At 37.2% G+C, this 115343-nt stretch carries 102 protein-coding genes, 2 pseudogenes and 1 riboswitch (2 of these 105 running past the window's edge); of the genes and pseudogenes, 15 read left to right on the forward strand and 89 right to left on the reverse strand.

Going from position 1 to position 115343, the window contains the following annotated elements:
- From galU (NW240_RS02710) to atpC, 10 genes are all read left to right on the forward strand, one after another.
- A protein-coding gene (galU, locus tag NW240_RS02710) for a UTP--glucose-1-phosphate uridylyltransferase GalU (RefSeq protein ID WP_258435915.1) crosses the window boundary here: on the forward strand, positions 1 to 388 show its 3' end. Its footprint begins 485 nt before the window's first position; 388 of the gene's 873 nt are visible here — the last part of the coding sequence; its start codon lies beyond the left edge, outside the window; it ends in the stop codon at positions 386 to 388.
- Positions 389 to 397: 9 nt separating this feature from the next.
- Positions 398 to 1279, forward strand: a complete 882-nt coding sequence (locus NW240_RS02715; protein WP_258435916.1) for a UTP--glucose-1-phosphate uridylyltransferase — start codon at positions 398 to 400, stop codon at positions 1277 to 1279.
- Positions 1280 to 1713: 434 nt separating this feature from the next.
- Positions 1714 to 2421 (forward strand): F0F1 ATP synthase subunit A, encoded by a 708-nt coding sequence (gene atpB, locus NW240_RS02720; RefSeq protein ID WP_258435917.1) that lies wholly within the window; start codon positions 1714 to 1716, stop codon positions 2419 to 2421.
- A 25-nt stretch (positions 2422 to 2446) separates the two neighbouring features.
- Complete coding sequence (gene atpE, locus NW240_RS02725) at positions 2447 to 2659, forward strand: F0F1 ATP synthase subunit C (protein ID WP_258435918.1); 213 nt, start codon at positions 2447 to 2449, stop codon at positions 2657 to 2659.
- Between the two features lie 27 nt (positions 2660 to 2686).
- A complete protein-coding gene (gene atpF, locus NW240_RS02730) occupies positions 2687 to 3187 on the forward strand; it encodes a F0F1 ATP synthase subunit B (RefSeq protein ID WP_258435919.1) in 501 nt (166 codons plus the stop codon).
- Entirely contained in the window at positions 3174 to 3578 is a 405-nt protein-coding gene (locus tag NW240_RS02735) for a hypothetical protein (RefSeq protein WP_258435920.1), read from the forward strand. Before atpF ends, NW240_RS02735 begins: the two co-directional genes overlap by 14 nt.
- The gene (atpA, locus tag NW240_RS02740; RefSeq protein ID WP_258435921.1) at positions 3575 to 5110 is read left to right on the forward strand and encodes a F0F1 ATP synthase subunit alpha; all 1536 of its coding nucleotides are present in this window, start codon (positions 3575 to 3577) and stop codon (positions 5108 to 5110) included. The genes NW240_RS02735 and atpA overlap by 4 nt, the downstream gene beginning before the upstream one ends.
- Positions 5110 to 6048, forward strand: coding sequence for an ATP synthase F1 subunit gamma (gene atpG, locus NW240_RS02745; RefSeq protein WP_258435922.1), 939 nt, complete (start codon positions 5110 to 5112; stop codon positions 6046 to 6048). Before atpA ends, atpG begins: the two co-directional genes overlap by 1 nt.
- Positions 6049 to 6050: 2 nt before the next feature.
- Positions 6051 to 7511: a F0F1 ATP synthase subunit beta gene (gene atpD, locus NW240_RS02750; protein WP_258435923.1), complete on the forward strand. Its 1461-nt coding sequence runs from the start codon at positions 6051 to 6053 to the stop codon at positions 7509 to 7511.
- The gene (gene atpC, locus NW240_RS02755) at positions 7495 to 7935 is read left to right on the forward strand and encodes an ATP synthase F1 subunit epsilon (protein WP_258435924.1); all 441 of its coding nucleotides are present in this window, start codon (positions 7495 to 7497) and stop codon (positions 7933 to 7935) included. The genes atpD and atpC overlap by 17 nt, the downstream gene beginning before the upstream one ends.
- 44 nt (positions 7936 to 7979) lie before the next feature.
- Here the strand turns inward: atpC and NW240_RS02760 are convergent, their stop codons facing one another.
- The 15 genes and pseudogenes from NW240_RS02760 to NW240_RS02830 all read right to left on the reverse strand — a co-directional run.
- Positions 7980 to 9143 carry a nucleotide sugar dehydrogenase gene (locus NW240_RS02760; protein WP_258435925.1) on the reverse strand — a complete coding sequence of 388 codons (1164 nt, stop codon included), beginning with the start codon at positions 9141 to 9143 and terminating at the stop codon, positions 7980 to 7982.
- Between the two features lie 61 nt (positions 9144 to 9204).
- Entirely contained in the window at positions 9205 to 10677 is a 1473-nt protein-coding gene (locus NW240_RS02765) for an FAD/NAD(P)-binding protein (RefSeq protein WP_258435926.1), read from the reverse strand.
- Between the two features lie 108 nt (positions 10678 to 10785).
- A complete protein-coding gene (locus tag NW240_RS02770) occupies positions 10786 to 11412 on the reverse strand; it encodes a DUF4230 domain-containing protein (RefSeq protein WP_258435927.1) in 627 nt (208 codons plus the stop codon).
- 104 nt (positions 11413 to 11516) lie between these two features.
- Positions 11517 to 12572: a glucosaminidase domain-containing protein gene (locus NW240_RS02775; RefSeq protein WP_258435928.1), complete on the reverse strand. Its 1056-nt coding sequence runs from the start codon at positions 12570 to 12572 to the stop codon at positions 11517 to 11519.
- The gene (locus tag NW240_RS02780) at positions 12569 to 12802 is read right to left on the reverse strand and encodes a phage holin (protein WP_258435929.1); all 234 of its coding nucleotides are present in this window, start codon (positions 12800 to 12802) and stop codon (positions 12569 to 12571) included. The genes NW240_RS02775 and NW240_RS02780 overlap by 4 nt, the downstream gene beginning before the upstream one ends.
- A gap of 23 nt (positions 12803 to 12825) precedes the next feature.
- On the reverse strand, positions 12826 to 13050 hold the full coding sequence (locus NW240_RS02785) for a hypothetical protein (RefSeq protein WP_258435930.1): 225 nt from the start codon (positions 13048 to 13050) through the stop codon (positions 12826 to 12828).
- Between the two features lie 61 nt (positions 13051 to 13111).
- A complete protein-coding gene (locus NW240_RS02790; RefSeq protein WP_258435931.1) occupies positions 13112 to 13351 on the reverse strand; it encodes a DUF2922 domain-containing protein in 240 nt (79 codons plus the stop codon).
- A gap of 21 nt (positions 13352 to 13372) precedes the next feature.
- A complete protein-coding gene (locus tag NW240_RS02795; RefSeq protein ID WP_258435932.1) occupies positions 13373 to 13576 on the reverse strand; it encodes a hypothetical protein in 204 nt (67 codons plus the stop codon).
- 45 nt (positions 13577 to 13621) lie between these two features.
- Positions 13622 to 14200 carry a LuxR C-terminal-related transcriptional regulator gene (locus NW240_RS02800; RefSeq protein WP_258435933.1) on the reverse strand — a complete coding sequence of 193 codons (579 nt, stop codon included), beginning with the start codon at positions 14198 to 14200 and terminating at the stop codon, positions 13622 to 13624.
- Between the two features lie 712 nt (positions 14201 to 14912).
- Entirely contained in the window at positions 14913 to 16355 is a 1443-nt protein-coding gene (locus NW240_RS02805) for a sodium:alanine symporter family protein (RefSeq protein WP_258435934.1), read from the reverse strand.
- A gap of 179 nt (positions 16356 to 16534) precedes the next feature.
- A complete protein-coding gene (locus NW240_RS02810) occupies positions 16535 to 17734 on the reverse strand; it encodes a M20 family metallopeptidase (RefSeq protein WP_258435935.1) in 1200 nt (399 codons plus the stop codon).
- Positions 17735 to 17745: 11 nt separating this feature from the next.
- Entirely contained in the window at positions 17746 to 18855 is a 1110-nt protein-coding gene (locus NW240_RS02815; protein WP_258435936.1) for a M20/M25/M40 family metallo-hydrolase, read from the reverse strand.
- A gap of 19 nt (positions 18856 to 18874) precedes the next feature.
- Complete coding sequence (locus tag NW240_RS02820; protein WP_258435937.1) at positions 18875 to 19204, reverse strand: hypothetical protein; 330 nt, start codon at positions 19202 to 19204, stop codon at positions 18875 to 18877.
- Positions 19205 to 19225: 21 nt separating this feature from the next.
- Positions 19226 to 19444 (reverse strand): hypothetical protein, encoded by a 219-nt coding sequence (locus NW240_RS02825; protein WP_258435938.1) that lies wholly within the window; start codon positions 19442 to 19444, stop codon positions 19226 to 19228.
- Positions 19445 to 19559: 115 nt separating this feature from the next.
- Positions 19560 to 19787, reverse strand: a pseudogene (locus NW240_RS02830) (DUF5058 family protein); the annotation flags it as partial.
- A gap of 387 nt (positions 19788 to 20174) precedes the next feature.
- Between NW240_RS02830 and NW240_RS02835 the strand changes: the two are divergent.
- The gene (locus NW240_RS02835) at positions 20175 to 20708 is read left to right on the forward strand and encodes a hypothetical protein (RefSeq protein ID WP_258435939.1); all 534 of its coding nucleotides are present in this window, start codon (positions 20175 to 20177) and stop codon (positions 20706 to 20708) included.
- A gap of 54 nt (positions 20709 to 20762) precedes the next feature.
- Here the strand turns inward: NW240_RS02835 and galU (NW240_RS02840) are convergent, their stop codons facing one another.
- The 25 genes from galU (NW240_RS02840) to tig all read right to left on the reverse strand — a co-directional run bounded on the left by galU (NW240_RS02840) (position 20763) and on the right by tig (position 53059).
- A complete protein-coding gene (gene galU, locus NW240_RS02840) occupies positions 20763 to 21644 on the reverse strand; it encodes a UTP--glucose-1-phosphate uridylyltransferase GalU (RefSeq protein ID WP_258435940.1) in 882 nt (293 codons plus the stop codon).
- Positions 21645 to 21712: 68 nt separating this feature from the next.
- Positions 21713 to 22879 carry a nucleotide sugar dehydrogenase gene (locus NW240_RS02845; protein ID WP_258435941.1) on the reverse strand — a complete coding sequence of 389 codons (1167 nt, stop codon included), beginning with the start codon at positions 22877 to 22879 and terminating at the stop codon, positions 21713 to 21715.
- Between the two features lie 33 nt (positions 22880 to 22912).
- Positions 22913 to 24415 (reverse strand): hypothetical protein, encoded by a 1503-nt coding sequence (locus NW240_RS02850; RefSeq protein WP_258435942.1) that lies wholly within the window; start codon positions 24413 to 24415, stop codon positions 22913 to 22915.
- Positions 24416 to 24428: 13 nt separating this feature from the next.
- Positions 24429 to 25442: a glycosyltransferase family 2 protein gene (locus NW240_RS02855; RefSeq protein ID WP_258435943.1), complete on the reverse strand. Its 1014-nt coding sequence runs from the start codon at positions 25440 to 25442 to the stop codon at positions 24429 to 24431.
- Positions 25442 to 26662 carry a hypothetical protein gene (locus NW240_RS02860; protein WP_258435944.1) on the reverse strand — a complete coding sequence of 407 codons (1221 nt, stop codon included), beginning with the start codon at positions 26660 to 26662 and terminating at the stop codon, positions 25442 to 25444. The genes NW240_RS02855 and NW240_RS02860 overlap by 1 nt, the downstream gene beginning before the upstream one ends.
- Positions 26663 to 26673: 11 nt before the next feature.
- Complete coding sequence (locus NW240_RS02865; RefSeq protein WP_258435945.1) at positions 26674 to 27771, reverse strand: glycosyltransferase; 1098 nt, start codon at positions 27769 to 27771, stop codon at positions 26674 to 26676.
- Entirely contained in the window at positions 27768 to 28697 is a 930-nt protein-coding gene (locus NW240_RS02870; RefSeq protein ID WP_258435946.1) for a glycosyltransferase family 2 protein, read from the reverse strand. The genes NW240_RS02865 and NW240_RS02870 overlap by 4 nt, the downstream gene beginning before the upstream one ends.
- A gap of 32 nt (positions 28698 to 28729) precedes the next feature.
- On the reverse strand, positions 28730 to 29887 hold the full coding sequence (locus tag NW240_RS02875) for a glycosyltransferase family 4 protein (RefSeq protein WP_258435947.1): 1158 nt from the start codon (positions 29885 to 29887) through the stop codon (positions 28730 to 28732).
- Positions 29884 to 30738: an NAD-dependent epimerase/dehydratase family protein gene (locus NW240_RS02880; protein ID WP_258435949.1), complete on the reverse strand. Its 855-nt coding sequence runs from the start codon at positions 30736 to 30738 to the stop codon at positions 29884 to 29886. Before NW240_RS02880 ends, NW240_RS02875 begins: the two co-directional genes overlap by 4 nt.
- Complete coding sequence (locus NW240_RS02885; protein WP_258435950.1) at positions 30731 to 31351, reverse strand: sugar transferase; 621 nt, start codon at positions 31349 to 31351, stop codon at positions 30731 to 30733. Before NW240_RS02885 ends, NW240_RS02880 begins: the two co-directional genes overlap by 8 nt.
- 99 nt (positions 31352 to 31450) lie before the next feature.
- On the reverse strand, positions 31451 to 32428 hold the full coding sequence (locus NW240_RS02890) for an acyltransferase (RefSeq protein ID WP_258435951.1): 978 nt from the start codon (positions 32426 to 32428) through the stop codon (positions 31451 to 31453).
- A 25-nt stretch (positions 32429 to 32453) separates the two neighbouring features.
- Complete coding sequence (locus NW240_RS02895) at positions 32454 to 33035, reverse strand: YdcF family protein (protein WP_258435952.1); 582 nt, start codon at positions 33033 to 33035, stop codon at positions 32454 to 32456.
- Between the two features lie 229 nt (positions 33036 to 33264).
- A complete protein-coding gene (gene addA / locus NW240_RS02900; RefSeq protein WP_258435953.1) occupies positions 33265 to 37206 on the reverse strand; it encodes a helicase-exonuclease AddAB subunit AddA in 3942 nt (1313 codons plus the stop codon).
- Entirely contained in the window at positions 37157 to 40756 is a 3600-nt protein-coding gene (locus NW240_RS02905; protein ID WP_258435954.1) for a PD-(D/E)XK nuclease family protein, read from the reverse strand. The genes addA and NW240_RS02905 overlap by 50 nt, the downstream gene beginning before the upstream one ends.
- A gap of 73 nt (positions 40757 to 40829) precedes the next feature.
- Complete coding sequence (gene pepT, locus NW240_RS02910; protein ID WP_258435955.1) at positions 40830 to 42056, reverse strand: peptidase T; 1227 nt, start codon at positions 42054 to 42056, stop codon at positions 40830 to 40832.
- Positions 42057 to 42070: 14 nt separating this feature from the next.
- A complete protein-coding gene (locus tag NW240_RS02915; protein WP_258435956.1) occupies positions 42071 to 42874 on the reverse strand; it encodes a Nif3-like dinuclear metal center hexameric protein in 804 nt (267 codons plus the stop codon).
- Positions 42855 to 43598 carry a tRNA (adenine(22)-N(1))-methyltransferase TrmK gene (locus tag NW240_RS02920; RefSeq protein ID WP_258435957.1) on the reverse strand — a complete coding sequence of 248 codons (744 nt, stop codon included), beginning with the start codon at positions 43596 to 43598 and terminating at the stop codon, positions 42855 to 42857. Before NW240_RS02920 ends, NW240_RS02915 begins: the two co-directional genes overlap by 20 nt.
- A 63-nt stretch (positions 43599 to 43661) precedes the next feature.
- The gene (locus NW240_RS02925; protein WP_258435958.1) at positions 43662 to 44357 is read right to left on the reverse strand and encodes a YjjG family noncanonical pyrimidine nucleotidase; all 696 of its coding nucleotides are present in this window, start codon (positions 44355 to 44357) and stop codon (positions 43662 to 43664) included.
- Between the two features lie 186 nt (positions 44358 to 44543).
- A complete protein-coding gene (locus tag NW240_RS02930) occupies positions 44544 to 45386 on the reverse strand; it encodes an aldo/keto reductase (RefSeq protein ID WP_258435959.1) in 843 nt (280 codons plus the stop codon).
- Positions 45387 to 45511: 125 nt separating this feature from the next.
- Entirely contained in the window at positions 45512 to 46654 is a 1143-nt protein-coding gene (gene rpoD, locus NW240_RS02935; protein WP_258435960.1) for an RNA polymerase sigma factor RpoD, read from the reverse strand.
- A 12-nt stretch (positions 46655 to 46666) separates the two neighbouring features.
- Positions 46667 to 48505 (reverse strand): DNA primase, encoded by a 1839-nt coding sequence (dnaG, locus tag NW240_RS02940; RefSeq protein WP_258435961.1) that lies wholly within the window; start codon positions 48503 to 48505, stop codon positions 46667 to 46669.
- Positions 48506 to 48542: 37 nt separating this feature from the next.
- Entirely contained in the window at positions 48543 to 49799 is a 1257-nt protein-coding gene (locus tag NW240_RS02945; protein WP_258435962.1) for an MFS transporter, read from the reverse strand.
- A gap of 11 nt (positions 49800 to 49810) precedes the next feature.
- Positions 49811 to 50404 (reverse strand): ribosome biogenesis GTP-binding protein YihA/YsxC, encoded by a 594-nt coding sequence (gene yihA, locus NW240_RS02950; RefSeq protein ID WP_258435963.1) that lies wholly within the window; start codon positions 50402 to 50404, stop codon positions 49811 to 49813.
- Positions 50405 to 50419: 15 nt separating this feature from the next.
- On the reverse strand, positions 50420 to 51664 hold the full coding sequence (gene clpX / locus NW240_RS02955; protein ID WP_258435964.1) for an ATP-dependent Clp protease ATP-binding subunit ClpX: 1245 nt from the start codon (positions 51662 to 51664) through the stop codon (positions 50420 to 50422).
- Positions 51665 to 51778: 114 nt separating this feature from the next.
- Positions 51779 to 53059, reverse strand: a complete 1281-nt coding sequence (tig, locus tag NW240_RS02960; protein ID WP_258435965.1) for a trigger factor — start codon at positions 53057 to 53059, stop codon at positions 51779 to 51781.
- A 211-nt stretch (positions 53060 to 53270) separates the two neighbouring features.
- Here tig and recU point away from each other — a divergent pair, with 211 nt between their 5' ends.
- Both recU and NW240_RS02970 read left to right on the forward strand, forming a co-directional pair.
- Positions 53271 to 53876 (forward strand): Holliday junction resolvase RecU, encoded by a 606-nt coding sequence (gene recU / locus NW240_RS02965; RefSeq protein ID WP_258435967.1) that lies wholly within the window; start codon positions 53271 to 53273, stop codon positions 53874 to 53876.
- 27 nt (positions 53877 to 53903) lie between these two features.
- Entirely contained in the window at positions 53904 to 56378 is a 2475-nt protein-coding gene (locus NW240_RS02970; protein ID WP_258435968.1) for a transglycosylase domain-containing protein, read from the forward strand.
- A 104-nt stretch (positions 56379 to 56482) separates the two neighbouring features.
- On the opposite strand, the gene NW240_RS02975 is transcribed toward NW240_RS02970, so the two are convergent.
- The 21 genes from NW240_RS02975 to NW240_RS03075 all read right to left on the reverse strand — a co-directional run bounded on the left by NW240_RS02975 (position 56483) and on the right by NW240_RS03075 (position 76972).
- Positions 56483 to 57211 (reverse strand): DnaD domain-containing protein, encoded by a 729-nt coding sequence (locus NW240_RS02975; RefSeq protein ID WP_258435969.1) that lies wholly within the window; start codon positions 57209 to 57211, stop codon positions 56483 to 56485.
- A gap of 19 nt (positions 57212 to 57230) precedes the next feature.
- Complete coding sequence (gene asnS / locus NW240_RS02980) at positions 57231 to 58529, reverse strand: asparagine--tRNA ligase (protein ID WP_258435970.1); 1299 nt, start codon at positions 58527 to 58529, stop codon at positions 57231 to 57233.
- 15 nt (positions 58530 to 58544) lie between these two features.
- The gene (locus tag NW240_RS02985; RefSeq protein WP_258435971.1) at positions 58545 to 59021 is read right to left on the reverse strand and encodes a hypothetical protein; all 477 of its coding nucleotides are present in this window, start codon (positions 59019 to 59021) and stop codon (positions 58545 to 58547) included.
- A gap of 36 nt (positions 59022 to 59057) precedes the next feature.
- Complete coding sequence (locus tag NW240_RS02990) at positions 59058 to 61592, reverse strand: exonuclease domain-containing protein (RefSeq protein ID WP_258435972.1); 2535 nt, start codon at positions 61590 to 61592, stop codon at positions 59058 to 59060.
- Between the two features lie 17 nt (positions 61593 to 61609).
- Positions 61610 to 62833 (reverse strand): CCA tRNA nucleotidyltransferase, encoded by a 1224-nt coding sequence (locus NW240_RS02995; protein WP_258435973.1) that lies wholly within the window; start codon positions 62831 to 62833, stop codon positions 61610 to 61612.
- Between the two features lie 4 nt (positions 62834 to 62837).
- Positions 62838 to 63368, reverse strand: coding sequence for a YpiB family protein (locus NW240_RS03000; protein WP_258435974.1), 531 nt, complete (start codon positions 63366 to 63368; stop codon positions 62838 to 62840).
- Between the two features lie 35 nt (positions 63369 to 63403).
- Positions 63404 to 64600, reverse strand: coding sequence for a lipopolysaccharide assembly protein LapB (locus NW240_RS03005; RefSeq protein WP_258435975.1), 1197 nt, complete (start codon positions 64598 to 64600; stop codon positions 63404 to 63406).
- 151 nt (positions 64601 to 64751) lie between these two features.
- Positions 64752 to 65027: an HU family DNA-binding protein gene (locus tag NW240_RS03010; RefSeq protein WP_090288994.1), complete on the reverse strand. Its 276-nt coding sequence runs from the start codon at positions 65025 to 65027 to the stop codon at positions 64752 to 64754.
- A gap of 132 nt (positions 65028 to 65159) precedes the next feature.
- Complete coding sequence (gene der / locus NW240_RS03015) at positions 65160 to 66473, reverse strand: ribosome biogenesis GTPase Der (RefSeq protein ID WP_258435976.1); 1314 nt, start codon at positions 66471 to 66473, stop codon at positions 65160 to 65162.
- A 98-nt stretch (positions 66474 to 66571) separates the two neighbouring features.
- A complete protein-coding gene (gene rpsA, locus NW240_RS03020) occupies positions 66572 to 67852 on the reverse strand; it encodes a 30S ribosomal protein S1 (RefSeq protein WP_258436265.1) in 1281 nt (426 codons plus the stop codon).
- Positions 67853 to 68209: 357 nt separating this feature from the next.
- Entirely contained in the window at positions 68210 to 68875 is a 666-nt protein-coding gene (gene cmk, locus NW240_RS03025; RefSeq protein ID WP_258435977.1) for a (d)CMP kinase, read from the reverse strand.
- A 68-nt stretch (positions 68876 to 68943) separates the two neighbouring features.
- Positions 68944 to 69549 (reverse strand): LysM domain-containing protein, encoded by a 606-nt coding sequence (locus tag NW240_RS03030; protein WP_258435978.1) that lies wholly within the window; start codon positions 69547 to 69549, stop codon positions 68944 to 68946.
- A 148-nt stretch (positions 69550 to 69697) separates the two neighbouring features.
- Positions 69698 to 70327, reverse strand: a complete 630-nt coding sequence (locus NW240_RS03035) for an ECF transporter S component (RefSeq protein WP_258435979.1) — start codon at positions 70325 to 70327, stop codon at positions 69698 to 69700.
- Between the two features lie 103 nt (positions 70328 to 70430).
- A riboswitch (FMN riboswitch) is annotated at positions 70431 to 70552 on the reverse strand.
- 47 nt (positions 70553 to 70599) lie between these two features.
- Positions 70600 to 71325 (reverse strand): pseudouridine synthase, encoded by a 726-nt coding sequence (locus NW240_RS03040; RefSeq protein ID WP_258435980.1) that lies wholly within the window; start codon positions 71323 to 71325, stop codon positions 70600 to 70602.
- Positions 71326 to 71334: 9 nt separating this feature from the next.
- Complete coding sequence (scpB, locus tag NW240_RS03045) at positions 71335 to 71916, reverse strand: SMC-Scp complex subunit ScpB (protein ID WP_258435981.1); 582 nt, start codon at positions 71914 to 71916, stop codon at positions 71335 to 71337.
- Positions 71909 to 72673, reverse strand: coding sequence for a ScpA family protein (locus tag NW240_RS03050; protein ID WP_258435982.1), 765 nt, complete (start codon positions 72671 to 72673; stop codon positions 71909 to 71911). The genes scpB and NW240_RS03050 overlap by 8 nt, the downstream gene beginning before the upstream one ends.
- Positions 72673 to 73104, reverse strand: a complete 432-nt coding sequence (locus NW240_RS03055) for a hypothetical protein (protein ID WP_258435983.1) — start codon at positions 73102 to 73104, stop codon at positions 72673 to 72675. The genes NW240_RS03050 and NW240_RS03055 overlap by 1 nt, the downstream gene beginning before the upstream one ends.
- A gap of 86 nt (positions 73105 to 73190) precedes the next feature.
- On the reverse strand, positions 73191 to 73988 hold the full coding sequence (locus tag NW240_RS03060) for a purine-nucleoside phosphorylase (protein WP_258435985.1): 798 nt from the start codon (positions 73986 to 73988) through the stop codon (positions 73191 to 73193).
- A gap of 9 nt (positions 73989 to 73997) precedes the next feature.
- A complete protein-coding gene (gene deoB / locus NW240_RS03065; RefSeq protein ID WP_258435986.1) occupies positions 73998 to 75164 on the reverse strand; it encodes a phosphopentomutase in 1167 nt (388 codons plus the stop codon).
- Positions 75165 to 75186: 22 nt separating this feature from the next.
- Complete coding sequence (gene xerD, locus NW240_RS03070; protein ID WP_258435987.1) at positions 75187 to 76107, reverse strand: site-specific tyrosine recombinase XerD; 921 nt, start codon at positions 76105 to 76107, stop codon at positions 75187 to 75189.
- Positions 76100 to 76972, reverse strand: coding sequence for a S1 RNA-binding domain-containing protein (locus NW240_RS03075; protein WP_258435988.1), 873 nt, complete (start codon positions 76970 to 76972; stop codon positions 76100 to 76102). Before NW240_RS03075 ends, xerD begins: the two co-directional genes overlap by 8 nt.
- A 58-nt stretch (positions 76973 to 77030) precedes the next feature.
- Here NW240_RS03075 and NW240_RS03080 point away from each other — a divergent pair, with 58 nt between their 5' ends.
- On the forward strand, positions 77031 to 77183 hold the full coding sequence (locus NW240_RS03080; protein WP_258435989.1) for a hypothetical protein: 153 nt from the start codon (positions 77031 to 77033) through the stop codon (positions 77181 to 77183).
- Between the two features lie 20 nt (positions 77184 to 77203).
- Here NW240_RS03080 and pyk read toward each other — a convergent pair whose 3' ends face one another.
- The 28 genes and pseudogenes from pyk to NW240_RS03220 form a co-directional block, all read right to left on the reverse strand.
- Positions 77204 to 78961 carry a pyruvate kinase gene (pyk, locus tag NW240_RS03085; RefSeq protein ID WP_258435990.1) on the reverse strand — a complete coding sequence of 586 codons (1758 nt, stop codon included), beginning with the start codon at positions 78959 to 78961 and terminating at the stop codon, positions 77204 to 77206.
- Positions 78962 to 78979: 18 nt separating this feature from the next.
- Positions 78980 to 79951 carry an ATP-dependent 6-phosphofructokinase gene (locus tag NW240_RS03090; protein WP_258435991.1) on the reverse strand — a complete coding sequence of 324 codons (972 nt, stop codon included), beginning with the start codon at positions 79949 to 79951 and terminating at the stop codon, positions 78980 to 78982.
- An 87-nt stretch (positions 79952 to 80038) separates the two neighbouring features.
- Complete coding sequence (gene dnaE, locus NW240_RS03095; RefSeq protein ID WP_258435992.1) at positions 80039 to 83386, reverse strand: DNA polymerase III subunit alpha; 3348 nt, start codon at positions 83384 to 83386, stop codon at positions 80039 to 80041.
- Between the two features lie 29 nt (positions 83387 to 83415).
- Entirely contained in the window at positions 83416 to 84453 is a 1038-nt protein-coding gene (gene queA / locus NW240_RS03100) for a tRNA preQ1(34) S-adenosylmethionine ribosyltransferase-isomerase QueA (protein WP_258435993.1), read from the reverse strand.
- A gap of 13 nt (positions 84454 to 84466) precedes the next feature.
- Positions 84467 to 85471, reverse strand: a complete 1005-nt coding sequence (gene ruvB, locus NW240_RS03105; protein WP_258435994.1) for a Holliday junction branch migration DNA helicase RuvB — start codon at positions 85469 to 85471, stop codon at positions 84467 to 84469.
- 19 nt (positions 85472 to 85490) lie between these two features.
- On the reverse strand, positions 85491 to 86078 hold the full coding sequence (ruvA, locus tag NW240_RS03110; protein WP_258435995.1) for a Holliday junction branch migration protein RuvA: 588 nt from the start codon (positions 86076 to 86078) through the stop codon (positions 85491 to 85493).
- A 3-nt stretch (positions 86079 to 86081) separates the two neighbouring features.
- Positions 86082 to 86519: a peptide-methionine (R)-S-oxide reductase MsrB gene (gene msrB / locus NW240_RS03115; RefSeq protein ID WP_258435996.1), complete on the reverse strand. Its 438-nt coding sequence runs from the start codon at positions 86517 to 86519 to the stop codon at positions 86082 to 86084.
- Positions 86512 to 88395 (reverse strand): DNA mismatch repair endonuclease MutL, encoded by a 1884-nt coding sequence (gene mutL, locus NW240_RS03120; RefSeq protein WP_258435997.1) that lies wholly within the window; start codon positions 88393 to 88395, stop codon positions 86512 to 86514. The genes msrB and mutL overlap by 8 nt, the downstream gene beginning before the upstream one ends.
- 15 nt (positions 88396 to 88410) lie before the next feature.
- Positions 88411 to 90975: a DNA mismatch repair protein MutS gene (mutS, locus tag NW240_RS03125; RefSeq protein ID WP_258435998.1), complete on the reverse strand. Its 2565-nt coding sequence runs from the start codon at positions 90973 to 90975 to the stop codon at positions 88411 to 88413.
- Between the two features lie 236 nt (positions 90976 to 91211).
- Positions 91212 to 92774 carry a ribonuclease Y gene (gene rny / locus NW240_RS03130; RefSeq protein WP_258435999.1) on the reverse strand — a complete coding sequence of 521 codons (1563 nt, stop codon included), beginning with the start codon at positions 92772 to 92774 and terminating at the stop codon, positions 91212 to 91214.
- Between the two features lie 254 nt (positions 92775 to 93028).
- A complete protein-coding gene (gene recA, locus NW240_RS03135) occupies positions 93029 to 94090 on the reverse strand; it encodes a recombinase RecA (protein ID WP_258436000.1) in 1062 nt (353 codons plus the stop codon).
- A gap of 44 nt (positions 94091 to 94134) precedes the next feature.
- Positions 94135 to 95412: pseudogene (locus NW240_RS03140) on the reverse strand (competence/damage-inducible protein A).
- A 95-nt stretch (positions 95413 to 95507) separates the two neighbouring features.
- Positions 95508 to 96089 carry a CDP-diacylglycerol--glycerol-3-phosphate 3-phosphatidyltransferase gene (gene pgsA / locus NW240_RS03145; RefSeq protein ID WP_258436001.1) on the reverse strand — a complete coding sequence of 194 codons (582 nt, stop codon included), beginning with the start codon at positions 96087 to 96089 and terminating at the stop codon, positions 95508 to 95510.
- An 18-nt stretch (positions 96090 to 96107) separates the two neighbouring features.
- Positions 96108 to 97091, reverse strand: a complete 984-nt coding sequence (locus NW240_RS03150) for a RodZ family helix-turn-helix domain-containing protein (RefSeq protein WP_258436002.1) — start codon at positions 97089 to 97091, stop codon at positions 96108 to 96110.
- Between the two features lie 81 nt (positions 97092 to 97172).
- Entirely contained in the window at positions 97173 to 98198 is a 1026-nt protein-coding gene (ftsY, locus tag NW240_RS03155; RefSeq protein ID WP_258436003.1) for a signal recognition particle-docking protein FtsY, read from the reverse strand.
- A 15-nt stretch (positions 98199 to 98213) separates the two neighbouring features.
- Entirely contained in the window at positions 98214 to 99023 is an 810-nt protein-coding gene (locus NW240_RS03160; RefSeq protein ID WP_258436004.1) for a Cof-type HAD-IIB family hydrolase, read from the reverse strand.
- Positions 99024 to 99028: 5 nt separating this feature from the next.
- Complete coding sequence (gene smc / locus NW240_RS03165; protein ID WP_258436005.1) at positions 99029 to 102595, reverse strand: chromosome segregation protein SMC; 3567 nt, start codon at positions 102593 to 102595, stop codon at positions 99029 to 99031.
- 4 nt (positions 102596 to 102599) lie between these two features.
- Entirely contained in the window at positions 102600 to 103295 is a 696-nt protein-coding gene (gene rnc, locus NW240_RS03170; RefSeq protein ID WP_258436006.1) for a ribonuclease III, read from the reverse strand.
- Between the two features lie 153 nt (positions 103296 to 103448).
- Complete coding sequence (locus tag NW240_RS03175) at positions 103449 to 105233, reverse strand: oligopeptide ABC transporter substrate-binding protein (RefSeq protein ID WP_258436007.1); 1785 nt, start codon at positions 105231 to 105233, stop codon at positions 103449 to 103451.
- A 385-nt stretch (positions 105234 to 105618) separates the two neighbouring features.
- Complete coding sequence (locus NW240_RS03180; RefSeq protein WP_309302392.1) at positions 105619 to 106542, reverse strand: ABC transporter permease; 924 nt, start codon at positions 106540 to 106542, stop codon at positions 105619 to 105621.
- Positions 106543 to 106553: 11 nt separating this feature from the next.
- Entirely contained in the window at positions 106554 to 107516 is a 963-nt protein-coding gene (opp4B, locus tag NW240_RS03185; RefSeq protein ID WP_258436008.1) for an oligopeptide ABC transporter permease, read from the reverse strand.
- The gene (locus NW240_RS03190; RefSeq protein ID WP_258436009.1) at positions 107517 to 108479 is read right to left on the reverse strand and encodes an ATP-binding cassette domain-containing protein; all 963 of its coding nucleotides are present in this window, start codon (positions 108477 to 108479) and stop codon (positions 107517 to 107519) included. It abuts the gene before it with no gap.
- Positions 108479 to 109489, reverse strand: a complete 1011-nt coding sequence (locus tag NW240_RS03195; protein WP_258436010.1) for an ABC transporter ATP-binding protein — start codon at positions 109487 to 109489, stop codon at positions 108479 to 108481. Before NW240_RS03195 ends, NW240_RS03190 begins: the two co-directional genes overlap by 1 nt.
- A gap of 35 nt (positions 109490 to 109524) precedes the next feature.
- Complete coding sequence (acpP, locus tag NW240_RS03200; protein ID WP_258436011.1) at positions 109525 to 109767, reverse strand: acyl carrier protein; 243 nt, start codon at positions 109765 to 109767, stop codon at positions 109525 to 109527.
- A gap of 58 nt (positions 109768 to 109825) precedes the next feature.
- Complete coding sequence (gene plsX / locus NW240_RS03205) at positions 109826 to 110854, reverse strand: phosphate acyltransferase PlsX (RefSeq protein WP_258436012.1); 1029 nt, start codon at positions 110852 to 110854, stop codon at positions 109826 to 109828.
- 11 nt (positions 110855 to 110865) lie between these two features.
- A complete protein-coding gene (gene recG / locus NW240_RS03210; RefSeq protein WP_258436013.1) occupies positions 110866 to 112902 on the reverse strand; it encodes an ATP-dependent DNA helicase RecG in 2037 nt (678 codons plus the stop codon).
- A gap of 76 nt (positions 112903 to 112978) precedes the next feature.
- Positions 112979 to 114646 carry a DAK2 domain-containing protein gene (locus tag NW240_RS03215; RefSeq protein WP_258436014.1) on the reverse strand — a complete coding sequence of 556 codons (1668 nt, stop codon included), beginning with the start codon at positions 114644 to 114646 and terminating at the stop codon, positions 112979 to 112981.
- A 20-nt stretch (positions 114647 to 114666) separates the two neighbouring features.
- The gene (locus NW240_RS03220; protein WP_258436015.1) at positions 114667 to 115023 is read right to left on the reverse strand and encodes an Asp23/Gls24 family envelope stress response protein; all 357 of its coding nucleotides are present in this window, start codon (positions 115021 to 115023) and stop codon (positions 114667 to 114669) included.
- A gap of 202 nt (positions 115024 to 115225) precedes the next feature.
- On the opposite strand from NW240_RS03220, the gene rpmB reads away from it, so the two are divergent.
- Positions 115226 to 115343: the 5' portion of a 50S ribosomal protein L28 gene (gene rpmB, locus NW240_RS03225; protein WP_258436016.1), read on the forward strand. The gene runs 71 nt beyond the window's last position; only the first 118 of its 189 coding nucleotides appear in the window; the start codon lies at positions 115226 to 115228; its stop codon lies beyond the right edge, outside the window.

Genomic DNA, 115343 nt, shown 5'->3' on the forward strand with positions numbered 1-115343 from the left:
ACAAGACACCTCAAAATATGGTGTCATCGACCCGGAACGCCAATACGAAAAAGGTATCTATAATGTAAGACGTTTTGTCGAAAAGCCATCTCCTGAAGTAGCTCCGTCCAACCTAGCTATTATTGGACGCTACCTCTTAACACCAGAAATATTTTCTCTTTTAGAAACACAACCGGCTGGTGCGGGCAATGAGATTCAGTTAACCGATGCGATTGACCGATTAAATAAAATCCAACGCGTCTTTGCCTTAGAGTTTAATGGTCGTCGTTATGATGTGGGGAATAAATTCGGATACATGGAAACGGTCATTGAATATGGTCTCACTCTTCCGGAATTACGAGACGATTTAATCGAATTTATCAAATCCACTGTCAAGGAGCGCTTATAGGAGGTTATTATGTCTAAAATTCAAGTTAAAAAAGCTGTTATTCCAGCTGCCGGTTTAGGCACGCGCTTTTTACCCGCAACTAAGGCCATTGCTAAAGAAATATTACCTATTATTGATAAGCCAGCCATCCAATTCATTGTCGAAGAAGCCTTAGATGCTGGCATTGAAGATATTTTAATTATTACAGGTAAAGGAAAGCAAGAAATTGAAGACCATTTTGATGCCAACTTTACCCTCGAACAAAATTTAAAAGCCAAAGGTAAGGATAAGCTACTGAGACTAGCTACTGAAACATCCAACTTAAATATTCATTACACCAGACAAGACCATCCTAGAGGTCTAGGAGATGCAGTTCGTCACGCCAAAGCCTTTAACGGAAATGATCCTTTCCTCCTTCTTTTAGGAGATGATATCATTCGGGGAGAAAACCTTTCTAAACAAATTATTGATCTCTATGCAGAAAAAGAACAAACGGTGATTGCTGGCGTTCGGGTTGATCCGAACAAGACCAAGAATTATGGTATTTTAGATATTCAAGAAACAGCAAACCCTCATGTCTTCCAAGTAGTCGATATGATTGAAAAACCGCAAAATCATGCACCTTCTAACATGGCTGCGGCGGGTCGCTATATTCTAGAACCAGCCATATTTAAAATCTTAGATGAGCTTGAAGCCGGTCCAACGGGTGAAGTTGAATTAACTGATGCCTTAATTCAATTACAAAAAACTCAACCACTACTAGCCTTTGAATATCAAGGCGAATGGTTTGAAGTGGGAGACGCCAAAGGGATGCTCCAAGCTTCTATTATATTTGCGCTCGACCATCCAGAAGTTAAAGATGAATTTGTTCCTTATCTTAAAAAATTAGCTGAAAAGTTTGCGGACGTATAGTAATTAAAGCAGAGTCAATTTATGACCCTGCTTTTTATTCTTAAAATGATAAAGGCTTTATAAGTCTAAAACGAATCGCTTAATTTGTATTTGAACAATAAATTAAAAAAAAATTCAACAATATTCGTCCCTATAAATTGTAATATATTGCAACACTTAAATAATAATTTATGTCATTTTATGTAAGCGAATAAAAAACGATTGTATCCCCTATTCTATTGCTAATAAACTCAGTAATTATTTGAAAACTTTAGTAAGACGGTCTTATGATTAAAGTGCTATAAAAGCTAAAGCACTACGATTTCTTTTGAAAGTCTAAGAAATTGTGCTATAGTGGATATAAGTGCTAAAATTTTACTTTTTTCTCAGGAAAATAGTTTAACTGTTTAATAAGTTTAAAATAAGCATTAAAACTTATGAAAGAAGGAATCTGAATGGAAGATACACCGATTGTTCATTTTCTCGGCCTTTCTTTTAACTTCAACACATTAATTGCTACAATTGTGGTGGTGGCGATTATTTCCGTGTTGTGTTTTTTAGTTAGCCGAAGATTATCCGCCAATCATCCTTCCAAATTCCAAGTCTTGATGGAAATCATCATCGAATTTGTTGAAGGCATCTGTGACTCAACCCTCGGTCAACACCAAAATGTTTATGTCAATTTAGGGTTGACCTTTTTCTTGTTCATTTTTGTTTCAAACTTAATTGGACTACCCTTTTTAATTGTGTCAGAGCATGAATCATTTTGGCGTAGCCCGACGGCTGATCCCATTGTAACCATTTCTTTAGCAATCATTGCTATATTATCGGGGCACATTCTAGGAATTAAGAAGAATGGTTTAGGCGGTCACCTTAAGAGCTTCTACGCTAGCCCTAACATTTTAAAATTACCACTACAGCTCGTTGAAGAAACTATTAATACAACTACTTTAGCCTTACGTTTGTTCGGTAATATTTTCGCAGGAGAAGTTTTAGTTGGACTGATTGCTAAGTTCGCTATGATCTTAATTCCATTTACTTGGGCATTGGCAGTCCCCTTACAATTCGTATGGCAAGGCTTCTCTGTCTTTATTGGTGCCATCCAGGCCTATATTTTTACCACACTAACCATGGTTTACTTATCACATAAAATTAATCATTAATCCAAATACAAAGGAGATTTAAAATATGACTGAATTAGCTGCTGCACTCGCTGTCGGAATCGCTGCCTTAGGTGCTTCTATTGGTAATGGTATGGTTATCTCTAAAACCATCGAATCCATTTCACGTCAACCTGAATTAGATTCTCAATTAAGAGCTTTAATGTTCCTTGGAGTTGGTTTGATCGAAGCTGTGCCAATTATCGCCGTTGTTATTTCCTTTATCTTAATCTTTAGCTAACCATAAACTACTTAAGGAGTGTCAATATTGGACTTTAATATTATTCTGGGCGAAGCCATCTTAACAATTGCATCCTTTTTGATCTTACTCTTTGTCATCCATAAATTTGCGTGGAAACCCTTCAATCAAATGCTAGAAACCCGTCAGAAAAAAATTGCTGATGATTGGCAAGCGGCTGAAGAAGCTAAGAATAAGAATAAGGAAGCTTTATCACAAATCGATTCTCAACTAAAATCAGCTCACTTAGAAGCTGAGAAAATCATTCGTCAAGCTCAAATTGATGCCAGTCATTTGCGCGACAAGATGATTGAAGAAACCCGTCAAGAACAGAGCAAAATGCTTCAAATGACGCAAGAAGACTTAAAAGTACAAAGACAAAACTTTGCCGAAAATATGCAAGAATCATTAGTTCATATGGCTGTTGCCATGGCGGGAAAGGTAGTTCGTCGTGAAATTTCAGAAGATGACCATCGTCAAATGATTCAAGAATTTATCAATCGATTGGAGGAGCTCGATGAACAACGGTAGACTTCACAAACAAGAAGATTTAGCTGAGCTCGCCCTAAAATCAGGACGACAAGTTACCTATGAAGATGACCTCCTCTTCGAACTTCTAGATATAGAAATTAATGATGAAGAAGAAGGTCAAGAAATCTTAAAAGAATTAACTGGGGAACGCCTCTTTTTATCTTCGGCTATCCCTTTAACCAAAGCAGAAAAGCTTAAAATTGCCCGTGAATTCATGCGCATTACTGGCTTTTCGATTCGTTCTTTTACGACTATTATTAACCCAGATTTAATTATTGGTGTTCGCTTGCAAAGTGAACGCTTCTACTATGAATTATCTGGCGGACAGATCTTGCAAACGATGCAAAATGAAATTAATATTCCGGAAAGTGAAGAGGTGATTTCTTCATGAGCAAAAACGAAAAGTTTACAAAAGATGTCTTAAAACAAATCCGAGACTTCGAAATTGATAAGAAGTTAGAAGAAATCGGAACGGTTTCCTATGTCGGAGACGGTATTGCCTTTTCAGAAGGATTGGACAACGCCATGTATGGTGAGATGGTTGAATTTAATGATGGAACGATCGGCATGGTGCAAAACCTTGAAAATGATCAAGTCGGAGTTATCATCTTTGGTTCCTATCATCAAATCCATGAAGGTGATATTATTCGTCGAATGAATCATACCATGGAGGTTCCAGTTGGTAAGGCCCTACTTGGACGAGTAGTGGATGCCTTAGGACGTCCAATTGATGAAAAAGGTCCTATCTTAACTAATAAAACACGGCCAGTAGAACATGAAGCACCCAGTATTATGGAAAGACAATCAGTTAAAAAACCTTTAGAAACAGGAATAAAAGCCATTGACTCCTTAGTGCCAATCGGAAGAGGACAAAGGGAATTAATTATCGGTGACCGTAAGACTGGTAAAACTTCGCTAGCAGTTGATGCTATCTTAAACCAAAAAGATAAAGATGTTATTTGTATCTATGTAGCTATCGGTCAAAAAGAATCAACGGTTAAAAACATTGTTCATACCTTGACCAACCGTGGCGCAATGGATTACTCCATTGTAATGACTGCTTCTGCTTCTAAGCCTGCTCCCCTACTTTACTTAGCTCCATATGCTGCAACGGCTATGGCTGAGGAATTTATGTATGAAGGAAAGCATGTCTTAATTATTTATGATGATTTATCCAAACAAGCAGCGGCTTATCGTGAAATGTCCCTCTTGCTCAAACGACCACCTGGACGTGAAGCTTATCCTGGGGATATTTTTTATCTTCACTCTCGTCTTTTGGAACGGTCAGCTAAATTATCGGATGAATTAGGCGGCGGTTCAATTACCTCCTTACCAATTGTTGAAACACAAGCGGGAGATATTTCAGCCTATATTCCAACCAACGTCATTTCAATTACGGACGGTCAGATTTTCTTACAAAGCGATCTTTTCTTCTCTGGTGTCCGTCCAGCCATTAACGCGGGACTATCTGTTTCTAGGGTTGGGGGCTCTGCACAATTGAAGGCCATGAAACAAGTTTCAGGAACATTGCGTTTAGACTTAGCTTCATATCGTGAATTAGAAGCCTTTACATCCTTTGGATCAGATATTGATGAAATGACTGCGCGTCAATTAAGACGTGGCGAGCGCATCGTTGAAGTGTTAAAACAAGGCCTTCACAAACCAATGCGTTCAGGTGTTCAAATCATAGTCTTCTACGCTTTAGGTAATGGATACTTTGACAAGGTACCTGTTAACTTAATTCATCAGTTAGAAGATGTTATTGCTGATGAATTCATTACCTACCATGCCGGTCTTTTGCAACAATTAGAAGATAATCAACCTCTACCAACTGAAATCGAATTAAATGGTATTTTAGATAAAGTTGTTGATAATTTTATCCTTGTTCATTCTGAAGGATCCCAAACAGGAAGTGATAAGTAATGCCGTCATTAAACGAAATCAAACGACACATTGCTTCCACTGAAAAAACACAAAAGATTACCAACGCTATGCAGATGGTTTCAAGAAATAAGGTCAACCATTTACTGGATATGACGCAATCTTATCAAGTCTATATCGATCACTTAAAAGAAACTATTCTGCAATTGCACTACACTTTAAAGGTCTCCCCTCCTAACTTTTCCAAACCGGAAATTCGGTCTTTAATCACTCCACGAAAAGTGAACAAAATTGGTATCTTTCTTATCTCAACTGATAAAGGTTTGGCAGGTTCTTATAATGTGAACTTAATCAAGGGATTGGATGAGTGGATAGAAGAACAAAATTTTGATGAAGATCAAGAATTGGTTTTTTATACCTTAGGTCGAACAGGAGAAAGATATTGCCGAGAACGTGGCTACAAGATTGCACGCTCTTATTATCCTTTGTCTGACCAACCTGGCTTCCAAGAAGCCCACTACTTTATCAGACAATTGCGTTCAGCCTATGTTGAAAAAGAATGTGATGAGCTATACTTGGCCTATAACCACTATGGTGTCGGTTCAGGTGCTAATTCACATTTCGGAGTCGATAAATTATTACCAGTAGTTTCCTTAAACCGTCGGACGGAACTTGATCCGTCTTTTGATAAAAAAGAATTGATTTCCGAGGTCTTTTTAATTGAACCATCAATGGAAGCTGTATTGGAGGGGTTAGTTCCTCAATATATCGAATCCTTAGTCTATGGGGCTCTCTTACAGGCTAAGACGGCTGAGCATTTCTCCCGTATGATTGCTATGCAATCAGCGACTGAAAATGCTAAAGAAATCATCGCAGACTTGCAGTTGCGTTATAATCACGCACGACAAGTTAAAGTAACCAATGAAATTATAGAAATTGTTGCAGGTGCTCAAGCCCAACATAAAGAAAGAAGGAAATAAGTATGCGAATCGGACATATTAAACAAGTAATCGGACCGGTCGTGGATGTTTCCTTTCCTTTAGAATACGGAACACCAGAAATTCATCATGCCCTGGTTGTAACCGACCTTGAGGAAGTGAATGAAACTACCGACTTAAAAACGATTCTCGAACACCGAAAAGTGGTACTCGAAGTCGCTATCGATATTGGGCATGACACAGTGCGTACGATTGCTATGGAAGCAACCGAAGGCTTATCTCGTGGTATGGCAGTGGTCGATTTAGGTGAGCCAATTAAAGTTCCAGTTGGTGAAGCTACTTTGGGTCGCGTATTTAATGTTCTTGGAGATACGGTCGATAATGGTCCAGAACTCTTCCCTGACGTAGTGAAACATTCTATTCACGCGGATGCCCCAGAATATAGCGATCTAGCTTCAAACTTTGAAATCTTAGAAACAGGAATCAAGGTTATTGACTTATTAGCACCCTACCTCAAGGGGGGGAAAATTGGTCTCTTTGGAGGCGCCGGTGTGGGTAAAACCGTTTTAATTCAAGAACTAATTCACAATATTACCCAAGAACATGGTGGCCTTTCTGTTTTCACTGGTGTTGGAGAAAGAACACGTGAAGGAAATGACTTAGTCCATGAAATGCGCGACTCTGGCGTTTCTAAAAATACGGCCATGGTCTTCGGTCAAATGAATGAACCACCTGGAGCCAGAATGCGAGTAGCCTTATCTGGTCTAACCATGGCTGAGTATTTCCGCGATGTGAAACATCAAGATGTATTACTCTTTATTGATAATATTTACCGCTTTACTCAAGCGGGTTCAGAAGTATCTGCCTTGCTAGGAAGAATGCCTTCCGCCGTAGGTTATCAGCCTACCCTAGCTTCTGAAATGGGAGCCATGCAAGAACGGATTACTTCCACCAAAGCAGGATCTATTACTTCCATTCAAGCGGTCTATGTACCGGCCGATGACTACACTGACCCGGCCCCAGCGACCACCTTCTCTCACTTAGATGCGACTACTAACTTGGAGCGTAAGTTAACTGAGCAAGGTATTTACCCAGCAGTCGATCCATTAGCTTCTTCTTCTTCAGCCCTATCTGAAGAAATAGTGGGCGAAAGACACTACCGGGTAGCACGTAGTGTTCAACAAACTTTACAAGGCTATCAAGATCTTAAAGATATCATTGCCATCTTAGGTGTGGATGAATTAAGTGAAGATGAAAAACTAACAGTTAAAAGAGCAAGACGCATTCAGCTCTTCTTATCGCAAAACTTCCACGTAGCTGAAGCCTTTACAGGAATACCAGGTTCATATGTAACCGTTCAAGAAACGATTGACGGTTTTGAGGGTATTTTAAATGGCGATTATGATAATCTGCCTGAAGAGGCCTTCCGTAACGTAGGAAATATCGATCAAGCCATTGAGAAGGCTAAAAAAATGGGAGTGGATTTGGATGACTCAAACGCTTAAGAATCTACAAGTTCAAATTATCTCTCCCAATGGTGTGGTTTATACCAAGCGGGCCCGTAAATGTCATGTGCAGACGATTGACGGTGGAATGACTATTTTACCTAATCATATCGCTATGATGACGGTCTTAGATATCTCGACTGTAGTCGTTGCCCCACTGGTAGAAGGCAAACCCGATGACTATATTGCCATTAACGGTGGCTTATTAGAGATTCGTGACAATGAGCTCAATATTATTGCCAATATGGCGGTTCGAGCCTTAGACATTGATGACGCTAAGACTAAAATGGAATTATCTTTAGCTGAAGATAAGTTGAAACAAGCAGAAATCAATCAAGATATTCGCGCCTATCATTCAGCTGAGATTGAATTAAGAAAAGCGCTCAATCAATTAGATGCTTTCAAACATCAACATAACCAATAAAAAAAACTTCCGTTTATCTTAAACGGAAGTTTTTTTATTTGGTCTTAATTATTATTGAAGACATCTCTACTATAGACCTTTTCTTTAACAGCTTCTAATTCTTCAGCATAACGATTGGCTAAAATAATATCAGCTTTTTGAGAAAATGTTTCAAAGTCGTCTAGGACTTCTTCGCCATCAAACTGCTTTTCGTTGAGAGTCGGTTCAAAAATAATAATGTCTTTCCTCTCTGCTCGAAGATGTTTAATAATATCCAGAATGGCAGATTGACGGAAATTATCGGAATTGGACTTCATGGTCAAGCGGTAAATACCGACTACTTGCACATCTTGTTTTAAAACTTGTGAAGAAATGTGTTCTTTACGAGTTGCATTGGAATCCACTATCGCTTGGATTAAGTTATTTGGAACGTCTTGGTAATTAGCCAGTAATTGCTTGGTATCCTTAGGTAGACAGTAGCCACCATAACCAAATGACGGATTGTTGTAGTGGTCGCCAATTCTTGGGTCAAGTCCCACACCTTCAATAATATGTTGACTGTTTAAACCACGTACTTCAGCATAGGTATCCAGCTCATTAAAATAAGAAATTCTTAAAGCTAAATAAGTATTGGAAAAAAGTTTAACCGCTTCTGCTTCTGTAGAAGGCATGGTTAAGATAGGAACTTCTTTATCCAGGCTAGACTCGGCAAACAATTCAGCCACTTTCTCACTTTGAGCGGATTCATTGCCGACAATAATGCGTGATGGATGTAAGTTATCGAAAAGTGCCTTACCTTCTCTTAAAAACTCTGGTGAAAAGACAATATCCATACCATATTTTTGACGCATTTCCTCGGTATAACCTACAGGAATGGTTGATTTGATGACTACCACAGCTTGAGGAGCATATTCCTTCACCTTGTCGAGTGCTTCTTCTACAGCTGAAGTATCAAAGTGATTGTTAGCGTCATCGTAATTAGTTGGAGTTGCAATAATCACTAATTCTGCTCCACTATATGCATAGTTAGGATCATCGGTAGCTTCCAAATTTAAGGAATGATTGGCTAAATAGTCTTCAATTTCAGCATCCACAATCGGTGCGATTCTTTGATTAATTAAATCGACCCTTGCTTTAACGATTTCCATAGCTTTAACTTCGTTTTCTTGAGCTAAAAGTATGGCATTGGAAAGTCCAACATAACCCATTCCTGCAACTGTTATTTTCATGACGCCACCCTATCTTTCATTATTTTAATTCTATTATACAAAAGTTCTCTTTAACTTAAAACTAAACTTGCTTAGCAGAATCTAGTAGGTGTTTGACACAAGCTTCTGCTTGCTTGTAAGTAAGCTTGGTATTATTATTACCAAATTGAGTAGAAAAGATCCAATGTCCTGTGAGATATAGATGGTCTAGTAAGCCGTATTTTTGACTAAGAACTTGTGTATGTGGCCAATCCACTAAAATCCCACCTAATGGATTAGCTTGAATCACTCCTTCTTGATACATTTGATTAATTAAAGGATCATGCGGAGCCGCTCTATCTAAATTTTGGTCAAAGCCAGTGGCATTAACTAAATAGCCCGTCTGATAGCGCAGTCCCTTTTGAGTGACAACAGTAAAGCCTTGATCATTGACTTCGACATCTTTCATTCCTGAAACAATGCGGATACGGCCATCTCTTAGACCTTGCAAGATAAATTCAATACTTTCAGCCGGTGTTTGGCTTCTAAAATGTTCAAAAAGTCCCATAAAATCTTTAAAGAAACGGATACGGTCATGTGATGATAAAGCCATATTTAATGCCGGTAAAAAGGCTGTTAACTTACGACCATATAATTGCAAGATACTTAAACGACGGTTTTGTTGGTGAATAGCCATTAAGCCTTCTCCAATTGACCCTTGACTGTATCTTTCGACTAAAGCTTTCCAATTCACCCCATTAGCCTCCATATCCGCTTCAAATTGATGGAAGATGGTTTCTAAAGGAATCGTTTGATTGTCAGATTGCGCCAATTGCTTATCAATCCACTCAGCATTTAAATTGAAGATTAAATCTTCAGCGTAACGTTCAAACTTAGGGGTAGAAAAAGGTTGGTCTAAAATATAAAAAGTTACGGGATGATCAATGGTAATCGGATAGTGGTCTTGTAGATAGCGCATAATATCAATACCAGTCAAGCCTGAACCTATAATACCAATATTTTTTTGATAATCTAAATCAGATAAAACTTGTTCTACTGGGTAAGGATGATGAATATAGTTTTCATTCCCCAATAGATTGTAATGATCGGCATAAGGTGGATGTCCGACTGTCATTATGACCGAATCATAAGGGCCGTATTGCTTTCCGTTTTCATCAAACAAATAATAGCTTTGTTTTGATTTGATTTTTAGCTGGTGGATGCGTTGATTCACCACATGAATGATTTCATTTTCAAAGTATGGCCTAAAATAATCTTGAATATACTCACCGAAAATTGGTCTCGGTGAGAAAATGTCTCTTTCAGCATATTCTGGATAATGGTCTTGTAACCACCGTAAATAATGATCTGAATCTTGCCATTCAAAGCCTAAATCTCCAACATAAGAGTTCATTAATAACTGTTTAGAATCAGGCTCATAAGGAGACCCCACGCCCAATTGGTTGCGTTCTTCAAATACATCCACATGACTTATCAGACCTTGCTGATTTTCTTCAACGATTGTTTTAACAGCGGCCGCTCCAGCGACACCCGCTCCAATAATTGCTACTTTCATAATGCACCTCAATTATCTTTTTCTCAGCCTCTATTATAACGGATTTGAATCCGCTTTACATCATGGATAAAAACAAATAAAAGGGCCTCTCTAGGAGACCCTATTGATTTAGCTTGCTGTTTCAATGGTTAGTTGAATTTCAGGATTAACAGCTTGTAGCATATCAGTTATTAAATCTTTTATTTGGTTTTGCGAATAGTTTTGTGTTTCTGTTAGTAATCCATTAGCTAATGCTTCATTTTCCATTTCTTTTTTCAAGTCTCCTTGAAGTGCCACAACATCATCAACTTTGATTGGATTAAAAATTGAACCGTCTTCATCAAGAATATCAACAGAATCCTCATTTACTTCATGCGCTAAAATTTTAGCTTGAGGAACTTCAACTACTAACTGTTCTCCATCAGAACTGAACTCAAGTTTTTCTAAATCTACACCTGTATGTATCACGCCTGAATAAGTCAGCATAAACTTTGATTCAGTAAAAGGAATTTTCCAATTCTTAATTGCTTTTTGCTTTTCAAAATGGCCCATATTAGTATAGTGGTATTTCATAGTAGTTAATTCCTTAGCATCCTCCAAACGGTTTTTGATTAGTACTAATTCTTGATCTGTTATTTGATTAGGGATCGATTCGACATAATGATTAAATCCGTACCAAGTTATCCAGCCTAAGAAAAATAGAACTCCCAGAATCAAAAAGAAATAATTAAAAAATCTTTTAACTGCATGTTTCATCTATTCACCTCTTCTAAAGTTTACCTTCTGTTTATCATAACATAAACATTAAGGATAGTATCCGTCTTAAGATGGAGAGGTAAATATAAAAGAGATTCAACAAGTTATTCCGTTAATTGAATAATTTGATATCTTCTACCTGCTAATTCAAAAATAGCTTTAATTTGTTGCCTATCTTCTTCAATTGGTAAAGCTAATTGCCGACGAAATTGATTCATTTCAGAACGAGTATATCCAGGACACAGACTGTTATTATTAACCTCCCAATGTCCTTTGACAGCGGAAGCTGGTAGATTTAAGTCTTTCATTAATTTACGAGTTAGCCAGTCTCTAGCTTTGATTTGTTGCGGAGAATAGTCTTCTTTGGCATTGGCTTCAACAGATAGATGGACACAGAAATGATTACAATTCGCTACTCCCCAAGTAATGCGTTCTAAGTCATAATTTTGGTAAATACGCGCTTGACTATCAATATAAAAATGATAGCCTCCTCGATCCCATGCACGTTGTTTTTGCCAAAAGGACTCGTGATTTGTGATATGACGATTCAAATCCCTTTTAACACCCGTATAGTGCCAAACAATAGTCGTTATAGCATCTAATGACCGATCATCAGACTGTCCTCCTAAAGCTTCTAATCGACGGTCAATAATAACTGATTCATTCAATTGGTCACTTTCGCCATGATCTTCATTGGCTGGTAAATTATACGACGTAAGGTCATAAGCTTTGATTATTTGTATTAACTTTTCACCGTAGAGTGGATCACTGGCGTAAATCCCTGCTAGAGACCTAGCTTCTTCAAAAGAATCCTTGGCGTCTATAGCGGACTTATAAGCAACATTCTTGCGGTAATTAGTTGAAGTGAAGAAATTGGCATGGTCTTCAATTCCTTCTTCAAGACTTTTATAAGCGCGAAATTGGGAGACAATCATCTGTCCATTTGCTTCGAGTGAGGGATGTTCTACCACCTTACCTTTCCAAGGAAAAGACGCCTTAATACCAAAGCCATTATTGGATTTGAGATAAAGCGGAGACCTGCCGCCATTGGATTCTATAACAAATTGCGCCATCCGCGTCGCAACGGATATGGGACTTTGATATTTCTGGAAAAGCGGTGCTAAGCTAGCCAATCTTTTAATCATCCAAGTATCTTTCATCCCAGCAAGGTCCCCCATCCTTTAGGCGAGTTATCATTATGATGATAGTGATAGGAAGATATTTGTAAGATAGAGCCTAAAAAGATGGTTAGTAAATTTATCAGTCCCACCCATTGGCTTCCTTGATTCATGTGGTATAAATCTGCCATTCCCTGTACGAAGACTGCTAAGGCTGGCAGAAAAATAAGAACCAGCCATTTTCCTAAATCATAAAAACGATTCGATAGCATGCAATCATCCTTTCTATTTGATTTTATAGTGACTGACAACGCTCAACCTGCCACATATAATGATCGTGCCAATCCACCTTTTGTTTGATGGTTAGTAACTCTTTGTTAAATGCTTCTAGTTTGGCCTGCATCCAATCAATGCGTTCAATCAGATTATGCAAGGCTGTAATCAAGCCAATCAGCTTAGAAATCAAAGTAATCACGGCAATAATCGCTCCAGCATAAGAACCTATATCAATTAAATGCATTTGGAACCTCCTTTCAGCAATAAAGAGCTGAGCGAACACTCAGCTCCTATAAAATTTTTAATTAAGCTTCTTCATAGGCATAAACATCGGTAACGTTACGCTCGACATAGCGTGCGGCAACCGGAGTTGCATACATATCTAAACCCTTTTCATCCTTAAATAAATCACAATCTACCAAAGTCTGCATCACAGCTTCGGCTGTTTCTTTGTTAATGGTTTCTGTGGGCTGATTGATTGTAATCTTACGCGTTTTCCCCGCGGCATCTAAGAAAATTAATTCCAATACCATACTATCTTTCATCTTAATTTCCCCTTTCAATTATTAAACGAAGTTATAAGCATAAACCGCTTGAGTTGTATCGGTTGGATTAATAGTTAATTGATCAATTTGATCCTTAACTAATTGCACTTGATTGGGAGTAACCCCCTCAATCAAGCCTTGAATAGAGACCATAAAAGTCTTTTCGGTAGTTGGATTCATGCCTTTAAGCGATAAACGTCCTGATTTGTATTCTTTACTCTCCATTTTTATTCCTCCTAAGTATTTTTGTAAGCCGCACGCTCTTACACCTTATACACACATTTTGATGACTAAAACCGGCAAGAAAAAGAGAAAATCTTTTGATACAGGGTCAAAAAGATGTCTCAACTTGTTGGCAATTCGCTTTTTATCATAGCGTAAAGTCCGCTCTGAAATCTGACAGAGCTGACAAATTTCCCAGTTGAGCCATTTTCCCTTTAAGATCAAGTTAAATATCTTTAATTCGCGTCTGGTTAAATGCTCTTTAGCCGACTGTTCTAGCAGGTATTGAGCCTCTTGAGTTTCTGCCTCTCCTGCTTCTTCAATTAGGTCTGATAAAGTAAGAGGATCGGTGGGTGTTACTTGATGGGCTGACTGACGGAAGCGATTGAGTAAGAACCAACGCAAACCCTTACCAGCATATGCGACAAATTGGTAGCGATCGTCTTGACAATTTAAGGGATCGCCTTGAAAGTTTTGATAAAGTCTTAATAACTCTAACCGCATCTCCTGCAGATGGTCTTGGTAGTCAATATCATAAACAGATAATTGATAGTGGTGGAGACAATGGTGGATGAGCGGATCAAATAGAATAATAACATTGGTTAATTCTTCTTGTGTTTTTTTCATAAGTTTACCTCCTTAAATTTTGACATAAAAAAGACGGGCAGATAGCTAAGGAGTATCCTTACAATCATGCCCGTCTAGCAGTTCTTTTAACTTTTTAACTTATTCTTTTTATGAGTTACCTGTACTTCTTGAATGTTTACACTATCGGACGTTCGAAATTGAATCTTGGTTTCAATTCCTTTACTAACAATGACAACGATCTTCTGCTTTAAATCAAGTTCACAGACTTTTTTGCCCTTCGTATTTCTTATTTCGAGCATCTGAATCCTCCTGATTGATTCAACTTCAATGAGTTTATTGACTCTTCATAGCCAATCATATTCTTAATAGAAAATCTTATAGTCAATACGGCTTCAAGACCAAGCTGAATGAGTGAATTAAGTGATGAAAAATAATCTATAACTCCAAGCTTTCGGTGACAGGCTCCCCCTTTCAAGTGTCTTTTGTTAAATGTTGATCAACAATTTGAATTATATTCATTTTTTAGATTTTTGCAATACTTTTATAACGTTTTTTATCTTTTAAAATTTCAATAAATATAATTATCTTTTCTGTTCTAATAGATAATTTAAAAATGAAAATGGATAATTTCACATGTCATTTTCTGAAAAATAGCTTTAAAATAATAATATTAGTAAGACTTCAATTGAAAATGTTAGATTAACGACAGATTTTTATTATTAATAAAACTAATAAATAATCCTTCTAATAATTACCTTCTCCAAAACTCTGCCCCGTGATCAATACCAATACTTGAGGGATCAAAGTGAGGGTCTTGAATGCCCTTGGCTTGTTGATTGGTATAGTCTTTTAGAATAGACGCTCCTTGACGGCCAATAAATATTAAAGCGACCACATTGATCCAAACCATCAAGCCATTACCAATATCCGCCAAAGTCCAAATGGTATCAGAAACCACTAAAGTGCCAGCAAAAACAGTAGCGAGAAAAACTAGCTTTAAAAGAATAAAAGCCAGCGGTTTATCGCCGATTAAATAAGCTAAACTACTCTCAGCATAAAGATAAAATGCCGTTAAAGCAACAAAGGCAAAGATTAAGATCGCAAAAGCAATAAACAAATTACCAAAATTTGGAATGGGAATCACGGATTGAATGGCATTGGCTACAAAGGCAGTGCCATATTTCATACCTTTTACCCCTTCAAAAACTATTTCTTTTTGGCTATTCACTACATTGTAAGACCCGGTCATTAAAATCATAAATGTCGTGGTTGTACAGATAAAAAGGGTGCCGATATACACACTCAGTCCTCCTAATAACCCTTGTTGAGCGGGATGGTTAACTTTGGAAGTAGCGGATGTTATAGCTGAAGTCCCCATTCCTATCTCATTAGCAAAAGCCCCTCGGCGCATGCCCCATTGAAGAGCAGACCCAATCATGGCTCCAAAGACGGCATCCCTACCTAAAGCGGATTGAAAAATTAAAACAAGAGTGGCAGGTAATTGATCGATTTTTACTACAATCACGATTAAAGATATTATTACATATAATAAACCAGCAATCGGTGAGATCCTTTGACTAGTGCGACCAATTCGTTTAAGCCCCCCAAAAATGACCAGTCCTAGGATTAAAGTCAAGGCTAAAGCTAGAAAGAGACTTGGAATATTCAAGGCATTGTGAAGACCTTGAACAATATAAAAAGATTGAACACCTGGCATTAAGAGACTCAAGGAGATGGTGGTAATGACCGCATATACTAGAGCAAATACTCTACCTACTTTTTGATTTCTAAAGGCTTGAGCCATATAGTGCGAAGGCCCTGATTTGTATTCATTGTTGATGACTTCTTTATAAGTTTGAGCTAAGGTGCCTTCAAGAATAGCAATGCTTGATCCAAATAAAGCCAGCACCCATAGCCAAAAAATAGCTCCTGGTCCGCCAAAATAAATACCGGCTGCCATACCGGCGATATTACCCACCCCTACTGTACGAGCAGCTGTAAAAATAAAGGACTGAAAAGGAGATAGGCCAAGTTCAGACTCCCCTCTTTCCTTCATTAAACGCAAAGTCTCTTTAAAAAGCCTTATTTGGGGAAAGCCCATGATTACGGAATAATAAAAGCCCGTCAATAAAATAATCAAAATTAAAGGCAAACTCCATATCATATTGACCATTTGGTTTAATATTTCTGTCATATACATCCACTCCTACTATTATAGCAACTTATTCTAATTATAATTATGAAGATAATTAGAACGATAGTCTTAATAATAGCAGAATTATAGCAGGATACAATATTTATTATGAGAAAGTCCTCATAATATCTTAATTGTTCGTAAAAAATGCTGGTGAATTCACACCAGCATAAAAAGTTTTATTTTAAGTAATCTAAAGTCGCTAAGATAAAGGCTTTAAAAGCTATAATTAATTTACTTTCATCAATATCGAATTTAGAAGAATGATGGCCATGGAACTGTCCTTCAATCTCTCTGGGATTGGCTAAAAACAAGAAAGTTGACGGGACTTCTTGACCATAGTAGGCAAAGTCTTCCGCTCCCATTAAGGCTTCTTCTGATGGAACGATCAGGTCTATCCCTAATTCATCTTGCAAAGCTTTCACTGTATCTAACGTAAAGGCTTCATCATTAACTAAGACAGGATATTTATAGTCATAAGACAGGTCTATTTTTACATCATAAGCGACTTCTAAACCTTTGGTAATCCTTTCCATACGTTGATGAATGAAGGCTCTTAAATCATCGTTTAAGGTGCGAACAGTCCCTTCAATAAAGACTTGATCTGGTATAATATTTTGATTAAATCCTCCCTCAATATGTGTCACAGAAACGACTACCGGGTCACTGGCTTTAATATTTCGACTCTTAATGGTTTGAAAAGCCGTAATCAATTCAGCAGCCACTGTAATCGGGCCTTTGGAAGATTCTGGATAACCGGCATGGAAGCCAAAGCCTTTAATCGTAATCTGAAACCGATCCATAGAAGCCATCATTGGACCGACTCGGTATGAGATTTTCCCCTCTTTAATCGACTTGTCTAAATGGCCGATATGAAAACCAAGGACACGCGTCACATCTGGGCTTTTAAGAACGCCTTCTTTAATCATTGGCTCTGCACCCCCTGGGTATTCTTCACCTGGTTGAAAGATTAATTTAACCTTTCCTCCAAATAAATGGCGATGATTGGATAGAAAATCAGCAACGGCTAGAAGCGTCGCAGTATGCCCGTCATGCCCACAGGCATGCATATTCCCATTTTTTGACGCGAAATGTAGACCGGTTTCTTCTTTAATCGGTAAGCCATCCATATCTGCTCGAAGTCCCATGACGCGGTCAGTCGAACGACCATCTTTTGTCCCTTCAATAACCACTGCTAAACCATTGCCATTGACATAGTGATCTTGCACTTTTAAATCCATGGCTTGGAGTTTTTGACGAACATAATTCACTGTCTTTGGTAAGTCCAAGCCTAATTCGGGAATCTGATGAAGGTCACGTCTCCATTCAATTATCTTTTGTTCATAATTTGCAATTTTATCAAATAATTCTTTTGCCATCTAAACACCTACTAATCCTTACTTAAGTAATTAATTAAAGCTTTGGTCGTTAGGATCATTTCATTGGTATCCAAATATTCTTCTGTGGTATGGACTAATTCCATGCCGACACCGATAATCGCTGAATTAAAGCCTTCTTCCGCGAAGAAGTTAGCATCTGATCCGCCACCAATAATTTGAGGCTCTGCTTTGACACCCACTGTTTCATAGGCCGCTACAATATCTTTAACAAATTGAAGGTCATCTTGACTGGAAAGCGCTGGATAGTCACAACGTGTCTCAATTGTATAATCTTCTGTATATTTTTTTACGATGGACTCGTATTGTTCTAATAATTGATCTACTTTTTCTTTTTTATGAGAGCGAATCTCGCCAGTGAAGACACACTTGTCCGGTACGACATTATTCGGAAAGTCCGAAGTGACTTGAGAGACATTCGCTGTTGTTTCTTCATCAATTCGTAGAAGTGGCATTTCACTGATTACTTTACTCGCCACTTGAATGGCATTAATGCCTTTTTCTGGTTCAATACCCGCGTGAGCCTTGCGACCACGAATTTCAATATTGAAACGATAACAAGTCGGTGCTTGATAAGCGACCTTATTGGCCTTCCCTGCATTATCCGCTACGATTAGATTCTTGGATGGATTGATATGCTGGTAGACATTTTTCCAATTAATGTTACGAGCACCTAGCATTCCTTGCTCTTCTCCAGGAGTAACAATCACGTAAATGTCCTCGTGGCTAATCTTATTATGAACAATATATTCTACTGCAGTTAAGATGGCGGCTAAACCAGCCTTATCATCACCACCTAATGTGGTTGTCTCATCAGAAGACCAAATATTATCTTTTTTGATAATTTTTAAATCCTTATTCGGTTGAATCACATCTGTGTGAGCGTTTAGCGATACACCTTCGCCTTCTACATCCCCTTTGATTTTGGCAAAAATGACCGGAGAGTTCCCTCCATAGGTATGTTGGCTTTCATCAAGATGAATCTCCGCTCCTAAATTTTCCAAAAAGTTAATGACATAATCTGCCATTTCTTTTTCTTCTTTAGATGGCGAATGAATCATTAGCATCTCTTCAAAAATTTCTAAGTTACGTTCAGTTATCATAATGTACCTCTACCTCCTATTAGTTTAATTGACCTTTTTCTAATTCTTTACGAGCGAATAAAATGGTAGTAAAGATAGATGTTAAAGTGATAACAAATGACGGGCTGCCAGGAATAAATTGCACCACATAAATCATGACAGTGGAAATTAATAGTGCAAAAAGACCAGTCTTGTAGGATTTCACCATAAATTGTCCAAAAATTGCCCCATAAATTCCCGGAATAATCAATTCAAAATATTTAGCCAAGTCAGCAGGTAAATTCGTTATGACAGTTTGACCTAAAATGGTGGCAAATATCACGAAGAATAGTGCTACGTAAATGGAAACCGATAAACCAATCGTTCCCATTAGAGCTCCCTCATCGGTCCCTTATTTATAACCGGATGCTTCCGAAGAAATAGCGGCTGCGGGAATCTTCATATTTACTCCATTACCTGATAATATGGTTAAATATAAACCAGATGTACCAACAATTGGGAAGTAAGTTAAAGGTTCACTTAGATAAAAAGCTCCAGAAACAGACATTTGTGAAATAGCACCTGCGATAATAGCTGCAAAGCCAGGAGTATATCCAAAGACAAAAGTCATGGTTAATGGGGGAAATAAACAGCAATGATCCCTAAAACCATAGTCAGTCGACCAAAGTCTGTAATACTTTTCGTAAATTTTTCATAAGCTCCCATTATTTTTCCTCCTTATGGACTTATACAAAGAACATACCGATTAATGCACCCGCAAACATGGCAATCGTTAGTGACCAAGATTTTAACCATTCGTATTGATTGCTTAATTTTTGACAAATGATCATAATCACCAAAGCTGATAAAGAAGCGACTGCGTAGGAAGGATTGATATTGATCTTTACAACATTATTCATCACAAAGTATGCAAAAGAACCTATCATAGCTCCGTCACTCACAGCTGCTAAAAGAGCTTTTTTACCACAATTATATACTGGAAATTGCTAACACTGGTTCAATCAGTAGAGCGTCACAAAACCTTTTTGTTTCCCAACCCTACTTAAGTTCAATTTTATAAAAATTTGAAAAATCTATTGGCATAATTATTTTTGAACGTACTCATCGAGGCGTTAAATTAACCAAAGAAAGTCATCAAGTCATCGAAGACTTAGATCAATTGAATGCCAATTATAACAGGATACTAAATAAATAAAGTCATACTACGGATTACCTTCCAAGTCTATCGATCTCAGCTAGAAGGTCTTCTTATGTCGCCTTCGCCATAGCCAAGATGATCAATCGCATGGAAAAAAAACCAAAGTTTATCGATTAAATTTACTGAAACAACCAATTCGCAAGTGATTGAGGACGTAAATAGTGGAAATGCAGATATAGGTCTTATACGTTTTTATTCTGAAAATACAAACCACTTTGAAAATCAATTAAAGGCAAAGTATATTGATTGGAAAGAAATATACTCTTTTCCTAAAGTTGTACTTGTATCGAAAAAACATCTTTTAGCTAAAAAGGATTATATCCATCCTCAAGAGCTTAAACCATATACTGAAATTATCCACGGCGATTTTGAAATTGATGACTATTCAGAAGCTTATCTAAGAGAAAATAGTATGCACTCATCCAAACGACTGATCCAAGTTAATCAACGTGTTTCCTTACTTGATTTTATAGCTCCCATTGAGGGAAGCTATACTTGGACGACCGCAACTTATCCAGCGAATTTACAAAAGTATGAACTCATAGAAAAAGAAGTCAGACCGAGTCATTCTTTATGCCTGGACTATATTATTTACAAGTCCAAGGAGGGAAATTCTTCAATCTTAAAATTGGTAGAAGAAAAAATTAGTGATACCATTCATCTATTTGATAAATAACATACCTTTAATTATAAATAAAAGACTAAGCTAGTCGCTTAGTCTTTTATACGCTTATTCTTCTTCTAATTTTTCACGCATATATTGACGAATTTCATCCGCAAATTCACGGTGTAAGGCGAAGTCAATGGTTGTTTTAATGAAACCAATCTTCTCCCCTACATCGTAGCGAATCCCTTTAAAATCATAGGCATATACAGGCTCGACTTGGTTTAACATTTGAATAGCATCGGTTAATTGGATTTCTCCACCCGCTCCAATTTGTTTCTTAGCTAAGAAGTCAAAGATTGTAGGAGTTAAAACGTATCTTCCCATAATGGCTTGGTTAGAAGGAGCTGTTCCTTGTTTTGGCTTTTCGACAAAAGTTTTTACTTTGTATAAGCGGCCGTCTTGTTCTAAAGGATCAATAATCCCATAACGATGTGTTTGATCTTGCGCAACCGATTGAACACCAATCACTGATGATCCAGTTAAATCATACTCTTCCATCAATTGTTTAATGGCTGGTTGATCGCCCTCTTCTGATACCACTATGTCATCTCCTAAGAGTACGGCAAATGGCTCATCGCCAATAAATGTTCTAGCCGTATATATGGCATCGCCTAGACCCTTCATCTCTTTTTGACGAATAAAGTAAATATTAGCTAAATTAGAAGCCTTTTGAACCGACTCCAACATAGAAATCTTTCCCTTATTCATTAAGTCTAATTCTAATTCAGTATTCTTATCGAAATGGTCTTCAATGGCTCTTTTTGATTTACCGGTAATTATGATAATATCTTCAATTCCTGCAGCTACTGCCTCTTCGACAATATATTGAATAGTTGGTTTATCAATAATCGGTAACATTTCTTTGGGCATGGCTTTAGTGGCTGGTAAGAAACGTGTCCCGTAACCTGCTGCTGGAATGATTGCCTTACGTACTTTTTGTCTCAATGAATAATCTCCTCTCAAAATAAAACCTACACACTAAAAAGCATAGTGAAAACACTATGCAAAAGTTACTAATTATTGTTAAAAATATCACGCGTGAATACTTTATCTAAACTATCATTTAAATCGTTTTCTATACGATTAGCTAAGATTATATCTGATTTCTGCTTAAATTCAGCTAAGTCTTTAACTACTGAACACCCCATAATTGAATCTTCAGATAAAGTTGGTTCATAAACAATAATTTCGATCCCTTCATCCAATAATAGTTTAATGATATCTTGGATGGCAGATTGTCTGAAGTTATCCGATCCAGATTTCATCGTTAAGCGGAAAACACCAACGGTCTTAGGATTTCTCTTCATGACACTATTAGCAATATGCTGTTTACGTGTTTTGTTGGAATCCACCACTGCGGTCATCATATTTTGTGGAATATCGCCATAATTCGCCAATAATTGCTTAGTATCTTTTGGTAAGCAGTATCCGCCGTATCCAAAGGAAGGGTTATTATAGTGGTTACCAATACGCGGGTCTAACCCTACCCCTTGAATAATTTGACCCGCATCTAAGCCTCTAACCTCAGCATAAGTATCTAATTCATTAAAATACGACACTCGTAAAGCTAAATAGGTGTTAGCAAACAATTTAATGGCTTCAGCTTCTGTAGAATTGGTAAATAGAACAGGAACATCTTCACTACGTGCGCCTTCAACCAACAGGTCAGCGAACTTTCTAGCGGCTTCATTGTGATCGCCCACCACAATACGTGAAGGATATAAATTGTCATATAAGGCTTTACCTTCTCTTAAAAACTCAGGTGAAAAGATAATATTATCAACATTATACTTCTCTTTAACGGATTCTGTGTAGCCTACTGGAATGGTTGATTTAATAACGATAGTCGCTTTAGGATTAATTCTTAAAACATCTTCAATCACTGCTTCAACCGCTGTTGTATCAAAGGTGTGGTTTTCATCATCATAGTTAGTAGGTGTGGCAATAATGACCATTTCTGCTTCTTTGTGTGCTTCTTCGATATTAGTTGTAGCTGTCAAACTGAGCTCTTGATTAGCAAAAAACTGTTCAATTTCCTTATCCTCAATAGGTGAATTTCGTTTGTTGATTAAATCAACTTTCTCTTGAATGATATCTAAAGCAGTTACCTTATGGTGCTGAGCTAATAAGACTGCAATGGATAATCCAACATAACCTGTACCTGCGACTGTGATTTTCATTTTTGACTCCTTTCAGTTATATAACTGTAAAATTTAATCTTTTTTTATTTTTAAATGATTTAATAATAGTTTTAAATGATTAAAATAAAATATTCTGTTAATAATAATTAGATTAATAATTAAAAACATTGACAATGAAATAGCGGAAAATATCCACCTTTTATAAGAAGTTATGGTTATAAAGGAAAGAAAAATATTTCCGATAAATAAATTTGATGAATAAGAAACTAATAAAACAATTAACTGCTTAAAAAAAACTTTAATTGGTCTAAATAAAATATTTCGAGTTAAATAAAAATTAAGGTACAGGATTCTAAAGCTTAATGCAATAAAGCTCCCTAAAACCAAAGATTCTATACCTATGAATTTAATGAAGCTAATTGAAATTATTATATTAATTATTGATTCTAGTATCGCATTATTTCTTGTTTGTTTAAAGTGTCCAGCTGCAAAAATAACTGATTGATAAAACGACTTAATACCGACTAAACTATGTGTAATAGTAAAAAAGATTCCAAAAAATGGGTAGATATAATTAATATCGTCTAATTTTTGAGTGTAAAGATTTATAAAAGGTATTAACAATATACAAACCATTGAAAAAAGAAAAATAGACACTAAATATATAAACCACTCAAAAAATTCTATCTTTTTTCTGAATATATTAAGCCTTTCATTAACATAAGCTTTTCCAACGAATGACTTCAATTCTACAACTAGTATTGTAATTACAGATTTGATTGCCATAATAATCATATTGTATATAGAATAAACAGAAACCCAATTTAAATTTAAAAACATAGTAATTGCAACAATATCTATAGTATTTTGAATAGTATAAGCAATGTGTTGAGCCATACCATCCCACTTCTCGGGAATAGGATCTTCCGAAAGAGCAACTTTATTTTGTATATTATAATGCGTCTTTACATAATAGTTTAATAAGATTGGCCTCAATAGAAAGACTAATGAACTAGAAAATTTAAAGACAACTACACTAAAACCAAGTTTTATAACTAAAACACCAATAATTAAATTTAAAATAATTGTTATTATTTCTGTTGAATTCTGAATATATGATTTTCTATCAGCATTAAGTAATAATTCATTTACTATACCAAAATAGTATTGACCAAATAGGGCAGAAGCTATACTCATTATTAGAAGCCCTACTTCAATAGAATTATAGTTTCTCGCAAAATATAATGGATAAATAACCAATAAGAATAATACGTATAAAACTAAAAAAATTGCTATTTTCTTAAAAAACTTTCTTGCAGCCAGTAGAATTTTGCCTAACTCATAACTATTTTTATAGGATAATGGCTCATATAGTTTAGATTGTATTACTGAGCCTACCCCTAAATCCAAAAGAGTTATTATATTCATAAACTGAGTAATCGATTGAATCAGTCCGTTAGTTTCAGATCCATATGATTCTATAATCAATTTTGGCAGAATTATTGCACTCGCCATAGTTATTATACGATTTAGAAGTGAAACATATGTGTTTTTTCTAAGTTGTTTAATTTCCAAATTTGACTCCTTTTTATATTTTTATAAAACTTCTAATTTTAACCAATAATATTCTCATTTTAAAAAATAACTGAGAAGTAAAAAAACGAGGAAAATTAGACATCAATCGTATTAAATAAGTATTTGTATTCAAAAAACGATCATCAAAATTAGTTGGAATATTTAACAAGTAATTTGCCAACTCACTATATACCTCAAACCTTAATTTACTATTATCTATTTTAAGTGATTTAAGTAACTTGTTGGAAACATGATTAAATTCGAAAGTATTAAATTTTGAGTCTGGTTTTGAAAAGTAATTATTATTTTCTTTTTTAATTAATTCTAAACTTAAAATAATATCTTTCAAAGAGGAATTGTAGGTTGTACTTATGCTTCCAGGTCTTAAATTATATGTATTTATTATATGATTCAAAAAATATACCTTTGGCTTATAACTCAACATTCTAATATAAAAATTTAAGTCTTGTCCTAACCGTAAGTCTTGAAAATAAAGATTATGTAGACTTAAGAATTCTTTTTTTATTATTTTGAAATTTGGAGCTGGATCTAAAAAAATAAATATAAGTGGATCATTTGATTCTTTTAAAGTTAATATTTTCTTAGCAGAAAGCATAGATTTAGTTTGTTTAATAGTTCTTTGCCCCAATAAGTTATTATACTCATAATCTCCTACTATTAAATCTACATTATTATTTTGAGATTTAATAAACTTATAAATAACCGACAATGAATTAGGATTTAAAATATCATCAGAATCGAAGAAAATAACATATTTACCTAATGCTTTTTCTAAACCAAAGTTTCTGGCTATTGAAGCTCCCTCGTTTATTTTATAATGATATTTAATTTTATTATTATCTCCATAAAATTCTTTGATAATTTTAGCTGAAGAATCTGTAGAACCATCATCTACAACTATTATTTCAAAATTTTGAAATTTCTGGTTAATGATTGACTCTAAAGTTTCTTTAATATATTTTTCCGAATTAAATAACGGAATTATTATTGAAAAAAATATATTCATTATATATCCGTCCTCTTTTTAAACATTAAAAATCCTACTGTTATATAAAAAATAATCGTTGGACTATGTGAAACAAAAGTAATTAAACTTTCAGCTAGGTTAAGAGATAAAAATGATAGAGCATAAACTGAACTGAAGAAAACATTATCAAAATTTGTTTTACTAAGTTTTTTTATACAGATTATTGAGATTGATATTGTAAACAATATTAAAAATATTGATGAAAGATATCCATAAGCACCCCAGAAGTGTAAAATGCCATTGTGAGCAGCTATACCCAATTTCTCATCAAAATAATCAGATCCATTTCCAAATAATTTAGAGTCAGAAATTATTGTTTTCCATATTCGCTCTCTACCTGATAAAAAACTATTGGTCAATATTTGATTTAAAAACTTTTTAAGTATAAGAGATTTTATTATTTCGCGAAGATAACTGAAATAGAATATCATCGAACCGAAAAACAACCCTATAAAAGTAATTCCGTTTATTTTCCTTTTTATTATAAGAAAAGAAATAAATATAAAAGCTGCAATTAATAAAGATAAAAGACTAGATCTTGATCTTGAGATTACCAGAGAATATATTGAAAAGCTTAGAAACAAAGTGGAAATTATTTTAAGAATTATTTGTTTCTTGTTGCTATAAAATAAATAGTAAATTGTGAAAATTCCGCATAAAGCTGTTTGAAAGCTTATAATACCTAAATTGTTTGGGTTCTCAAATATACCACTATAATACACAGAACCTGACGGAGGATAAAACAAATAGGATATTGATAATAAGATTGCACCAGATATAAAGCCGGAATATACAACTTCTTTTTCAGAAATTAATATATATGGAATAACCATAAATATAAATATAGGCAAAATAAAAAGCAATCCAACTCCCAAGAAGATATTGTTCCCATGCGAGATTTGTGAAAAGATAACTAAAATTGAAAAAAATTCCCAAAATATTAAAGCTAACCAACCAAAAACTGAATTAGGTAACTTCAATTTTAGAAACAAACTTCTTTTAGTGAAATATTTATAAATAGAAAATGATATAAATATTAGAAAAGTTAATATAGGAATAAATCTATGATTGTTTTGAAATATAGGTGTACTTCTAAACAACCCAATTGAAGCCATCATAAAAATTAAAGATAAAAATATTACTCGTGCATACGGAAACTTTTTGTCATCGTAGCTAATTGAAGAAGTGTAATTAATCATAAGACCGCCTTCTATGAATAGTAGATTTTTAATATATCATTTATCGTATTCTGTATATTATATTTATTATTTATATTGTTTGTCCTAGAAAAAATTTCTGGAAGACCAATTTCTAATAATTTAGAAGCCTGTATTTTTGAAGAATTATCTATCGAAATTTGCTTGCATCTATCACTTATAATTACCTCATCAGAAATTGTATTAGACATAAAAACGTTTAATCCATTCACCTGCGCTTCTATTAAAGAAATTGGTAATCCCTCGTAAAATGAAGGAAAAACAAATAAATCAAATATATTTAAATAATCTGAAACATTTGGTATGCTTCCTAATAAAAACACACTATCACTTATTTCATTTGAATTAAGATAGTTATGTATATCTTTTTTTAATGGCCCTTGGCCTATCAAAAAAAGTTTTGAATTTGGTCTTTTTTCAAGAATATGCTTGAATATTTCTAGTAAATATATGTGATTTTTTACTTTAAGAAAATTTCCTACGTGTCCAATCACTATAGAATCATTTGGTATTTTAAATTTTTTCCTCAAGTGGTCTCTTAATGAATTATTAAAGTAAAACGAAGTATAATCAACACCATTTCTTAAAATAGATATATTTTCAGTTGTTCCATACAACCACTCTGCACTTAATTGAGAAACAGCTACTCTATGCTTAATATATTTTTTTATATAAGTCTGATTTTTATGATGAATTAAATCATGTATTAATTGAAATTTTCCTTTATCAGCATATGAACTATGACCGTGAATAATAATTGAATTAAATCCATTTTTATGCGCAGCTTTAATAGCTGAAATATTAGCTAGAGAGTTTGTATGATAATGAAACCAAGAATATTCATTCTTATTATTCCTCCAAAAGTTATCCCAAGACTCAAAATATTTTATTGGATTTTTTCTAAAACTAGGAAATGAAAAGATTTTACCACCCATTTTTTTTATCTCATTATCATAATCCCCGGGGGATTCTTGGTGAACAGCAAAATGAAATTGAAAATTATTTTTATCTATCTTTCTATAGATAGTCATTAAATAATTTTCCATACCTCCTCTATTCATTGCGCCTACATAATGTAAAATTTTTTTCAATGTGTCACCTCCTTAAATTTAAAACCGTAAGATGTTTTGGTTAAAGTTCTTTTAATCAAATAAAATATGAATTCTAAAAGTTCTTTTAAAGAGTATGAACTTCTTCTTATTACTTCATATAAACCTTTTAAATTTAAACAGGAAATAGCAGTTTTAAAATCAATTAGATCTAAGTATTTATTAACTAAAATTCTATCTTTCGTGCTTAGAGAAGAAATATAAGAATTAAATTTTAACCTATAATTTTCATTAATAACTTTTAAATCTTTATAAGAAAATTTCATTTCTCTTACTTCATTATGAATTAGGAAAGTAATTTCATCAACATACTTTATTTTATATGATTTTAAAGCTCTAACTAAAAATTCCAAATCCTGATTTCGAATAAAAGTTTCGTCAAAGACACCTATTTTATCAATGACTGACTTTCTTATCATAAAATTTGAGCCTGATCCTATAAATAAATTTTTAGAAAGTGCTTGTATATATAAATTTCCTTCACTTTTTTCTAAAGAGTACTGCCTATTTCCAAAACGATCTATTTTCTCATAACTTGTATAACATAATCCCCATTCCTCTCCAATTGAATCTAAACAATTGGCTTGAATACGAAGCTTATTTTCATAATATTCATCATCATCATCCAGAAATGTAATATACTTCCCATTACTATTTCTTATACCTGTATTTCTTGCAGCAGATCCATTTTTATTTTCGGAGTGTTCTATATATATAAAGTTTGTCAACTTTGAATACTTTTGTAGATTATTTGATGTCTCTTTTCTTTCTTTTGAATTAGGATCGTTGTCATCTACTACTATTATTTCGTAATTATCATAATCTTGTTTCAAAACACTTTCTACAGCTCTTACAACCCGTTCTGGTCTTTTAAATGTTGGAATAATTATACTGACTTTTGAATTCAACCTTTTCATCCTTTTTCTCATTTTGAAATTATTTATAGTAAAATATTTTTGTAAATTTCCGTCATTTCCTTATCTATTACTTTAGTGGAGTATTGTTCAATTCTATTTTTGTTAAAATCACCATAGTTCAGCCTATCTTTTTCATTCGTCATTAATTGATATAACTTTTGTATCAGTTCATCATGAATATTTAGTGTAAAAATTTTTCCTCCATGATTATCTACAATTAAATCTCTATTACCTCTCACATCGGATACTAAACATGGTAACCCCATTGCCATTGCTTCCATTAATGAAAGAGACAATCCTTCTCTTTTAGATGGGAAAATAAATAAATCAGATATACTTAGTAATTCTTTAATATCTTGTCTATATCCCAGTAATGATATTTCTTTAGATAAATCCAAGCTATTTATATATTCCTTTAATTTCTCTTCTAATGGGCCTTTACCACAAATAAAGTATTTGAACTTTATTTCAAATTTTTGTTTAATAGCAAATAAAGCATCAATTATTTCTTTGTGATTTTTATTTTTGTTTATCTCTCCTGTTGATATCAATACTAATTGATTATCGACTATTTCTAAATCTGATTTAAGTAAAGAATTTTTTTCTCTACTATTATTTTTATTGAATTTATTAATATCAATACCTACACCATTAATTTTTATAACTTTAGATTTTTTAAAATTAACTGCATTGATATAATCTTCTTTATTTATAGTTATAATTAAATCTGTAAATTTTGATAAATATTTTTCAATCGGATAAAAAATTAACCAATTATAAATAGGTGCACCTTTAAAAAAATGAAAACCATGTGCTGTATAAATTATTTTTGTATCAACATTCCTTAAAGCTAACCTACATATTGCTGAACCAATGGGTGAATGGCAGTGTATTAAATCATATTTATTTTGAAAATATATCTTTTTAGTAAGATTATAAGATTCTGAAATTAATTTAAAATTAAAAATGTTTCTTGGAATTGGAATATTGAAATATTTAATATTGCATTCATCTAATTCTTTTTTAAATTGCTCAACTCTTTGTTTGGATGTAACATTTCCGTCATTAAAGTTACATGCAACATGCACTTCGTACCCCATTTTTTTTAAAATCATAATATTGTTTCTATTGAATAAGTCTATTTGTGAAGCTACTGTTGAATAGAAAAGTATTTTTTTCATTTTTTTTTCTCCGTTATTTTAATAGATTCTTCAAATCCATAAATTTGATATTTATTCTCAAATACTTTAGTAGTATGTTTTTCATATTTTAGGTCCCCAAAAACTTTATTAAATATTGGAAGTTTCACCAAGAAATCTTTTCTTATTAACGAAGGAATATTTAATATTTTATGATTATTAATTATTCCTATAAGATTCACCATTTTTTTTGTACTAATATATTCACTGTTTTGAGGTAAAATTAAACCACTATACTCATTTGATATTATCAAGTATATCAATTCAGATAAGTTATCTATATATAGCATACTTCTACTATTCGTTATATCTAAAAATATCGGAGTTATTTTAGCTATTGATGATAAAAAAGAGTAATTTCCTGGAGAACCTTCACCATATATCATTGGAGGACGAACAATGGTTAATTTAAAATCATTATTAGACATTTCTTTAAGCCCACATTCTGCTTGATATTTTGAAATACCGTAATGAGAATTAGGATTCGGTAATGTTTCTTGATATATTAATCCATTTGAAATTCCATAAACACTCATTGAGCTTAGAAATATAAAGTGTTTAACACCATTTGATTTAGCTGATTTAGCAATATTAAGTGTCAAATCTCTGTTTATTTTATAATGAAGGTCTCTTATTTTTAAGGTGCTTCTTTGATGCGCTATTCCCGCCACATGAAAAACAACATCATATTGACTAAAGTCTGCTTCCTTCCATTTCTCATTTCTTGTATCTACTTCATCAATAATTAAATCATAATTATTATCTTTACAATACTTAATAAAAGAGCTTCCAATATAAGAATCTTTACCTGTGATTAAAACTCTTTTAGTCACCTTTATCCACATCCTTTAATCTTAAACTTCCGGTCCCACCTTCAAGAACACCATCGCTTTTAAAAACTGAAATGACTGTTCCAATCATACAGCGAATATCCATTATTAGCCCCATATTTTTAACATATTCTCCATCTAATTTGGCTTTTAATGGAATCTCTAATTCATCTCGTCCATTTATTTGGGCCCATCCTGAAAGTCCTACCGGAACATCATTAGCCCCATACTTATCGCGCTCATCAATCAGATCATATTGATTCCATAAAGCTGGGCGTGGACCTATAATTGCCATGTCTCCTTTAAGAATATTTATTAACTGAGGTAACTCATCAAGGCTTGTCTTTCTTAAAAACTTTCCTACTTTAGTAATATATTGATCGGGATTCCCTAATAAATGAGTGGGTGTATCTTTTGGTGTGTCAATGTACATTGTTCTAAACTTTAGAATGTTAAAGTGACTTTTATGAATCCCTACTCTTTTTTGTTTGAATAAGATAGGACCAGGTGAATCTATTTTAATCGCAATTACCAGAATTAAAAATAACGGTGATAAAATTATCAATGCCACCAAAGATAGGATAAATCCTAGCATTCTTTTAAAGATTAAATACATGATGAGTACTCCTTATTTTCTATAATTCACTCTTAAAAGTATATCATAAGACGCCTCAATTTAAAGGTATTCTTTTAATAAACATATTATTCAAATGACTTAACTGATTAACCTTTTAAATGGCTCCCGATCTACAAGCTTAATGAATAGATAGAGTATCAAGACTAACCCACTTCCGATCATAATCAAGTAAACCATTGGGTGTAGGTTAATCGATAACCCCTCCACCCCAACTTCTAAAAGCTTTAAGAAGAAGACATGTGACAGATAGATTAAAAAGGAATACCGACTGAACCACAACAATATCTTCTCGCCTGGTAACTTATATAGCATAAAGGTTAAGACAATCCCGATAGAATAAAATGTCACCAAGGGCCTTGTATTTCCAATCACCTGTCCCCCACTCAAGTAGGACTCCTCAACCAATAAACCTAAAGTTAATAGGGTAAAAACTAAAATACCATAGCGATAAACTTCGAACCTTTTAAGCTTGACTTTAAAGTCTCGACTTAGCCATATGCCAAAGAAAAAGCAAAAGGCATAGGTGTAATAGTCTTGCAGACGATCATAGGGAATATAACCTATTAGATGGTCCGATATATGTTGATATATAAAGATACCTGCAAAAGCCACAGCCATGTATTTATTGTAAGCAATTTTAGATAAAAGTGGGTAAAAGATATAAAGGCCCACAATCAAAGGGACAAAATACAAATGGTAGGATAAATGACCAGTCAAGAATAATTTTATAAAAGTTAAAAAACTTAGTTCCTCACCGACTAACCAAAAATTAGTAGTCGCATAGATGATTGACCAAAAGAAATAAGCCGGTAGAATTTTTAATAAACGCTCTTTTAAGAAGGCGGGATAATCAATTTGACTATCTAAGGCATCTGTTCGGTCTAATCCCCATCCTGAAAGAATTAAAAAGACTGGTACCGCAAAGCGTGACGCTTGATTAATAAATAACGTAACAAGATCACTGTCTGGCAGTTGAGGAGCAGTGAGATGAATCAAAAGGACTGCAATCGTAGCAAATCCTCGCAATAAGTCGAATGAAATAAATCGTTTGCTCATAATTTTTACCTTTTCTGTTTAGAATTTATTCGTCAATCCAATAATAAAGTTTTAAATAATACCCAATATATTTATAGACTTCTGAAAACATAATCTTCAAAGCTTTTCGACTATCTCCATAGGCTACTTCTTTACCCTCACTATCTTTTAAATAAGCAGAAACATAGTGAAATTTTAAGTCCTTATCCTTACTGGCTCGGTCAAATGCTAATTTAGTTCTGCGAGTATGGTAATCAGTAGTCACTACTAGAGCAGTTTTCCAACCCATTTCTTCCATGATAGAAATGGTATTGTTAGCATTACTCCAAGTAGAAGTGGCCTCATTTTCTCCAATAACCTGATCTTCCGATAAACCAGTGTCAGTTATAAAGTCAATTAACGGTTTGGTTCCTATGACCTCATTTAAGGGAGATACGATCATTTTGTTTGAAGTGACATAACCATCTTGTATCAGTTCTGCTGCCTTTAAAGATCGAACAATTTCACCACCAGGTACAACTACCACATCAGCTTCAATGGGTTCTTGACCAATATCTAAATTTCTAGCCAGCCACACAAGATAAGAAATAAAAATTAAACTCAGGCTCAACAATCCCCATTTTTTCATCCTAATCACCTCTTTGGTTTTATAACCACTCTTAATTTATGATTGATAAATACTTTTATATTTTTAAAATTAATAACGTATAGAGTTTAGCTCAATTGCCTTCAAAAATCTATTATCAATTGATAGATAACTTTCTTTTTCATAATTTTTAACAAAATTGTATATGAAAATAGCAGCAGTTTCTAGAAAAACTACTGCTATTTCGATATTTATCAAAACTCGTTGAGAACTAATTGTCAGTCAATTCGATCACTTGGTCAAATCCCAACGCAACAATATAAGTTCCCTTATTCGGTAACTTCAAATGACTGGACAAAGCATCTCGGTAAAGCGTTAATTGATAGCGGTACTTATCCTTCAATAGAGCCACTTGTTCTTCTTTAGACTGGCTCAAATGTGGACGATAGCGGTCGGTTTTAAAGTCAATTAATACAAAGCCTTGATTAGGTATCACATAGTAAGAGTCAATTACCCCGTGAACCAGGATTGAATCTTGATCCATCTGTATGCTTTGTCCCTTATCTGTTAAGTCAGCAAAAAGATCTTTAGCAGGCACTAAGTATGAAAAAGCTTGTTCACGCTTAAGTTGATCGCTATTTTCAATCATTTGCTGCCCTAGTGGACTTTGAAGAAAATTAAAGATTGTATCAATGTAGAGGTATTGTTGGTCCTCTTCCTCTATCAATTCTTGCTCAATCAAAGCTTGAATCTGCTTTTCTAGTAAGTTAAGATAATCAGACTTTTCCGCTGTCTTAAATTGAGCAAAGTCCACTTTTTCCATTACGAAATGGTTCAAAGTTCCAATCTTAGCCGCATCCATTGTTTCAGAGGCCATAAACTTAGGGGCTTCAAAGGTATCTTGTGTAAAGCGGATACCGTGAATCCCTTGATCAATAGTTGATGTTGAATCCGTTTCGTGATTAGCTTCCTTTCTACGGTCTTCATAAAAAGAAAGGGCTGGATGTGGTGGTTCTTCGAATAGACGTTTCAACTCTGAAACGGATTGATAGGCCGCCGTTTGGCTAGATAATTGATGAGGGTATTGATCAGTCAATAAGTCTTCAATCTGGTTGATAACCTCAAGATTTTGCTTAGGCAGATCCAATTCTTCTCCCTTTTTTAAAGCCTTTAACCAAGCGGGTGGGCTTGATATTTCATTAGTAGCTGTGAAATTAGGAACCTTCGCTTGGATCTGGTCTTCGGTATAAATGTGAGTGATAAAGTCCTGATCATTAATCTTGGCAACCGATTGAACATTTCGCTTAGCTAAGGAAGTGGCTTGATGAATCCACTCCAAGAAATTATTCGCTTGCGACCTAAGTTGTAAGGCCACTTGCAAGCTATCAGGCTCAGTCATCATTTGATATTTGTCGCCCTTTTCTTCCCATTTTTCCTGGCTATTAATGGAACCTACCACAATTAACTTCTGTTCCGTCCGGGTTAAGGCCACATAGAGCACCCGTAATTCTTCCGCTTTAGCGGCTTGATCTAGGAGAATCTGCCGGGCTGTTTTACTGATGGATTGATAATAGACAAAGTCCTCCGTTTGATAATGATTCATTCCTACCCCGTGGTGCTTGGTGGCAATAATCGCCTTTTGACTATCGGTCAGATTAAAGCGGTGGTTACTATTAATTAAATAGACGAGCGGGAATTCGCTCCCCTTGGAAGCATGAATGGTCATAGCCCGCACCATATTTTGATCCCTTTCTAATTGCAACGGTTCAGCCAAGTCTTTGTCTTGATCTAAAAGGGTTTCAATATAATGAATAAAGCTAGCCAAACTTCCTCCTAAGCCTTGATTAATGGCTTGCGCCTTTTGGTAAAAGGCATGGAGATTGGCCTGACGTTGCCGTCCCATATCAAGTCCTACCACATAATCTAAGAAGGAAGTATCCAGATAGATTTGCCAGATGACTTCATCAATAGCATGGTGGTTGGCATAGTCGCGCCACTGGGTCAATTGGTTGAAAAAGTGTTGGATTTTCTTTTGAATAGCTATTAATGAATGATCACTTTGAAATTCTTGACTCAATAAGCTTTCTACCGCTTGATAGAATGACCCTTGCGGATGGTTGACCCGAATCAGTGCGAGCTCATTGTCACTCAGTCCGACAAAGAAGGACTTGAGAATAGCCACTAGAGGGATATCCTGCATGGGATTATCAATTAATTTTAAGAGGGCTAAAATTAATTGGATTTCTTGTCGTTGGAAATAGGTCTCAATGGCTTGTGAAGTAAAAGGCAACTGATAATGACTAAAAGCCGCTTGCAAGTTAGCAAAGCTGGATTTGGTAGAACTCAATACCACAATGTCCTTAAAGGTCATCAAACGATCTTTGCCTAATTCTTTATCGTAAATTTGATAACCCGCCCGCAACTTGGCTTGGATATCCTGAGCAATCAAATGGGCCTGGTAATCAATTCCCTTATCAATTAATAGATTGGGGTTATCCTCAATCAATTGCTCCTCTTCTTCTAGGCTTTCCTTGCTGTGTAGGAGTAGTTCGATAGCATAATGGTCTATTTCCTCAGCAACTGTAAAGTCCTGGTTACCCGTCACTAAACTCTCACTTTTGCCGTAGGTCATTTCGCCAAAGGACTCGTCCATCAAGCGTTCAAAGAGATAGTTGGTAAAGTTTAAAACTTGCCTTCTCGACCGATAATTCTTATCCAGGATAATTAAGTGACCTTGGTCGCTGGTTTGATACTTGCGGTATTTTTCTAAGAATAAGGAAGGTTCAGCCATCCGGAACCCATAGATAGATTGCTTAACGTCACCTACCATAAAGAGATTGCCTTTAGCCGAGTCTACTCTTTCACGCGAAAGATAGGACAGAATGGCTGCTTGAATTTCATTGATGTCCTGGTATTCATCCACTAAGACTTCTTCAAAGAGGGACTGGAAATATTCCGCCGCTATCGACGGCTTGCGCTCACCTGTTTGTGGATCAAAGGGAGCTAAAATCTGCAAGGTTAAGTGTTCAAGGTCGGAATAATCAATCCACCCTTCTTGAAACTTATAGTCTTGCATAGCTTGGTAGAATAGTTTACTTAAGTCGCTTAATTTTCTTAAGTAGGGTTGAATCGCCGCTTCGACATCCTTCATGGTCTGGTAAGGATAAGGAAAGTAAGACTGAATCTTAATTAAAGTATCCTTACTCGCTTTACGATATTGCTTAAGTACTTCTAGGTTTTCTAGGTCTTCTTCATGGGCCTTGCCTCTTGAAGACGGCCAGCGACTAAAGCTTAAATTATCCAACAGTTGACTAAAGTGGGCCATATCGTTTTTTAAGAAAGCTTCTTTTAGTTCAATCACACGCTGCCCTTCTTCAGATAACACCGGACCAAATTTATCTTGCGTGGCCTGTGAACAAGCAGCTAATAGACTCAAACCTTCTTGGTAAGAGCGATCTGCAGAGTCTAACTGTTCCCGTAGTTGAACTTTTAGACTCTCTTGATAAAGTTCACTCTTCCAAAAACTTTCTAAACCATCGTCCTCAGTCACCATCTGGTCTAACCAGCTTAAAGGTTCCGGATTGGCACGCGCAAACTCATAGATATCTAATACGATCGAGCGTAAGGCTTGGTCATCCCGCCCACTGGTCAAACGAACTAGCAAGTCTTGAAAGTCTGCTTGGTTGACTGTAAGTTTAGCGTCTGCTTCAGTAATTTGTTCAATTAAGTTATCCCAGACTTCTTCTACCATTACTTGCTTTTGACTTTCATCAATTAAAAGATTGAAAGCTGGATTAATATCTTCAAGATAAAAGAAATTTTGAATCACAAACAAACAAAAAGAATGCAGCGTTTGGATGTGTGCACTGGGCAACTGGTTAATTTGACTGAGCAAATAACGCTTTTCTTCTCCATCCAGTGACTGGTTAACGGCTGATTTTAAGCGTTTCTCCATCCGTTCTTTCATTTCATTGGCCGCTGATTCAGTAAAAGTCACGACTAGGACTTCTTTCAACTCGGCATAACGCATCAATAAATGTGTCATGATGCGTTCAATTAAGACCGTGGTCTTACCTGAACCAGCTGAGGCAGCTACTAGGATATTATTGCCCCTTTGATGGATGGCCTGCCACTGTTCCGGGTTGAATTTACTATTATCAGGTCTAATCGGTAAGGATTCCATGAGAATCGCCTCCTTTTGTTCTTTCTTCATTAGCTAGTTTTTCCTTAATATGAGCTAAAACATCCTTTTTATTCACCTGTTTATGACGGTAACGCTGGAAGGATTGCGTCCCATCAAAGCCAGTAATCACCCGGTAATGGGCATTTAAGGACAAGGTATACGGATTTTCATAAAAAGGTGCTAAGGCAATATCGCCACTTTGAATAGCTTGAGCCGCTTGTTGGAATTGATGATGCGTATAGTCTAAGAGCAAGTCGATGTCTTCCTTAGCAAAGAAAGGACTTCTAGAATCATAACCCGACTTCGTATAAGTCACAGGATAGATACGACTCTTACGGTCTTGGTGATCAAAAGATTCGACCGTTTGTAAATCGTCCGCTTCAATGGTGACAAAGCCTTTCAAAGACCGCTGACTTAAGAGCTTTTTACTTTGCTGGTCCGTTTCTCCATCCACATAATTCTTATCCGCCTTATAAAAGTTTGGTAAGAGATGCTGGTAAAAAGCACCCAAGGCTTGGTGGTTGGAATAGTTTTTCATGGCGACTGCTAAATAAGTTAAGAGTTGCAAGTCCAATCCATAATAAGCATCGACTAAGTCGAAGTCTTTCTTACCCGACTTATAATCAATCACTTGCAGCAATTGTTGTTGACCCATTTGAATCTGATCTAAGCGATCAATCTTACCACGAATGGTTAAACGCCCTCCCGAAGCTAGCGGGTATTCAAAGCCTGCTACTTGATTATTGCTCCCAGTCCCAAAGACTAATTCAGAAGCCAAGGGTTGGTAATGGGTCAGCTTGTTTTGTTCTTGCATCAATTGCACAAAGTAAAATAGACGTTGGTTTAATAAATGATGGATGGCCTGCATGCGCGGATGGCGGCTGAGGACTTGATAATTTGGCTCTTGATTTAATTGGGCAATCACTCCCCCTAATAAGTCCTTAACTTCTTCTTCTGACAAGTCGGCTAAGGATTTCCTTCGATCTTGAATGACTTGATTGAGCTTATCTAGGGCTTGGTGGAAGTAATCCCCTGAAAGCGCGGCATCCAGTTCAAAGCGGTCCCTTTCTTTTAAGCGTAAGCCATAGCGTAAGAAATGGGAATAAGGATCAGCAAAGAACTGTTCGATCCGGGAGACCGATAGCGATAAATTACGACCGAAAAGTTCTAAGGCTAAGTCACTGTCAATTTTATCGGGTAGGTCATTAAAGTAAAAGGTTTGAATAATTAAATCGACCATGCCGTTACCTTTAAGAATACCTTGGTGCTGCTTTTCATAGTCTACCATTAACTGTAGCAGCTTTAAGAAAACTGGCCGAGGGTTCCTTCCGCTCATAAAGTCTTGGTGAATTTGATATAAAATCGGTGATTTATTACTGTCATAACGTCCCAAGTCCGCTAAAGTTAGAGGCGTTTCCAAAGAAGCATCCATACTGTAGTCGGCTTGGTGAATCAGTTTAAGACCAGCTAGATTTAACGCTTGTTGCAACCAGGGCGAAAAATTACGGACTTGATCGCCTTGATTTGTCGCATAGGAAATTACCATTTGATCCGTCGCTAAGAGCAAGACTTGATAAGCTAATAAGTATTCCATTTGATAACCTTGCTGTTCTTGATCAGCTAAATATTGGTGGGCTAAAAGCTCTTGGTTAATCGCTTGCCGATGGCTAGGAGTTAGTAGACCCTCCGCAGCATGCTTAGCCGGTAGTGCTTTTTGGTCCATCCCGATGACAAAAGCGATTTTGCAAGGTCGAACTTGGGGCGATAGGATGTTAGAAATCATTACCTGATCCAAGGTCGGTGGAATGATATGATAGGTCGCCGCTGACAGACCGGCTTCTAAAATTTCAAAAAAAGTAGCTAGGTCTAAGTCTGCTTGGCCATAGATTTGGTGGTATTCATCCAGACTATTGACCAGTACTTGCCAAACCTGTTCGTCTTGACGAGATTGTTCAATCTCACCCTTTTCAATAGCCTGGTCTCTTTGGTCCATAAGCGCTTGCCGGACGCCTATGGTTTCTAATTTTTGATAGAAAAGAGCGGCTAGGCCCTGCTTGTCATTTCTTCTGATGGCTTGCTTACTAAAGGCAAAATGTTCCACTAAATATTTTCTGATCCATCCAATAGCTTGAGCCAATGTAAATTCATAATTCTGTCCGTCAGCCGATTGGAAAGCCACTTCTTCCGTCATAAACAACCAATCGTAAGTTAAATTAGCAAAGCGGTAGCCTTCATACTGGTAAGCAATTAAATAGTTTTCAAAGGAATAGATTAGGCGGTCTAAGTCAACTTCACTTAGTGGTTCAAAAGCCGGATGAAACAATCGAATCCTTACCAGGGGCGATTTTAAGACTTCTAAAATATCAATCAGTCGCCAATTATAACGATCTAGCCTGATAAGGTGTTGGATCAAGGTAAAGAGCGGATGGTCGGTCATGGCCTTGGCATGGTCAAAGAAATACGGAATTTGATTGGCTGATAGGATCGGTGCAATCATGGATTGATAGACTTCCAAATCTCTGGTATAAACTTGAATATCTTTATAACGGTAGCCTTTTTGGCTAACCAAATAGTGAATACGATTGGATACATAGCGCAGTTCACTATGAATAGAATCAAACTGTAAAAAGCGGTGATGATTAGCGTCAATACCAGCTCTATGTTCTTTAGCGGATACGATTAAGTCTTGTTGATCTTTAAAGGCATGGGCTAAGTTTAAAATTGCTGGCTGGTAGTTAAAACTTTGGTCTTTTATTTCCCAATCTGGCTCTAATTCTAGTTCCATCTGTTGGGCTAGGCTGCGTATCCGGTAGTAAGTTGCATACGGCAAGGCGGTGGTCATTAAGGCTTGAATAGCTCTTAACTCATTAGCCTTAATGGGTAAGACAATCTTTAGCTTGCAAGCATCCTTAGCGAGACTTAAAAGTAATTGCATTTCACGACTGTTAAAGTAATAATAATGGTCGATCACGAATAGATGCTTATCTAACTTTTGCTGGCTGATATAGTTCAGCAAGTCTTCTTGTTTTGCAAAATTATCAATGCGAAAATCACTCAGTGCTTGAAGAAAGGCTTGATAAAGCATTTGCAGTTCTTTTTGCTTTTCAATTTCCAAATCCATCAGCGGTGAATCTTGCGCTTGTTCCACTTCCAAATCTGCTACTTGGATATTTCCTTCGATGAATTCTTTAAAAAGCAGGACTAACTCTTCAATAAAGCCCTGATAGTGGGCTTGTTTTTGGTAGACCACCAACTTTTCACGGTGTTGGTTTAAGACTTGGCGGACAATCATTGATAGGCCTAAGTCACTGATCTCATGGCTTGGCTTTTGATCTTTCATTAAGAACCAATTAAGACGTGAAAAAGAAGCCACCTGTAAATTAAAAATCGAGCTGGCTTGGTTGCTTTGATGGTTACGGATTTCTTCTAAGACAAATTTTTCCATTTCAAACTTCAAGTGTTCTGGCACAATATAATAGACTTGTAAGTCAGGTGTTTGCTTCAATTGTTCCATGATAGCTTGAATGAGGACGCTTTTTTTATTTTGACTTAAATCGCCGGTGACAAATTGAATCGGCACTACATCTCCCCCTTTGGATAGAAGAACAGGCTGGAAGCTTGCTCCAGCCTGTGATTTTTTAATTAACTTTCATTTATTGGGCATTTAATTCGGCAATCTTAATGATTACTTCTGTTGCCTTAACCATCGATTCTACGGCCACGAATTCAAAACGGCCGTGCATGTTTTCGCCACCCGCAAAGATATTTGGTGTGGGAATACCCATGAAGGAAATCTTCGAACCATCGGTTCCACCACGGATAGGCACGATATTAACCGGAATATCTAAGGATTCCATAGCGGCTTGCGCTAAGTCGACCGGTGTCATATCCTTTTCAATAATTTCAGCCATATTATAATATTGGTCTTTTAATTCCAAAGTAATCGGTGGTTGTGCATATTCTTTATTGATATTAGCTACAATTTCTTCGACCTTAGCTTTACGTTTTTCAAACACATCGCGGTTGAAGTCACGAATAATCATCACTAATTCTGCTTCATCGACAGTACCTTCTACACTTAAGACATGGTAGAAACCTTCTCGGCCAGAGGTTTGTTCTGGTACTTCTGCTTGAGGAAGATCAGACATAAAGAGATTCATGACCGTTGTGGCATTAATCATTTTACCCTTGGCTGTTCCTGGATGGATATTTTTTCCACGAATTTTTAAAACAGCTTGAGCCGCATTAAAGGATTCGTATTCTAACTCACCAACCGGTCCACCATCCATAGTGTAAGCAAAGTCTGTCGCAAAGCCTTCTGCATCAAAGTGGTCTGCCCCACGTCCAATTTCTTCATCTGGACCAAAGGCTACACGAATTTTACCGTGTTTTATCTCTGGATGTTGAATCAAGTATTCCATAGCTGTCACAATCTCAGCAATGCCTGACTTGTCATCAGCCCCTAATAGAGTAGTTCCATCAGTAGTAATTAATGTCTGTCCCTTATAAGGTGGTAGATTAGGAAACTCACTTACTTTCATTACCCAGTCTTCACTCAATTGTAGATCTTTACCATCATAGTTTTCAAAAACTTGTGGTTGAACATTTTCAGAATTAAAATCCGCAGTATCTACGTGAGCAATAAAGCCAATGCTAGGTACTTCTTTATCCGTATTAGCGGGTAAAGTAGCTGTGACAAAAGCATTATCAGAATTTAATTCTACTTCTTCCAGACCGATTTCTTTTAATTCATCGACCAAAAGATTTAAAAGGTCGAATTGAATCTCAGTCGATGGAATGGTCGTTGAATTTTCGTCTGAGCGAGTATTGATCTTAGCGTAACGAATTAAGCGTTCTTTTGTTTTTTCAAATAAGTCCATAATTACTCTCCTTTTTATTCATAAGTAAAAGGATCGGTGGAAACAGTTGAAGCAATCACTTCAAGATTCCATCCTTTCCGAGCGACATCTTCTTTGATTCTTGCCACTTCAACATCAATAAATAAATGTTCAATATAATGACCCGCATCAATCGTCATAAAGGCCTTTTCATAAAGGTCATGACCCGTATGGAAGCTAATATCTCCGGTAATAAAGACATCGGCTTGGACCTTTTCAACTTGGTCCATAAAGCTTGCCCCTGCACCACCCACAATCGCCACTTTTTGATAAGTCGCATGCGGGACTTTTTCCACCACCGTTAAAGCAGATCGTTTGAAGACTTGCTTGACATAAGCAAAGAGTTCATGGCGCGTAAGGGCTTGAGGTAAGTTTCCTACTCGACCAATCGCTACCTGACCCTCTTCTAATTCAACGAGCGGTTGAATCTCTTCTAACCTCAAGGCTTGAGCTAAAATATCATTCATTCCACCAGGAGCGGCGTCATAATTCGTATGCATGGCAAAGACATTAATGCCTGCTTGGATGGCTTTTTGATACATCTTTATTTGCGGATTGGATCCATCAAAGCGATCAATGGCTTTGAAGATCGGTGGATGATGTAAAATCAAGGTGTCCACCTTTTCATCAATCGCCTCTTCAACTACTTGTGGGCGCATATCTAATGCGACCATAGCCTTTTTAATGACTTGTTCAGGATCACCAAAGTGTAAACCTACCTTATCCCACTCTTCGGCATAAGCCGCAGGGTATTTTTGATTCAGATAAGCCATTAAGTCTTTAAATAAGAGGTTTGTCATAGTCTATCACCTCCTCTATTTTATCTATTTCTGCTTGAATAACATCTACCTTAGCTTTGCGGTCTTGGGCCATTTGTTCGTACTCTACCCCATTAAATAACTGATTAAGAATATAATAATGGTGATTTAATTCATTGTGCCAATAGTCTTCAAAGATTGACCCTTTTTGAGTCAAGTGAATGGGACCAAACATGATTTCTTTATCAGAATAAGCGGCTTTTTCTGCTTGCTCTTGGGCAACTATTACTTCATAGAATTGTCCTTTCTCATCAATAAAGCACTCATTAAGAATATGATAGTAATGTGCTTGCAACCAGGCTCTGACTTTAGCAACTGCTGTATTGGCTTGCAAGACTAAGAGCTTTGGTAATTTTCCAGCTTGATAACCCGCTTCTAAGATGGATACAATCAAGCCACCTCCCATGCCACAGATAGCCGCTGTATTAATGGCGTCACTGTCTTCAACTGCCGCAAAACCATCAGCCAGTCGAACGGTGATTTTGTCTTGCAATCGACTTTCATTCACTTGTCTTACAGCCGATAAGTAAGGACCTTCTACTACTTCACCCGCTACTGCAAATTCAATTTGCTTATTTCTCAGTAAGTTACACGGTAAATAAGCGTGGTCACTACCGATATCTGCCAAACGAATCGGATCTTGACCATATTGGACGATATATTGTGCGACTTGTTCCAATCGTTGAGATAATCTTTCGATATTCATCCTATACTCCCTTTCATAAGTCTATTATATACTATAAAAGCGCTTTTGAGAGTACCCATTTACTTATTTGTAAATGATTTTGGCTAAATCATTATAATTATCGACCACATAGTTGGCCGGTAAATGGGACTGTTTATTTTCATTTAAGCGGTTAAACCAAACACAATCGAGTCCCGCATTCAAAGCACCTTGAATATCAGCACTTAAAGAGTCTCCAATGACTAAGGCTTGTTTAGAATTGAATCCCTCAATATGTTTGGCAACATAATCGAAAAAGTCCTTAGCAGGCTTCACATAACCGATTTCTTCGGAGATAAAGATTTCTTCAAAATATAAATTTAACTCACCATGAGCTAAACGTGCTCTTTGAATGTTCGAAATACCGTTGGAGATGGCAAAAAGACGCTTTCCTTCTTTTAGACAGGAGTCGAGAAAAACTCTGGCTCCTTCAATCAATTGACCTTGTCTGCCCATACACTTTTGATAAGCTTGAGCCAATTCTACCCCATCCCGTTGATGACCAAAATGGTTAAATAATAAGGCAAAACGGCTAGAAATTAATTGCTGGCGGTCTATTAAACCGAGCTCTAACTTGTTCCATAAGGACTGATTGAGAGGGATATAATATTCAATATAAGCGGCAATATCTTGCTGAGGAACCCCTTCTTGGCTTAAGAATTCTAGTAAGGCTTGGTCTTGAGCTTGATTAAAGTTAAATAAAGTATTATCTAAATCAAATAATAATAATTGATAGGTCAATTTATCCTTCCTTTCATCCTTAAAGTGGTTATTATGCGCTTATTATAAACCAATTTTCCTTTAATATATAGCCTACTTAAGCAGATATTCAATTATACTTTTTATTGTTCAGCTTAAATTTTTAAACACTAAAAAAGCCCTGATGAATTCAAATCATTCCGGGCTTTAATTATAGTAGTTAGCTGATTAGAAATCGACTTGATCAGGATCACTTTGTGTTTTTAATCCTTCTAATAAATCTAACTTTTTGCGATCTTCTGGATCTAACTCAAAATCAAAAATAGCTAAGTTGGACTCAATATTAGCCGGTGTTTTCGATTTTGGTAAGGGTAGAAAACCTTTATCTAGCGACCATCTTAGAGCAAGTTGAGCCACACTTTTGTTGTACTTTTGAGCGATTTCTTTCACTTGTTCTTGTTCAAATAGACTACCACTTCCTAAAGGACTATAGGCTTCTAAGAGCATATCATGTTGCCGACAGAAATTAACTAAGTCATCTTGCGTGGTCCCAGGAGCGAGTAGTACTTGGTTAACCATGGGCTTAACTTTGGTATGTGGTAATAATGCGGCTAAATGATGAACCATAAAGTTTGAAACCCCAATAGACTTAAGTTTGCCGGCTTGGTAAAGTTCTTCCATTAACTGCCAAACTTCTTGATTAGCTTGCATCCAAGCCTTGTCCTTGCGTAAATGAACAGGGTTTGGCCAATGGATTAGCAGTAGGTCTAAATAATCAACTTGTAACTTTTGCATCGATTCTTCTACCGCTTGCTTAGCTAGACTGTAGGAATGCTTGTCATTCCAAATTTTAGTGGTAAGAAAAATTTCTTCTCGCGGAATGTCTGAATCTTTGATGGCTCTACCCACACTGGCTTCATTGCCATAAACTTGAGCGGTATCAATGTGACGATAGCCCACCTTTAAAGCATGAAGGACACTTTGATAAGCTTCCTCACCTTCTTTTAACTTCCAAGTACCAAATCCTATTTTAGGAATCTTAACGCCATTCTTTAATACATAACTTTCCATTGATCTTCCTCCTTTTTCTCTTAACTTAAGTATAAAAAGATTAAAACGCTTTCGCAAGTAAAGGGGCTCCTCAGACAAAACTCCCCCACTCTATTATGAGTGAGAGGATTTTGATGAGTTTTGATTTATTCAATGAAATCTTTTAATTGTTTGGAACGGCTCGGATGGCGTAACTTTCTCAAAGCTTTGGCTTCAATTTGACGAATACGTTCACGGGTTACACCAAAGACCTTGCCAACTTGTTCAAGGGTGCGGATATTCCCATCATCTAAACCGAAGCGTAAACGAAGAACGTTTTCTTCACGGTCAGTTAAGGTATCCAATACATCCTCTAACTGCTCTCTTAGAAGAGCTGAAGCGGTATAGTCTTCCGGACTTAGTGCCCCCTCATCTTCGATAAAATCACCTAGATGAGAATCATCTTCTTCACCAATAGGTGTTTCAAGTGAAACAGGTTCTTGAGCGATTTTTAAGATATCGCGTACTTTTTCAGTCGGTAAATCCATTTCAGCACCGATTTCTTCAGGCGTCGGTTCTCTGCCTAAATCTTGTAGTAGTTGTCTTTGTACCCTTACTAATTTATTGATGGTTTCAACCATATGAACCGGAATTCGGATGGTACGCGCCTGGTCCGCAATGGCACGTGTAATAGCTTGACGGATCCACCAAGTGGCGTAAGTGGAGAACTTGAACCCTTTAGTATGGTCAAACTTTTCAACTGCCTTCATTAAGCCCATATTTCCTTCTTGAATTAAATCTAAGAAAGACATACCACGACCGACATAGCGTTTAGCAATTGAAACAACTAGACGAAGGTTGGCCTCAGCCAACTCTTGCTTAGCTAATTCATCACCATCCAAGATACGCTTGGCCAGTTCGACTTCTTCATCTGCATTTAATAAATCTACTCGCCCAATTTCTTTTAAATACATACGAACGGGGTCTGCTACTTTTATCTTAGAAGCGGCTGCTTTTTGAGCGGCTGTTAGGATTTCTTCCGGTTTGACATCTTCAGCTCGCACCATTTGTTGTTTAGTTGGACCGCCATCATCACCTACTACCGCAATTCCTTGGTCTTCTACCTTTTGAATTAATTTATCAATACTATTGGCATCTAATTTATATGGAATGGCTAATTGATTGGTTAATTCATCATAGTGAACTTGACCGAGAATTTTCTTATCTTTTATTAGCTTTTCAGTGGCTTTGTCTAAAGTCAGCGTTAATTCGTTTTTAGTTGCTTTCTTATCTTTTTTATCTTTTGCCATGAAGTAAGCCCCCTATTCTTTTGTTTTTAATTTTCTTTGCAACACCATTAATCGATTGATCACTTCGGTTGCCTTATTGGCTTCTTGCTTTTGATTATATTGTTTAAATTGAGTCTTTAATTCTTCAATTTCTTGTTCGATAAAGGCAATTTGGATAATATTTAAACAATCGGTCATGGCTTGATCTTGATAACCCATCGGTTCAAAATCCCACATCACACTCGTCAAAAGACTATTTACTTGAATATCTTCAATATTACCAACAATTCCTGTTAAAGGCAATTTGTTGCCTTGATAATAGTAATCAGTCAAGGCTAGAAAGGCCTTTTGTGAAAAGTCATGATAGAGAAATGGCAGTTCATTTAATTTTTCCAGGTAATACCAAGCCTCTTGATAATACATTAAAAAGCCTAACCATAATTTCTCACTTTGAAAGGCTTTAAAAGAGTCTACTTTTAAGGCTTGCTGATCACTTTGTATAAGAGGAGGCGGTTGATTATTAATGGGCGCTTGTTTTTTACTGCTTTGTTTTTTTCCTCCACTTAAGCGCAACATTCGCTCTTGCAAGAAACTTTCTTCAATTTGAAATTCTTCAGCAAGTTCTACCAAATATAATTGTTTTTCGACAGGCGATGAGATTTGATTTAAATCGACTAATAAACGGTCGATATAGTCAGCCACAGCAGCTTTATCATCCAATTGGAAGAATTGTTTGTTATAATTTTTGAAAAAGCTAAATGCAGATTGTGCATGGTTTAAAAATTTTTGAAATGACTCTTTGCCATTAGCTTTTAACCACTCATCAGGATCCATGCCTCTAGGTAAAAGAACAGATTTAAATAGAACTTTGGGGAATTTTTTCCCTAATTCAAAGGCATTGGCTGTAGCCTTTTGCCCTGCTTCATCACCGTCAAAAACAAAGAGGATTTCATTGGATAACTTGGTTAAATAAGACAGGTGATCATGGGTCAAGCTGGTACCCATAGTGGCCACCGCCTGTTCAAATCCAGCGTCATAAAGTGCGATGACATCCATAAAGCCTTCACAGATAATTATTTGTTTTAACTTGCGAATGGCTGGTCGGGCCAAATCAAGGTTATAGACCAGCCGACTCTTATGAAAGATAGCTGTTTCAGGAGAGTTGACATATTTACTCTTACGATTATCTCCTTCTTGATAGAGACGTCCGGAAAAGGCTAAAACCTTTCCTTGATTCGACCTCAAAGGGAAAATAATACGTCCACGAAAACGGTCAATAATGGCTTGACTATCGTCGGCTTGGTAGAAAATGCCTGAAGCCAGTAATTCTTCCTCACTAAAGGACTGATCTTTCATATAAGTCCATAAAAGCTCTGAATTGTCAGGAGCTAAGCCTAAAGAAAAAGCTTCAATCGTTTCTTTATTTAAACCACGATCCGTTAAGTATGAAAAAGCTTGATCACCATTTTCTGTAGCAGTTAAAAAGTAATGATAGAATTGACTGGCCTTTTCATAAATACCATACAATTGTTTGTCTTGATGAGGAATTGTACTTTGATCATCTTCAGCTAAAAGGCTTGAATCCAGCGGATAATCTGCAAATTCTGCTACCTTTATAACAGCTTGCTTAAAGGATAGTGATTCAATTTCTTGGATGAATCCGAAGACATTGCCCCCTCTACCACAGGAAAAGCATTTAAAGATTTGTTTGCCTGTATGAATGGAAAAGGAAGGATTGTTATCCTCATGAAAGGGACATGAAGCAGAATAGCCTTGTCCCCTTTTAGTCAGTTGCACATATTGACTGACTACGTCTTCAATTTTAACCGACTGTCTGATAGCATCAATCACTTCATTGGGTATATAGGCCATAACTTCCCTCCTTTTGCATATTCTTTTATAGCTCTCTTTAAACAGCTTTAGTTCTTGGTTTTTTAGCTTTCCACAATAGGAAGGCGCCCACCATAAATTGAATCACAATGACAAACAGGCCCTTCAAAGAATCGCCCGTTAATTGCGCAATAATGGCCAGAGTCGTTGTGCCTAAAACCGATGAAAATTTCCCAAAAATATTATAAAAACCGAATAACTGATTGTTTTTGTCTAATGGAATAATGGATCCAAAATAAGAGCGACTGAGTGATTGAATGCCCCCTTGAGCAGAACCAACCAAAATGGCAATGAGAATAAAGTCCATAAAGGATGATAAGGATAAAGCCATCAAACAAATTAAGATATAAGTTCCAATGCCGACAAAGAGCATAGTGCGCGTTCCCCAACGCTTGGCTAGGATTCCATAGATAATCGAGCAAGGAAAAGCTACTACTTGAACGACCAAAAGCATCAAAATTAACTGAGTGGCTGTTAAGCCTTGGTCACTTCCTATGGAGGTAGCCATTTTAATAATCGTTCCTACCCCATCTATATAGAAGAAGTAGCCGATTAAGAAATAGACAATCACCTTGTCTTTAACTAATTCAGTTAGCGTTTCTTTTAAGGAAGCTAAGGTTGAAGCGATAATATTAGTCTGACTGGGTTGATCGGTATAGACCTGGTCGACATTTTTCCAGTAAGGAATGGTAAATAAAAACCACCAAGAAGCAGTTAAGAGAAAACCAATATTAACCACTACAGCATCCTCTAACCAACCTGAAAATTGTAGGACCATAAAAATTAGAAAAGGAATAACACTTCCGATATAACCAAATCCAAAACCAGCTGAAGACACTAAGTCCAAACGGTCCCGGCTGGTTACATCCATCAAGGAAGCATCATAAAAAATATTGGCGGTTGAAAAGCCGATGGCTGAAAAACCGTAAAGTACTAGCAACCATTGCCAAGAGCCCTGACCAATAAAAATCATAAATAGAACCGAAAATACCCCTAAAAGGGTAGCAATAGTAAATAGTTTCTTCCGGAAACCTGGAAAATCTGCCAAGGTTCCTAAAAAAGGAGCCATGACAGCTACCGTAATCGTTCCAATGGCATTAGTATAGCCTAAATAGGCCGTTGAGTTGGCATCAGTGACCCCCGCATTGCTAGCGATACTCTTATAAAGAATTGGGAACAAAGCAGTCGTAATCATTAAAGAATAGGCTGAATTCGCCCAGTCTTGAATGATCCATGAAAATTCCTTCTTGGTGTAAGTAGAAAATAGCTTTTTCACTTGATCGGCTCCTATTCTTCTATTAATAAACTTTCAAACAGGTCTAGAATATCTTCGCGCCCTTCTCCTGTTACCGATGAGAAAGTAAAAAGCGCATCCGTCGTTGGTAAATTTAAGCTTTTCTTATAAATGGATAAGTGTTTATTCAATTGACTTTTTTTGATTTTATCAGCTTTTGTTAGACAAATCGCAAAAGGAATATCTAGGTCTTCAGCAAATTGATACATTTCTTTGTCTAATTGAGTGGGTTCATGACGGATATCCATCAAGAGAATTAGTAAGCGTAAGTTACTTCTTTCACGCAGAAAATTTAAGTTCATTTTGGCCCAATTCTTACGATTAACCTTAGAAACCCTAGCGTAACCATATCCTGGTACATCCACAATGCGAAAAGCATCCTGATTGACCGAATAGAAGTTTAAGGTTTGGGTCTTACCGGGTTGTCCAGAGGTCCTAGCCAACTTATTACGTTGGAGGACCTTGTTAATAAAACTCGATTTCCCGACATTCGACCGTCCCGCTAAGGCAATCTCAAGCACAGCATCTTGTGGTGATTGCGCCTCTTGAACAGCAGAAATAACGAATTTTGCTTCTTTAATGTGCATTAGTCTACCCCATTCTTATTTGGCTATCTTGCGGTTATTTTTATTATAATAAGTGGCGCGACTTTCGCCTAGTACAGTATCTTTAGTGACCTTGATGCGTGAAACATCTTCCCTTTGCGGTACTTCAAACATAATATCTAACATGGTATTTTCTAGAATTGATCTCAATCCACGAGCTCCCGTTTCACGGACAATGGCCTGGTGAGCTATTTCCTCTAGGGCAGCCTCTTCAAATTCTAGTTTGATATCTTCCATTTCTAAAAGACGTTGGTATTGCTTAACCAAAGCGTTTTTAGGCTGAGTGAGTATGCTGACTAGATCTTCTTGAGATAATTGGTCCAACACCGTTAAAATTGGCAAACGACCAATGAATTCTGGAATTAAGCCAAATTTTAGCAAGTCTTCAGAACTAGCTAATTGCATGATATTCTCATCACTATGTTGTTTGTTACTATCTGTACCGAAGCCAATTACTTTAGACCCTAAACGTTCTTTAATCGTCGTTTCAATGCCGGCAAAAGCTCCACCTACAATAAAGAGAATTTGTGAAGTATCGATTTGAATATAATCTTGGTTAGGATGCTTACGTCCTCCCTTAGGTGGTATATTAGCTTCTGTTCCTTCCAAAATCTTAAGTAAAGCTTGTTGAACCCCTTCTCCGGAAACATCACGCGTAATCGAAGTATTTTCAGATTTCCGCGCAATCTTATCGATTTCATCCACATAAATAATTCCTTTTTGAGCGCGTTCAATATCATAATCAGCCGCTTGTACTAATTTGAGTAAGATATTTTCGACATCCTCACCGACATAACCTGCTTCGGTTAACGTAGTGGCATCTGCTATTGCAAAAGGAACATTGATAATCCGAGCTAAGCTTTGAGCTAGGTAGGTTTTACCTGATCCGGTTGGACCGATAATGCAGATATTAGACTTTTGTAGTTCAACATCGTCATCATCAATGGCTTTAAAGTTGATGCGCTTGTAATGGTTATAAACCGCTACTGCTAAAGCCTTTTTAGCTTGATCTTGCCCAATAACATATTGATTTAATTGGTCAACAATCTCTTGTGGTTTTAATACTTTAACTGGTTCTTGTTCTTTTTCAAAGCGCAACTCTTCTTGAATGATTGATTGGCACAAGTCCACACATTCATTACAGATGAAAACATCTGGTCCAGCAATAATCTTATCGACTTCGTCTTGTGATTTACCACAAAACGAGCAGTAATAATCATTGATATTTGTAGTCTTTCCCATGTTTCCTCCTTTGTTGGTCTTATTTACTTAAATAAGACTAAAAAGGGACGCAAAAGTCACTCTAAAATCAGACTGTTGCGATCCCTCTTTTGTTTTTTCTTCTATTTAAGTATCCTATTTTTCTTCAACTGAGTCAACAATTAAGCTCATTGCTTTCTTCAAGCGAATATCAGACTTCAACATATCTTCAGTCACATATTGTTTCACTTGATCAGCTGGCATACCATATTGTCCCGCTAGCAATTCAATTTCTTTATTAACTTCTTCTTCGTTAACTTCAATGTTTTCTTTTGCCACGATAGCTTCTAAGACTAGGTTTGTTTTAGTTCTTAAGTCTGCTTCTTCTGCAAATTGATCATGTAAGTCTTCACGAGTCGTACCAGAAATTTGATAATATAGGTCTTCATTAATTCCTTGACGCTTTAAGTTATTTAAGAAGTGATCCATTTGACGGTGAATTTCTTCATGAACCATTGCTTCAGGCATTTCGACGATTTCAGCATTTTCAACAGCTTGACGTAATGCTAAATCTTCAATGATTTCTTTCGCTTGGTTTTCTTTTTCTTCTTCCAACTGAACACGTACTTTGTTACGTAATTCGTCTAGGCTTTCCACTTCGTCATCTGCATCTTTAGCAAATTCATCATCCAATTCAGGTAATTCTTTTACCTTCACTTCGTGAACATGCACTTTAAAAATAGCTTCTTGACCTGCTAATTCTTCTGCATGGTATTCTTCTGGGAAAGTTACCTTAACTTCCACATCATCACCCGGTTTAGCACCTACTAATTGGTCTTCAAAACCAGGAATGAATGAGTTAGAACCTAATTCGAGTGAATGGTTTTCTCCTTTACCCCCTTCGAATGGTTCACCATCACGGAAACCTTCATAATCGATTACAACTGTATCGCCTTCAGCGGCTGCTTCATCCTTAACTACTAATTCAGCTAATTGTTGACGCTTTTCTTCCAAACGTTTTTCTACATCTTCATCATTTACTTGGCGGTCTTGTTTTTCAACAGTTAAACCTTTGTAGTCGCCTAATTTAACTTCTGGTTTTAAAGTAACCTTAGCAGTAATAACCCATGGCTTACCTTTTTCCATTGATTCAATATCAATTTCAGGTTGAGTGACTGCTTCAATTTCAGCTTCTTCAACAGCTTTTTGATAAGCACCTGGAATTAGTTGGTTTAATACTTCTTCATATAATGAAGCTTCACCGTATACATTGTTGAAGATTTGACGTGGCACTTTACCTTTACGGAAACCAGGTACTGAGATATTTTTACGAACTTTGTTGTAAGCTTTATCTAAGCCTTTGTTAATATCTTCCACTGGAATTTCAAAAGTTAGAACTCCTTCATTGACTGAGCTTTTTTCAAATTTTGTTGTCATAATTATTCTTCCTCCAAGACTAGTATATAATTTACATACCCATACATTTTAACGAAATTACATGCTTTTGTAAACAGTAAATCAATATTACCAATAAAGTCTAATAAAATTCATTTTTTATTGTTAGAGTAGGTTTTAGAATAAGTCAAAAATTGTAACTAGGTATCTTGCTAAAAATTCGTTATAATAAGACTTATTGAGGAGTGAGTCCATGATTAATTATCCGGCAGGACAAGGTCCGCGTTTTAAACTTAAAAGCAATCAAGTTAAACCCCAAAAAAGAACTCAGTACGGCAGTCGAGGTATGTCTTTTGAAGAAATGATCAACCAGAGTAATGCTTATTATCTTAATCGTCAACTGGCCGTGATTCACAAAAAACCGACACCGATTCAAATTGTCAAAGTGGATTACCCTAAACGGTCAGCCGCCCGCATTACTGAAGCCTACTTTCGTCAAGCTTCAACTACTGACTATAATGGGGTGTATTTGGGACGTTATATTGATTTTGAGACTAAGGAGACGCGTAATAAGACCTCTTTCCCCTTATCGAATTTACATGACCATCAGATTGAACATATGAAGCAATGTTATCAGCAAGGAGGTATTGTCTTCTTATTGATATACTTTAGGACACATGATGCTATTTATCTTATTCCCTATCCCCTGCTTGAAAATTTCTTACAAAAAAACCAAAAACAAAGTATCCCTTATGATTATATCCAAGCCAATGCTTATGCGTGTCCTCAAGGTAAATTTCCTATTTCAGTGGATTATTTAAGTGCCTTGGACGCTTATTTAGAAGAAGCAAATCAATAAAGTTTCTAATAGAATCGAGGAAAATATATGGTGACAGGAAGTCGCGTAGAAAGAAAAAAATATCATCAAAAGCATCCCCATAAAGGATGCAAACCCAATTATATGACCTGGCTCAAGCGCCTTGTGATAATAGGCCTTTCTTTGGGCCTAGTGGCTTTAATAGCTGGTGCTAGTCTCTTTACCTATTATGCCATGTCAGCCCCAGAGATTACCCAAGATGATTTAACCGGACAAGTATCATCCAAGGTCTTCGACAATCAAGGTAATTTGGTCAAAACTTTAGGTGGTAAGAACCGTGATTTAATGACCGCTGATGAAGTCCCAGAGGTTTTAAAGCAAGCTGTCTTAGCGATTGAAGATGCTCGCTTTATGGAACATAAGGGAGTCGACCCTATCCGAATTGTTGGAGCAGCCCTAGCCAACCTTAGGGCTGGTGACATTCGTCAAGGAGGGTCTACCATTACCCAACAGTTAGTCAAGCTATCGGTCTTCTCTACTAAATTTGAAGATCAAACTCTAGAAAGAAAAGCTCAGGAAGCTTGGTTATCATTGAAGTTGGAGCAAGATTATTCCAAAGAAGAGATTTTTTCTCTCTATCTTAATAAACTATTTTATTCCAACAACGTTTATGGGGCGAAGACAGCTGCCCGGACTTTCTTTGATAAAGAATTGAAAGACCTAACGTTGGCAGAAGCTGCCTTATTGGCTGGCTTGCCTCAAGCACCTACTCAGTATGATCCCTATCTTTATCCAGAAGTTGCCCAAGAGCGACGGGATACAGTTTTACAGGTCATGCTTAATCGTCAAATGATTAGTCAATCCCAGTATGATGAAGCAATCGGCATTCCAGTCAGTTCGATGTTGACCGCTTTAAATGATGACACTCTTAGCGAAATGGACCTAATGGTCGATGCCTATATTGATGTGGTAGCTCAAGAGGTGCAAGATAAAATGAATTTAAATGTCTATACTGATGGTCTTGAAATTTATACCAATCTCGATTTGGAGGCTCAAAAATATCTCTATCAAACGGTTCAAGATGCAAGTGGCAATATCTTCCCTAATGATGAAATGCAAACAGCGGTTTCTATTATTAATGTCGATAATGGACAACTCACTGCCCTATCTGGTGGACGGAATCAAGAAGTCGCTATGGGGCTTAACCGTACAACCACTCTTAACCGTAGTATCGGGTCTACTATGAAACCATTAGCTGATTATGGACCAGCCATTGAATACCTCAACTATTCAACTGGACAAACAGTCGTTGATGAACCTTATACTTATACATCGGGTGATGAGATATACAATTATGATCGAGGCTATAAAGGTAAACAAACGCTCAGAGAGGCTTTGGTGGGCTCACGTAATATCCCGGCCTTGAAACTCTTACAAGAAGTAGGGTTGGATAAGTCCTATTCCTTCTTACAAAAAATGGACATTAATATCAAAAATAATAATCAAAGAGAGTTAGTCGAATCGAATGCCATTGGGGGTGAAATGACTCCAATTCAATTATCGGCTGCTTATGCAACAATTGCTAATTATGGTAACTACCATAAGCCTTATACCGTTAACAAAGTTGTCACTCAAGCAGGAACTATTCAAGAATTCCAAGCGGAAAGTCGTCAAGCTATGAAGGACTCCACTGCCTATATGTTAGTAGACATCCTAAAAGGTGTTCCTGGAACCTTTGCTGAAAAAGCCGCTGTAAATGGTCTCTACCATGCTGGAAAGACCGGAACAACCAACTATTCCACCCAGCAACTATCAGAAATTGGCATTGACCCACAAAGTTTTGCTGCACCGGATGCTTGGTATGCCGGATTCACACCACAATATGCCATTGCCACTTGGGTAGGATATGATGATCCATACAAGGCTGGCAATCAACTAAGCTATCAGGATTCTCTTATTCCTCAGATGATTTACTCTGAGATGATCCAATACCTTATGCAAGAAGTGCCTGTAGTCGATTGGCAAAAACCGGAGTCGGTTGAAGTAGCTGAAATTGAAAAATATACCCAACCACTTCTAAAACCAAGTCCACAAACGCCAGCCAACATGCGGTCAAATGAACTCTTTGTCAAAGGCAGTCAACCGACCCAAATTTCACAGGTTTACAAAGTATTAGCCTCACCAACTGGCTTTGATGCTGAATACAATGAAGAAACTGAAGAAATCGAAGCCAAGTGGGATCCTTTAACCATTCAAGGCAGCTTCGAATTAAGACTGAATGGTGAAATTGTTTATTCTGGAACCGAAACCGAATTTAAAGTGCCTGCACCTGCTCCTGGTTATTATGAATTAGGCTTGCGCATTGTCGATGGTAATTCTGCTTCTGATCAACTGATTATAAACTTTGATCTAACAGTTGAAGAAACTACTACAACGACGGAAGAGACAACTCTTGAAACCATTGAGTCGACTCTGGCTCCTGATCCTAACCAACCCGATCCAGAAGAAGGCTTGAATACATTCGAGAGTATTGATGGACCTTAACTCTTAAAAAGCTTCATCTTTCTTAAAGGAAGATGAAGCTTTTATTTAAATAAAAATAAAACCTAGCTGTTCGATAAGTTTTATCGTTTAGCTAGGCTTTTTCTTTATTTATTGTTATGCCATTTTAGAATAGGTATTTTCACCTTGGATGTTTGGCTGGGTTTTTCTGAATGCATGGTCTGATTCTGCTGGCTATATTGCTTACTCGCCTCCATAGCCTCATCAACGGTATGAATATTCTGTTCTTGCCAATTGAGTAGAATGCGGTCGATGTATTTTAAATTAAAAACTTGACGAACGGTCGCTTCTTTTAGGGCTTGATAGACTAGATCAGGCTGGTAACCATCCTTTTGAATCCATTGGTAAAGTGTTTCTAACTCCACACTTGAAAGGGACCGACCAAATTCTTCTTCAAAAACTTGTATTAATTGTCCAGCCTTAACTTTCTGATCAGGTTGAGACTGGTTATTAGTCAGTGATTCTACTTCATTAGTATTTTGATCAGTCACTAGTTGATCTAACTTGTCGAATAAAGGGCGCAAAGTATAGTGGTCAGTTTGTTTACCTTCTCCATCCGGTACCAATTCAATATTGAGATAATTCTTATCCAGCAAGGAATTAAGTGTTTCATAAAGCAGATCACTCTCCCAAGCAAATTGATTGGATAAATTTATAATGGTATCTGCTGATTGGGATTGGTTAATTTGCTTCAAGAGATAAGTAATAAATAAAAATTCATTCGAGTTAAGGCCTAGTTGACCAAAGTGATCAATTAAAAGATTCGGTACCATGGTGTAACCCGATTTCATCCAATCGTAAACTGAGTTTGCCATTGGTCCAGCTCCTTACTTTTTATGGGTAGAGACGGTTTAATAGACGTGGGAATGGTGAGGTTTCACGGATATGTTCAATACCAGAAATCCAAGCAACCGCTCTTTCTAAACCTAATCCAAACCCAGAACATGGGACTTTACCGTACTTTCTAAGATCTAGATACCAAGCATATACTTCCGGATCTAAATTAAAGTTTTTAATATTTTGGGCTAAAGTCTCATAATCATCGACCCTTTGAGAACCACCAATAATCTCGCCATATCCTTCTGGCGCTATCATATCGGCACATAAAACGGTTTCTGGATTATCAGGGTTAACTTTCATATAGAAAGGTTTGATAGAGCGTGGCCAGTTCACAATAAAGACTGGTTGTTCATTTTGGTTGGCAATGAAAGTTTCATGCGGTGAACCGAAATCATCCCCCCACTCAATATCATCAAAACCATTATCTTTTAATAATTGAACAGCATCCGTATATTCAATGCGTGGATAAGGAAGTTGAGTATACTTTTCAAGCACCTCAACATCCCGTCCAAGTGTTTCCAACGCCATGCTGCAGTTGTCAATCACATTACGCACTAAGTAAGCTACATATTCTTCTTGGACTTTTAAGCTTTGTTCATGGTCAGTAAAGGCCATTTCTGGCTCCATCATCCAGAACTCAATCAAGTGACGGCGTGTTTTAGATTTCTCCGCTCTAAAGGTTGGTCCAAAAGAGAAGACCTTACCAAAAGACATAGCGGCTGCTTCCATATATAATTGACCAGATTGAGAAAGATAGGCATCTTCTTCAAAGTATTTAGTATGGAAGAGTTCAGTGGTTCCTTCGGGTGCAGATCCAGTTAGAACGGGTGGATCAATCTTGATAAAGCCACGGTCATTATAGAATTCATAGGTCGCACGAATAATCTCGTTACGAATTTGCATAATAGCATGTTGGCGACTAGAACGTAACCATAAATGACGATGATCCATTAAGAAGTCTGTTCCGTGTTCTTTGGGTGTAATTGGATAGTCATGACTTTCGCCAATCACTTCTACTGAATGAACTAAAAGTTCATACCCTAATGAAGAACGGTCGTCAGCCTGGACAGTTCCGATTAATTTTAAACTTGATTCTTGACCCAAACTCTTAACAGTGTCGAATACTTCATCTCCTACCTCCGCTTTAAGAACAATTCCTTGGAAGTATGTTCTACCATCGCGCAATTGTAAAAAGGCAATTTTGCCGGAAGAGCGTTTGTTCGTTAACCAAGCGTTGATTTGAACTTTTTGATTTAAATGTGATACCGCTTGGTCCATAGTAATAATTTCCATCTTTTTTCCTCCTACTTATATGTTCGATATGGTTTGAATCCACTCGCCAGTTTTGGCAGAGAGTAGATAATAAGTGATGGTGTTATTGTCATTCTTTAAAGTCATTTCCCAGACAGGTTCCGATTGATAAAGACCTAAGCGAGCTTGCATAATCTCAGGATCTTCGATTTGGCTGGCTGTCACGGATTTTGCTTCTTCTTCAGTAAACAATTCGTTTACAGAATAATATTGAATGCCTCCACCTTCTCGTTCAATAATAGCATAGTGTTGCTGATTATTCTCGTCAAAAAAATCAAGAGCAAAGGTTGCTTGATCAATGGTAGTCCAATAAAAATTATTAACCTTATCTACCTCATAATCATAAGACACCAAAGCTAAAGCTTCTTCTTGAGCCAAGTTATAAGCTGTCTGACTTCTCATAAAAACAGCTAATAAGGCTATCATGATTGACAAGGTGATGAATGTCAAGATTGAAACCGTACGTTTACTCATAAGTTTCTATGCTTCCCCTCTAAAATATTCTATCCCTTATTGTAAATTAAATTCTACTAGATGTTCAAGCTTCTGTCTGATTTCTTTAGAATAATATTTGGTAAAGACACGATCATCTAATAAACAGAAATTTTGACAGTTAAAGTGGCGGTCTAAATAGTCGAAGGCTATGGAAAAGTCGACTAACATGCGATCAATTAACAAGTGGTCAAAGATTAAATCGAATGGAATATTCAAGTGGCCCGACAAAGCTAGAATATAAGCATCTTCTAAGGACCTAAAAGGTAGCCGTAACCAGAAAATTTGGCATGGCCTTTTATCCAGGGTCCAATTTTCATTTAAGAGCGACTGCCATTGAATAACCAAAATCGTATCACAATCATCCATAGCTAATCGTCTTATTTTATTTAAGGATCCAGAGACATGTTGGCCTAAGAGACGAACTTGTTCTTGTTTTTTTAACTTGCCTTTTATTTGGCGATAAACGTCAATGGCTTGTTGGCGATTATTGACAATAATTAAACTTAAAGGAGGAAGGTCCTCTGCTTGAATACTTTCAAGCACATTCTCTCCGATTAAACGCCCTTGTTCTATGTCTCGTTGTTGATTTTGACTATCCTTAGCAATCCAATCAAAAGGTACTTGAATGGCTAGCTTTTCAGATTGCTGTGGTAACTGCAAATAAGTATATTGATCAAGACCTAACTGGTAATAGCTACCACTATTTAAGCGGAAGTGCAAATCACCTGGACTAAAGAGTAAGACTTGTTTAAAGCTTTCAAAAGCTTGTTGGTATTCTTGAACTAGACGTATCGGCTTCCAAGTCAGTTGAAATTGATAGTAGCGGTCTTCTATTTGACTCACACGGATAGTTAAATAGCCTTCAGATTGACCCATCTTAGCTTGGAAGTTGTCTAATTTATTTAAGAAGGCCTGTAAATGAACCGTTTTAACTTTAAGGTGATGCGGATTATTTACTGAAAGATCTTTTAAAGCTTGTTCTTGCAGCAAATTCTTCAGTGCTTTATGCATTTGCTGTTGAATGCTTAAGATAGCTTGAGTGGTTGTCAAGGATACTTTGACTTCCCTTATTAATTCACGATCAACTACTTGAAAATGTCTGTCTTGAACTTCACTCTCCAAAAGATTCAAAACTTGACGGATTAAATTAATTAAATGATCCATTCTTAAGATTGAAGCTTGAATGGAAGGATGGGTTCGGTCTTGATGGTATAAGATATCCAAGACTTGTTGGCATATAATTAAGAGTTGACTGTAAGCCAACTGGATTTGGTGGAAAAAGGACAATTGCCTTGTTAATAAACTAAGATTATCACATACTAAAATCTCATGTTTATTAAAGCGTGCCTCTTGACTAGCTTCTTCCATCAAATAGCCGGTTTGAGTCAGCACTACCGCTTGATTTTGGTGGTTAGATAGGGCTTTTTGGTAAAAAAAGGATGCTTTATAATTAGGATAAAGCCCTTGATTAAAACGTTTGATTTGGTCTTTAATCTTCAATTCATGGTTCATTTCCATCAGTAACCCTGTTTTGGTCTCTTCTAACCAAACCAAGGTAGAAGCAATTACCAGAATTTCTTGCTGATTTAATTGGGAAATCACCACTTGATCAAGGTAGCACTTAAAATGATCTAAATGTAAATATTGACTCGGTCTCAATAAGAAACTAAAAGTAATGTCTTCTCGCTTTAAGAAAGTAGCCCACTCTTCAAGAGCCGATTGACTAGAAACAGCTAACACCAGAGAGGCTTTTTCTTCACGCAAGACGGCAAGTAACCAATGCTTAATCACTAGTGGATCAATCGGCCGCCATTGCCCTTCTACTACTAATCGATTGGTAGTTTGCGTTTTTTCTAACAACCAATTAACCTGAGCTTTTGCTTTAGGCTTTAAAAGGTCTCCTTGATCAAGCGTTGGTTTTTCATCTAATTCCGCGTCTGATTCTTGATTGAGTATGAATTGCTTCGGTTGTTGGAAGAAAATTATTTCTTGTTTATCTAAAGCCTGAGCCAAATCCAATAAAAGTGTTTGCGTTTGATCTGGCAGTTGCATCCATTTGCTAGCCATGGCATTTAGTATTTTTGCGGTAATTTGAGCATCTGCTAGGGCTTGATGGGCCTGAGTAAAGGGAATATCTAAATACAGGCTCAAGTCTGTTAGATTGAATCCTAAGGCCTGAGGAAAGATGATTTTAGCTAACTTTACTGAATCGATGGCTAAAGGGTTAAAGTCAAGACCACATGCTTGGAAATGATGCTGCATAAAGGTTAAATCATGGTTGAGATTATGCGCTATAAAGAGGCAATCCTCCAAACGCTTAAACCATAAGTTTGCCACCGATTCAAAACGAGGTGCTTGATCGACCTCTTTTTGCGAGATACCGGTTAATTGTTGAATATTTTGTGGGACCTCACGTTCAGGATTAATCAACATTTCATATTGGCCAATAACCTGACCTTGATCAATGATAACCGCTCCAATTTGAATAATTCTGTCTCCACTGTCCAGACGTGGCCCGGTTGATTCTAAGTCGACGATGGCATATTTCATGAAGTCCCTCCTCTATTCTAAGAATTTTTATTATTTTTAAGCCAGTTAATAATCGCATCCGTTTGATTAACTAATTCTTTTCTGATTACCTTTGCTTCGATTTGGTCGAGCAATTGTCCAATCACTGGCCCGCCTTTTTCCATTTTAAGAACTTGCATAATTTGTTTGCCATTAACAGCTAATTCTTGCCGCTTTCTAATAGGTAAGTTATTTATTAATTCTTCCATTTCATTTTTTGTAGCCATTTGATTTGTGATTTCTAAATAATTATACATATGATCAATCACCACTTGATCATAGTCATAGATAGTTTCGATGGTTAAGGTCTGTTGGATAATTTCATGGTTAAGCTTTAAGAAAGCGACTACCTGGTCCATTAAACGATTAGATAAGGTCCACTGCTTCATCAATCTTCTTTGCGTTTTTTCATCATTGATTTCCATTCCCTTTAATAACAATGACCAAGTAATTAGTGGGCTTAGGCCTTGATGCCCCCGCGTTTGATGGGATAAATATGATAAACCTTGTACATAATCAAATTGATTGGCTTGAGGGAAAGACTTCTCCAACTTGGCATTTTTAAAGAACGGAATGGTCTGTGATAGATAAGATCCTGCCATCATCTTTTCCAATTCAATTCGAATACGTTCAATGGAAATCTTAGAAAAATTGCTAGCTAATTGAGACATAGCCTCGAAGGTTTGCTCTTCTAATTGAAAACCTAACTGAGAAGCAAAGCGAATGCCCCGCATGATTCTTAAGGCATCTTCTTGGAAACGCTCTAATGGTAACCCGACTGCTCTCAGCAGCTTATCTTCTAGGTCTTGATAGCCACCATGAAAATCATATAGCTCGCCCTTGGCATCAACTGCCATCGCATTGATAGTGAAATCTCGTCTCAAAGTATCTAATTTGAGATTTCTAACAAATTCGACATGATCAGGACGACGGTAATCAGAATAAGTCGATTCGGTTCGGAAAGTAGTTATTTCATAAGAGTTTCCTTGATATAAAACTACAATGGTGCCATGCTCAATCCCTACATCAAAGTGTTTAGGAAAGATGGTTTGAATCTCTTGAGGGAATGCGGACGTAGCAATATCAATATCCCCTATCGTTTTTTCTAAAAGAACATCCCGAATAGCACCTCCAACAAAATAAGCCTCATAGCCATGAGACTCAATTTTGTTTAATACAGGAATGGATGCTTGAAAAAGCGGATCTTGTAAAGATATTTGCATATTATCACTCCAAACCGGATCGATATTGATCAATCCATCGATCAATTTTATCATAATTATTTTTTTCTAATGCGTCATTAATCTTATTCATAATTATTCGTTTATAAGCTTGGCGGCTAATCTGATCTAAGCTTTGATTGACTTGATCTAAATCTTTCATTTGAATAGGAACAAAAGGATTCTCTTTTAAGACACCCCTTTGCATAGCTTCTAATTGATAATCAGCTATATCAAATTCTAAATAAAAAGGCTGATCCTTTTTAAGAGAGTTCAAGCGAAAATCATGAAAGGCTTGATCAATTCGATGGTAAATATAATCTTCTTTATAATAAACCAAAGCCTGGTCTTGCAAAGGCGGATAAGCTATCTTAATCCCTCTTGGGGCATATATCACATCATGTGAGAATTCAATCCATTGAAGCTCACTGGGTTTCATTTGTAAGTAGGCTAAAAATATCATTATCTCGCGATTGGGATGGGGATGGTTGAGAATAATCCAATTTAAAAATAAATGTTTATCTTGAATATCTTCCATGGTCTTACCTCCCTCATAAGTTTTCAAATGATTGACTAGCTATTAGACAATTGTTGGATCATATCAGATAAATCTTTAGCAAGAACTTGTTGGTCCCAAGCCAGTTCTAAATAAGTTTTGGCTTGCTCTTTTTGTCCTTGATAAAATAATATTTTCCCTTTTAAATAGGCCAAGAGTGACTCGTCGATGGCTTGTAAATCAAACTTTTCCATAAATAAGTCTGCCTGTTGATAGTCTTTTTGATCGATATAATAAGTCACATAGGCGGAGAGAACTAAAAATTGATCTTCAGCATTATCCAATAAAGGGTAATAGTCCTCCAATAATTGAATCAGCTTGGCCGTATAGACGCCCATTCGATCAGCCAAACGCAAACAATCCATAACCAATCCATCATAAGGTGGAAGGCTTTTTAGTAGTTGATCTAAATGGCTGGCAAATGCGGCGGAATCTTGCAAATAGGTTAAGTTTTCTAATTGTAAGAGTCGTAATTCAAAATGATCAGGATCCAGTTGGAGACCCAGCTCGCAGAAATGATTTGATCGATCAAAATCATTCATTTGGGCATAAAAATGCGCCAATAAATAACATTCATCAGCTGTTTCAATCGTCAAGTCTTCATTATCTTGATTGAATAAGGCGTTAATTTTTTCGGTATCAATTCTCTCACTGCTTAAATAAAGGGCTAATAGGTCCGTCCGCCACTGGCGCCTTAAAAAATCATCTTCTGAAATAAAATACTCCATCAAGGTCTCAAGATAATAGATTGCTTTTTCGTTAATACCTTGTATACGATAGAAGGCACTCATTTGATGATAAGCTCGGTAGTCTCTAGGATAATCATTAATGATAGCTTGTAGTTCTTTGCGCGCTTCATTTAAATGCCCTACCTTAAGATTAACATCCGCTAGTAACAACCGACCTTCTATATCAAGGTCTTGTTTGTCAACTTTATCTAACCATTGATAGGACTTATCATATTGACTAACAGTGGCATAGCTTTGACCTAAAAGAAAGGCAAGCGGTGAAGACGGAAATTTTTGATAGAGATCTTGATAGGCTTGGATCTGAAGATTTCGGTAACCTGATTGACCCCAAAACTCAATTCGTTCTAATAATTGATAAAAAAAAGCTTCATCAAGACTTTCTATTCTTTTTAATTGGCGTTTAAAGAGCTTATATTGGTCCTCAATCTGATTGGTAGTCTCCATTAAATCAAAAAATTTATCCATTTTGGCTCCCTCCATGTCTAGCCTATTATACCATGCTAGAGAATGACAACCAAATAGATAATGTATCCTGAATCTATTTTCTTATAAATATTATGTATCAAAGAAAAAAAGTGATGAAAGCTAAAGCTTCCATCACCAATCTGACTATTAATTATTTAACTGCATCTTTTAAAGCTTTACCAGCTTTGAAGCCAGGAACTTTAGTTGCTGCAATCTTGATTTCTTCACCAGTTTGTGGATTGCGTCCTTTACGAGCTGCACGATCGCGAACTTCAAAAGTTCCGAAACCAATAATTTGAACTTTTTCACCTTCAGATAAAAATTCTTGAACTGATTCGAATAATGCTTCAACAGTTGCTGTTACATCTTTCTTAGTTAAGTTTGTTTTTCCAGCTACACGTTCTACTAATTCTGCTTTATTTGCCATTAGTAAATCTCCTCCTTTATTTCTACATATTGGAAAATAATCATTTAATGATTATTTCTTGTATAGAATAACATAACATCAAGGTTAAGACAACGAATTGACCTTGATGTTACAATAAAATCTTGTTATTTATTAATTTCTATTTCGAATAATTAAATTGAGTGGTGTGCCGTCAAAATAAAAGGAATCACGCATTTTGTTTTCTAAAAATCTCTCATAAGAGAAGTGCATCAATTCCGTATCATTAACGAAGACTACAAAGGTCGGTGGATTGACAGCGACTTGGGTCATATAGTAAATCTTAAGTCGACGCCCCTTATCAGTAGGCGTTGGGTTCATGGCAATCGCATCCATCAAGACATCATTTAAGACAGAAGATTGAATTCGGCGATAGCGGTTTTCATAAATTTCTTCCAAAATAGCCGGTAATCTCTCTAAGCGTTGCCCCGTCTTGGCAGAGACAAAGAGAATAGGCGCAAAAGATAAATACTGGAATTCATTACGGATATCATCGGTAAACTTCTCAAATAACTTATCTGTCTTATCGACTGCATCCCATTTATTAACTAGAATAACAATACCCTTATTGGCTTCAAAGGCATATCCCGCTACCTTTTTATCCTGTTCACGAATACCAGTCTCAGCATCGATTACTAGACAGACAATGTCAGAACGGTCGATGGCTGATAAGGCTCGCATGACAGAATATTTTTCGGTATTTTCATAGACCTTGCCTCGCTTACGAATACCCGCCGTGTCAATTACAGTAAAATGACGTCCAGATTGACTCACAAAATCCGTATCGACAGCTTCACGAGTTGTTCCCTCAATATTGGATACAATCACACGTTCTTCTTGTAATAAAGCATTCACTAGGCTTGACTTTCCAACATTTGGCCGTCCAATAAAAGAAAAGCGAATGCGCTCACGTTCATCTGCATCAGGACTATCAGTTGGGAAGTGCGAAACTAATTGGTCTAATAGATCCCCTGTTCCTGTTCCGTGCGAAGACGAAATGGGATAAGGATCGCCATGACCTAAAGAGTAAAATTCATAGACTGCTTGTCTTTGTTCAGGATTATCCGCTTTATTAACAGCTAATACTACCGGTTTATTGGTGCGATGTAAATAATGAGCAATAGCCTCATCAGCATCAGTGACACCTTCACGACTCGAGGTCATAAATATTATTACGTCCGCTTCTTCCATTGCAATTTCAGCTTGATATTTGATTTTGTGCATAAGGGGTTCATCACTCATATCGATACCACCGGTATCAATCAGTCGAAACTCGCGACCTAACCACGAACCGGTCGCATAAATACGATCACGTGTCACACCTTCATAATCAGCGACAATCGAAAGACGATCGCCAATTAATCGATTAAATAAAGTGGACTTACCGACATTTGGTCGGCCCACAATAGCAACTACTGGTATTTCCATGCTTTCACCTCCATAAATTAAAAACCAATTGCTTCTCCCATTAAGCTAATCAGCAAAATGGAAGAAACAATTGGAGTAAGTAATGTTATTAGTATCGATTACTCAGCATCATCTTGTAAAGACTTGAATGCATCGCCTAACATGTCGCCCAATGTGAAGCTTCCTTCATTGGCTGCATCATTAATTGAGTTAGTGTTTTGACGTGGTTGGTTAGAACGGTTAGCTGTTTGATTATTTGTATTACGGTTTCTTCTTGGACGACGTGGACGATCTGAATCATTTGACTCTTGACGCTCACGACGAACTGGCTCTTCGTATCCTTCAGGCTTATCTAATAAAGCTTTAATTGAAAGTGATAATCTTTGAGCTTCTGCATCGGTTGAAAGAACTTTCACTTCAACTTCTTGACCTTCAGTTAAACGATCTTGAGGTGTTTCAATATGCTCGTGAGCAATTTGAGAGATATGTACTAAACCTTCAACACCAGGGAATACTTCCACAAAGGCACCAAAGTTAGTTAAGCGTTTAACAGTTCCTGTATGTACAGAACCTTCTGGTGCTTTTTCTTCAATATTTTCCCAAGGTCCTTCTAAAGTATCCTTGATTGAAAGTGAAATACGTCCTTCTTCCTTATCGATTGACAAGATTTTAACTTCAATTGTATCACCAACAGTCAACTTGTCACTTGGATGTTTAACGTGTTCGTGAGCGATACGGCTGATATGAACCAATCCGTCAACGCCACCTAAATCGATGAAAGCACCGAAGTTAGTAAGACGAGCTACTTTACCTTCTACAATTGTATTTTCTTCTAACTGTTCCATGCGTTCAGCACGTTCAGCATCACGTTTTTCACGTGCAATTTCTTTATGAGATAAAATTAAACGGTTGTCGTTTTCATCAATTTCAATAATCTTGAACTCTAATGTTTGACCCTTATAAGGTGAGAAGTCATCTACAAAGAAATCTTCTACCATAGAAGCTGGGACAAATCCTCTGACGCCAGCGTCAACTACTAAACCACCCTTAACAACATCTTTAACAGGTGCTTCAATTGTTTCGCCGTTTTCAGATTTTTCTTTTAATTCTGCCCATACTTTTTTAGCATCGACACGTTTTTTAGATAATAAGAAGTTTCCATTCTCTTTATCTTGAATTGGCTTGATAACCACTAATTCGATTTCATCACCAATCGCTACAACTTCCGTTGGATCTTCCACGCGTGTAGCAGCTAGTTCGTTAGTTGGGATAACCCCTTCTAATCCACCGCTATTTTTAATCGCTACACGTACTTGGTTGTTTTCATCAAAAGCTAAAACATCACCATAAACGGTGTCTCCACGTTTAATATCTAAGACGCTATCTAAAGCATCTTCCATTGTTTCAATAGTTTCTGAACCATTGCTTTCTTCTGCTTGAGTAGTTTCAACCTCTTCAGTTGATTCTACTTCTTCATTTACTTCATTATTCTCAACAAACTCTGACATTCTACCAGTTCCTCCTAAGCGTTACCTATAAAAATTGTTACTTACATAGAGCCTAACAATAGCTACTATGGAAGCACTCTAAAAAATATTATAACAAAAGAAAAGGTTATCGTCTAGCGTATATTAAGAATAAAGCTGATATTATCAATAATTTTATTAACATTGACATTTATTACTTCATAATAGATACAAGAACGTAGTTTAAATAAGATAAAGAGGAGGCTTTTATCTGCCTCCCCTTCAATAGTTTTATTTTATTGGATCTATATAGTCACTCATTTTTTCAACCACTTGATCAATGGATAAGTCTGAAGTATTAATTTCAATCGCATCTTCTGCTTTTTGCAATGGACTGTTTTGACGATTACTATCGTAATGGTCGCGTTTAATAATCTCAGCTTCAATTTCTTCTAGCGATTGTGTCTCCATGCCTTTAGCTATATTTTCCTCATAGCGTCTTTGAGCACGCACTAGACTGGAAGCAACAAGGTAAAACTTAAGACTGGCTTCCGGTAGAACTACTGTTCCAATATCACGACCGTCCATTACTACTGCTTCTTCACTTGCTATCGCTTGTTGTTGCTTAACTAAGGCTTGTCTGACGCTTAGATTGGCTGAAACCTTGGAAACATTTTGAGTCACTTCCACCGAACGGATTTCTTGACTAACATCATGACCATTGATTAAAACTTTTTGTTGATCGCCATCCATTTCAAAAGAAATTCTGACTGCTTGTAAAATTTCTCCTAACCGATGGGGATCATTAATGTTTATTTTATTTAATAGGCAAGCTAACGTGATGGCGCGATACATAGCGCCAGTATCGATATAAGTCAGCTGGTATTTTTTTGCGATATGTTTAGCGACGGTCGACTTGCCAGAAGCCGCTGGACCATCGATTGCAATTGAAAACATTGATTAATTCCTTTCTCATAAAAAGGCTGAGAAGATTCTCAGCCTTAACATTTTTGTTTTTTTTACTTTTATGGAATGACAATTTGTGAGCCTGGCATCAAGGTACCATCAATTGTTGTCCCGTTAGCGGCCGCCAAATCATAAACATCAACACCGTAGGCTTGAGAGATTGACCACCAAGATTCTCCCGCGCTTACCGTATGGTATGTAGACGCTGCTTGTGTTTGAGCAGAAGTCTCAACTGGTGCTTGACTAGTTATAGGCGCTTGAGTCGTTGTTGTTTCTTCGATTTCACGCGTAACCGCCTCGCTAGTTGTTGTTTGCTCTTCTTCTCTAGTTGTCGTTGTTTCTTCAGTTGTACTCTTACTTAGAACAACCTGCTCAGCCGTTTTGCTTTCTAAAGGCGTATCACTCTTTTGTGAGTCGATATAAGCATATAATGCAAATGGGAAAATCAAAGTGAAAATTAAGAAGAATAGCAAAGCGTTAGATAAAACGGTTGCTTCTTGCTTCGGTTGATTTCTAGCCGAGCGTGAAAATTGACGATTTTTGAAATTCTCATCCTCACCAAACTTATTGTTCCATGGGGCCGTGAATTTTTTAGTTTTTGCTTTTTCATTTAAACCTTGATCCTTCTCTTGAGGTTGATCAAAGCGTTCATTATCCTTTGCCATCAAGCTTCCTCCTACACTAATCGATATTAAGTATATCTATTCATAGCAACAAACCTAAAAAGGCTAGGTTAGCATATGAGTCTAATTTCTTATATTATAGCAAACTCTAAGCTTGATGCAAACACAATTGACCTAAAATTTAAATTCATTATTGATGTTGTAATATTTTAGTAGCAGAATGGTAACCTTTTCCTAAATAACCATTATAAAATTTTATGCGACGACCAAAAATTGTCTTCATTGATTTAATGACAAAGAACTGACCGGCAACCATGATTAGGCCTTTGAATAAATTGAATGGAATAATGATTGATAGGATATAAGCTATATAATCATCAATGGGAAAATTCATAACTTTGACATAAATAGGTAAGGCCAAGTAGTAATTAAATAAAGCCATGGAAAGCGTTAAGCTAATGACAAGACTCAAAGAAATTAAAGTAAATTTAATGACTTGTCCTTTTTCTTTTAAGTATTTCAATATAAAATGACTAGGTAAAAACATTGCTAGGGTTGCTGTCATACTCATTATCATCCCGATTGGGATACCTGCTTCCCCACCTTTGAGTAAATAATTAACAAAGTCACGGATAAAGGCCACAGCAACTAATCCTTGAGGTCCATATATGAGCATACCGATTAAGGCCATGAGGTCTGAGAAATCAACCTTTAGAAAAGGAGCAAAAGGTAATATTGGGAAATCAAAAAAACGTAGAACGACTGCCCAAGCTCCTAAAATGGCTAAGAGTGTGACTTTCTGAACTTTTCTATTCTTCATAACGATTCTCCTTTTTTACGTCTTTAGGAGTATCTATTGATAAAAAATACCATCCACTCAAATTGAGAGGATGGTAGCCTAAATAAGCATAAACTTATCAATATCTTATCTTCTACCATCCAGACTTTACTGTCGGTACTGGAATTACACCAGTTCAACCCAGCCACAGCTAGGTTCGCGGACTCTACCGCCGGTCGGGAATTACACCCTGCCCCGAAGACGTTATTTAATTTAAATTTATTATAGCATTTATCTCGAATTTAAGCAAGTCGCTAGTTACTATCTACTGCCATCTTACTTAATTTATCTACTTCATAAGCTGTTAGCTCGCGCCACATGCCTGGTTTCAAGTCATCTAAACCGAGGAAAGCGAATGATTCACGCTTTAATTTGAAGACAGGATAACCAATGGCTTCAAACATTTTCTTAACTTGGTGGTTCCAACCTTCATGGATGGTTAATTGAGCGATAGCTGTGCGATTATCTTGATTACTTGAAATTAGGCGGGCTCTAGCTTTGGAGGTCTTTTGACCGTCAATCATCACGCCTTTTTCTAATTGTCTTAATTCTTTAGGAGTTGGAATACCACCTAATTTAGCAATATATGTTTTATCAATCTGATGCTTAGGATGCATCATCTTATTGGCAAAATCGCCATCATTGGTTAATAAAAGTAAGCCAGTGGTGTCAAAGTCTAATCTTCCAATCGGATAGATACGTTCTTCAATACCATGGATTAAATCGGTAACCACGGGACGTCCCTTGTCATCTGCTACGGCTGAAATGTAATTCTTTGGTTTATATAATAAGATATAGCGCGGTTCTTCTTTGTAAATTGGCACCTCATCTACTTCAATACGATCATTTGAAGTGACTTTGGTTCCTAATTCACGAACCACTTGACCGTTCACCTTGACGCGGCCTTCTTTAATGATATCTTCACACTTGCGTCGACTGGCAATGCCTGCATGAGCCATAACTTTTTGTAGTCTTTCCATATTTCCTCCTTATTCTTCGTGATCAAATAAATTAATTTCCCATTTCTTTAATGAAAAAAGTTCTTCTGAAGCGGTTTGACTGTTGAGGGCTAAATCTTCAATCGGCGGTAAGTCTTCTAAGGAAGATAGAGCAAAGTAATTTAGAAAGTAATCAGTAACCCCATAGAGTATAGGCCTACCAGGTGCCTCTAACTTACCTACCTCTTTTATGAGGTCGCGGCTGACTAATTTTTGTAACATGGCTTGGGAAGAAACACCCCGAATTTCATCAATGGTCATCCGCGTAATCGGTTGCCGGTAAGCTACAATAGCCAGCGTTTCAATGGCAGGCCGGCTTAACTTTTGCTGGAGTGGTGATTGGGCGAAGTTCTCAATCAAAGGTTCTAAGTCTGGTTGAGTCACATACAAGAAGCGGTCGCCAAATTTGACCAAATCGATAGGCGAAAGAGGGTGATCTTTTAAAGCTAGCTGTAGTTCTTCAATCATGGACTTTATTTCTGAATGACTTAGATTTAAAAGAGTGGATAACTCATTTAAAGTCACCCCTTCTTCCCCAGCAACAAAAATAATGCCTGCTAATTTTCTAAGCATAACCTTCCTCCCTCAAACGCAGTTCAATGATATCTAAATAACTCTCTTGTTGAAAAACTAGAACCTGCTTTCGCACCATTTCTAAAACGGCAATAAATGTAGCAATAATTTCTGGTCGTGAGCCATTCGACAATAGAGACGAAAAGCATATTGTCTGATTGGGCTTTAATGTTTGAAACTGTTGCCTAATGAATTGGATTTTATCAGTCACCGATACTTGATCATGATGAATTTCTTTTTCTTTAGGTTGCCTTTGGTCTTGAGCTTGCATAACTGACATCAAACTACTTTGTAATTGCTCAAGCGAAAGTTCCCCCTCTTCCAAGGGAATAAAAGCTAAAAAGGCTGAAAGATCTGCCGCTGACCTTGAATAGTGTTTACTACGATCCACTTGTTTATCTTCCAAGGCATCCGCTACTAGCTGAAATTGTTGGTATATGAGCAATTGCTGAACCAAACTACTGCGTGGATCTTGGTCTTCTAAACCATCTTCTAATTCATCCGGTTCTATTGGGATCAACAGACGACTTTTAATTTCTAATAAGGTAGCTGCCATGACTAAATATTCTCCAACCTTATCGAGGTCTAATTCTTGCATTTGATGAATATAAGTCAGATATTGGTCAGTAATCTCTGTCATAGGGATATCGTTGATATCCACTTCAAGTTCTTTAATTAGGTGTAAAAGCAAATCAAACGGCCCTTGAAAGGCCGTTAATTTAAGTGTTAAGTCTTGATTAGTTGTATCCTCTTGCATTAAATTGCTTCCCCTTCACTATTTGCTTGTTTTTGCTGACGATATTTTTCAGCAAATTGCGCAATAATATCTTGGGTTTCTGATTGAATGGAACCAGAGATTTGAATTTGTGGAAACATCTCTTTAAGTTCTTTGAATAATAGATAATCTACGGACTCTCCTTCAAAGGAAGGAATAACTGATATACGGTGAACGATGATAGTCGAAAGGTTTTCTTGGGGATCAGTTTCCACCTTACGCTGTTCAACACCGATTAAACCCACGAAGTTGCTTGTTTCAGGATCTTTATATAAGTAAAGGTCAAAACCTTCTTGGTCGCGATATTTAGTTAAAATTTCGCCTGCTTGATTCATTTGATCTTCACTTTCGCAGGTTAAACTTAAGAGTCCTAAGACAACTTTTTCATTCTTCTGCGTTGAATTAACTAGCATTTTTTGCGACCTCCTATCTCTATTTAGATTTCCTTGAGATATTACCATTTAAAGGCTGAAATTTCAACTTAAAGCTTTACAATACCTTATATTTGCTCAATCACTTGATAAATTAATTGCTTAAATCGCGGCTTAACTTCTTTAGAAACCGCCATCACCTCTTCATGATTAAGCGTTTCTTGCATACCGGCTGCATAGTTGGTAATACAAGACACTCCTAAAACTTCTAGTCCAGCATGTCTAGCTACAATGGCTTCGGGAACAGTAGACATTCCCACTGCATCGCCGCCCATCAAACGGATGGCTCTAATTTCTGCTGGGGTTTCATAGGAAGGACCGGTCATCCATGCGTAAACTCCCTCTTGCAGACTAAAGCCTAGATTCTTAGCGGTTTGATGTAATAATTGAATGCCTCGTTTACTATAAGTCTGACTCATATCGACAAAGCGTGGTCCTTGCGGATTGTTTTGACCAATTAAAGGATTTTCACCGGTAAAGTTAAGTTGGTCCTTGATGACCATTAAATCTCCAGGTTTAAAACTGCTATTGACCCCACCAGCTGCATTGGTAAGGATTAAGCTTTCTACCCCTAATTCTTTAAAAATGCGGATAGGGTAAGTAACGGTGGCTAAGTCATAACCTTCATAGTAATGAAAGCGTCCTTGCAGCGCAATCACTTTTTGTCCGGCTAGACTACCGTAAACTAATTGACCAGCGTGGCCTTCCACTGTCGATACTGGAAAATCAGGAATATCCTCGTAAGGAATTTTAACGGGATTTTTAATCTCGTCTGCTAAATCTCCTAAACCAGATCCTAGAATTAAACCAATTCTAGGAGATACCATACCGTGTTCTTTTAAGTATTCTAAAGTTTTTTGATACATAATCTTCTCCTATTTTAATTGTGCTAAAAACGACTGTCCTTGGTCTGTCTGCTTAACGCCAAAATTATCTGAAATGGTTGCCGCAATATCAGCAAAGTGCTGCGCTTTTAATTCATTACCCGCTGCAAACTTTTTAGAAAAGGCCAATAAAGGAATATATTCACGTGTATGATCAGTTCCTTTATAGGTTGGATCATTGCCATGGTCGGCTGTGATTAATAGCAAGTCTTCTTTATCCATGGCTTGAATCAGTTCTGGAATGCGCGCATCAAATTCTTCTAATGCTTGACCATATCCTTGAGGATCACGACGGTGTCCATATTTGGCATCGAAGTCCACTAAGTTGGTGAAAGATAAGCCTTCAAAATCTTGCTCCATCACTTTGAGTAATTGGTCGACACCGTCCATGTTAGACTTGGTACGAATGGCTTGGGTAATTCCTGCCCCGTTAAAGATATCATTGATTTTACCCACTGCAATGACTGATTTACCGCCTTCTTTTAAGAAATCAAGCGTTGTTTTACCAAAAGGATCCAAAGCATAGTCATGACGGTTGCTGGTTCTTTCGAAGTTACCTACTTGACCGACATAAGGACGAGCGATAATCCGCCCAATCATATAAGGATCTTCCAAAGTAATCTCACGGGCATATTCGCAAATTTTGTATAGTTCTTCCAAGGGAATGACTTCTTCGTGAGCAGCAATCTGCAAAACAGAATCAGCTGACGTATAGACAATTAGAGCTCCTGTTTCAAGTTGCTGAGGACCTAACTCTTTGATAATTTCAGTTCCAGAAGCCACCTTGTTACCAATCACCTTACGGTTGGAGAATTTTTCTATTTTTTCAATTAATTCCTGTGGGAAACCGTCAGGAAAAACTCTAAAAGGTTGGTCGATATAAAGACCCATCATTTCCCAGTGTCCAGTCATAGTGTCTTTACCAGCTGAACGTTCTTGCAATTTAGTCCAATAAGCAGAAGCTTGGTCTACTACTTCTACCCCTTTTATTGTGTCGATTTTACCCAGACCCATTTGAGCCATGTTATTTAAACTTAAATTAAAGTTTTCCGCAATATGGCCTAGGGTATGGACATCATAATCTCCAAATGCCTCTGCATCAGGAGCTTGACCAATTCCAACAGAGTCCATAACGATTAAGTGAATTCTTTTAAACATTTTGTTTCCTCCTTTAATCACATCAAGCACGCGGGAAGTTCTTACGATAGACTTCCTGTAAACGGTGATGTGAAATATGTGTATAGATTTGTGTTGTCGAGATATCTGCATGGCCCAATAATTCTTGTACCATGCGTAAGTCTGCGCCGTTTTCTAGTAAGTGTGTAGCAAAAGAATGTCTCAGCATATGCGGTGAGACTCTTTGTTTAACACCTGCTTGTTGAACATACTTATTAAGATTTTTCCAGATACCTTGGCGGGTGAAAGCCTTCCCTCTTTCCGTTAAGAAGAGTACTTGACCCGCTTGAGCGGTCTTTTTATTAGCAAAAATCCCACGTGCATCTTGTAAATATTGATCTATCCAATAGATGGCTTCATCGCCTAAGGGAATAATTCTTTCTTTATTGCCCTTCCCCAAAGTTTGAACAAAACCCAAGTCTAAGTGCAAGTCAGCTAATTGAAGCTGGGTTAATTCGCTGACACGTAAGCCACAAGCATAAAAGACTTCTAAGATTGCGCGGTCCCTTAAACCAGTTAAAGTGGCTATATCTGGCGCTTGAATAATGGCCTCTACTTCTTCCATTGATAAAACTTTAGGTAAGCTTTTTTCTTGTTTAGGGCCTTGTACTAATTGCAAGGGATTTTGCTGGATAACACCTTCTTTTAACAAATAATGAAAAAATTGTTTCATAGCTGATAAAAGCCGTGAAGTAGAAGAAGTCGCATAATTTTGTTGATGTAAGTGGGCTAAAAATCCTTGCATGTAGCTATAATCGATTTGGTCTATGGAATTTGTAAGATGATCTTGATGGTAGTCCATAAACTTCTTTAAATCTCTTATATAGGCTTGAATGGTATTTTTTGATTTGACTTGGTCTATCTGTAAATAGCGCTTAAAATCAGCTAAGTAATTTTGTAACTGTTGATTGACTGCCTTATTCATTTTCCGACTTCACCAAGTAAATCCCCTCATTAGCCTCTTGGCGAATTTGTTTATTCTTCATTAAGGAACCAACAGCACGCTTAAATTGTCCCTTAGAAATACCGAATTCGCGCTTAATAGCTTGAGGATCTGACTTGTCATGATAAGGTAGGAAATGATTGGGCGTCTTTTCTAATAGACGCAATAACATAGTCGCATCATCGCTAATAGCCTCATGGGCTCTTGGTTTTAAAGACAGATTTAAAGATCCATCACTTTGCACTTTGACTACTCGCCCTTTAATATTTTGGCCCAAACGCGGAGGTAAAATCCATTCGCTCTCATGAATAAAGGTCCGGAAGTTTTCTTCGGATATTGCTAAGGCTCCTACTAATTTCAATTGGAATATTGTTACTTCCAAGTCTTGGTTCATCAAACGATCTGGTGCTTTGATAAACAGTTCTTCCATCTGTTCAAAGCTAGCTAATTCTCCCCAAAAGCGGTTTTTGTTATCCACGGTCATCGTCAAGTAGAGCTGGTCTCCTTTTTGTGGCCATTCCCGCTTATCATCTGGTAAATTATCTAAAGAAACCACCAGATCTTTTTGATAAAGACCGATATCCACAAATACACCTAGATCTTTACGTACTTGAGTCACTGTGCCCCAATCATATTCACCTCTGGCCGCCTTTGGGATATCTAATTGAATGCGGGCTTCATGATTCATGTCCTCATAAATAAGGCCCTTAATTTGATCTCCTAACTGATAACTTTGACTTTGAACTTGATCCTTGTCTAAACGAAAGGTTGTCCCCTCCACTTGCGCAAAATAACTGTTTTCATTCTCATCGCTTATCTTACATTCGGTAATTCTTCCTAATTTCATCATTCATTCTCCTATCTGATCAAACTTTACGATAGCTGATTGAGCTATTTTTTAAGTAATGACCGACTCCATCCTCAACGAAAGAGTGTTCCTCCGACTCGCCGAGTCTTCTATTAATGATTTTAACACATTCTTTAAACAAAGAGAAAAGATGGCAACTAAAAAAGACATTCCTTCAGCCAATCATAAGATGAGTGAAGAAATGTCTTAAAATAAATAATTAGTTAGTTATTAGATAGATACCGTTGCTCCACGATAGATAATACCACGACGTGCATCGACCGTAATTAACTCATTCTGCTTAATAGCTTGCATAGCATCTTCAACCGCCACAACCACAGGAATTCCTCTTTCAAGACCAATGATGGCTGCATGAGAGGTGATCCCTCCGCTTTCACAGATGATCGCTCCCGCTCTTTCTAAAGCCGGTCCGTAATCGCGATCTGTCTGGCTAGTTACCAACACAGTATCTTCTCTGACAAATGCGTTGGCTTCTTCAGCGGTATGAGCAATCACTGCCTTACCGATAAAGTTGCCACTGCCGACACCTTGTCCCTCAGCTAACTTGGTGCCGATTAACTGAATCTTCATGATGTTAGTAGTACCTTTTTCGCCCACTGGAACTCCCGCAGTAATAATAATCAAGTCGCCTTCTTTAGCAAACCCTTGTTTTACTGCCATAGCTGAAGCAGAATCTAACATCTCATCAGTTGAATCAGGCTTGCCGATGACGAAGGGTTGCACGCCCCAAACAATTGTGAGTGAGCGTTGTGCTTCTTCATCGAAAGTAGCTGCTAAAATATTTGATGCCGGACGATACTTAGCAATCATTCTAGCTGTATGACCGGATGAAGTTGCCGCAACGATGGTTTGAATTCCTAGATTTCGAGCAGTATGTCCAACTGCTTGTCCAATGGCTTCTGTTAAATCAGTTTGGTTGAATTTCTTTAAGGTAAAGGCATCCTGACCTAAGAGTTGTGACTCGGTCCGTTCACAAATTTTAGCCATCATCTCTACAGCTTCTAAAGGATAATCTCCCGCCGCTGTTTCCCCTGAAAGCATGACAGCATCCGTTCCATCAAAGATGGCATTGGCCACGTCCCCAGCTTCAGCACGTGTGGGTCTAGGGTTTCTTTGCATGGAATCTAACATTTGAGTCGCTGTCACTACCGGAATACCCGCACGGTTACATTTCTTAATAATCATTTTTTGAATGAGGGGCACATCTTCTGTGGGTACTTCGACCCCTAAATCCCCACGAGCAACCATAATTCCATCAGATACTTCGATGATTTCATCAATATTATCTACACCTTCACGGTTTTCGATTTTTGATATGATCTTAACATTAGGTTTATTTTCTTCTTCAAGAATGGCGCGGATTTCCATTACGTCATTTTGACGGCGAACAAAGGAAGCCGCAATAAAGTCAATCTCTTGCTGACAGCCAAAGCGAATATCTTGCTTATCCTTCTCAGTGATACCTGCAATATTTAAGGAAATACCTGGAACATTAATCCCTTTTTGCGATTTTAAGATACCAGAATTGACTACCACACATGCAATTTCCCTAGCTTGATAGTCAATGGCCTCAACTTGCAACTCAATTAAGCCGTCATCGATTAAAATAAAGGAACCGATACTGACATCATCAATTAAGCCTCCATAGGTAATAGAAAATTTATCAGCATTGCCTAAAACTTCTGTCATAGCAATGCGAATTTTATGACCTTTTTCTAAGAGAATACCGTTATTTTCCATCATATGCGTTCTGATTTCAGGTCCCTTGGTATCTAACAAGATACCGGCTATAACACCCGCTTCTTGACGGGCTTCTTTAAATAAGTTGATTTGCTTTAATTGCGATTCTTGGTCACCATGAGAAAAATTAAAACGCGCCACATTCATTCCTGCGTTGAGAAGATCGACCATTACTTTCTTGGATTGAGTTGCCGGACCCATTGTGCAAACGATTTTTGTTTTCTTCATATAAACTCCTTTTTATGCTCAATAGCGATCAGTTAACGTGCGATTAATTTTATAGAGGTCATCTCTTACCTTATGCTGTGATTTACTTAAGGTTTCAACAATATCACAAACTGATAGTTCTTCATTGGTAATGCCCACAAAAATACCCGATTGTCCGTGGAGAATTAAATCTACTGCTTTAGCACCCATTAATGTAGCAAAAACACGATCACGCCCTGTAGGATTACCCCCTCTTTGAATATGGGATAGATTAACACCTCGAACACTTTGATTAGGGGCTTCTTTTTTGTATTGTTTCACAAACTCTTCCACACCCATTACACCTTCTGCTAAAACAATAATAGCATGGTCTTTACCGTGATGGAAAGAAGTATTAACTCTTCTTGCAATATCGCCAATAAAGAATTCTTCTTCAGGAATAATAATAGCATCGGCTCCAACAGCCACTCCAGCCCATATTGCAATATCACCTGCATTGCGTCCCATCACTTCGACCACAAAGGTACGATTATGTGAGGCCGCTGTGTCGGAAATTTTATCAATCGCTTCAATGGCTGCCGACATAGCAGAATCAAAACCTATCGTATATTCCGTCCCTGGAATATCGTTATCAATCGTTCCTGGAATACCTACAGCAGGGAACCCTAATTTAGTAAGAGCTAGGGCACCTTGAAAAGATCCATCCCCACCAATAACGATTAAGCCTTCAATACCTTGAGCCTCCATTTGCTCAATGGCTTTCTTTTGATTTTCAATTTCTCTAAATTCAGGATACCTTGCAGAATAAAGAATGGTTCCTCCTCTACGAATGGCATGAGAAATATCATTGATTTCTATACATTTATATTCACCTTCAACTAAGCCTTTAAAGCCGTGTTGAACTCCCACCACCTCAATTTGATGGTGAAGACCCTGTTGAAAGACCGCACGAATGGCGGCATTCATTCCTGGAGCGTCACCTCCACTTGTTAGCACTGCTAAACGTCTCATAAGTCACCTCTTTTATTTTTTCTGGCTCAATATTATTTTAACATGAATTAAAAAGCCTGTCCGGTCATATGATTTTAAACTTTTTTTCTATTTAAAATAAACATTTTTATCTCCAAAAATAACTTTTAACTCATTTACCACGCGATCTGCCATCGAAATATTATATGTAGCTTCTAATTTCCAAGCATTACGATTCTTATCAACCATTATTACTTCCAAGGGACCCGGATTTTCTATAGCTAAATCTTTTAGTTTTTCTACTAATTGTTGATTCGAGGCATTATCTAATAACTTTATAAATACTTGACGGACTGGCGATGAATGGGATATATTTTCTTGTTTTGGTAAGGGAAGTAATTTATCTAATACAATTTGTGGTTGCCCCTGTCGATCTTGGCTAAGTTGACCTTCTACAGCTACCACTTGACCATCTTTAAGCTGGTGGCCGAATCGATGATAGCTTTCTGGAAAACTAACTAGAGAAATACTTTGACTGCCATCATTGAGACGATAAAAAGCCATCTGGTCTTTTTTCTTTGTTTCTATTACCTTCATGTGCTCAATATAGGCTAAGACTTTCACTTTTTTACTTTTGGGAATATTTAAGGATTTCAATGTTCCAATAGACTGAAAACTTGGGTCCCTTTCGATTAACTTTAGGTACTCATCAATTGGATGACCCGCTAATTGCAAACCTAATACTTCGCGCTGTCGCTTAAGTAATTGAGCCTTGGGCCATTCTCTGACCATGTTAATTTTGGGTTCAATTTCTTTTAATAAGTTAATATGTTTGCCTGAAATCTTACGAAATTGAATGAAATGTTCCAAGTTCTCGGTCAAGGTCGCCCGTGTATAACCAAAAGTATCAAGAGCACCTGCATCAATAAGCGATTGTATTAAATTACTTTTTAGAAATTTAAGAGGTATGCGCGATAGAAAGTTTTGAAAATCGGTAAAAGGACCAGCAAGACTGCGCTCATCTAAAATTACTTGACAAAAATCATGTCTGAGTCCATTGATTGCCATTAAGCCAATCCGAATCGTACCCTGTTCAATTTCAAAATTGGCATGTGACTGATTGATATCTACCATTAAAAATTTACCTACCGTACGTTTGGCATCTAATAGATATTCGTCCAAACTTTGATGAATTGATCGCCCTTGATTTAACAAGGCTGTAAAGAACTCTAATGGATAATGGACCTTCAAATAGGCTAGTTGATAGGCCAAAGTCGAATAAACAGCAGCATGTGCTCGGTTAAATCCATAATTAGCAAATTGATAAATATAATTAAAAATTTCTTGACTAGTTTGACTATCCAGACCACGATCTTGACACCCCTTTAAAAAAGCGGCCTGTTGGTCTTTCATTAAGTCCATCTCTTTTTTCCCCATTGCTCTTCTTAAAAGATCGGCTTGCCCCAAACTGAAACCAGCCAATTTTTGGCATATTTGCATGACCTGTTCTTGGTAGACAATAATTCCATATGTTTTTTCGAGTATTTCTTCTAAGAGCGGATGAATATAATCAATTTTTTCCTTACCATGTTTACGGTTGATAAAGTGAGATATTTGTTGCATAGGTCCCGGTCGATAAAGAGCATTAACAGCAATTATATCTTCAAAGCTTTCTGGTTTTAACCTTCTTAATACTTGGCGAATTCCTTCTGATTCAAATTGAAAGACTCCCTGGGTATTTGCTTCTTGGAAGAGTTTTAAAGTGGTTGAATCCTTGCGATCAATTCCCTCAATATCAATAGCTAGCCCTTGGTTTTTCTTAATTAAATTTAATATATGGTCTAGAATTTGTAGGTTTTTAAGTCCTAGAAAGTCCATTTTTAATAGTCCTACCCGTTCTACATCTTCCATGTCATATTGGGTAATCTGCATTTGATCTTCTCTATTTATAACCGGGATCAAACGACTCAAATCTTGATCAGCAATCACGACGCCTGAAGCATGAGTAGAAGTATGTCTTGGCAAACCCTCAATGGTTAGGGCTGTTTTAAAAATTTGTTCATTTATAGGGTCTTCAGCAATTAATTGTCTTAGAGCGCTAGACTTTTGGTAAGCATCTTGTAAACGGATGGACACTTCGGTAGGTATGGTCTTGGACCAGCGATCTTGCACCATTTTAGGATAAGATAAGACTCTCAGCGTATCGCGGAGCGATTGCTTGGCACCAAAACTACCAAAGGTAACCATTTGTGCCACCTGTTGTTCGCCATATTTCTGGGCTACATAGCGAAGGACTTGGTCCCTTTTATCATCTGGAATATCGATATCTATATCCGGCATATTATAGCGTTCAGGATTCAAGAAACGTTCAAACAGTAAATCGTATTCTATCGGGTCCACCTTAGTAATTCCCAATAGATAGGCTACTAGCGATCCGGCCGCAGAGCCACGCCCTGGCCCTGTCCGTATATGATGTTCATGGCAAAAGGCCATAATTTCCCAGACAATTAAGAAATAGTCATTGAAGCCCATTTGATCAATGGTAGTTAATTCATGGTCCAATCGCTCTTGATAACTTGTCACTTGATCTACTTTTAGTTTCGCAAGACTCGCTTGGCATAAATGTCGTAAGTAGTCTTGAGCGGTTAGATTATTAGGTGTTTTAAATTTAGGGAGTAACGACTGATTAATTGGCAGTTCAACTCGCATTCGCTCTTCAAGAGCATGACTGTTGGCAACTACTTGATCAAGTCCTTTTTGTAAATACATGTCTTCTAATTCTTTGCGTCCATATAGATAGTGAGACGTTCGATAAGTCATGATTGAAGGATCCAGTGTTTCGCTCCGATCAATGGCTTGCAAGATTCTGATAGCAAAACCCTCTTCACTGGTGAGACTTTCAACTTCTTGGTTACATACCATCTTTAGTTGGTGGTTACGGGCAAATTGACTAAGCCATGAGACTTCTAATTCATTGTAGGGATAGATTGAAAGTCCTAAGAAAAAATTATCTAGCGGAAAAATAGTTAGCCATGACTGAAGAATGGCTTCTGCTGCTTCAAAATCTTCGTGTAGAAGGGCCTGTTCTAACTCCCCCTTTTTGCCAGCAGTAATAACAACCAATGATTGATTGGCTGCTTTCATCAAATGATAGATTTGTTGATAATCTGGATGGCTTTGGTTGATCAATTTAGAAAGTTGAATCAAAGTCAAATAGCCCTGATAATTTAGGGCATAAAGAATTATAGGATAGGTCTGACTTTGGTCCAAACGTCCAGGCAAGTTTAAAGTAAGACCCATCATGGCACGAAGATTTGCTTTTTGACAGGCTAGAAAAAACTTAAGGCTAGCATGCAAGACTCCCTGGTCAGCTAGGCCAAGATGGGTGTAGCCTAAGGCCTTAGCTTTTGCTACATACTTATTCAAATCAAGCGTGGATTGCAATAAAGAATAGGAGCTACGAACATTGAATAGCATTTGATTTTCTCACCTTCTACTGTATTTATTTAGAGAATGAACATCGCATCTCCAAAACTAAAGAACCGATATTTTTGATCGACTGCATGTTGATAGGCTTGTATGATTTTATTGCGGTCATAAAAGGCTGAAACCAACATCACTAAGGTCGATTGTGGCAAGTGGAAGTTAGTAATTAAATGATCAACTACTTGAAATTTAAAACCTGGCGTGATGAAAATGTCCGTCCACCCTGAAGCCGCCACAATTTGCCCTTGGTGATCACGAGCAATTGTTTCCAATGTGCGCACAGAGGTTGTACCGACTGCAGTGATCTTTCCACCCTTTTTACGAATGTTTTGAATTCTTTCAGCCGATTCTGGGCTAACTTGATAATATTCAGCGTGCATTTGATGCTGGTCAATCTCTTCCACCGAAACAGGGCGGAAGGTTCCCAAACCAACATGAAGCACTATGGGGATAATTTCAATACCTTTCTCTCTAGCCTCTTGCATCAACTCTTGAGTGAAATGCAAGCCAGCGGTTGGCGCAGCGGCCGAACCATTTTGCTTGGCATAGACCGTTTGATAGCGATCTGGATCATCCAATTTTTCCTTAATATAAGGAGGAAGAGGCATTTGACCTAAGGATTCTAAGACTTCTAAGAAGACACCCCGATATGAAAATTCAATAATCCGTCCTCCGTCTTCCTTATGTTCAATAATTGTTCCCACTAATTGGGATTGGTCGCCAAAATGTAAGACTGTCCCTACACGAGCTCTTTTACCTGGTTTAACTAGGCATTCCCATTGGTTACCCTGAGTATTATTTAGTAAAAGGACCTCAATATGTCCTCCGGTATCCGGTTTAACACCAAATAAACGCGCGGGAATGACTCTAGTTTCATTAATTACTAACCCATCCCCTGGCTTTAGATAATCGAGAATGTGTTTAAAGTCTGTGTCTGTCATTTGCCGGCTTTGACGGTCTACCACCAACATGCGTGAGGACGAGCGATCCTTTAAGGGTGTTTGGGCAATCAATTCTTCTGGTAAATAATAATCAAAATCTTTGGTTGTATAAGTCATAGTTTTCTTCTTTCTATTTTTCTTCGATAGGATAATTCAAGTGACGATAAGTTAATTCGGTAACCATCCGTCCTCGAGGCGTTCGTTTGATAAAGCCTTGTTGGACCAGATAAGGTTCATACATATCTTCAAGTGTCACAATATCTTCGCCAATATTAGCTGCTAGAGTGGCTATACCAACAGGTCCTCCACCATAAAATTCAATCATAGTCTTTAAGAGTTTGCGGTCAAGCGGATCTAAGCCTAAGGAATCAATTTGTAAGACTTCTAAAGCTCCCTTGGTATCTTTAATATGAATATTGCCATCGCCATGAACTTGTGCAAAATCACGTACTCGTCTTAACATACGGTTAGCTATTCGGGGAGTTCCACGACTTCTTACCGCCAATTCTTGACTGGCTTGGTCATCGATATCAATTTGAAAGACTCGAGCAGACCGTTTAACGATTCTTTCTAAATCTTTAACCTCATAGTATTGCATGTGGGCCATAATGCCGAAACGATCACGAAGGGGCTGGGTAAGCATCCCCGCCCGTGTGGTTGCCCCTATTAAAGTAAATGGAGGTAATTCAAAATGAATGGGCTGGGAGCTGGCTCCTTGACCAATAACGATATCAACATAATAATCTTCCATGGCTGAGTAAAGCACTTCTTCAACAATGCGAGGCAAGCGGTGAATCTCATCAATAAAAAGAATATCGCCCGCATCCAATTCATTAAGAATGGCTAGTAAATCACCTGGTCGTTCAATGGCTGGGCCTGAAGTGGTTTGAATCTTAACATTTAACTCGTTAGCAATGACCATGGCAAGAGTGGTTTTCCCTAAGCCAGGAGGACCATAGAGCAAGACATGATCGAGTGCTTCAGATCGCTTCAAGGCTGCTTGAATATAGACATTCAGTTCATTTTTAACCTTAGACTGACCGATATAATCTTTTAATAATTGTGGCCTTAAAGTGGTGAGATTTTGATCATCTTCCGTCAAGCTTTCGCTTGATACAAATCGTTCTTGATCCATATTTATTCCTTTCTCTTGCTTATTTTATTAAAAGCTTAAAGGCTAAGCTCAAGCCCTCTTGGGTTGATTCAATAGCCTCTTTTTCAATTTTTGGCATCACGCGTTCAATTTCACGCTTAGAATAGCCTAATCCTTCTAAAGCTTGTTTAACTTCATCTATATGATCGTTTTCAGGACTTGGTAAGTTTTCACTTTCTTTAATTTGACTCAAATCAAGCTTACCTTGTAAGTCTAAAATCATTTGCTGAGCTGTTTTCTTGCCTACACCTGGGAACTTCATTAGATATTTGGCATCAGCTGATTCAATCGCTTGTACTAAACCTGCTTGATCATCCAAAGCTAGAATAGATAGAGCCGACTTGGGGCCAATACCAGAAACCTTATTTAACTGAAGAAAGAGGTTCTTCTCCGCTTCGTCCACAAAGCCATATAAGAGCATAGCATCCTCTCTTACTACCAACTCGATAAATATTTTAATCGTTTCCTGCATTTTTTCTTGCCAACGGAAGGGATTGGCACACCAGATTTGGTAGCCTATACCATTGGCTTCTAGAACTAAGTAAGTCGGTTGGATCTGCTTAACTTGTCCTTCGATATATTGGTACATTAACTATTCCACCCATTTCTTATAGTCGCTATAACCTGCTTGGTCCATCTCTTCATATGGAATAAAACGTAAAGCGGCTGAATTGATACAGTATCTCAAGCCTCCCCTATCCTTTGGACCATCATTAAACACATGTCCCAAATGAGAATCACCTTGTTTAGAGCGCACCTCTGTTCGAGGCATAAATAGTTTACGGTCTTCTAATTCTTGCAATTCCGCTCCTTTAACTGGTTGAGTAAAGGAAGGCCAACCGCAGCCCGCATCAAATTTATCCTTACTTGAAAACAAGGGTTCTCCTGACACAATATCAACATATATGCCTTTTTGGTCAAATTGATCGTATTTCCCAGTAAAGGGTCTTTCAGTACCCGCTTCTTGCGTCACATGGTATTGGATAGGATCTAATTTTTCAATTTTGTCTTGAAAATTTTTTTTAGTCATTTTCTCTTCCTCCTAAATGATGATCTTGAATACGTTTAAATAATTTTTCAATAGTGGTCGGATCGAACTCGATAAATACTGGTCGACCATGCGGACAATGCAATGGATCTTGTAAATCGTTCATTTCAGCAAGTAGCTGAATAGCCTCACTGTCTGCTAGGCGATGGTTTGCCTTGATCGCCCCACGACAAGACTGCATAATGATGCTCGCTTCTTTTAATTGATTAACTGAAAGATCTTCATGTCTACTTAGACGATCTAATAAATCTGGCACTATTTGGTCCAATTCATCAGCTTCTAACCAGGTAGGATGACTTTGCATTTGATAGGATTTGGGTCCAAAGGCTTGTAAATGAATCCCTATTTCAGCTAGACGATTACTGTATTCTTCTGCTAATTGCGCTGTTTTTAGATCAAAACTAAATAACTTTGGCATTAAAAAATCCTGCTGTTGGTCAACATCCACTTGGTCAGTCATCAACTTTTCATAACGGATTCGCTCTTGGGCAGCATGTTGATCAATTAAGTAGAAAGATGAGGGGCCTTCAACAATTAAATAAGTGCCATGAATCTGGCCTACATAACGCAACTGACTAAAATCAATCAAATTATGCTTTTCATGCTGAATAAATTTATCTTTTTCTGCTACTTGAAAGCTTGCTTGTTTCATGTCCCCTTCAGTATTTTCAGTTGGGTTTTGATTGGTCTCTATAGAATCGTCCAACTTATTTTGATTTAAAGCAGGACTAGATGGTGTTAGAGTTGGACTATCTTCTGCTAGATAGGATGTTTGGCTTATCCAATCTAATTGTCCCTTATTCTGTTGGTATGGGCGAGAGGGTCTAAATAGACTTTCTCCCGCTTCAGGAATCGCTCTGTTTTCAAGCAAGCTATCTTCAACAGCTTGAGTTAATAATTTAGCTAATTCCGCTTCTTTACTTAAACGTATGGTCTGTTTGGTAGGATGGACATTGACATCCACTAAGCGCGGATCGGTTGTGATTTGAATAAAGCTTATAGGAAAACGCCCAATCATTAACTGCTTGCCATAGGCCTTAATCAAAACATTATTAAGAAAAGGACTTTTGACCGTTCGACCATTGACAATCCAGTGAATATAATTGCGACTGGTTCGCGTCAAGGTAGGAGGTGAAATTAATCCTTCAATTTCGAACTCTAAATCAGATTTTTTGAAGGTCAACATTTCTCTTGCCTGTTGCGGTGAATAGAGTTGAGCAATCGTTTGCTTTAAGTCACCCTTACCGACTGTTTGTAGCAAGCGGTCTCCATCAGAAATTAAAGTAAAGGAAATACTTGGATAAGCCAAGGCTAAATCTTGAATCACCTTAAGAATATGCCGCATTTCGGTTTGCAAACTAGCTAAATGCTTAAGCCGGGCCGGTGTATTGTAAAAAATTGAGTCTACTTGAACCGTCGTACCATTACGCGGTGGGCAAGAGCCTTGATTAATTAGTTTTGAATTTTCCACTTCAATAAAATGACCTGTTTGACTAGATTGGTCCGTTCCATTCCAAGTCGACTCAATCCTTACCTTGGCTACAGAAGCGATTGAAGCTAAGGCCTCTCCTCTAAAGCCTAAAGAGGTGATTTGGAATAGGTCCGATAGGGAATATATTTTGCTGGTTGCATGAGCCAATACCGATTGGTGAAGATCTTCTTCCACCATTCCTTGACCATTATCAATCACTATAATTTGTTGAATACCAGCTTCTTTTACTTCTACTTGAATTTGATTCGCATTAGCATCAATTGCGTTTTCACACAATTCCTTTACAACTGAGGCCGGTCTTTCAACCACTTCTCCGGCTGCAATCTGATTGGCTAAAGCTGTATCCATTTGTTTAATAATTCCCATTGCGGCCTCCTTTATTTATTTCAGCTCATCTTTTAATTGAGATAAGAAATTTAAAGCATCTAAGGGTGTCATTTGATTAATATCTGCTTCTTTAAGTGCCTTTTCTATTTTTGAAGAACTTTCTTTAATTTGGACTTCTTCAGGCACTTGGAAAAGGTCGATTTGATCGACTTGATGGTTGCGTAAATGTTTGGCATTGGCTTCTAACTCATCCAGCACCACTTGACTCTGTCTTAAGACTGATTCTGGCAATCCTGCTAAGCGCCCCACATGAATGCCATAGGACTTATCCGCTGGTCCAGCTAGAATTTTATAGAGAAAGACTAAGTGACCGGCTTCTTCCACGGCTCCAACATGAATGTTTTTTATCTGAGAAAGACTTTGGTCAAGGTCAGTTAATTCATGATAGTGGGTAGAGAAAATGGTAGCCGCTCCCACTTTTTGAGCAATATAGTAAAGAATCGCTTCTGCTAATGCAATGCCGTCGAAGGTGGCTGTTCCTCTACCAATCTCATCAAAGAGGATCAGACTGCGATCAGTGGCATTTTGCAAGGCGTAGTTGGTTTCAATCATTTCCACCATGAAGGTGGATTGCCCACTGGTTAAGTCATCAGAAGATCCGATCCGGGTAAAGATTTGATCAACTAAGGGCAGTCTAGCTTCCTTAGCCGGAACGAAACAACCAATTTGATTAAGAATAACACTATAAGCGATTTGACGCATATAGGTCGACTTCCCCGACATATTGGGTCCTGTTAGTAATAGAACAAATTGATCGTGGTCTAGATTAAAATCATTGGCAATAAATTTAGATCGGCCGATTAACTTCTCCAAAACAGGATGACGACTTTCTTTTATCTCAAAATCCTTTCTTTGATCAGACAAATAAGCTTGAGTAAAGTTCTCCTCCTCGCTTAATTCTGCAAACGAGCATAAAACATCTAGAGTAGCCACAGCTTGTGCTAATTCTTGTAATTGAGTGGAATAAGTATTTAAACGATTTCGTAAATCGATAAAGAGATGATATTCCAACTTTTCAGCCTTTTCCTGGGCTCCTAGAATGGTACTTTCTATTTGTTTGAGTTCATCGGTGATATAGCGTTCATTATTGGCTAAGGTTTGCTTACGAACATAAGTCGGATCATCAAAGTCTTGTGCTTGCAAACGACTCATCTCTAAATAGTAGCCAAACACTTTATTATAGCCCACCTTAAGCGTTTTTAAACCGGTTCTTTGACGTTCACGTTCTTGATAATCAATTAACCAACTTTCACCATTATCCAAAGCATCGCGATAACCATCTAATTCTTTATGATAATGGTCTTTAATAATTCTGCCTTCTGTTAAAGAAATGGGTGGATTGTCGACAAGAGCCTCATCAATAATATCGAGTAACTCATTAAATTCAGGTAAGTCTTTAAATTGATCAACGGAATCCATGGATTCATTCAATTGCTGGAGATACTGATTAAGGACTGGTATTTGTTTCAAGGATTGGCGCAACTGGTCAACTTCTCTAGCATTGGCAGTCTGTAAAGAAAGTTTGGTTACTAAGCGTTCAAGGTCATAGACATTTTTTAGAACATTAACTAACTCGAGACGAACAAAGTATTGATTGATCAATCCAGCTACTTTTTGATGGCGACTAATTAGAGCCTGTTTTTTTAATAAGGGTTTATCCAACCACTGGTGTAATAGTCTCCCCCCCATAGCCGTCTGCGTGCGGTCTATCAACCACAACAATGACCCCTTACGCTTTTGGGTCCTTAAAGATTCGGTTAACTCGAGTTGGACTTTGGTGTATTGATTCATCTGCAAGTAGGCTGATAAAGTATAAACTTCTACTTCTTTTAAATAATCAAAAGCATGAGGTTGTATAGATTTAAGATAAGCCGTTAAATATTTCAAGAGTTCTGTTTGAACTAGACTTGCTTCTTTCAGTTTAAAAAAGTTTTCTGTTAATGCTGGCGGCGTAAAGGCTGATTTAAAAGCTGTAATTCTTTCTTGCAATTGGGTCAATTCTTCTTTGCTAAAACCAGACCTTGTTTCCTCATCAATAATCCACTCACTGGGTTTAACTGTTTGAATTTCACTTACAAATTGATTCCAATCTTCGGTTTGTGTCATCCGGCTTTGTCCAGTTGAAATATCAACGTAAACTAAATGGTAAGTGTTTTTTGCTTTTAAAAAAGCGGCTAGGTAATTATTTTCCTTATGCTTAAGTGCTTGATCCACCAAAATGGTTCCTGGTGTAATAATTTGTACAACATCTCTTTTGACCATTCCTTTGGTGAGTCGTGGATCTTCTAATTGTTCACAAATGGCCACCTTATATCCCTCTTCAATCAACCGACGAATATATTCAGTGGCTGAGTGATAAGGAACCCCACACATAGGAACTGGATCTTCTGCTTTTTTATTACGGGAAGTAAGCGTGATTTCTAATACTCTTGAAGCTATAATAGCATCTTCATAAAACATTTCATAAAAATCACCTAAACGGAAAAATAAAATGGAATCTTGATGCTTGGCTTTAATTGAAAGGTATTGTTGCATCATAGGAGTTTCTTTATTTGACATGGCCACTCATCCTCTAGTTAATTTATCATTTAATGGGTTCGATTATCATGATAATAACAGTTGTAAAATAAACTTTTCTCTTCCTATTACTAAGCTACTTCATAGTTAAAAAAAATAAAGAACTTAAGCATAAGTTATCTTAGAAGTGAAAGCTTTTACTATCTCTATTTTAGCAAAACCTTTCATAATTATCATGATATAAAAAGCACAACTCCAAAAGGGGTTGTGCTTTGTGTTTATTTTGCATACTCTACGGCTCGTATTTCGCGTATTACCGTTACTTTAATATTTCCTGGATATTTCATTTCATTTTCAATGCGTTTTTTCACACTTCTAGCTAAAGCAGCCGCTTTCGCATCATTGATCTTGTCTGGAGCGACAATCACACGTACTTCACGACCTGCTTGGATAGCATAGGATTGAGTAACGCCTTCATTTTCATTGGCGATTTCTTCCAATTGTTTCAAGCGACGAATGTAATTTTCTAAGGATTCACTTCGTGCACCTGGTCTTGCGGCTGATAAGGCATCTGCCGCTGCTACTAACTCTGAGATAACAGAAGTTGCTTTGGTATCGCCATGGTGAGAAGCGATTGCATTAATAACTGTCTCACTTTCTTTGTAACGATTAGCAATTTCGGCACCAATTTCAACGTGAGACCCTTCAATTTCTTGATCCAAAGCTTTACCAATATCATGAAGTAAGCCAGCTCTTTTGGCTAAGACTACATCTTCATTCAATTCACCAGCCATGACACCTGCTAATTTTGCTACTTCAACAGAGTGTTTTAGGACGTTTTGACCATAAGAGGTCCGGTAAGCTAAACGACCAATAATCTTAATTAAGTCAGGATGAATAGCGTGAACACCGACATCGAAGACAGCTTCTTCACCAACTTCACGGATACGCTCATCCATTTCTTTACGTGCGCGCTCGACCATTTCTTCAATTCTAGCAGGATGAATCCGACCATCTTGAATTAAACGTTCAAGAGCGAGTTTAGCAATTTCACGACGAATTGGGTCAAAGCCACTTAAAACGACTGTTTCTGGTGTATCATCTACGATTAAATCGATACCTGTCAAGCTTTCTAAGGTGCGAATATTCCGTCCTTCACGACCGATAATTCGACCCTTCATATCGTCATTTGGCAAGTGAACAACCGTTACAGAGTTATCTGTTACTAGGTCTGTTGCGGAACGTTGAATAGCTTGAAGAATGATACTTTTGGCATTGCGATCGGCTTCTTCTTTTGCTTTTTGATCAGCATCACGAATCATGACTGCCATTTCATTGGAAAGTGTCTCTTCTGTCTCTTTAAGAATGATTTCTTTAGCATCTTCTCGTGACATCATAGCGATTCTTTCTAATTCTTCTTGGCCCTTTATGGTGAGTTGTTCAATTTCACTTTCTTTTTCCGTCAATTCATCTTTGCGTTTTAAATAATCTGCTTCTTTATTTTCTAATAGAGATTCACGATTATCTAAAGTATTGCTTTTCCTATCCAGGTTTTCTTCTTTTTGAATTAAACGATTTTCAAATTTTGTCGCTTCTTGGCGACGTTCTTTTAGTTCGTTTTCAATCTCATTACGGTATTTGATATTTTCTTCCTTCGCTTCAAAAAGCGCTTCGCGTTTTAAAGTTTGGGCTTGATTTATCGCATCATCAATAATTGCTTCGGCATTTGCTTTTGCGCTTGCAATATTTTTTTCATCTGATTTTTGTTTAACGATATAACCAATAACAAAACCAGCAATTAAAGCAACGATAGCGAAGGCGAGTGGAATCAAATTTTCCATAAGAGTCACCTCCGTATCTATTTAGTTTTTTCATTAATTAATAGTGTATAAAAATTAATCGTGGCTTTCCACAACTTTTATAATACTTTTAATTGAAGTCATAGTCAAATAATTCAAAGGATACTTATGACTATTTAGACCGAATATATCTTTAGCTTTTTATGAAAAAGAAGACCCTCATTGAATTGAAGGGTCTTCTTAAACTTTTAACTTGAATGTAGTTAATTTTATTTTTTTTAATTGGTCTTGTAAAATTATTTTTCAATTTCTTTTATTTTTTCCAAAGCTTCTTCATCGGCTTCTTCAGAAGTTACTGCCGAATGACCACCAATTTGATAGTGCTGTCTAACTTGTTGATCAATTTCTTCGAAGATTTGTGGGTTATCTTCTAAGAATTGTTTTGCACTTTCGCGTCCTTGACCAATTCGTTCTTCTTTATAAGAATACCAAGAACCTGCCTTATTAATAATATCCAAATCAGATGCCATATCTACTAACTCTCCAATTTGAGAGATACCGTAACCATAGACTATATCGACCATGGCTTCTTTAAATGGTGGCGCCATTTTGTTTTTAACAACTTTAATTCGCGTCCGGTTACCATAAACATCTCCACCTTGCTTAAGGCTTTCAGTTCTTCTGACTTCAAGACGAATAGAAGAATAAAACTTCAAAGCACGTCCACCTGGGGTTACTTCTGGGTTACCGAACATTACGCCAACCTTTTCACGAATCTGGTTGATAAAGAAGGCAATCGTGTTAGTTTTATTAATTGAACCAGATAATTTACGCATAGCTTGCGACATCAAACGGGCTTGCAAACCAATATGCGAATCTCCCATCTCTCCTTCGATTTCAGCTCGCGGGACTAAAGCAGCTACAGAGTCAACAACCACAATATCGACCGCTCCTGATGAAACCAAGGCATCCGCTATTTCCAAAGCTTGTTCTCCTGTATCTGGTTGAGAGAGTAATAATTCGTTAATATCGACTCCTAATTTTTCAGCGTAAACTGGATCTAAAGCATGCTCAGCATCGATAAAGGCTGCCAATCCACCTCTTTTTTGGACAGATGCAATGGCATGTAGGGCAACAGTGGTCTTACCAGAAGATTCTGGACCGTAACATTCAATAACCCTTCCACGAGGATAGCCACCTATTCCAAGGGCCACATCTAAAGCTAAGGAGCCAGAAGGAACCGTGTCAATTTCCACACTTGTTCGATCGCCTAACCGCATGATTGCACCTTTTCCATAACTTTTTTCTATATTTTTTAGCGCCTGATCTAAGGCTTTTTGTCTATTTGCATCTACCATATTATTTCCTCCGTTCATCAAGGTACTCTTATCTTAACAATATCTTAGTCTAAACTCAAGTTTTTTACGAACTTTTGTTCGATTGTTTTCTTAATTAATTCATAACCATAATTAGTAGCCAAGTCTCTCACATAGTCGCGTCCTCGATTAGGAAGCATTAATTTCTGCCACTCAGTCGGATGATTTTTGCTTGCACAAGCCAGATAAACTTCTCCAGCTGGATGTCCTTGATCGGGCCCCGGACCAGCTACTCCACTTAAAGCAAGAGCTATGTCACTGCCACTTAATTTTAAGCACTATTCGGCCATGGCACAAGCACATTGCTCACTGTATACTGAATATTTCTCAATTAATTCAGGATCAATCGATAGTAAATCAACTTTAGCTTGGGCTTGATAGACCACAAAACCTCCCTTTATTACTGCTGAAGCACTAGGAACCTGAGTTAGGCGACTTAGCATTTTTCCCCCTGTTAGACTCTCAGCACCTGATAGGGTGAGTTTAAGCTGCTTCAATCGATTAATTAAATATGCTTCTATAGTATGCTCTCTTCCTTCACCAATATAATAGTCTTTTAATTGATCTATTATTTGGTGGGAGGTTTCGTCTAATAATTGGTAATTATCAACTATTTTGGACTGCTTTTGACTTAAGACTAGGCGAATATGTCTAGGCTTAGCATAAATAGCGATATCAAGCTCTCTTGCTTTTTGAATGATTGGCTCTAATAAATTCGCTACTTGTGATTCGCCAATCCCATAAAAATTCAAACAAATTGTTTCCGTCGCTAGGGGCTGGTCAATTTTTTGTTCAAAATAGGGTACAACTTCTTTATTAAGCATGGCCTTTAATTCATTAGGTGGGCCTGGTAAGCAAATGTAGTATTGATTAGCGTCAGCATCAAAATATAAACTACCACAGGCTAAGCCATCTTCTGTATTAAAACAATAACCTTCTCTAAAGGTTAAAGCTTGTTTATAATCCAATGGAGAGAGCTGACGGTCTTGTTTTATAAAATAATCTTGAATATATTGCCACTGTTGAGAATCGATAACCAATTCTTGCCCAAGATAATGAGCTAAACTTTCTTTAGTTAAATCGTCGTGGGTCGGCCCTATCCCACCAGCTAAGACAATTAGGTCTGCTCGAGTCGCAGCTATGCTAATTGATTCTTCAATCCGCTTTTGATTGTCGTCCACCACTTGTTGGTTGTAAGATGAAACTCCAATTGAAGCAAATGCTTTAGCTAGTAGTGCAGCATTGGTATTAATGGTCTGTCCCTGAACTAATTCCGTTCCTACTGTGATAATTTCTAAATTCATTGAAGACCCTCCATTTTATAAATACCTATTAAAGTCAAAAAGGTGTTTTCTTTAAAAAAAAGCCATCAAAAAGATGACTTTTTAAAGAAAATAAACTACTTAATATCGGTGAAAAGATGTCTAGCTTTATAGAAGTATTCTATACCTGAATATACAGTAAAGAATAAAGCTATTCCCATTAAAAGATGGGCCAAAGAGAAAGGTAACCATGTAAAACCAGCATTATTCCAAAGAAAGAACAGTATGGCAAACATTTGACTGAAGGTTTTTACTTTTCCAGGCCAGGCTGCTGCCATTACTTTACCATTGGATTGAGCTAATAATACCCTTAAACCGGTTACTAATAATTCTCGACAGATAATAATGATGACCATCCAAGCTGAAATAAATTGATGTTCAACTAGCATTATGAGTGCTGCAATGACTAAAAGTTTGTCTGCCATTGGATCAGCAAACACACCAAAAGAAGTGACTAAATTTAACTTGCGTGCTAAATAACCATCTAAATAGTCCGTAAAGGATGCTGTCGCAAATACTAGTCCTCCAATAAAGAAAGGGGTAGCAATGGTTGTCCCTAAAAGTGTCAGATTGCCCCAGTCTAATGGTAAGGTTAACAAACAGACAAATAAAGGAATTAAAAAAATTCTAAAAACAGTTAAACGATTGGCAATATTCATAACTTACTCTCCCGATGGTTAATTAGAATCTAATGTCGCTGGATCCTCATAGCTAGTTTCTTCATTATTTTCTGAAAGTTCATCAATAGCTAACTCTTCACTTGAAGAAGTGGCTTCATTAACTTTAAAGATAATAACACCAGGAACACTCGGATCAGGCTCAACAGCCTTACCGTTGACTATAAACTGGGCTCCTTCTGGATATCCTAACTCTATCCTTACAGTCTTAGTAGTTTCTTTAGCTTGATGTTCCAAGTCTTCATCTTTAGAAATCGTTTGGTCTACTACCATACTACCTTCTTCATAAATACCGACCCACACAAAGGCGTTTCCTTTGGCACCAAATTGATAATTTTCAATAGGACCTTCTAATTGGTAGGTCTTAATCTCGCCAGCTTGAGAAATTTCAGTAATCACTTCATTTCCAACTAATAGCTGATTATCGGCTAAGTCTTTTTTATTATCAACTTGTTCCGTTACTTCGCCCTCTTCAGTCGATCTATCCACTGGATTAGCCGAAGGCTTAACAATTTCCAAGACATCGGCATTATTATTGGTTTGAGCGACTTGATTATCTTCAGTTGAAATCTGACGAATGGCATAAATTAAGATAACAATAATACAAATAATAATCGCTGAAAGAATAGCCATGGGAACATAAGAGAGAATTTTCTCAATCTGATTAGACTCACCATTCAAATGACGGCTACGTAACCTACTTGGCATTTCAGCCTCTTCTTCTCTTATCAGACTACTTTCATTGTTCTGCACTTCTAACTCATTGGCATATTCTTTTAAGAGAGTATCTCCATCTAATCCCACCATATCAGCGTACTGTTTAACAAAGGCACGGGCATAGAAATTCCCCGGTAGTTCTTCCAATTGGCCTTCTTCAATGGCTTGTAAATATTTTTTTTGAATTTTAGTCATTTGTTGCAAGGTATTTAATGTATAACCTTTATTTACACGTGCTTCACGCAATCTTGTTCCTAATTCACTCATATTTATGACCCCTTCTATCCATATCAATTATATTATAGCACAGTTAAAAAGCCTTGGGTCAGATAAAATTCCTAGCTCAGTTTAGTTGGCTTCTTTTTCAATTAAGTCACGAATGAGCGTATACATATATTTTTCAGCATCAAAAGCTTGTAAATCACTCGCTTGTTCACCTAAACCGATATATTTAACCGGAATGTCTAATTCATGGCGGATTGAAAGGATGACGCCCCCTTTAGCGGTTCCATCCAACTTGGTTAAGACTAGTCCACTTATCTCGGTTGCTTCGTTAAATTGTTTAGCTTGAATCAAGGCATTTTGGCCGGTTGTTGCATCTAAAACTAAGAGAACTTCTTGTACACCATTAGGATTTTCTCTTTCAATAATCCGTTTCATTTTAGCTAATTCAGCCATCAGATTCGCTTTAGTTTGCAAACGACCCGCCGTGTCAACTAAAAGATAATCATAATCTTCCGCATTGGCTTTCTTTACTGCGTCAAAGACAACAGAAGCAGGGTCTCCTTGATCCGCTCCGGTTACTACAGGTATTCCTAAGCGCTCTCCCCAAACATTTAACTGCTCAACGGCACCTGCTCTAAAAGTATCCGCTGCGGCCATCAAGACCTTGTGTCCTGATTGTTTCAAGTTGTAACCAATTTTACCGACAGAAGTCGTCTTACCCACCCCATTAACACCTACAAACAAGACAACTGTGGGTCCGTTGGGATTTTCAATTAAATGAGGGTTAACGGGCTGGTCTTTTTCGTAAATTGCCACCATTTGTTCCAGCATAACCCGCTTTACATCTTGTGGTTTATGAACATTTTCAGCTTCTACTGCATCACGAATGGCATCGGTTAAAGCCAGAGTCATTTTAAAGCCAACATCGGCTGAAATTAAAATTTCTTCTAAATCATCATAAAATTCATCATCCAATTCTCTCCAAGAAGTAAATAAGTCAGTAATGCGGTCAGAAAAAGATTTACGTGTTTTTTCCATTCCCTTATCATACTTCTCAAAGACAATCTGTTCTTCTTGGTCTAATACTTCTTCCTTAACAACTTTATCTTCACCTGTGAAAGCTCGTTTAATGCGATCAAATAATCCCATAAGACTTCCTCCGTTCTATTTAATAAATTGATAAATAGCATGAGCGACACCATCTTGATCATTGGATAAGGTAATGTAATCAGCCATCTCCTTTAAAGCATCTGCGCCATTTTCCATCACAATTCCAAGTCCAGCAAATTCAATCATGCTTTCATCATTCATCTGATCTCCTATTGCCATTATAGCAGAAGGTTGAATGTTTAACTGATCGGATAGCTTTTTTAAAGCATTTCCTTTATTGACTCCCGCCTTCATAATTTCTAGTTGAAAAGGATGGGATCTGGATAGGGTATATTGACTGACAAGTTCTTTGTTTAAAAGTGGAATTTGCTGTGACAAATGGTCTTCATCAATCGTGACCACAAATTTCATAAAACGATGGTCTTCATCAAAATCACTGAAATCAACTTTGGTATGAGGGGCTGTTGAAACATTCCCCGCATAAAAACTTTCATAACCTTTTGGATAAGTTAAGGGTTCATAAACCCATTCTTGGTCAAGAACATTTAAAGGCAGATTTAATGAAGTCAACTCTTTATACCATTTGTATAAATCTTGGCTGGTCAACTCTTCTTGAATTAAGACTTGCCCATCACTAATTCTTTGAACAAAAGCACCATTGTAAAGAATTAAGTAGTCATCCTCACTCTTTAAGCCGATTTGATCAATTAAATGGTGCATGGTGGAATAAGGCCTACCTGTACATATCACCACTTTAACGCCTTTTTCTTGAGCGTAATGAAGTGCTTCAAGGTTTTTAGCTGTAACTTCTTTGGTACTCTTTAATAAGGTTCCATCTAAATCGATAGCAATTAATTGAATCATTTTATCTACTCCTGTTGGTCTAATGCTACAAACTCATTCATCTTTACCGCTGCTAATTTAGAAATGCCGGTTTGTTCCATGGTCACTCCATATAGAATATCGGCATATTCCATGGTTCCCTTACGGTGGGTAATGACAATAAATTGCGTTTCTTGGGTAAAGTTTTGAATATACTCCCCATAACGGTAGACATTGGCATCATCTAAAGCCGCTTCCACTTCGTCTAAAACCACAAATGGAACGGTTTTAGTTTCCAAAATAGCAAATAATAAAGCAATTGCCGTTAATGCTCTTTCCCCTCCCGATAAAAGAGCTAAATTTTGCTTTCGCTTACCAGGTGGTTGCGCAATAATATCAACACCCGTAGTTAATAAATCAGCAGGGTCGGTTAACTCTAACTTGGCCTTACCGCCAGCAAATAAACGAGTGAAGGTCTTTTGAAATTGGTCGTTAATGGCTTGAAAAGCCTCCTTAAAGCGACTAGCCACTTCTGAATCCATCTCTTCAATAGTATTATTCAGTTGCTCCATAGCCGTTAATAGGTCATTTTCTTGCTCAAATAACAACTGATAGCGCTCATCTAGTTCTTGATAGTCTTGAATAGCTGCTAAGTTGATGGGGCCTAGTTGGTCAATCTCCTTACGCAACTTTTTAACTACTTCTTTAACCTTAGATAGAGATTCAACAGGTCGAGCCAATTGAGTGGCTGCTTCGAATGACAAGGCGTAGGTTTCATTAAGAAAGAGAAGATCTTGATCCATCTGATCTTCAAATCTTTCAATTTTAGCTTGGCATTTGGCCTCAGCTTGATATTGCTGTTGGAGTTGATCTTCAATATCCTTTAAGGCTTGCTGATTATTTCTTAAACTTTCATTTAAACTTTGGCGGTCTTGACGTAGGACCTCTAAGTCTCCGTTGACTTTATTTAAATCGCCTTCAGCTTGGGTTAAATCCACTTTGAATTGTTTAATTGAACTTTCTAAGTCTTGAACTTCATTCCAACCACTTTCTTCTAACTGCTGACTGGAAGCAATTAACTCTTCTAAATTTTGCGCTTGCTTGATTTCATTTTGCAGGCTTTCTCTTTTTTGTTTGGCTTCCATTTTTAAAAGCGCTAGACGGGTTTTACCTTCATTCAATTCTTCTTGAAGTTGTCCAATCTTTAGCTGTTTTTCTGATTGAGACAATTGCACGGATTGAATGGCTTGATTGACTTCTTCAATTTTAATCTTAAGAGCTTGCAAGTCTTGCTCAGCCGCTTGAAGATCTTGATTAGAAGTTTCAAAATCTTGAGTCATTTGTTTCAACTCATCTGTTAAGATCAAGAGATGTTTATTTTTTTGCTCTCGCTGTGACTGAATATTTTCAATAAGATTCTTTAACTTTTGATGGTCCTGACTAAGTTGTTGGTGATCTGATAAAGCCTTTTGATAGGCAGCTTGAAATTGCGAAACCTGCTGATCAAGACTTTCAAAAGTTACCACTTGTTCATTTTGACTTTCTTTTAATTGTTTCAACTCTTTTTCAAGTGCTGCAATCTCTTGAGAGCGCCCCATTACTGATTGGGACTTATGCTTATCCCTTCCTCCTGTAACAGAGCCTCCGGGAAGGATCAGATCGCCTTCAAGACTTACAATTTTCAACTGTTGGTGACTGGCCTTAGCAAGTGACTGGGCATTTTCAAGTGTATCGACAATCACGGTAGATCCTAATAGCTGCTGAATCACCAACTGATTTTCTGGTTCACAAGAGACCAGCTGGCTAGCAATACCAACCACACCTGGATTTTGATTGATAAGCTCTTGGTGATGAGCTTTCAGCGTCCGACCTTTCATATTACTCCTTGGTAAAAAGGTGGCTCGTCCGGCTCTTTTCGATTTCAAAAGTGAAATAGCTTGCTTAGCAGCTTGATCATTTTCAACAACTATATTTTGTAAGCTAGCGCCTAAAGCAATGTCGATAGCCGTTTGATAGTTTTTTTCAACGCCAATTAATTCAGCTACCGTGCCAATGATTCCTTGTAATTGATCGCGGTGGTTCATCACCACTCGGACTCCTTGATAATAGCCGGCATATTCGGCTTGCATTTGTAGCAAGCTCTGATACTTAGAATTAAGCATTTGGATTTGGTGATCTACTTGATAGATTACTTTCCTTAATTGATCCCGCTCAGCTTGTGCTTGATCCAATGCTTGATGTGCCTTCTCCCCTTCAGTTTGAATGCTTTCCAAGTCTGCTTTTACTTGCTTTATTTGTTCTTGATAGCTAACTTCTTGGTCTTCAAGAGCTTGGATTTGAGCCTGATTTTCCTTGATTTGGTCTTGATAGCTTTCTTTCCGTTGACCAAATTGTTGGCTAAATTTATCAGAGTGTTGTAAGCGGTTTTTCAAAGCCGACTCTTGACGGTAATAGTCAATTAATTCTCCCCTCAACTGATCTAAATCTTCATTTTTTAATGTTTGAAAGTCATTGAGTTGTTGGTTGAAGGCTTTTATTTCTTCTTCTGCTTTTTGAATATCTTCTTCTAATAAGTCCAGACTTTGATTAAGTGCTTCTTGTTGCTTTTGGTGGTCTAGCAATTGATTCTGATAGCGATCTTGATTAAGTTTTCTTTCTTGACTGGACTGATCAGCATAAAGTGTCTTTTGCTGAAAGACTTCGATTTGACCCTTTAGTCTTTCAATCGATTGAATGAGCTTGCGACTTTTCATCTCTTCTTGGTCAATACTTTGATTAATCTGGTCTAATTGATTCTGCTTATCATAGATTGATTGTGAAAAGTTTTTTTGATCATCCTTGACTTGATCCAATTCAGCCGTTAATTTTTGGTAATGCTTTTTAGCTTGTTGCCATTTAGCTTTATAATCTTGGATTTGAAAGGTATACAAGGATATTTCTTCTTCTTTCAATTGGGCAGCCTTATCTTGATAGGTCAAAGCTTTTTCTCTTTGTTCTTTAAGTGGCTGCAATTGATTTTTTAATTCATGTAAAATATCTCTTACACGGTTTAAATGGTCTTGTGACCGCAGCAATTTTCTTTGCGCTTCTTGTTTGCGGTACTGATACTTTTGCACACCGGCTGCTTCTTCGAAAATGCCCCGTCTTTCTTCCGGTTTACTTAGAAAGATTGATTCGACTTTACCTTGGGAAATCATGGCAAAGGAATTTTTACCTAAGCCTGTATCCAATAGTAGATCGGTGATATCTTTTAAGCGCACACTTTTTTGGTTGATAAAAAATTGACTCTCACCGTTACGATTATATTGACGCGTTATGGTAATGGTTTTAGGATCCATATCAATATATCGATCTTCATTATTTAAAACCAAAGATACTTTAGCAATATTAACTGGCTTCCGATCGAGCGAGCCATTAAAGATAACATCTTCCATCTTATTTCCACGTAAAGATTTAGCTGATTGCTCTCCTAAAACCCAACGAATGGCTTCAGATAAATTGGATTTACCAGAACCATTGGGACCAACTACTGCTGTCATGCCCTGATCAAAATTAATGACTGTTTTATCAGCAAAGGATTTAAAACCTGTCATTTCGATTCTTTCTAAATACAAAGGACTACACTCCTTTTTTAAGATGGTGAATGGCTTTTTCAGCTGCCTTCATTTCTGCTTCTTTTTTACTTTTACCACTGGCCTCAGCAATCAATTCATCTTCTAAATAAAGTCCAATAGTAAAAATTTGCGCATGGGAAGGTCCTATAGTATCTAATAGACGATATTCAATCTTAACAGTTCCCTTAACTTGGACCATTTCTTGAAATTTAGTCTTATAATCTTGAACGGTCAGGGTCAAAATTTCTTGATGATGGTTAAAAAGAACTCTTTCTAAAAAACTGTCGACCATTTCCATTCCCGTATCTAAATAGACGGCTCCTAAAAAGGCTTCAAATGTATCTGCTAAAATGGAATCTCTTTCCTTACCACCCGACAATCTTTCGCCTTTGCCTAATTGGATAAATTTAGGAAAATCTACTTGTCTGGCTAAATAAGCCAAGCTCGGTTCCCTGACTAGTTGAGCCCGCATTCGTGAAAGATCTCCTTCAGGCTTTTTAGGATATTTTCCATATAAAAATTGACTAACCAGAATCTCAAGCACAGCATCGCCTAAAAACTCTAATCGTTCATTTGAATGAATTAAGTTCTCACCTTGCTCATTGATATATGACCGGTGATAGAAGGCTTGCTGAATTATCTTCTGGTTAGTGACTTTAATTTTTAATTTTTCTTCAACATGATTTATTAACTGATGCATGGCTTCGACTCCTATCAAATATAAACTGATTTTACCAAAAATCCTATGATTACACAAAGGCATTCGGCTATCTAAAAGCTAAGGACCGCTCATAAACTCAAGAAAAAAAGATCAAGCAAGGATCTGCTTGATCTTAATTTTTTAAAAATTAAATTATTCAGCAACCGGACTTTCAGCAGTTAGGCCAACTTGTGTCCAGTCAACGTCCGCTCCAATTTCCACATCCCAATTTGTCACACGCTTATTAACCGCTGTTAATTCATATCTCCATAGAGTTGGAATGACAGGAAGTTCTTCATGCATGAATTCTTGCCAAGCGTAGAAGGCTTGTTGACGATAGTCATCATCAAATGAATCATTTGATTCGATATCCGCTAATAATTGATTATGCTCTTCATTCACATAGCGTGTGTAGTTGAACTGTGCTTCTTCACCAAATAATGCGTTCGGATTTGGATCGCCACCAGTACCAAAAGCAGCTTGATAAACATGTACTTCTGGATCATCTTTTTCAATACGCTCATAGAATGAGTTGAATTCGATCAATTGACCATCTAATAATTCAACTGGAATTCCAACAGCATTCCAAGCTTGAACATAATATTGCGCTAATGGTGCAGCCGTTTCGCCACCTGACATTGAAGCAAAGTTTAGGGTGAATTTCTCACCATTTGGATCTTCCACTAAACCATCGCCATCAACATCCTTGAAACCAGCTTCTGCTAAAACTTCCTTAGCTTTCTCAGGGTTGTATTCATAAGCTTTAACGTCAGGATTTAAGTATTCCTGGAAGTTAGGCGTAATCATAGAATCAGCTGCACGGCGTAGACCTTGATAGAATTCACGACCCACTGCATCATTATCCATTGCATAAGCCATAGCTTGACGTAGGGCTTTATTAGATGTAACTAATTCAGGATCAAATTCGTTTTTACCTTCTTCTTCATTCCATTTACCCATCTTGAAGCCGATGTAAGAATAAGCGTTTTGCTCATAACCAATGGTAGTAAAGTTGGTAGCATCTTTATAAGTATCGTACTTATCAGTTGGTAAGGTTGCAATATCAAAATTACCAGCCTTTAATTCAGCCACAATTGAATTGGGGTTAATGACGTTCATGGTCATTCCGTCTAATTTAGGACGACCCTTGTAATAATTTTCGTTGGCAGTATAAGTTACTGCTTCACCTGGTGTCATTGACTCAACCTTGAACGGTCCAAAGCCAACTGGGTTTTCACGAACAGGTGCAGAGTCTTCCATGTCAGCTACTTCGATACCTTCAAAGACATGCTCAGGCTCGATGTAAGAAGAAATTCCTCCACCTGCTTGAACCATTGAATTTGGGAAAGAATTATAAGTAACAGTTAAGGTATAGTCATCTACTCGTTCTAAACCAGAAATTTCTTCTGCTTCACCATTGTGGTATTCTTCCATTCCTACAACGTTCTGGAAGTCGTTACTGTAACGGATACCTGTATAATCAGGATGTCCGATTACATAATATGGGAAGATAACATCGTCAATTGTGATTGGTTCTCCATCATCCCACTTAACTCCTTCTGGGATTGAAATCGTAACTTGTTTGTTTTCAACGTCCATTTCAATTTTTGCAAAACCGGAGTCATCGATCTTGAAGTTACTATCATAGCCGTATAGGCCTGGGTTAAAGTAACCAATTACGGTTGCATCCGGGCTACCTGTGTAAAACATATTATTAAATACACCCGCAAAAGCAGTATCCGAAACATAAGCTACTTTAAGTGTTCCACCCTCAAGGACTTCACCCTCATGCTCTACAGAAGTCGAAATATCCGGTGCGGGGGCTCCTTCTTCATCTGCTTCCTCAGCTTGAACCATAGGTACGGTACTTAATACCAAGGAACCGATTGTCATTGTTGTCATAAATTGTATAAGATATTTTTCTAATGATTTTCTCATACTAAGCCTCCTCTAAATGTGATAATCCTATCATATAGAAATTATATCATTAAATCAAGTCTTTTCTAATTTTTTTTTAATATTTTTATCTTTTTCTAATAAAAGCAAGCATCCGTAGCATTTATTATATGAAAATATCTGCAAAAGGTTGTTTTATACCATTTTTTATGAAAATGTCTTTTTCAACCTTTTAGCTGTAATTCATAATATTATGTTGGTACAGGAGAACCTTTTATTTCTTATTAAGCGATCAGACCTTTAAATAAAAATATAAATTCGAAAAACATCTTTGTGAAATTAGAAAAATTCTCATAAAAAAAGAGCCTCACCCACTTCTTACTTAAGATTAAAGCTTAAGTAAAATCTGGTAAAGCTCTTAAATATTTTATCCTCTTCTTTGTTTTGAGTCTGCTACACGTTGGAAAGCTTGTCCAATATAGTTGATTGATAACATCATGATCAATACTAATAAAGCAGCTGGTAACCAAACCCACCATTTATTTTCGATTATATCTGGCGTTCTAGCATAACCAATCAAAGTTCCTAAAGAAGGCGTTCCAACAGGTAAACCAAAGCCTAAGAAGGAAAGTCCGGTTTCTAAACCGATGTTACCAGCAAAGGATAGGGTTAAGTTGGTAATCATTAAAGAAGACAAATTCGGTAATAAAGAACCGAGCATAATCTTCCAATCTCTGGTTCCCATCGTCTTGGAAGCCTTAATATAATCCTTAGATGCTTCTGATAAAGAAGCGGTTCTAATTAAACGGGTTTGTCCCATCCAGCCAAATAAGGAAATAATCCAAATTAAAGTCCAAGCATCAAACTGTCTCACAATGGTTACAACAGCGATAATAATCATAATAGTTGGTAAAACAATTAAAAAGTCCACCACACGCATAATGAAATCATCTACTCTTCCACCATAATAACCAGCAATCAAACCAATAATCGTTCCAAAGCCTGTTGTTAATATGGTTACGGCCCAAGCGATAATTAAGGAATTTTTAGTTCCTAGTAAGAGTTGTTCAAAAATACCTTTTCCGCCCTCATCAGTACCTAAAATATAGCCTTTTTCTCCTGGTGGCGTAAAGCGGTCAAAGATATTAACCATACCCGCTGCATCGGAATCAATAAAGAATGCCGAAAAGACAGCCGCTCCGACGATAGTTACTACAAGGAATAATGATAAAACGGCAATTTTATCACGTGCGAACTCTCGACGAATAACTTCCCAACCCATCGGTGGAGTGGAAGCCTGGTCTTGCAATAGTTCTTCATTTACGGTTACCTGTGTATTATTTTCAGCCATTATTCCACCTCCTATTTAATTCGAATTCTTGGATCAACAAAGACCATGATAATATCTGATAATAGTGATCCTAATAAGGTTGTAAAACCATAAATTAAGGTGATCGCTATCATAACAGAAAAGTCACGCAAGGCTATTGATTCTACAAATAATTTACCCATACCTGGATAGTTAAAGACTGTTTCAGTAAAGACCGATCCACCTAATAAGCCCGTAATAGTGAAGCCTAGGAAGGCAGCAATCGGTAAGATTGAATTTCTGAAGATGTGTTTGCGATAAACAACATTTTCAGGAACTCCTTTAGCCTTAGCCGTCCGAACATAGTCTTCCGTTTTAGCATCAATAACTCCCGTTCTCAAATACTGAATAGTCGATGTGGTTGAAAGTAAAGCCATGGTAATAGCTGGTAGAATAATATGATATAAACGTGATAAGGCAAAGTCAATCGTTCCAGGCTCAACCCCAGGAGACACTGTTCCTGTTGTTGGGAACCAATCAAGAATGTAACCAAATAACCAAATCATAAATAAACCAAGTACGAATGAAGGAATAGCGTAAGTTACAAAGGTATATAAGTTAACGGTTTTATCAAAAGAAGAGTTTTGGTAACGACCCGAAAACAGACCCAATGGTAAGGCAATTCCATATGAAATAATAACGGTTAACAGAGATAATTGTAAGGTAGGCCAAACACGCTGACCAATAATTTTTAAGGTCGGTTGACGGTGATGCCAAGAACGTCCCCAGTCCCCTTGCAAAATACCAGTAATCCAATCGAAATAACGCTCTGGCCATGGCTTATCTAAACCTAATTTTTCACGCATGGCAGCCTTTTGAGCAGCATCAATGGTTGGATCGACTAAACCAGTTAAGGCATCTCCAGGCATCATTGAGGCTAGGAGAAAGACAATAATACTTAAAAGTAAAATTTGAGGGATCATTAGAATAAGCCTTCTTAAAATCGTCTTCCACATTTATTTCACTTCCTCTCTTTGAGCAAAGCTGACTTCTTTTAAAGCCACTTGGTGGTTATCATTAATCCTCTTCAGATCATAAACACGACCGCTTTCCTCGAAATATTGACTGGCATTCTCATGATATTCTTTTTCTACTCTTTGACGCTCTTTACGATGCCCATCCCGATTGTTAGGATCAATGTGCGGAATTGCTGATAATAAACGTTTGGTATAAATATGTTGTGGATTTTTATAAATTTCATGATTAGAGCCATATTCAGTAAATCTTCCACGATACATAATAGCTAATTCATCAGACATGTGTTTAACGACACCTAAATCGTGCGAAATAAACAAGTAAGAAACATTGAATTCTTCTTGAATACGTTTCATAAAATTCAAGACTTGAGCTTGAACCGATAAGTCTAAAGCAGAAACTGGTTCGTCAGCGATTACTAATTTAGGGTTCAGCGCAACGGCTCTAGCTACCCCAATTCTTTGTCTTTGACCTCCAGAGAATTCATGAGGATATTTGACTAAGGCTTCGGAAGTTAGACCAACGATTTCTAATAGCTCAGTGGCTTTACGCTTTTCTTCTTCAATCGTTAAATTGGTGAAGTTTCTTAAAGGCTCAGCCATAATATCTAAAATTCTTTTCTTAGGATTAAAAGAAGAAAAGGAATCTTGGAAAATCATCTGAACATTGCGACGGTATTCTGAACGACGACTAGAGGCCGAGTTGGAAACATCCTGTCCCTCGTAGATAATTTTTCCTTCGGTCAATTTTTCTAAACCAATAATGGCTTTTCCAATGGTTGATTTGCCTGATCCGGATTCACCCACTAGACCATAAGTTTTTCCTGCTTCAAAACTTAAATTCACTCCATCCACTGCGTAGACATGGTCAGTAATACGGTTAAAAAAACCGGACCGAATAGGATAGTGAACCTTTAAGTTTTCGATTGTTAGAAATTCTGACATTAGTCCACCTCCTCCATAAAATAGAAATGCTCGTGACAAGTACAACGTACCCAATGTCCTGGTTTTACTTCATGCAGAACCGGATGCTCTTCATGATGTTCTTCTGGAATCCAAGGAATACGAGGGGCAAAACGACAGCCTTCGCGCTCTAAACGATTTAATGGCGGTACAACTCCATGAATAACGTGCAATTCACCTTTTTCATCCACCAAATCATTAGATTGTGGAATTGATTTTAGGAGCGAACGTGTATACGGATGTCTTGGATCATTAAAGAGGTCCTCCACACTAGCTATTTCAACGAATTGACCTGCATACATCACAGCTACTCGATCAGCCGTTTCTGCCACTACACCTAAGTCGTGGGTAATTAAAATAATCCCTGATTCAGTTTCCTCTTGAATTTCATTTAAGAGGTCTAAAATTTGAGCTTGAATGGTTACATCCAAAGCAGTCGTCGGCTCATCTGCAATAATAATCGGCGGCTTACATGATAAGGCAATTGCAATAATTACCCGTTGACGCATTCCACCTGATAATTCATGCGGATATTGCTTGGCCATTCTTTGAGGGTTTTCAATACCTACTTGGTCGAGTAATTCAAGTACGCGCTGAGTTCGTTGCTGACCATCTAACTTGGTATGATAATACAAAGCTTCTTCAATCTGCTCACCCACAGTCATTAATGGATTTAATGACGCTAAAGGGTCTTGGAAAATCATGCCAATATCATTACCACGGATTTTGTCAAAATCTGCTTCATTATAATTGATCAGATTATCCCCTTTATAATTAATCTCTCCAGTAATCCGGGTATTTCTGCTATTGTGCAAGCCAATAATTGAGGTGGCTAGGGTTGATTTTCCACAGCCTGATTCTCCAACAATGGCTAACTTTTCATTGCGCGCTAGGGTAAAAGAAACCCCATCGACAGCATCGAAATACTGGTCTTTAATTCGAAAACCAGTGTGCAAATCTTTAACTTCTAATAATATCTCTTTTGATTCCATTTGAGGCCTCCTTTATCGATGACTAAGACAAACATTTATTTTTCTGATCGTAATTGGTCGATATAAGAGACTGCGTCCTTAATATCGGAGAGGTTTTCTATTTTTTCATCTTCGAATTCTACATCAAATTCTTCCTCAATTCCCATCACGAATTCCACCATATCTAAAGAATCAGCGCCTAGGTCTTCAAAGGTTAAATTTTCAGTTACTTGATCCTCATTAAGATCAAAATGCTCTACTAATAAAGCTTTAACTTTCTCAAATATTTCTGTATTCATATTTTCCACTCCTTAATTAAAAAGTTATACCATAATGCCGGTTATATTATAATAACGATTATTTTCTAATCTGTCTATCATTTTTGTCACTATTTTCAAAAAAAGTGCTTATTTCTTCAGAAAAACCGGATAAAACGATTTCACGAGCTTGTCGAATGGCATTATAAATTGCAATGTCATCTGCCGATCCATGCGCTTTAATTACTGGCTTTTTGACGCCTAAAAGAACTGCTCCCCCTTGTTTACTATCATCAAAGTTTTCAGCTATCTTTTTCAATGAAGGTTTGATGAGCAGTCCGCCAATTTTATTGGTAATGCTGCTTTCACTTAGGGTTCGTTTGAGTAATTTAAAGACGGATTTTAAGCTTCCTTCTAAAGTTTTCAAAATAGCATTACCGGTAAAGCCATCTGTTACCGCAATATCTACCTGTCCATTTAAAAGCTCTTTGGCTTCAATATTGCCTACAAAATTCAACCCACTTGCTTGACTTAGGAGTTGGTAAGCTTGCTTACGTAAGTCATCCCCCTTACCAGCCTCTGTTCCATTGTTAACAAGTCCCACTCTTGGTTGCTCGATTTTTAAAACACTCTCAGCATAATGGCTAGCTAATTGAGCATATTGTAAGAGATGTTCTGCTTTTGATTCAGCATTGGCCCCTGCATCCATTAAAATTAAATGAGGAGATTTCTCATTAATAGTTGGAATGACCGGCATCAAACCCGGGCGATCGACCCCTTTAATTCTACCAACTACCAATAAGCCGGTTGTTAATAAGGCTCCTGTATTTCCAGCTGAAAGCAGTACATCGGCTTTTCCTTCTCTCACTGCCTTGGCAGCAACTACCATTGAAGCATCTTTTTTTCGGCGGACAGCTTTTACCGGTTCATCCTCTCCGGTGATGATCTCTGTCGTGGGTATTCTTGTTAAACGGTCATCAAACATATCGGGAAAGTTTTTTAAAGCTTTTTCGTCGCCATACAGTTGAATTTCGATGTCCTTATAAGCATCTAAGGCTCTTAAAACTCCGTCAAAGACAGCTCTTGGCGCATTGTCTCCACCCATTGCATCGATCGCTATTTTCATCATAAATTCCACTCCTAAATTTCTAATTTAATTAATTGGGTATAATTTTCGATTGTCTGTGCTTCTTCTTTAGTCATTAAATCCGGTTGTCTCATCAAATGATCAACTGCTTGATAAGCAGCTGTCATAATGGCTTCGTCTTGTAAGGGATGCCCATAAGCAAATAAGGCAATCCCACTTTGATTTCGCCCCAGGACATCTCCCATGCCACGAATTTCCATATCCGCTCTGGATAATTCAAAACCATCTTGACTTTCGACCATTTTAAGCATACGTTCTTTACCTTGTTGGGTCGTTGGGTTAGCAATTAAAAAGCAATAAGACGGCAATGTGCTTCGTCCTACTCGCCCTCTTAACTGATGGAGCTGGGCTAAGCCAAAACGCTCGGCTGACTGGATGACCATGACCGTTGCATTGGGTACATCGACACCAACTTCAACCATAGTGGTTGCTACTAATATTTGAATCTTTTCAGCCTTAAAAGCTTTCATCACTTCTTTTTGTTCTTCTTTCGTCAATTGACCATGCAAACTATCGATTTTAACTTGCGGAAATTCTGCTCTCAAACGTTCACAAGTCGCTTGGACATTTTCAACTTGTTCCATAAATTCACTGGCTTCAATTAAAGGCAATACATAATAGATTTGATGACCCTTATCTAATTCTTTTTGCATGCGGTCATAGACTGTAGCAATGTGCTTATCACTAACGGCTTGCGTCTTAATTCCAACCCTTCCACGCGGTAGGCCTTCCATGGTTGAGACGGAAAGATCAGCATAAAGGGTCTGAGCCAAACTTCTGGGTATGGGGGTAGCTGTCATTTGCAAGACATTGGCTTCTTGACCAGCAAAACTTTTTTCTAATAAGCTCTGTCTTTGGCCAACGCCAAAACGGTGTTGCTCATCAATAACGATATAACCAAGTGATTTAAAATTAACTCCCTCTTGAATTAAGGCATGGGTACCAATCACCAGTCGAATGCGACCCGTTTTTAAGCCCTCTAAGACTTGTTGTTTTTCTTTAGCCTTCATCTCAGAAATTAGTAGCTCCGCATGAAAACCATTCTTTTCAAAATATTGATTAAAGGATTGATAGTGCTGCTGGGCCAAAATTTCTGTTGGAACCATCAGGGCTGTTTGATAACCTGCTTGCACACTAGCAATCATGGTCAAAAAAGCTACTAAGGTCTTACCGCTGCCTACATCTCCTTGTAATAAGCGATTCATGGGGTAAGGTGATAAAAGGTCGCGGCAAATTTCATTAACCACTTTTTTTTGCGAATCTGTTAATTCAAAAGGAATGCTTTGTATAATTTGTCGCAGTTCTTCTACTTGATAATGAACTTGAATACCTTGGGATTTTAAGCGATTAAATTTGGCTCTTTGTAAGCGCCATTGGTAAAGAAAGAACTCTTGGAAGATAACCTTTCGCTGGGCCTGCCTTTTATCGCTTTCTTGCTTGGGAAAATGCATGGCCCAAAGTGCTTTTTTCAGGTTCACTAAGTTAAATTGCTGATTTAAGTAGGTCGGAACGATTTCTTCAATACTTTCTTGATAATCGGCAAAGGCTTGCTTAATTGCTTTTGAAATCTGGATCTGACTTAGGCCCTTGGTCGTATGGTAGATGGGTGCATAATCCTCACCTGCTGACTGATTAATTAATTTAATGGCCATTAATGATTGCTTACTTTCTTGCCATTTACCATAAACAGCTCGCGTTTGACCTAATTCAATTTGTTTCTTTAGGTAAGGCTGGTTGAAAAAAGAGACATTGATGACTTGATGATCATCGACAGCCAATTTAAAACTTAAGCGACTCTTCTTTCTACCAAAATAGTTGACCACTGCTGGGCTAACAACTTGTCCCATTAAGACAACTTTTTCTTGATCAAGAATCGTTTCAATCTGGCGTGCTTGAATATCCTCAAAACGAAAGGGAAAATGAAACATTAAGTCTTTTACTGTTTCAATTCCTAGTTGATTAAATAAGAGACTGGTCTTGGGGCCAACCCCTTTGAGCTGATCGATAGGATCTAACCAAGACTTTCCCATCTTCTTCCTCCTCTCTGAGCAAAAAAATAAATCACCACCTAGAAACTAAGTGGTGATCAGGCTATTTTCTAACAATCTAATCCACCGTTACAAAATAATTGTAGACTGGTTGGTCTCCTTGAATAAGTTCAAATTCAATCTCAGAGTTAGTTTGTTCAAAATGGTCAGCAACTTCTTGGGCTAATTGATGGTCACCCTCTTCGCCAATAATAACCGTTACTAACTCACTTGATTCATCCACCATTCGATTAACCAATTGGATCAGTGTTTCTTTTAAATCAGTGTGCGTTAAGACAATATCGCCATCTAAAATACCCATGAAATCATTTTCTTTAATGGATAGGCCATTAATTTCTGTATCACGGATAGCATGAGTAATCTGTCCAGAAGCGACGCTTAGGGCATACTCTTCCATAGCTAGTCTGTTATCTTCAATTGCAGCTGACGGATCATACATCAACATGGCTGAGATTCCTTGAGTGATTGATTTTGTGCCCACAACTACCGTTGGAACTTCACTCACTTCAGCCGCTTGTTGGGCCGCCATAATAATATTCTTATTATTCGGTAACAAGATAATATTTTTTGCGTTAACCCGCTCGATTGCTTTAATGAAGTCTTCAGTCGAAGGGTTCATTGTTTGGCCGCCAGAAAGAACTTCTTTCACTCCAATTGAATGGAAGAGCTCTGTCAAACCTTTACCTGAAGCTACTGCAATCACTGCATAATCTTCTTGAATTTGAGGGACAGCTTGTTGACGCATAGTCGTCTCTTTGTCCTCTAAGTCTCTGACTTGCTCACGCATGTTGTCGACTTTAATTTTAATTAGTTCACCAAATTCTTGGCCCAATTGCATGATTTCGCCTGGATCTTCCGTATGGATGTGGACCTTAACGATCTCATCATCGGCTACAACTAGTAAGGAATCGCCTTTTTTATCAAGGGTCTGTCTAAATTCTTCATAGTCAAAAGCTTTCTTAACAGTCTGTCCTTGTCCAATTCTTACCATAATTTCGGTACAGAAACCATAAGTGATCTCATCCATAGACATTGGGTGTTCATTCATTTCTTCAAAAATTGCATGGGCATGGTCACTTGATTGGTCATCAACTTCATCGATAATGACTTCCCCTGAAAGATTGGCAAGGAAGCCTTCATAGATACATAAAAGACCCTTACCACCAGAATCGACAACACCTACTTGTTTTAAAACAGGTAATAAATCAGGTGTTCGATCTAATGATTCTTTTGCTTCTGTAACGATCGTACGCATCACTTGAATAATATCTTCTGTTTGGTCAGCTTCTTGTTCACCTTTTACAGCAGACTCTCTAGCTACAGTTAAAATAGTTCCTTCAACTGGCTTCATGACCGCCTTATAAGCTGATTCTACGCCACCAATAAAAGCCTTAGCAAAATCTTTGGCATTTAATTCTTCACAATCTTTAATTGCCATTGAGAAGCCACGAAAAACTTGAGACAAGATGACACCCGAATTTCCTCGAGCTCCCATTAATAGTCCTTTGGCCACTGCATTTGCTAATTCTCCAACGTGTTGACTAGTAGAATTACGCATATTCTCAACACCTGATTGGAATGTCATATTCATATTGGTTCCTGTATCCCCATCAGGCACGGGAAAGACATTTAAAGAATTTACTAAGTCAACATTTTCAGCAAGGCGCTCAGCACCTGCTATAAACATCTGTTTAAAGTCAGATGCTTTGATTGTTTTCAGTTCCACACTTTACCTCCTAAACGATCCTAGTCGATAGTCACACCCTGGACATGGACATGGACTAAGTCCAATTCAAAGCCCAAGAGTTGCTCGACATTGTATTTAACAGCTTGTTGAATATTTTGACAAATGACAGAGATTTTTGTCCCATAAGAAACGACAATATAAACATCTACTGAAATGTTGTCTCCTTCTTGAGAAATTAAAACGCCACGTGAATAGTTTTCTTTCTTAAGAATGTCTGTTAAATTATCACGGAAGAAATGTTTACTTACCATTCCTACAACACCGTAGTTGTCAGTAACTGCTGCACCGACGATGGTTGCAATCACTTCATTTTCTAAGGATATCTCTCCATTTGGAGTTTGGATATTAATAGCCATAAAGTACCTCCTTTTTGTTATCCACCATAGTTTAGCATAAATTTTTTAGCTTGGCACCTATTTTAATAGTTTTAGTAACGAGATATTTAAGATTAGTGCCTAATTTCATCATAATTCACTTGCTTCAAATGTCAAATTATGGTAAATTAATTTGGTATGAAATGTAACTTTTAAATTGTTACAAGGAAAAGGAGGCAGAACCATGGCTAAAGAATGTTATTTCACAGGGCGTAAAGCTGTATCTGGTAACAATCGCTCTCATGCAATGAATAAATCAAAACGTCGTTTTGGCGCTAACTTACAAAAAGTACGTGTTATGA

This window comes from Facklamia sp. 7083-14-GEN3, assembly GCF_024742075.1.
GTDB lineage: Bacteria > Bacillota > Bacilli > Lactobacillales > Aerococcaceae > Facklamia.

Excerpts from the sequence above, each read along its gene's own strand:
- NW240_RS02715 (WP_258435916.1), top strand. The coding sequence starts at position 398 with ATGTCTAAAATTCAAGTTAAAAAAGCTGTTATTCCAGCTGCCGGTTTA.
- atpB (WP_258435917.1), top strand. The coding sequence starts at position 1,714 with ATGGAAGATACACCGATTGTTCATTTTCTCGGCCTTTCTTTTAACTTC.
- atpE (WP_258435918.1), top strand. The coding sequence starts at position 2,447 with ATGACTGAATTAGCTGCTGCACTCGCTGTCGGAATCGCTGCCTTAGGT.
- NW240_RS02735 (WP_258435920.1), top strand. The coding sequence starts at position 3,174 with ATGAACAACGGTAGACTTCACAAACAAGAAGATTTAGCTGAGCTCGCC.
- atpA (WP_258435921.1), top strand. The coding sequence starts at position 3,575 with ATGAGCAAAAACGAAAAGTTTACAAAAGATGTCTTAAAACAAATCCGA.
- atpG (WP_258435922.1), top strand. The coding sequence starts at position 5,110 with ATGCCGTCATTAAACGAAATCAAACGACACATTGCTTCCACTGAAAAA.
- atpD (WP_258435923.1), top strand. The coding sequence starts at position 6,051 with ATGCGAATCGGACATATTAAACAAGTAATCGGACCGGTCGTGGATGTT.
- atpC (WP_258435924.1), top strand. The coding sequence starts at position 7,495 with ATGACTCAAACGCTTAAGAATCTACAAGTTCAAATTATCTCTCCCAAT.
- NW240_RS02760 (WP_258435925.1), bottom strand. The coding sequence starts at position 9,143 with ATGAAAATAACAGTTGCAGGAATGGGTTATGTTGGACTTTCCAATGCC.
- NW240_RS02765 (WP_258435926.1), bottom strand. The coding sequence starts at position 10,677 with ATGAAAGTAGCAATTATTGGAGCGGGTGTCGCTGGAGCGGCCGCTGTT.
- NW240_RS02770 (WP_258435927.1), bottom strand. The coding sequence starts at position 11,412 with ATGAAACATGCAGTTAAAAGATTTTTTAATTATTTCTTTTTGATTCTG.
- NW240_RS02775 (WP_258435928.1), bottom strand. The coding sequence starts at position 12,572 with ATGAAAGATACTTGGATGATTAAAAGATTGGCTAGCTTAGCACCGCTT.
- NW240_RS02780 (WP_258435929.1), bottom strand. The coding sequence starts at position 12,802 with ATGCTATCGAATCGTTTTTATGATTTAGGAAAATGGCTGGTTCTTATT.
- NW240_RS02785 (WP_258435930.1), bottom strand. The coding sequence starts at position 13,050 with ATGCATTTAATTGATATAGGTTCTTATGCTGGAGCGATTATTGCCGTG.
- NW240_RS02790 (WP_258435931.1), bottom strand. The coding sequence starts at position 13,351 with ATGAAAGATAGTATGGTATTGGAATTAATTTTCTTAGATGCCGCGGGG.
- NW240_RS02795 (WP_258435932.1), bottom strand. The coding sequence starts at position 13,576 with ATGGAGAGTAAAGAATACAAATCAGGACGTTTATCGCTTAAAGGCATG.
- NW240_RS02800 (WP_258435933.1), bottom strand. The coding sequence starts at position 14,200 with ATGAAAAAAACACAAGAAGAATTAACCAATGTTATTATTCTATTTGAT.
- NW240_RS02805 (WP_258435934.1), bottom strand. The coding sequence starts at position 16,355 with ATGACAGAAATATTAAACCAAATGGTCAATATGATATGGAGTTTGCCT.
- NW240_RS02810 (WP_258435935.1), bottom strand. The coding sequence starts at position 17,734 with ATGGCAAAAGAATTATTTGATAAAATTGCAAATTATGAACAAAAGATA.
- NW240_RS02815 (WP_258435936.1), bottom strand. The coding sequence starts at position 18,855 with ATGATAACTGAACGTAACTTAGAAATTTTTGAAGAGATGCTAATGATT.
- NW240_RS02820 (WP_258435937.1), bottom strand. The coding sequence starts at position 19,204 with ATGGGAACGATTGGTTTATCGGTTTCCATTTACGTAGCACTATTCTTC.
- NW240_RS02825 (WP_258435938.1), bottom strand. The coding sequence starts at position 19,444 with ATGACTTTTGTCTTTGGATATACTCCTGGCTTTGCAGCTATTATCGCA.
- NW240_RS02845 (WP_258435941.1), bottom strand. The coding sequence starts at position 22,879 with ATGAAAATCACAGTCGCAGGTACAGGTTATGTTGGATTATCCATTGCA.
- NW240_RS02855 (WP_258435943.1), bottom strand. The coding sequence starts at position 25,442 with ATGAATATATTTTTTTCAATAATAATTCCGTTATTTAATTCGGAAAAA.
- NW240_RS02860 (WP_258435944.1), bottom strand. The coding sequence starts at position 26,662 with ATGATTAATTACACTTCTTCAATTAGCTACGATGACAAAAAGTTTCCG.
- NW240_RS02875 (WP_258435947.1), bottom strand. The coding sequence starts at position 29,887 with ATGAAAAAAATACTTTTCTATTCAACAGTAGCTTCACAAATAGACTTA.
- NW240_RS02885 (WP_258435950.1), bottom strand. The coding sequence starts at position 31,351 with ATGTATTTAATCTTTAAAAGAATGCTAGGATTTATCCTATCTTTGGTG.
- NW240_RS02890 (WP_258435951.1), bottom strand. The coding sequence starts at position 32,428 with ATGAGCAAACGATTTATTTCATTCGACTTATTGCGAGGATTTGCTACG.
- NW240_RS02895 (WP_258435952.1), bottom strand. The coding sequence starts at position 33,035 with ATGAAAAAATGGGGATTGTTGAGCCTGAGTTTAATTTTTATTTCTTAT.
- addA (WP_258435953.1), bottom strand. The coding sequence starts at position 37,206 with ATGAAGAAAGAACAAAAGGAGGCGATTCTCATGGAATCCTTACCGATT.
- pepT (WP_258435955.1), bottom strand. The coding sequence starts at position 42,056 with ATGGACTTATTTGAAAAAACAAAAGAACGCTTAATTCGTTACGCTAAG.
- NW240_RS02915 (WP_258435956.1), bottom strand. The coding sequence starts at position 42,874 with ATGACAAACCTCTTATTTAAAGACTTAATGGCTTATCTGAATCAAAAA.
- NW240_RS02920 (WP_258435957.1), bottom strand. The coding sequence starts at position 43,598 with ATGAATATCGAAAGATTATCTCAACGATTGGAACAAGTCGCACAATAT.
- NW240_RS02930 (WP_258435959.1), bottom strand. The coding sequence starts at position 45,386 with ATGGAAAGTTATGTATTAAAGAATGGCGTTAAGATTCCTAAAATAGGA.
- rpoD (WP_258435960.1), bottom strand. The coding sequence starts at position 46,654 with ATGGCAAAAGATAAAAAAGATAAGAAAGCAACTAAAAACGAATTAACG.
- dnaG (WP_258435961.1), bottom strand. The coding sequence starts at position 48,505 with ATGGCCTATATACCCAATGAAGTGATTGATGCTATCAGACAGTCGGTT.
- yihA (WP_258435963.1), bottom strand. The coding sequence starts at position 50,404 with ATGCACATTAAAGAAGCAAAATTCGTTATTTCTGCTGTTCAAGAGGCG.
- clpX (WP_258435964.1), bottom strand. The coding sequence starts at position 51,664 with ATGGGAAAGACTACAAATATCAATGATTATTACTGCTCGTTTTGTGGT.
- tig (WP_258435965.1), bottom strand. The coding sequence starts at position 53,059 with ATGACAACAAAATTTGAAAAAAGCTCAGTCAATGAAGGAGTTCTAACT.
- recU (WP_258435967.1), top strand. The coding sequence starts at position 53,271 with ATGATTAATTATCCGGCAGGACAAGGTCCGCGTTTTAAACTTAAAAGC.
- NW240_RS02970 (WP_258435968.1), top strand. The coding sequence starts at position 53,904 with ATGGTGACAGGAAGTCGCGTAGAAAGAAAAAAATATCATCAAAAGCAT.
- NW240_RS02975 (WP_258435969.1), bottom strand. The coding sequence starts at position 57,211 with ATGGCAAACTCAGTTTACGATTGGATGAAATCGGGTTACACCATGGTA.
- asnS (WP_258435970.1), bottom strand. The coding sequence starts at position 58,529 with ATGGAAATTATTACTATGGACCAAGCGGTATCACATTTAAATCAAAAA.
- NW240_RS02985 (WP_258435971.1), bottom strand. The coding sequence starts at position 59,021 with ATGAGTAAACGTACGGTTTCAATCTTGACATTCATCACCTTGTCAATC.
- NW240_RS02990 (WP_258435972.1), bottom strand. The coding sequence starts at position 61,592 with ATGAAATATGCCATCGTCGACTTAGAATCAACCGGGCCACGTCTGGAC.
- NW240_RS02995 (WP_258435973.1), bottom strand. The coding sequence starts at position 62,833 with ATGCAAATATCTTTACAAGATCCGCTTTTTCAAGCATCCATTCCTGTA.
- NW240_RS03000 (WP_258435974.1), bottom strand. The coding sequence starts at position 63,368 with ATGGAAGATATTCAAGATAAACATTTATTTTTAAATTGGATTATTCTC.
- NW240_RS03005 (WP_258435975.1), bottom strand. The coding sequence starts at position 64,600 with ATGGATAAATTTTTTGATTTAATGGAGACTACCAATCAGATTGAGGAC.
- NW240_RS03010 (WP_090288994.1), bottom strand. The coding sequence starts at position 65,027 with ATGGCAAATAAAGCAGAATTAGTAGAACGTGTAGCTGGAAAAACAAAC.
- der (WP_258435976.1), bottom strand. The coding sequence starts at position 66,473 with ATGGAAATACCAGTAGTTGCTATTGTGGGCCGACCAAATGTCGGTAAG.
- rpsA (WP_258436265.1), bottom strand. The coding sequence starts at position 67,852 with ATGGAAGATGCTTTAGATAGCGTCTTAGATATTAAACGTGGAGACACC.
- cmk (WP_258435977.1), bottom strand. The coding sequence starts at position 68,875 with ATGTTTTCAATTGCAATCGATGGTCCAGCGGCTTCTGGCAAGTCGACC.
- NW240_RS03030 (WP_258435978.1), bottom strand. The coding sequence starts at position 69,549 with ATGGCAAAGGATAATGAACGCTTTGATCAACCTCAAGAGAAGGATCAA.
- NW240_RS03035 (WP_258435979.1), bottom strand. The coding sequence starts at position 70,327 with ATGAAGAATAGAAAAGTTCAGAAAGTCACACTCTTAGCCATTTTAGGA.
- NW240_RS03040 (WP_258435980.1), bottom strand. The coding sequence starts at position 71,325 with ATGGAAAGACTACAAAAAGTTATGGCTCATGCAGGCATTGCCAGTCGA.
- scpB (WP_258435981.1), bottom strand. The coding sequence starts at position 71,916 with ATGCTTAGAAAATTAGCAGGCATTATTTTTGTTGCTGGGGAAGAAGGG.
- NW240_RS03050 (WP_258435982.1), bottom strand. The coding sequence starts at position 72,673 with ATGCAAGAGGATACAACTAATCAAGACTTAACACTTAAATTAACGGCC.
- NW240_RS03055 (WP_258435983.1), bottom strand. The coding sequence starts at position 73,104 with ATGCTAGTTAATTCAACGCAGAAGAATGAAAAAGTTGTCTTAGGACTC.
- NW240_RS03060 (WP_258435985.1), bottom strand. The coding sequence starts at position 73,988 with ATGTATCAAAAAACTTTAGAATACTTAAAAGAACACGGTATGGTATCT.
- deoB (WP_258435986.1), bottom strand. The coding sequence starts at position 75,164 with ATGTTTAAAAGAATTCACTTAATCGTTATGGACTCTGTTGGAATTGGT.
- xerD (WP_258435987.1), bottom strand. The coding sequence starts at position 76,107 with ATGAATAAGGCAGTCAATCAACAGTTACAAAATTACTTAGCTGATTTT.
- NW240_RS03075 (WP_258435988.1), bottom strand. The coding sequence starts at position 76,972 with ATGAAATTAGGAAGAATTACCGAATGTAAGATAAGCGATGAGAATGAA.
- NW240_RS03080 (WP_258435989.1), top strand. The coding sequence starts at position 77,031 with ATGACCGACTCCATCCTCAACGAAAGAGTGTTCCTCCGACTCGCCGAG.
- pyk (WP_258435990.1), bottom strand. The coding sequence starts at position 78,961 with ATGAAGAAAACAAAAATCGTTTGCACAATGGGTCCGGCAACTCAATCC.
- NW240_RS03090 (WP_258435991.1), bottom strand. The coding sequence starts at position 79,951 with ATGAGACGTTTAGCAGTGCTAACAAGTGGAGGTGACGCTCCAGGAATG.
- dnaE (WP_258435992.1), bottom strand. The coding sequence starts at position 83,386 with ATGCTATTCAATGTTCGTAGCTCCTATTCTTTATTGCAATCCACGCTT.
- queA (WP_258435993.1), bottom strand. The coding sequence starts at position 84,453 with ATGACTTATACAACCAAAGATTTTGATTATTATTTACCAGAAGAATTG.
- ruvB (WP_258435994.1), bottom strand. The coding sequence starts at position 85,471 with ATGGATCAAGAACGATTTGTATCAAGCGAAAGCTTGACGGAAGATGAT.
- ruvA (WP_258435995.1), bottom strand. The coding sequence starts at position 86,078 with ATGTACCAATATATCGAAGGACAAGTTAAGCAGATCCAACCGACTTAC.
- msrB (WP_258435996.1), bottom strand. The coding sequence starts at position 86,519 with ATGACTAAAAAAAATTTTCAAGACAAAATTGAAAAATTAGATCCTATC.
- mutL (WP_258435997.1), bottom strand. The coding sequence starts at position 88,395 with ATGGGAATTATTAAACAAATGGATACAGCTTTAGCCAATCAGATTGCA.
- mutS (WP_258435998.1), bottom strand. The coding sequence starts at position 90,975 with ATGTCAAATAAAGAAACTCCTATGATGCAACAATACCTTTCAATTAAA.
- rny (WP_258435999.1), bottom strand. The coding sequence starts at position 92,774 with ATGGAAAATTTGATTCCACTCGCCTTCGCTATCGTTGCTTTAATTGCT.
- recA (WP_258436000.1), bottom strand. The coding sequence starts at position 94,090 with ATGGTAGATGCAAATAGACAAAAAGCCTTAGATCAGGCGCTAAAAAAT.
- pgsA (WP_258436001.1), bottom strand. The coding sequence starts at position 96,089 with ATGAATATTGCCAATCGTTTAACTGTTTTTAGAATTTTTTTAATTCCT.
- NW240_RS03150 (WP_258436002.1), bottom strand. The coding sequence starts at position 97,091 with ATGAGTGAATTAGGAACAAGATTGCGTGAAGCACGTGTAAATAAAGGT.
- ftsY (WP_258436003.1), bottom strand. The coding sequence starts at position 98,198 with ATGGGATTATTTGATCGCATTAAACGAGCTTTCACAGGTGAAGATAAA.
- NW240_RS03160 (WP_258436004.1), bottom strand. The coding sequence starts at position 99,023 with ATGATTCAATTAATTGCTATCGATTTAGATGGAACCTTATTAAAGAGT.
- rnc (WP_258436006.1), bottom strand. The coding sequence starts at position 103,295 with ATGCATCAGTTAATAAATCATGTTGAAGAAAAATTAAAAATTAAAGTC.
- NW240_RS03175 (WP_258436007.1), bottom strand. The coding sequence starts at position 105,233 with ATGAGAAAATCATTAGAAAAATATCTTATACAATTTATGACAACAATG.
- NW240_RS03180 (WP_309302392.1), bottom strand. The coding sequence starts at position 106,542 with ATGGCTGAAAATAATACACAGGTAACCGTAAATGAAGAACTATTGCAA.
- opp4B (WP_258436008.1), bottom strand. The coding sequence starts at position 107,516 with ATGTGGAAGACGATTTTAAGAAGGCTTATTCTAATGATCCCTCAAATT.
- NW240_RS03190 (WP_258436009.1), bottom strand. The coding sequence starts at position 108,479 with ATGTCAGAATTTCTAACAATCGAAAACTTAAAGGTTCACTATCCTATT.
- NW240_RS03195 (WP_258436010.1), bottom strand. The coding sequence starts at position 109,489 with ATGGAATCAAAAGAGATATTATTAGAAGTTAAAGATTTGCACACTGGT.
- acpP (WP_258436011.1), bottom strand. The coding sequence starts at position 109,767 with ATGAATACAGAAATATTTGAGAAAGTTAAAGCTTTATTAGTAGAGCAT.
- plsX (WP_258436012.1), bottom strand. The coding sequence starts at position 110,854 with ATGATGAAAATAGCGATCGATGCAATGGGTGGAGACAATGCGCCAAGA.
- recG (WP_258436013.1), bottom strand. The coding sequence starts at position 112,902 with ATGGGAAAGTCTTGGTTAGATCCTATCGATCAGCTCAAAGGGGTTGGC.
- NW240_RS03220 (WP_258436015.1), bottom strand. The coding sequence starts at position 115,023 with ATGGCTATTAATATCCAAACTCCAAATGGAGAGATATCCTTAGAAAAT.